A 115,343-nucleotide genomic window follows, 5' to 3' on the forward strand; every position below is an offset into this window, starting at 1 on the left:
GGTCGGCGCTGTAGCCGGCGTTCAGGCTCAGGTCGCCGCCACCAATCGGGTTGTTGGTGGTCAGGCTGGAACCGAACAACGAGGTCAGACCGATCGAGTTGTCGCTGTTCTTGTCCATCTGCGAGTTGGCGTTCTTGCTCGCCTGGGTACGCTCGTTCAGGGTGATGGTGATGATGTCACCGACCCGGAATGCCTTGCGGTCGCTATACAGGTTCTGCTCGAAACCGGCCTGATAGATCGAGCCATTGTTGGCAGCCGCCGGCAACGGCGTGCGTGGCAACACCGGAGCATAGTAAGGGTCATTGGGCTTGGGCGTCGGAGCGACGCAGCCCGCGAGCGAGACGACCCCACTCAATGCCAGAACAGATACAAAGCGATTCATGACCCTACCTCACGGTGTTGCAGGCGACCTCATGGCCGCCTCATAGACTTGATTACAGATTCTGCGTTACGAACGAGAGCATCTGGTCGGCGGTGGAAATCACCTTGGAGTTCATCTCGTAAGCGCGCTGAGTGGTGATCATGTTGACCATCTCTTCAACGGTGCTGACGTTGGACGTTTCCAGCGTGTTCTGCAGCGTGGTGCCGAACCCGGCCAGGCCCGGAGTACCGACCTGCGGCGCGCCGGAAGCGGCGGTTTCCAGGAACAGGTTGTTGCCCACGGCTTGCAGGCCGGCCGGGTTGATGAAGTCAGCGGTCTGCAGGTTGCCGATCACTTGCGAGGCAGCGTTGCCCGGCAGCGTGACGGAAACGGTGCCGTCATTGCCGACGGTGAAGGTTTGCGCGTCGTTCGGGATAACGATCGCAGGCTCCAGAGCGAAACCACTGGCGTTGACGATCTGGCCATTGGAGTCGAGGTGGAACGTACCGTCACGGGTGTAGGACGTGGTGCCGTCCGGCTGCAGGATCTGGAAGAAACCGCGACCGTTGATGGCCATGTCCAGCGGTTGCTCGGTGGTCTGCAGGCTGCCGGCGGTGAAGTTTTTCTGGGTGCCGACGATGCGCACACCGGTACCCACTTGCAGACCCGACGGCAGTTCGCTGTCCTGAGTCGACTGGGCGCCTGGCTGGCGTTTGATCTGGTACAGCAAGTCCTGGAACTCGGCGCGGTCACGTTTGAAACCCGTGGTCGAGACGTTCGCCAGGTTGTTGGAAATGGTGGTCAGGTTAGTGTCCTGAGCGGACAGACCCGTTTTGGCAACCCATAGAGCCGGAAGCATTCGATTCTCCTCGTGCGCCTGTTTTACGGCGCGACGTTCTGATAATTAGCTGATCTGCAAGACCCGAGCCATGGCCTGGTCGTCGTCTTTGGCGGTGTTCATCATCTTGATGTGCAACTCGAACTGCTTGGCCAGGGCCAGCACCGAGGTCATCTCTTCGACGGCATTGACGTTGCTCGACTCAAGGAAACCCGACACCAGTTTGACGTTGGCATCAGCCTGCGCCGGCTGGCCGTCCTTGGTGTAGATCGAGCCGTCGAGGCCTTTATTCATGTTCTTGATGTCCGGGTTGACCAGTTTGATCCGGTCGACTTCGGCCATCACACGCGGGCCTTCGCCCATCGCACGAATACTGATGGTGCCGTCTTCACCGACTTCGATCTGCTGCTCGGGCGGCACGGCGATCGGACCGCCATTGCCCATCACCGGCATGCCGTTGCCGGCGCGCAATACACCGAGGGCATCGACGTTGAGGCTGCCGGTGCGCACGTAGCTTTCGCCGCCGCTCGGGTTCTGCACGGCGATCCAGCCGTTGCCGGTCACGGCGACGTCCAGGTCACGTCCGGTCTGCACCAGCGAGCCCGGAGTGAAATCAGTGGCGGGCCGCTCGCTCATGGCAAACGCACGCGCCGGAAAGCTGTCACCGAACACCGGCATCGAACGCGCCTGCTCCAGGTCGCGCTGAAAACCGTTGGTGGAAATGTTCGCCAGGTTGTTGGCATGAGCCCTTTGCGCCAGCGCGTTTTGGCTCGCGCCGGTCATTGCTACATAAAGGTACTTGTCCACGCTCTTTCCTCTGCATGCCGGACGTTTGCCGCCCACTGCTGTACTGCTGAGCCATAAGCAATTTGCAGACCAACTTTTTTCTGGCAGCGCGAAGCCCGGCAAACAAAGGACTTGAGGGGGATTGCGGGGAAAGGGGAAATGTATCGAAGTCGAAAAACCGGCGGTGTTGTGCCGGTAGGTGGCAAAGGCTGACACCGACTTTGTCTGCAATGCCGCCTTCGCGAGCAGGCTCCCTCCCACAGGGGAATGCATTGCAACTGTGGGAGCGAGCCTGCTCGCGAAGAGGCCATCAAAGCCGATGGAGTTTTTGACTATGACTCAGACTTGCCAACCTCATACTCTCGCAATTTGTTGGCAATGGTCGTGTGCGAAACGCCCAGTCGCTTGCCCAACTGCCGACTGCTCGGGTGCTCCGAATACAATCGCTCCAACACGGCTTTCTCGAAGCGCCCGACGATCTCGTCCAGCCCGCCCTCCAGCGAAAAATCGCCAAGCGGCTGACGCACGCCGTAATCCGGCAGGCGAATATGTTCGGCTTTAACCATACCGCCGTCACACAGCGAAACGGCCTGGAACAACACGTTTTCCAACTGCCGCACGTTGCCCGGCCAGTGGTAATGGCTGAGCCGATCCATCGCCGCCGGCGCCAGTTTCGGCAGCGAACAGCCGATCTGCCGACTGGCCTGATCGAGGAAGTGCTCCACCAGCGGCGTCAAACCGTCGAGGCATTCGCGCAGCGGTGGAATGTGCAGCGACAGCACATTCAAGCGGTGATACAGATCCTGGCGAAACTCGCCCCGTGCGCACAATTCGGACAGGTCCACCTGCGTCGCGCAAATCACCCGTACATCCAGATAAACCTCTTCATCACTGCCAACGCGACGGAAGCAGCCGTCCTGCAGAAAGCGCAGCAGTTTGACCTGGAGGCGCGGACTCATTTCTCCCACGCCATCGAGAAACAGCGTCCCCCCTGCCGTCAACTCCAGCAGACCAAGCTTGCCTTCGGCCCGCGCACCTTCGAAAGCACCAGGGCCATAACCGAACAGTTCGGTCTCGGCCATCGACTCCGGCAGACCCGCGCAGTTGAGCGCCATCAATGGCGACTGCCCGCGCGGACTGGCGAGGTGACAGGCGCGCGCCAGCAACTCCTTGCCCGTGCCGGTTTCGCCTTCTATCAATAGAGGTGCATCGAGTGGCGCCATCCGCCGTGCTTCACGCACCACTGCGGCCATGACTTTGGAACTTTGGAAAATGCTGTCGAACCCGCGCAACTCCTGCTTGCGCACGTTGTAGATGCGCTCGCCGACGCGGTCGGCGCGGTGCAGGGTCAACACCGCACCGGCCATCGCTTCGCTGTCGTCGTGTTCCGATTGCAGCGGGGCGATATCGGCCAGAAACACGTCGCCTTTGACCTTGACCCGCATGCCGTTGATTCGCGATTTATTTGCTCGCACCAGTTCCGGCAAATCGAAATCTTCGGCATAGCGCGACAGTGGAATCCCCGGTACTTCATCGACCCGCACGCCGAGCAACTGTGCCGCCGCGCGGTTGGCGGCGACGATCGAGCCGCCCATGTCGATCGACAGCACCGGAAACTCCAGCGCACCGAGCAATGCGTTCAATTCCATGTGCCGGCGCTCGCTCGGCATCAACCCTACCCGCTTGACGCCGAACACGCCGGCAATCGCTTCGAATTTCGGCCGCAGCGCCTGGAACTGGATATTGATCAGGTTCGGACAATGCAGATAGATCGCGTTGCCATGCTCACCGCCGACCTCGCCGCGCGCGACGTTGATCCCGTACGCCACCAGCAAATTGAGGATGTCGCGCAGGATGCCGATGCGGTTCTGGCAGTGGACTTTGATACGCATATAAATGACCCGACAGACCAGTAAAAAGGTTGAACACAGACCCTGTGGGAGCGAGCCTGCTCGCGAAGGCGGCGTCACATTCAGCAGTGATGTCTCAGACAAACCGTATTCGCGAGCAGGCTCGCTCCCACAAGGGATACTTTCTGCCGAGGCACGCAGATAGTTGTCAAGATTATGTGACAGCTACCGACCTTTTCAAACCCGTGAATCACTGTAAACGCGAGATATTCGTCAAAGCGTAACGATTACTTTACGAATTAAAGAGAAATTTCCTACGTGCAGGTGATTCAACCTGCTGCACATCAACGCGCTCTCAGGTAATTCTGAGTCCATCGCTGGACATAACAAGAACGAATTCCCCTAGCAGGAGAGCAGTATGAAGCAGACGCAATACGTGGCCCGCGAGCCCGATGCGCAAGGTTTTATCGACTACCCCGCCGAAGAACACGCGGTGTGGAACACGCTGATCACTCGCCAACTGAAAGTGCTTGAGGGTCGTGCGTGCCAGGAGTACCTGGACGGTATCGAAAAACTCGGTCTGCCCCACGACCGCATCCCGCAACTGGGCGAGATCAACAAAGTGCTCGGCGAGACCACCGGCTGGCAGGTCGCCCGTGTCCCGGCGCTGATCCCCTTCCAGACCTTCTTCGAATTGCTCGCCAGCAAACAATTTCCGGTGGCCACGTTCATTCGCACCCGCGAAGAACTGGACTACCTGCAAGAGCCGGATATTTTCCACGAGATTTTTGGTCACTGCCCGCTGCTGACCAACCCGTGGTTCGCCGAATTCACTCACACCTACGGCAAACTTGGCCTGCAAGCCACCAAGGAAGAGCGCGTTTATCTCGCGCGTCTGTACTGGATGACCATCGAGTTCGGTCTGGTCGACACCCCGCAAGGCAAACGCATCTACGGCGGTGGCATCCTGTCTTCGCCCAAAGAAACTGTTTATTCGTTGTCGGACGAGCCCGAGCATCAGGCATTCGATCCGCTGGAAGCGATGCGCACGCCGTATCGCATCGACATCCTGCAACCGCTGTACTTTGTCCTGCCGAACCTCAAGCGCCTGTTCGATGTGGCCCATGAAGACATCATGGCCATGGTCAGACAAGGTATGCAGCTAGGTCTGCACGCGCCGAAATTTCCGCCAAAACCAAAAGCGGCGTGACCCGCCACTTTTGCTGACAAGTGAGTCTGTCAGTTGCCGCCACTTTGCTTTAGCGTGGCGGCATTGACGGCCAATATAAAAAAACACCTCAAGATTTCAGGAAGCCCACCATGTCTACTTTGAACCAAGCCCACTGCGAAGCCTGCCGCGCCGATGCGCCACAAGTCAGCGACGAAGAACTGCCGATCCTGATCAAGCAGATCCCTGACTGGAACATCGAAGTTCGCGATGGCGTGATGCAGCTGGAAAAACTGTTCCTGTTCAAAAACTTCAAGCACGCGCTGGCCTTTACCAACGCCGTCGGCGAGATCTCCGAGGCCGAAGGTCACCACCCGGGCCTGCTGACCGAGTGGGGCAAAGTTACCGTGACCTGGTGGAGCCACTCGATCAAAGGCCTGCACCGCAACGACTTCATCATGGCCGCGCGCACCGATGAAGTGGCCAAGACCGCTGAAGGACGCAAGTAATGCACTTTGACGCCATCGGCCGGGTCCCCGGCGACCCTATCCTCGGTTTGATGGAGGCGTATGCGCAGGACCCTAACCCGCGCAAATTCGACCTGGGCGTTGGCGTCTACAAGGACGCCCAGGGCCTGACGCCGATTCCTGAAGCGGTGAAAATCGCCGAGGCGCGGCTGGTCGAAAGCCAGGACACCAAAACCTACATCGGTGGCCACGGCAATCCGTTGTTCGGCAAGGTCATCAACGAGCTGGTGCTTGGCGCCGGTTCGAAACTGCTCGCCGAGCAGCGTGCAGGCGCCACTCAGACGCCGGGCGGCACCGGTGCCCTGCGTCTGGCTGCCGACTTCATCGCCCAATGCCTGCCGGGCAAAGGTGTATGGCTGAGCAATCCGACCTGGCCGATCCACGAAACCATTTTTGCGGCGGCCGGTGTCAAGGCCAGTCACTACCCTTATGTGGGCAGCGACAACCGTCTCGACGTCGAAGCGATGCTCGCGGTGCTCAATGAAGTGCCGAAGGGCGACGTGGTGTTGCTGCATGCGTGCTGCCACAACCCGACCGGTTTTGACCTCAGCCATGACGACTGGCAGCGTGTGCTGGACGTCGTGCGCAGCCGTGATTTGTTGCCGCTGATCGACTTCGCCTATCAGGGCTTTGGCGATGGCCTGGAGCAGGATGCGTGGTCAACCCGGTTATTCGCCGCTGAACTGCCTGAGCTGTTGATCACCAGTTCCTGCTCGAAAAACTTCGGCCTGTATCGCGACCGTACCGGTGCGCTGATCGTCTGCGCGAAAAGCGCCGACAAGCTCATCGATATCCGCAGCCAACTGGCCAACATCGCCCGCAATTTGTGGTCGACGCCGCCGGATCATGGTGCAGCTGTGGTCGCGACGATCCTCGCTGATCCAGAGCTCAAAGCCCGTTGGGCCGACGAAGTGGAAGCCATGCGCTTGCGTATTGCGCAATTGCGCAGCGGCCTGGTCGAAGCGCTGGAGCCGCACGGGTTGCGCGAGCGTTTTGCACACATTGGCGTGCAGCGCGGGATGTTCTCCTACACCGGCCTGTCGCCGGAGCAAGTGAAACAACTGCGCGAGCATCACAGTGTGTACATGGTGAGTTCGGGGCGCGCCAACGTTGCCGGCATCGATGCGACACGCCTGGCGCTGCTGGCCGACGCAATCGCCGACGTCTGCAAGTAACACCGCAATACCCTGTAGGAGCTGCCGCAGGCTGCGATCTTTTGATCTTTTTTAAAGCAAGATCAAAAGATCGCAGCCTGCGGTAGCTCCTGCATTTGTTTTTGCAGCAATCTTTTGCTTCCCGCCCTCCCCCTGCGGCCATTTGTCGCAATAAATCGAATTAAAAGTCTGATTGTCATTTTTCCTGCTGTATCCTGCGCAGGCTTTCTGAAAGCGCGGATCTACCAGATCTATCAACAGACTTAGCGAGGAGCGCAACCATGCACGAGATTCCTAATCTCCCCTTCCCAAGCCTGCACGAGCCTGAGCAGACGACCATGCAACAAGCCGGCGCCGCACAGGCCGAGCCTGAAGAAGCTGCTGAGAGCCGTCCGGCCGACAGCGAAGAGTAAGCAACACCCGCCGTACAGACCGTGTGGAAAGCGCTAAGATGCGCTTTCCACACTGCCTGAACCGAGCCCGCCATGACCGACGAATTCTCCGAAAGCCAAGCTGCCGTCCTGATCGGCGCCACCGAGAAAATGATCGAGATCTGGAGCCGCCTCTCTCCCGAGAAACAAGCCGCCCTGCTCGCCCGTTTCGGCAGCGAAGAAAATGCCCTCGCTGCACTGGTCACCACGCAACTGGTTGCTCCCGCCAAACCATGAAGTCGCCGCCAGGCAAATAGTTTTACTTTTCCCGCCCCAGATTTTTTCTCGCCGGTATCATGAGCAGCCTATCTATTGTGCTGCTCCCGTGGATCTTTACCCATGTCGTCCTCTATGTCCGAGTCCCAGCGCCCTATGAAGGTTACGCTGCAGGTTGTTTCCATCGTCCTCTTCACCTTTATCGGCTATCTGAACATCGGCATTCCGCTCGCGGTGCTGCCGGGCTATGTCCACAGTGATCTGGGTTTTGGCGCGGTCGTCGCCGGGCTGGTGATCAGTGTGCAATACCTCGCCACCCTGCTCAGCCGCCCGTACGCCGGCAAGATCATCGACAACAAGGGCAGCAAACTGGCCGTCATGTATGGCCTGGCCGGTTGTGGCCTTAGCGGCGTGTTCATGCTGATTTCCGCGTGGACGCCGAACCTGCCGATGCTTAGCCTGATCAGCCTGCTGATCGGGCGTCTGGTATTGGGCAGCGCCGAAAGCCTGGTCGGCTCCGGCTCGATTGGCTGGGGCATCGGCCGCGTCGGCGCAGCGAACACCGCCAAAGTCATCTCGTGGAATGGCATCGCCAGTTACGGCGCACTGGCGATCGGCGCGCCGTTCGGGGTGTGGCTGGTCAGTCGACTGGGCTTGTGGAGCATGGGCGTGAGCATCATCTTGCTGGCCGTGCTGGGCCTGCTGCTGGCGTGGCCGAAAACCGCCGCCCCGGTGGTCGCCGGTGAGCGCTTGCCGTTCATGCATGTGCTTGGGCGGGTTTTCCCGCACGGCTGCGGACTGGCGCTGGGCTCGATTGGTTTCGGCACCATCGCCACCTTCATCACCCTGTATTACGCCACGCAACATTGGGACAACGCGGTGTTGTGCCTGAGCCTGTTCGGCGCCAGTTTCATCGGCGCGCGGCTCTTGTTCGGCAACCTGATCAATCGCCTCGGCGGCTTCCGCGTGGCGATTGCCTGTTTGTCGGTAGAGACACTGGGGCTGTTGCTGCTGTGGCTGGCGCCGGATGCGCACTGGGCCTTGGCGGGCGCGGCACTGAGCGGTTTCGGCTTCTCGCTGGTGTTCCCGGCACTGGGCGTAGAGGCGGTGAATCTGGTGCCTGCGTCCAGCCGGGGCGCGGCAGTCGGCGCCTACTCGCTGTTCATCGACCTGTCGCTGGGGATCACCGGGCCGTTGGCCGGGGCCATTGCTGCCGGATTCGGTTTCGCCTCGATCTTCCTGTTCGCCGCCCTCGCCGCGCTGAGTGGCCTGGCGCTTAGCGTGTACCTGTACAAGCACACGGCGAAATACCGCGAAGACTAGAAATCCACCTTGCCGCGCCCGGCCTTGATGCTCCCGCGCTTGGTTTTCGATTCGAGCCGACGCTTCTTTGAACCGAGGGTCGGCTTGGTCGGGCGACGTTTCTTCTCGACTTTGGTGGCGCTGACGATCAACTCCACCAGACGTTCCAGCGCATCGGCCCGGTTGGCCTCCTGCGTGCGGTATTGCTGGGCCTTGATGATCAACACGCCGTCGCTGGTGATGCGACTGTCGCGCAGCGCCAGCAACCGTTCCTTGTAGAACTCGGGCAAGGACGAGGCCGCAATGTCGAAGCGCAGGTGCATGGCACTGGAGACCTTGTTGACGTTCTGCCCACCGGCACCCTGGGCGCGAATGGCCGTCAATTCGATCTCGGCATCCGGCAGATGCACATTGTTGGAAATCACCAGCATGGAAAAGCGTCCGTATTCAGTAAGCGCAGGATACCGCGAAAATCCTCTCGAACCTGACGAAGATCCACTGTGGGAGCGAGCCTGCTCGCGAATACGCAGTGTCAGTCGAAAATCATTCAGCTGACACACCGCCTTCGCGAGCAGGCTCGCTCCCACAAAGAATTTGCAAAAGGCTCAGAAACAAAAAACCCGGCACATTGGCCGGGTTTGTTGTTTGTGCAGCGTGCTTACTTCGCGGCAGAACTCGCCGCGTGCAGCGCCTGCTGCGCGCCACGCTTGTTCTTGATCACGTAGCAGACCCACATGAACACGACCCACACCGGAATCGCGTACACCGAGATCTGAATACCCGGGATCAACAGCATCACGCCGAGAATGAACGCGACGAACGCCAGGCAAACGTAGTTGCCGTACGGATACCACAGAGCCTTGAACAACGGCGTCTGCTTGGTTTTGTTCATGTGCTGACGAAACTTGAAGTGCGAGAAGCTGATCATTGCCCAGTTGATCACCAGGGTCGCCACAACCAGCGACATCAGCAATTCCAGCGCATGCTGCGGGATCAGGTAATTGAGCAGCACCGCCACCAGCGTTACCGCTGCGGAGGCCAGAATCGAACGCACCGGCACGCCACGCTTGTCGATTTTCGCCAGCGCTTTCGGCGCATCACCCTGCTCGGCCATGCCCAGGAGCATGCGGCTGTTGCAGTAGGTGCCGCTGTTGTATACCGACAGCGCAGCGGTCAGCACCACGAAGTTGAGGATGTGCGCGGCAGTGTTGCTGCCGAGCATCGAGAACACCTGCACGAACGGGCTGCCGCTGTAGGAATCGCCAGACGCGTTGAGGGTTGCCAGCAGGCTGTCCCATGGGGTCAGCGACAGCAGGATCACCAGGGCGCCGATGTAGAAAATCAGGATCCGGTAGATCACCTGATTGATCGCTTTCGGGATCACGGTTTTCGGCTTGTCGGCTTCGGCTGCGGTGAAACCGAGCATTTCCAGGCCGCCGAACGAGAACATGATGATCGCCATGGCCATCACCAGACCGCTGACGCCGTTGGGGAAGAAACCACCGTGGGACCACAGGTTGCTGACCGAGGCTTGCGGGCCACCGTTGCCGCTGACCAGCAGGTAGCTGCCGAGGGCAATCATGCCGACAATCGCCACGACCTTGATGATCGCGAACCAGAATTCGGCTTCACCGAAGACTTTGACGTTGGCCAGGTTGATCAGGTTGATCAGCACGAAGAACCCGGCAGCGGACACCCAGGTCGGGATCTCCGGTGCCCAGTAGTGGATGTACTTGCCGACCGCAGTCAGCTCCGACATGCCCACCAGAATGTACAGAATCCAGCAGTTCCAGCCCGACAGGAAACCGGCAAAGCCGCCCCAGTACTTGTGCGCGAAATGGCTGAAGGAACCGGCCACCGGCTCTTCGACGATCATCTCGCCCAACTGGCGCATGATCATGAAGGCGATGAAGCCGCAGATGGCGTAGCCGAGGATCATCGACGGGCCGGCGGATTTCAGGACCCCGGCCGAGCCGAGGAACAATCCTGTACCGATCGCGCCACCGAGGGCGATCAGTTGAATGTGTCGATTTTTCAGGCCGCGTTTCAGCTCGCCTGATTGCGAGGGTTGTCCACTCATGAAAAAGGTCTCACGCAAGGTTTGATGATGTTCAGTAGACGTTGCTGCAAGGTTGCGATTTCAAGCAGCCCCGATCAAACCCCAGCGCAGGCACCAGGAGTTCAGCTTTTTTACAACGGTCATGCGTCACCTGTTTGTTTTTATCTGTGACGAAATCGAACCCGACACGCTTGTGGCGCGGCGGAGTGAACAAGGCGTATAGCCTTGAGATTCATGCGATTACGCAGAGGGTCACAGTTAAAACGCGGCGCATTGTACACCGCTAACCCCCTGCCGCCAGACCCCGCTGGATCAGCGTGTCGGTTGCCGGGATTGCGTGTGTCCGCCTCGAGACGCTCGAGCGGCTGCAAAAATTGAGTCAAGCCTTTGCGGGCCATCGACGGGAACGGTAGGAAAACCGTCCCACGGTGAGAAGTGGAAATCAGTCACGGCGTTCATTGCGCCTCCTTCTTGTTATGCACCTGCACGGCAGGCATGAGGCGCATCTCACCCTTCAAACGCCTCTGAAACAAGCGCGCCAGAGCCTTGCGCAGCTCCCGGCGGATGGGGCTTCGGCAGGTTTTCCTTACAGCGTTGACATCACGCTCCTTTCACTGGGGTTTACCGCAGATTTCGTAAACATTTATTTACAGACCGTAACGAAGAGTTTCCATTTCAGAAATTTCTGTCAGACGTCTGCAAATTGACGGTAGCTAGCTTGCTAACGATCCGAACGCTTAGTTTTTTGTTTTTAAATAAGAAAACCGCCTTCAAAAAACAGAATAAAAAATCCATTTAAAAATTAAATGAATGATTTTTTGCATTATAAAAATCCCTGAACTAGGTTCTTCACGTCTCGCCGGCCAACTCGACCGGCCAGTCACAACCGTGAAAGTCATCTAGGAGATCGACCATGCAAGCATTGGAAAAAGACTTGGATAGCGAACTGCAACTGGACGAATGGTTTGAAGCACCGACCCACGAGGCCGCCGTAGAAATGATGCAAGCCGACGCGGTCGTTCCGTTCGGCACGGCGATGTGGCCTCTGTAAAGACATCACCGGGCAGGCACGATCCGGCCGGTCGTGCCTGCCGCTTTCTTCACGGTCAGTCAGGGAGGACTCATGGATAAGCCCCGCGCGATCTCGCATTTCCTTTACTACCTCGAACATCATCCAGCCCTCGCCGGCCTCGACTCGGCGCAGGTCTTGCTCGGCCACACCGCCGATTACGAAGCCCTGACCGGCGCGATCGCCGAACAGGCCGGCGATCATCCACGTTTCAACTTCAGCGCCCGGCGCCTGGACCTGGAAAGCACTGCAGCGCTGACTTCGGCGATCACCGACAGCGATCTGTACATTTTCTTCTACGACTCTTCCACCCTGCCCAACCCGCGCCCCGACGGCCCGGAGTTTGTCCGCGCGCTACAAGCGGTCATGGCGCAAAACTGGAAGAAGTCACTGCTGTTCAAGGATTACGGCGATTACTTCTACGACACGTTCAGCGTCACGCCGCAGCGGATTGCCGGGCTGAACAGCCACCTCATTCAGCGCATGTCCCAGGCCACCACCCTGAGTTTCAAGGATGACCTCGGCTCATGGTTTGAAACGCCGATGAGCAGCATCAAGAAGTGGACCGACATCAACGGCGTCGGCAACTTCGACCTGGCCCCCGGTGAAATCGCCACCCACAGCGAAGAAATCAACGGCCACGTGAAGTTCAAGGGCACCTTCCTCAGCACCATTCCGTTTGCGCGCAAGTACGGCGTGCTGGAGTCGCCGCTGGAGTTGTGGATCGAAAACTCGACCATCAGCCGCATCGCCACGGATGTGCCGGGCCTGGAGCATGACTTCAACAAATACCTGGATGCGAATCCGTCGAACCGGCGGATCGAGGAACTGGGGATTGGCACCAACGAAGGCGTGAAAGACCTGTATGCGCGCAACGCCGGGTTCGAGGAACGCCATTGCGGCTTGCATCTGGGGCTGGGTGGCGGGGCCAAGGGCAGCCATCACCTGGATCTGATCTTCTCTGGAGGGGTGTTGGCGCTGGATGACAAGCCGGTGTTTGATGGGCGGTTTGTGTTCTGATTCTGGAAATCATGGGGCTGCATTGGCCTCATCGCTGGCAAGCCAGCTCCCACAGGGATCTGCGGTGTTCACAGGATTTATGCAACGCAACAAAAACCTGTGGGAGCTGGCTTGCCAGCGATGAGTCCCTCAAAAGCACTACCCCACTTTCGCCAGACGAAAAAAAAACGCCAACCCTGCGGTTGGCGTTTCTGCTTTAGCTTGAAACTTGCCGCTAGAAGCTCACAGCTGCCTTATTCCGGTTTCTTGCGACCGAAACCCGGACGCTGGCCGGAACCGGCCGGTGCGCCGCGACGCTTGCCCGATGGCTTGTCGTCGGCCAGTTTGATCCCCGGACGCTTCGGTGCAGGTTTGGCCGGACGCTTGTTGGTGGTGTCCGCTGGACGATCCGCCACTGGCGTGCCACGACCGGCAGGTGCTCCCCGCTCGCCACGCTCGGTGCGACCGTTGGCCGGACGCGGAGCGCGCTCGCCGTCACGGACAACTGGCTTGCGCCCCGGACGCTCGCCTTCGATGTGCGGCTCGCGCGATGGACGCGGGCCGGTCGGAGCGCCAGCGGCTGGACGCAGCGTACGCACGCGCTCGGTCTTGCCCATCGGGCGCGACGATTTGCGCTGCAGACGCTCAAGCTTGTCTTTGCTCTTGGCGTTCAGTTGCGGCATCGCCACCGGTGTCAAACCCACTTCAGCACTCAGAATGTCGACTTCGTACTGGCTCATTTCGCGCCAGCGGCCCATCGGCAGATCCGAGTTGAGGAACACCGGGCCGAAACGCACGCGCTTCAGACGGCTGACCACCAGGCCCTGGGATTCCCACAGACGACGAACCTCACGGTTACGACCTTCCATCACCACGCAGTGATACCAGTGGTTGAAGCCTTCGCCGCCCGGCGCCTGCTTGATATCGGTGAACCTGGCAGGACCGTCTTCCAGCACCACGCCCGCCTTCAGGCGCTCGATCATTTCGTCATCGACTTCACCGCGTACACGCACGGCGTACTCGCGGTCCATCTCGTACGACGGGTGCATCAGACGGTTGGCCAGTTCACCGTCGGTGGTGAACATCAGCAGACCGGTGGTGTTGATGTCGAGACGACCGATGTTGATCCAGCGCCCTTCTTTCGGACGCGGCAGCTTGTCGAACACGGTCGGACGGCCTTCCGGGTCGTCACGGGTGCAGATCTCGCCATCGGGTTTGTTGTACATGATCACGCGGCGCACCGATTCGGCAGCCTCTTCACGCTTGATCACTTTGCCATCAATGGTGATGGCGTCGAGAATGTCGACGCGCAGACCGAGGGTGGCGTCTTTGCCATTGACCTTGATCCGGCCCTGGGTGATCCAGGCTTCCACGTCACGGCGCGAGCCGACGCCGATACGGGCGAGGACTTTCTGCAGTTTTTCGCCTGCTGGGCCGATTTCCTGGTCGTCTTTCTGATTGATGTCACTCATCTGGGCACCTCCCGGTGTGGTCTGTTCAGCCGTCCTGAGCTGGGCGTCTGAAGCATTGGAATCTGGGTTCTTCACCGAAGGGATCGGCGAAGGGTCGCGAATCATACGCGGATGTGCGGCATCGCGCATCAGAGACTAGTCGATCAGGCCAAGGTTATTTCTTTTTCCGCCGACCGGCGCCACCGAGTTTGATCAGGCGCAACGCGGCTTCGGCCAGTACAGTGCGCTTGTCGTCCTTGTCGAGTTTCTTCCAGGCCTTGATTTCGCGCTTGCTGCGCCCGCAACCGAGGCAGATGTCGTCGGTGAATTTGCAGAGGCTGATGCATGGGTCTTTTGTAGAACTCATCAGATACTCCAGATGTGCAGGGCTCCATGTGGGAGCGAGCCTGCTCGCGAAAGGGTCCTGCAGTCGACATCATCGTTGCCTGATACACCGCATTCGCGAGCAGGCTCGCTCCCACAGGGGTCAACAGTGTTCTTGAGGAAGGATCAGTCCTCGAACTCGCGGCGTTCGGCTTCGATGGCTTCGGCCAGGGCGCGGGCTTCGGCCTCTTCTTCGCTCAACTCCGGTTCGGGTTCTGGCGCGGGTGGCTCCAGAGCCGCCACGGCTGCGAGCAGTTTTTCCCGAGCTTCGGCTACGCCCAGAATGTCCTCTTCAGGTTCGGCTTGCGGCTCTTCTTCGAGTTCAACTTCGTTCACCGGCTCGACAGTTTCGGTCTCGGTCGACGGTGCTTCGGAATCGGAGTCGGCATCGGCGCCATCGCGCAACAGATCGTCGAAGTCGGTCTTGATCCCCTCCTCCATGCTGTCCAGCTCCAGCAACAGCGTATGGAAACTGGTTTCTTCTTTCTCTTCCTCCGGCTCGGCGCTGGCGTCGGCCAGTTCCTGCAAGCCTTGCGGCACCGGGGCATCGTCGAAATCGAGTATCGGGTCGGCTTCCATCTCACGCAGTTCGGCCAGCGGTGGCAGGTCTTCCAGATTCTTCAGGTTGAAGTGATCGAGAAAACCCTTGGTGGTGGCGAACATTGCTGGCTTGCCGGGCACGTCGCGGTAGCCGACGACGCGGATCCACTCGCGTTCGAGCAGGGTTTTGACGATGTTGCTGTTGACTGCTACGCCCCTTACGTCTTCGATCTCGCCACGGGTGATCGGCTGGCGATAGGCGATCAGCGCGATGGTTTCCAGCAAGGCCCGGGAATAACGCTGCGGCCGCTCTTCCCACAGGCGCCCGACCCACGGCGAAAACTTCTCGCGGATCTGCAAGCGATAGCCGGACGAGACCTCTTTGAGTTCGAACGCCCGGCCCTCGCAGGACTTGCCCAGCAGGGTCAGGGCTTTCTTGAAGACTGCCGGTTCAGGGCGCTCGCCTTCTTCGAACAGTTCAAAAAGGCGCTCAAGGGATTGCGGCTTTCCCGAGGCCAACAGAAAGGCTTCAAGCAGGGGCGCCAGCTCGCGGGGTTCAGTCAGGTTCATGTTTCGACTCGTTATTCGGCTCGGGCTCGCACGTGGATCGCGGCGAACGGCTCATTCTGCACCAGCTCGACCAAGGATTCCTTGACCAGTTCAAGGATCGCCATAAAGGTCACCACTACACCCAGGCGACCTTCTTCGGCGGTGAACAGCTCGACGAACGGCACAAAACCACCGCCCTTGAGCCGCTCCAGCACATCGCTCATGCGTTCGCGGGTGGACAGCGCTTCGCGGCTGACCTGATGGCTTTCAAACATGTCGCCACGGCGCAGCACTTCGGCCATGCACATCAAAATCTCTTCCAGCGCCACGTCGGGCAACAACTTGCGCGCTCTGGCTTCGGGGGCGTCGAGCTTGGGCACGACCACATCACGGCCAACCCGGCTCAAGCCGTCGATGCCTTCGGCAGCAGCCTTGAAACGCTCGTACTCCTGCAGACGACGGATCAGTTCGGCGCGAGGGTCGTCCTCTTCCGCCTCGACGGTTTCGGCCCGTGGCAGAAGCATGCGCGATTTGATCTCGGCGAGCATCGCGGCCATCACCAGATATTCGGCGGCCAGTTCCAGACGCACCGACTGCATCAACTCGACGTAGCCCATGTACTGGCGAGTGATTTCCGCCACCGGGATGTCGAGGATGTTGATGTTCTGTTTGCGGATCAGGTACAGCAGCAGGTCGAGCGGGCCTTCAAAGGCCTCAAGAAAGACTTCCAGCGCATCCGGCGGAATGTACAGGTCCAGCGGCATTTCCATGACCGCCTGGCCATAGACCATGGCGAAAGGCAGCTCCTGCTGGGCGCCGGCCTGAGGATCGGCAACGGTTTCCACTGCGGACATTCAGGCCTCGACCATGAACGGGGTCGGATCGCCGCAACCGACGCGGACTACTTCAGGATCGTCGCCCGTCAGGTCAATCACGGTGGAGGCCTTGATGCCGCCGAAACCGCCGTCAATGATCAGGTCCACTTGATGCTCAAGCAATTGACGCATTTCGTATGGATCCGTCATTGGATCTTCATCACCGGGCATGATCAGCGTCACGCTCATCAGCGGCTCGCCTAGTTCGGCCAGCAGCGCCAGCGCAATCGGATGGCTGGGAACGCGCAAACCGATGGTGCGCTTCTTGGGGTGCAGCAACAGGCGCGGCACTTCACGGGTGGCGTTGAGAATGAAGGTGTACGGTCCCGGCAAATGCGCCTTGAGAATACGGAACGTGCCGGTGTCGATCTTGGCGTAGTTGCCCAGTTGCGACAGGTCGCTGCAGATCAGCGCGAAGTTGTGCTTTTCGTCGAGCTGACGCAGGCGTCGAACGCGCTCGATCGCGGTCTTGTCGCCGATTTGGCAACCGATGGCGTAGGAAGAGTCGGTGGGATAAATCACGACCCCGCCCTTGCGGATGATCTCGACCGCCTGTTTGATCAGGCGCGCTTGCGGGTTTTCCGGATGTATCTGGAAAAATTGACTCACGTTCTCTACCTGTTCAGACGGCGGCAATAACTGTGTCATGTTTGAACCGACACCACAGGGGTGGAAGGTCCTCGGGAACCGGCCGGTACTGGCCGATCTCGGACCAACCTCCAGGGCCATGAAAATCACTGCCGGCGCTGACCAGCAGACCGAACTCACGGGCAAGGATTGCCAGGCTGCCCACCTGTTCCGCGGGCTGATGGCCATTGACCACTTCGATCGCGTGCCCGCCCGCTTGAATATAGTCGGCAATCAGCTTTCGGCGTTTGCTGCGGGTGAAATCGTAGTGCCACGGATGCGCCAGGCTGACCCAGGCACCCGCAGCGCGCAGCGTGCCAACGGTGTCTTCGAGCGTCGGCCAGTGTTGCTTGACGTCGCCCAGCTTGCCGGCACCGAGCCACTTGCGGAAGGCTTCGGCGCGATCCTTTACAAAACCTTCACGGACCATCCAGTCGGCGAAATGCGGACGGGCCGGGGCGTTGCCGCTGTCGCCCAGCTCCTGCTGGATCTGCCTCGCACCATCGAGGGCACCGGGCATGCCCTTGAGGGCGAGTTTGCGACTTATTTCTTCGGACCGCAGCCAACGCCCATCGTGCAATCTGGCGATCGCCTCGACCAACGGTGCTGCATTGACGTCGAAACCGTAACCCAACACATGAATGGTCGCCCCGCCCCAGGTGCAGGACAACTCGACGCCGTTGACCAGTTGCATCCCCAGCTCGGTCGCGGCCGTGCGCGCTTCGGCGAGGCCTTCGAGGGTGTCGTGGTCGGTCAGGGCCAGGACTCGCACGCCGTTCTCGAACGCACGCGCAACCAGAACCGCAGGCGCCAGGGCGCCATCGGAGGCCGTGCTATGGCAGTGCAAATCAACATTCACGGAGAGTTGTAACCTCAAATCAGCGAGCGCTATCGCGCGCCCATATGTTTGTTATTATGCCGCCACATCCAGCTTCTGGCTCTCACTGTGAAACAATTCATCGATTTCATCCCGCTTTTGCTGTTCTTCATCGTTTACAAACTTGATCCACGGGTCGTCGACATCGCTGGCCATGAAGTGACTGTAGGCGGTATTTACAGCGCCACCGCGATGCTGATCATCAGTTCCCTGGTGGTGTACGGCGCGCTTTTCATCCAACAGCGCAAGCTGGAAAAGAGCCAATGGCTGACCCTGATCGCCTGCCTCGTGTTCGGCAGCCTGACACTGGCGTTCCACAGCGAGACCTTCCTGAAATGGAAAGCCCCTGTGGTCAACTGGCTGTTCGCCGTCGCCTTCATCGGCAGCCACTTCATCGGTGACCGCCTGCTGATCAAACGCATCATGGGCCACGCGCTGACCCTGCCGGATCCGGTGTGGACCCGTCTGAACATCGCCTGGATCGCCTTTTTCCTGTTCTGCGGGGCCGCCAACCTGTTCGTCGCCTTCACCTTCCAGAGCATCTGGGTGGACTTCAAGGTGTTCGGCAGCCTGGGCATGACCGTGCTGTTCCTGGTCGCGCAGGGCGTTTACCTGTCCCGTCACCTGCATGACGCCGATACCACAACACCAAAAACCGAGGACTGACATGCTCTACGCAATCATTGCCACCGACGTCGCCAATTCACTGGAAGCTCGCCTGGCTGCGCGCCCTGCACATCTGGAACGCCTGCAAGCGCTCAAGGGCGAAGGTCGTATCGTATTGGCCGGCCCGCACCCGGCCGTCGACAGCAATGATCCGGGCGCAGCGGGTTTCACCGGCAGCCTGATCGTCGCCGAGTTCGACTCCCTGAGCGCCGCGCAAGCCTGGGCAGATGCCGATCCATACATCGCGGCAGGCGTTTATGCCAACGTGATCGTGAAGCCGTTCAAGCAAGTCCTGCCTTAAAAAGTCCGGTAATGAGGAGATTCATCTCCTCATTACCCGCGACACACCTGTAACACTGAACCTTGTCTGTTCATCACACTCTCAATCGCTCATTATTCTCGTTTGCCTGCCGACAACCTGCCCAATATCCATTTGGAAACAGGTGTCGCGATGCGCAAGGGTCCGTTGTGTCTGATGTTGGTCACGTTGTCGATCATGGCGCCCGCCCATGGTGATGAAACCACCGAAGGCGGCAGCTCCACGCCATTGTCATTAAGTGCCGGCAGCCAGATCACCGAGTTGCAGCAGCGCCTCAAAGTGAGCGAGCAGCAGCGGGAAGAATTGAGCAAACAACTGCAAAATGCCGACAACCAACGTGAAAGCGCTCAGCTCGCCCGGTTGCGCCAAGAGAACCAGCGCCTCAAGCTGCAACTCAAGGAAGCCCAGGCCAGCGCGGTGCCGCGCTTGTTGACCGATCAGCAGCAGTGGTTCGTCACGGGTGCCGGAGTAGCGCTATTGGCGCTGCTCTGCGGTATCTTTGCCAGTGGGGCAAGCCGAAAACGTCGGCAATGGTTAAATTGAGTGAGTCATGAGCGAGCTGTTAATTATTGATGATGACCAGGAGCTGTGTGAGCTCCTGAGCAGTTGGCTAAGCCAGGAAGGCTTCCAGGTACGTGCCTGCCACGATGGCCAGAGCGCCCGCAAGGCCTTGGCCGAAACCGCCCCGGCGGCGGTGGTGCTGGACGTGATGCTGCCCGATGGCAGCGGCCTGGAACTGCTCAAGCAATTGCGCAACGATCACGCCGATCTGCCGGTATTGATGCTATCGGCCCGTGGCGAACCGCTGGACCGGATCCTCGGTCTGGAACTGGGCGCTGACGACTACCTGGCCAAACCGTGTGATCCACGCGAGCTGACCGCACGCCTGCGCGCCGTGCTGCGCCGCAGCCACCCGGCGGCCGTGTCGACGCAGCTTGAGCTGGGCGACCTGAGTTTCAGCCCGGTGCGCGGCGTGGTCAGCATCGACGAGAGAGAACTGACCCTCACCGTTTCCGAAAGCCGTCTGCTCGAAGCCCTGCTCAAGCAGCCCGGCGAGCCGCTGGACAAACAGGAACTGGCGCAACTGGCCCTCGGCCGCAAGCTGACCCTGTACGACCGCAGCCTCGACATGCACGTGAGCAACCTGCGCAAAAAAATCGGCCCGCATCCGGACGGGCGCCCGCGCATCGTTGCCTTGCGTAGCCGCGGTTACTTCTACTGCCTCTGACCTGATCCCCCCTCCAATGGGAGCGCCCCCCTGTAGCAGCCTTCGGCAGCTCACAGGGGTCTGTGTGTAAGGCTTAAGACAAATCGTCTTTACCCAAGCTTTACCTAGCGCTGACCGCCGCTGACCTTGATCTGCGTAATCTGAACTCATCCGGAACGTACCGGGAACGAGACAAGGAGATACACCATGCGCAAGACTCTTATCGCTCTGATGTTCGCTGCCGCTCTGCCAACCGTCGCCATGGCCATGCCGCAAGACGGCGGTCCGATGGGTGGCCCGCTCGACGGCCCACGCCACGGCGGTCAGATGCACGGCATGCACGGCAAAGGCCCGTACAGCCAACTCGACCTGTCCCGCGAACAACGCGAGCAGATCCGCAAGATCATGGGCGAGCAGATGCACGAGCGTAAGCAAGTGGTCGACAAGTACCTGGAAAAACTCTCGCCGGCTGACCAGAAAGCCATGAAGGATGAGATGGCAGCCAACCACAAGAAAGCCGAGGCCGATGTTCGCGCCGTGCTGAAACCGGATCAACAGAAGAAATTCGACGAGATCCAGAAGAAAAAGGCCGAGCGTCGCGCCGAATGGGCTGAGTTCAAGGCGTGGAAAGCGCAACAGCCGCAAAAAGCGCAATAATGTTTTAACCTCAGGCCCGACGGCTAACACCGTCGGGCCTGTTCACATCCGCCCTCTGTAGGAGCTGCGGCACGCTGCGATCTTTTGATTCTGCTTTTGAAAAACAAGATCAGAAGATCGCAGCGTGCCGCAGCTCCTGCAGGGGTTACGCGTTTGATTGAGGATTTTCTGTGCGGTCATTGTTCTGGCGTATTCTCGCAAGCTTCTGGCTGGCCATCGCTCTGGTTGCAGGGCTGTCCATTCTGTTGGGGCACATGCTCAATCAGGACGCGTGGATCCTCAGTCGCCATCCGGGCCTCAACACCCTCGCGGCTGAGTGGACGCAGAGCTACGAAGCACAAGGCGAAGAAGCCGCTCAGGACATCCTCCAACAACGCAAACGCCAGTACCACATCGATGTTCAAGTGCTGAACGAAAGCGGTGACCCGGTGGTGCGCGGCACCTTCCCCCGTCGTGCCGCTGCCTTCGAAGCCCGCCAGAACAACGATGACCGACGCCTGCCATGGCGGCGGCTGACCGATGAGTTCACCAGTGAAAAAACCGGTGACACCTACCTGTTCATCTACCGCATCCCACACCCCGAACTCGACTCCTGGCACCGCGAAAGTCTGCTCTGGCCATTGAGTGCGCTGGGCATTGCGCTGGTGGTACTGACTCTGTTCAGCTTGCTGGTGACCTTCTCCATCACCCGTCCGCTTAGCCGTTTGCGCGGCGCGGTACATGACCTGGGGCAGGCGACTTATCAGCAGAACAGCCTGGCCAAACTGGCCAACCGCCGCGATGAGTTCGGCGTCCTCGCCAACGACTTCAACCGCATGGGTGCACGCCTGCAAAGCCTGATCGGCAGTCAGCGTCAGTTGTTGCGCGACGTATCCCATGAACTGCGTTCACCGCTGGCGCGGCTGCGAATTGCCCTGGCGCTGGCAGAGCGCGCCAACCCTGAAGAACGCGAAAAACTCTGGCCCCGACTGACCCGCGAATGCGATCGCCTGGAAGCGCTGATCAGTGAAATTCTGGTGCTGGCGCGGGTCGATGCCGACAACGCCAGCGCTGAAGACGTGGATTTGAATACGCTGCTGAGCGCCCTGCAAAAGGATGCGCAGTTGGCGTCGCCGGAACAGAACGTGAGTCTGGACGCCGAGCAACAGCTGAATCTGAAGGGCTGGCCGACCATGATCGAGCGCGCCGTGGACAACCTGCTACGCAATGCGCAGCGCTTCAATCCCCAGGGTCAGGCGATTGAAATGCAGGCCTCGCGGCAGGGTGAGCGGATAGTCATCAGTGTTCGCGATCATGGCCCGGGGGTTCAGGCCGAGCACCTGAGTCAGTTGGGCGAGCCGTTTTATCGGGCGCCGGGGCAGACAGCGGCGGGGCATGGTCTGGGCCTGGCGATTGCACGGCGTGCGGCGGAGCGGCACGGCGGAAGTCTGGTGCTGGCGAATCATCCTGACGGCGGGTTTGTTGCCAGTCTGGAATTGCCGCTTGTGCCGGGGGCAGTCGTCCAACTCTAAGAGCCACCCTCATCGGAACGCCGCCCGCCCACCCTCTCCCTTCGGGAGAGGGTGAGGGTGAGGGTGAGGGGCTTTTGATCTTCAGGCCTTACCAGGCCAAGCGCTGACAAACTCCGCCAGATCGACTTTCTCCGCCACCCGCGGCTCTTTCTGCGGTGTGCCGAGGTACAGGAACGCAATCACCTCCTCGCCCTCCACCAGTCCCAAGCCTTTCGCGACATGCTGCGAATAAGCCAGATCGCCGGTACGCCAAACCGCACCAATCCCCTGCGCATACGCCGCCAGCAAAATCCCGTGGGCGGCACACCCGGCGGCCAGCAACTGCTCGGCCTTCGGGTACTTGACGTGTTCCTGCAGTTTCGCGATCACCACAACTACCAGCGGGGCACGCAGCGGGCCGTTGCGCGCCTTGTCGATCATGGCTTCAGTGATTTCGCCTTCCTGCTTCTGCGCAGCTTCAGCCAACAGTTCGCCCATCTGCTCGCGCGCAGCGCCTTCGACGGTCAAAAAACGATACGGCTGCAAGTGCCCGTGATCCGGCGCGCGCAACGCGGCGGCAAACAGGGCTTCGCGCTGCTGCGCGGTAGGGGCCGGTTCGACCAGTCGTGGAACGGAAACACGGTTGAGCAAAGCGTCGAGAGCCTGCATCGGCCACCTCCTGAAAAAAATATGCGGCTATTCTAGCGGTATCTGCCAAAAGGATGCCGGTTTACATGCCCTGCCTCACGGGTAGAATGGCGCCCTTCCCCTATCAGCCCGAGCAGACTTCATGGCGTTGCCGACCTTACGGATCATTGGTTTCATCATCGGCATCTTCCTGATCACTCTGGCAATTGCCATGGTCGTGCCGATGGCCACCCTGGTGATTTTCGACCGCACCGGCGATCTGCCGTCGTTCCTCTGGGCGAGCATGATCACCTTCGTTGCCGGCCTCGCACTGGTGATTCCGGGCCGCCCGGAACACATTCACCTGCGCCCGCGTGACATGTACCTGCTGACCGTCAGCAGTTGGCTGGTGGTGTGTATTTTCGCCGCGCTGCCGTTCCTTTTGACTCAGCACATCAGCTACACCGACTCGTTTTTTGAAAGCATGTCCGGCATTACCGCGACCGGCGCGACCGTGCTTAACGGCCTCGACAGCATGTCCCCCGGGATTCTGATGTGGCGTTCGCTGCTGCACTGGATTGGCGGCATCGGCTTTATCGGCATGGCGGTGGCGATTCTGCCGCTGCTGCGAATTGGTGGCATGCGCCTGTTCCAGACCGAATCGTCGGATCGCTCGGAAAAGGTCATGCCCCGTTCACACATGGTGGCGCGGCTGATCGTGGGGGCGTATGTCGGCATCACCATCCTCGGCAGCCTGGCGTTCTGGTGGGCCGGGATGAGCCTGTTCGACGCGATCAATCATGCGATGTCGGCTATTTCCACGGGTGGATTCTCGACCTCCGACCAATCCCTGGCCAAGTGGACGCAACCGGCTGTGCACTGGGTGGCGATCGTCATCATGATTCTCGGCAGCCTGCCGTTCACCCTGTACGTGGCGACGATGCGCGGTAATCGCCGAGCGTTGATCAAGGATCAGCAGGTGCAGGGCATGCTGGCGATGTTGCTGGTGACCTGGCTGGTGCTCGGCACCTGGTACTGGTGGACGACCCAACTGCATTGGCTGGATGCGCTGCGCCATGTGGCGCTGAACGTGACGTCAGTGCTGACCACCACCGGTTTTGCCCTCGGCGACTACAGCCTGTGGGGCAACTTCTCGTTGATGTTGTTCTTCTATCTGGGTTTTGTCGGCGGCTGCTCCGGGTCGACGGCAGGCGGGATCAAGATCTTCCGCTTCCAGGTCGCCTACATCCTGCTCAAGGCCAACCTTAATCAGCTGATTCACCCCCGTGCGGTGATCAAGCAGAAGTACAACGGTCACCGGCTCGACGAAGAGATCGTGCGCTCGATTCTGACGTTTTCGTTTTTCTTCGCCATCACCATCTGCGTGATCGCCCTGCTCCTGTCGCTGCTGGGCGTGGACTGGATGACCGCGCTGACCGGCGCCGCCAGCACCGTGTCCGGCGTCGGCCCGGGCCTTGGCGAGACCATCGGCCCAGCGGGCAACTTCGCCACCCTGCCGGATGCCGCGAAGTGGATCCTGTCGTTCGGAATGCTGCTCGGCCGACTGGAAATCATTACGGTGTTTGTACTGTGTATACCGGCCTTTTGGCGTCACTGACGGCGTTGAGCGCCTTGGCCAACCGCGCCCGGTAATCACCGGGCGTACTGTCGAACCAGCGACGGAAGGCACGAAAGAAGTTGCTCGGATCGGCAAAGCCCAACAGATAGGCGATTTCCAGCAGGGTCATGCTCGGCTGCGCCAGGTACTGTTCGGCCAGTTCGCGGCGAGTGTCATCGAGCAACTGCTGAAAACTCGTGCCCTCCTCCTGCAGCCTGCGTTGCAACGTGCGTTGCGAGAGGTGCAGAGTCTGCGCCACCGTATCGCGCTTGGGCTCGCCCTGAGGCAATAACCGACAAAGCACCTGCCGCGCCTTGTGGGTCACACGGCTTTCGGAAAACCGCGCCAGATATTCTCCCGCAAAGCGATCGTGCAACAGCGCCATGGCCTCGTTGGCGGTGGGCAGCGGCGCCTCCATGTCAGCGCGTTTGAAGATCAGTGCATCGTAAGGCGCGCTGAACACCAGCGGCGCATGGAAAGCGTGTTTGTAGGGTTGCAGATCAGCCGGCTCATCGCCCTGCAGCAACACTTTGACCGGATGTAGCGTGCGCCCGCTCAGCCAGCCGCACAGGGCGAGCGCACAGGCCAGCGACGCTTCGGCGCTTTGCCGGGTGGGCGGCAGGTGATCGCCGTGCACCGTCAGAATCAGCGCGTAACCTTCATCCAGCAGACGAAAACTCAGGTCGGCGCTTTCGGCGATGATTCGTTGATAGCGCACCAGCCGTTGAAAGCCTTCGACCAGGGTATTACTGGACATCAGCGCGTAACCGGCGACATGAAACGAGGCCGGACGCACCACTTTGCCCATGTTCAGACCGATGGCCGGATTGCCTGACACCTCCACCGCCCGTTGCCAGAGCCGGGTCATGGAGTCTTGCGGGAAACGCGCATCCGGATCATCCAGAGCCGAGTAATCCAGCCCCAGTTGCTTGAACAGAACCCGGCAATCCAGGCCGTCCATCTCCAATGCTTTGACAATCCCCATCGCCCAGCTTGCAGAAGTCGTTCGTTCGCTCATGGCGTTTTTCTTTTGCATGGCGGGTCGACTGTTGCGGCCCGATTTGCGAAGGATACTAAAGTGGCGCCAATTGTCACTGGCCCACCCCCATGATCACTCTAGACTCAAATAAGCTACCCGCAGCACAACTCGTCGCCAGAACAATAACCACAGAGATCGCAGTCGTGGAAAACATCAAGCATTTCAAAAGCTTCGCTGAGTTCTATCCGTATTACCTCAGCGAGCACAACAACAGCACCTGCCGTCGCCTGCATTTCATTGGCACGACCTTGGTTATTTTCATTCTCGCGCTGACCATCGCCAAAGGCGCCTGGCTACTGTTATTGGCCCTGCCGCTGGCGGGCTACAGCTTCGCGTGGGCCGGACATTTCTTCTTTGAAAAGAACCGGCCGGCGACGTTCCAGCATCCGCTCTACAGCCTGCTCGGCGACTTCGTCATGTACCGCGACATGATTCTGGGTCGCGTGGCGTTCTGAAAACAAGCAACAACGAGGATTGCCGATGACCGTCAGTGCCCGCTTCACCCGTATGCAGGATGGCACCCAGGAAGACTGGGCGATCATCGCCGCAGACTTCAGCGCCTATGCCAAGCAGTTGCCATCACGCATCACCACCCACCTGAAATTGCTCGAAGGCGATTTCGGCGGTTTCCCGGTGGATCGCCTGACCCACTCGCTGCAAACCGCCACCCGCGCCTTTCGCGATGGCCGTGACGAGGAATATGTGGTGTGCGCCCTGCTGCACGACATTGGCGATACCTTGGGCTCGTACAACCATCCGGACATTGCGGCGGCGATTCTCAAGCCGTTCGTCAGTGCCGAAAACCTGTGGATGGTCGAGAAACACGGGGTGTTTCAGGGTTACTACTTCTTTCATCATCTGGGAATGGATCGGCATCTGCGCGAGCAGTACAAGGAGCACCCGCAGTTTCAGGCAACTGCCGAGTTTTGCGCCAGATACGATGCAGCGGCGTTTGATCCGGAGTACGACACGCTGCCGTTGAGCTTCTTTGAGCCGATGATGGAGCGCTTGTTTGCCCAGCCGAAGAATTCGATCTACAAGGCGGCGATGGAAGAACACAGCCCGGCCTAAGAACAAAAGATCGCAGCCTTCGGCAGCTCCTACATTGGAATGTGTACCCCTGTAGGAGCTGCCGAAGGCTGCGATCTTTTGCTTTTCAGACGGGTTCGGCAACTTTGGCAGCTTTCAACTCCGCCTCCCGCGCCTGCGCATCCGCCAGCCGATACAACTCGATCGTGCCGTCCCAATGCTCGATCAGCGCGGTGCACGACTCCACCCAATCGCCGCAGTTAAGGTAATCCACGTCGCCAACCTTGCGGATTTCGGCGTGGTGAATGTGCCCGCAAACCACACCGTGCAATTCGCGCTTCACACATTCATGGGCGATGGCTTCTTCGAAGTCACTGATGAAGCTTACGGCCGTCTTCACCTTGTGCTTGAGGTACGCCGACAACGACCAGTAACCGTAGCCATATCGCGCGCGCCAGTGGTTGAGCCAGCGGTTGAGCGTCAGGGTAAATTCGTAGGCCGAGTCGCCGAGAAAGGCCAGCCAGCGGTGATAACGGGTGATCACATCAAACTGGTCACCGTGAATCACCAGCAGATGGCGACCGTCAGCCGTGACGTGCACTGCCTCGTCGACCAACTGGATATTGCCCAGAATCAGCTTCGAGTAACGCCGCAGGAATTCATCGTGGTTGCCGGTGACGTAGATCACTTCGGTGCCGCGCTTGCTCATGGTCAGCAAGCGGCGGATCACGTTGGTGTGAGCCTGCGGCCAATACATGCCGCCGCGCAGTTTCCAGCCGTCGATAATGTCACCGACCAGGTAAATCCTGTCGGTGTGATAGCCCTTGAGAAATTGCGACAAATGCTCGGCCTGGCAATCCCGCGTGCCCAGGTGCACGTCGGAAATCCACAAGGTTCGCACCCGTTGTTTGCGGCTGGGTTTGGCGAGCTCGGCGCTGGTCATGGGCAACCCTCTGGATGTTTTCGCCAGCTTGCGCGCGCCCGGTTAATCGTCCATGACAGCCGCGAGTCAGTCCTGTGACAACGCACTCGGGAGGCGCCGGTGTAGACTGTCGGTCACTTCGGAGACGACCTGCCATGCGACCGATCCTCACCCTGCGTCATTACTCTCACGACCTGATCGTCCACAGCCACGACCACGCGCAACTGGTGTTCGGCTTGTCTGGCGCGCTGGACTTCGAGGTCGAGGGCTGTGGCAGTCAGGTGCGTCAGCAGAGTTTCGTGGTCATTCCAGCCGACGCCCACCACGCCTGTGGCAGTCCACAAGGCAGTCGTTGTCTGGTCATGGACATCCCTGACGAGCAATGGCTGCTCGATTCACTGGGCGAGCACGCCGAAGCCAGCCGCCGCCTACTCGACAAGACCGCCCGGTTATCGCTGGATTCAGGACAAAGCCAGTTGGTCAGTTGGCTGGCGAACAGCCCGGTTGGTGATCCGCTGATTGCGCAGCAAGGCGCGATTTTGCTGCTGGCCAGTCTGAATCATGCGCAACCTGTCGAACTCACCGCCCGGCGCTTGCCTTACGCGGCGCTGGATGCGCACATCGAGCAGCATGCTGCTTATCCGTTGCAAGTCGCTGATCTGGCGCGGATCGCAGGATTATCCAGCGCACGTCTGCACGCGCGCTTCATGGCTGAATGCGGGCAGACGCCGATGGACTACATCCGCAGTCGGCGCCTGCACAAGGCTGTGACCCTGCTGCGTGAGACTGTGCTGCCGATTGGCGAAATCGCCAGTCGGGTCGGCTACAGCTCGCAAAGTGCATTTGCGGCAGCAGTGCTGCGCGAGTTTGGCGCCTCGCCGGGCCAATTGCGGCGCGAGGCTGGCGACAAAGGACAATAGTTTGCCGACAGATTTATGGGCTGCGACACGTTTCAATAGGTCTGTGAATCTGCGTTTGAATTAAGGACTGCAATGACTCCGCGTACCGCCCTCGGCGCCCTGCATATTGGCGCTCTGATGTTTGGCCTGACCGGCGTGTTCGGCAAACTCGCCGCCGCGTCCCCTGCCGTGATTGTCTTTGGACGTGCCGCTTTCGCCGTCATCGCGCTGGCATTTTTTGCCCGATTCGCCAGCCAGCACGGTTGGCAAAAACTCCAGGCCGTGGATTGGCGGCGTCTGCTGCTCAGCGGTGTATTGCTGGCCGGGCACTGGGTGAGTTTTTTCATTTCGGTGAAGGTCGCGGGTGTAGCCATCGCGACGCTTGGCTTTGCCAGTTTCCCGGCGTTCACGGTGATTCTCGAAGGGCTGATCTTTCGCGAGCGCATCCGTGCCAATGAAATTCTGCTGGTGGTGCTGGTGAGCGTCGGTCTGGTGCTGGTGACCCCGGCGTTCGATCTTGGCAGCGGTGCAACCATAGGTTTGCTTTGGTCGGTGTTGTCCGGGCTGCTGTTTTCCCTGTTGTCGCTGACCAATCGCGCCAGCTCCGGGCGAATCCCGGCAGTGCAGGCAGCACTCTGTCAAAACGTCGTGGTGGCTTTGTGTCTGCTGCCAGTGGCGGCGCCACAACTGAGCGAAGTGCGCGCGCTGGACTGGTTGTGGATCGCCCTGCTCGGCGTGTTCTGCACCGGCGTCGCCCACAGTCTGTTCGTTGCCAGTCTGGCAGTGATCAAGGCGCGCACCGCTGCTGTGGTGTTCGCCATGGAACCGGTCTACGGCATCACAATTGCCTGGTTGCTGTTCGATGAAAATCCGACGTTACGCATGCTGCTAGGCGGTGCGCTGATCATCGTCGCCATCGTGGTGTCGGCGCGAATGTCAGGCAGTGCCGACAAAAAAACCGTCGCCGCCGAAGCCGCGTCTCACTGAGTGCGGTCGTTGTGGCCGAGGTCGCGATCAGGATCGATCTGGTCGCGCACCCGCTGCTTCAACACCTTGGCCTCCGGGAAACCGCCATCAACCTTGCGCTCCCAGATCTGCACGCCATCACAAGTGATGTGAAACACCCCGCCCGTGCCCGGTACCAGTGACACTTTGCCGAGGTCGTCGCCGAAGGTGCTGAGCAGTTCCTGCGCCAGCCACGCCGCGCGCAGCAGCCACTGGCATTGGGTGCAATAGGTGATGACAACTTCTGCTTTTGCGACAGTCATGTTCAATGAAACTCCGGAGACAGAGGGCGCCGCTATAATACCCGGCTTTATCGTTTGCCCCGAGACTCACAATGCGCCGTCTGCTGTTCTGCCTGCTGCTTGGTTTTCTTCCTTTGTTCGCGCTTGCCAGCGAAGCGCCGCGACCGAAAGTCGGCCTTGTGCTGTCCGGTGGGGCCGCTCGTGGTCTGGCGCACATCGGCGTACTCAAGGCGCTGGAAGAGCAAGGCGTCAAGATCGATGCGATTGCCGGCACCAGCATGGGTGCGGTGGTTGGCGGCTTGTATGCCTCGGGCTACAAGATCGACGAACTGGAAAAGCTCGCCCTGGAAATCGACTGGCAGCAGGCGCTGTCCGACGCGCCGCCCCGGGAAGACGTGCCGTTCCGGCGCAAACAGGATGACCGCGACTTTCTGGTAAAACAAAAACTCAGCTTTCGCGACGACGGCAGTCTCGGCCTGCCACTGGGCGTGATTCAGGGGCAGAATCTGGCGCTGTTGCTCGAAAGCTTGTTGGCGCACACCAGCGACACCCGGGATTTCGACAAGTTACCGATCCCCTTCCGCGCCGTGGCCACCGACATCGCCAATGGCGAAAAAGTGGTATTCCGCAAGGGCCACCTGCCCCAGGTGATTCGCGCCAGCATGTCGATTCCGGCGGTGTTCGCGCCGGTCGAACTCGACGGCCGCCTGTTGGTGGACGGCGGCATGACCGACAACATTCCGCTGGATGTCGCGCGGCAAATGGGCGTCGACATCGCCATCGTGGTCGACATCGGTACGCCGCTGCGCGGTCGCAAGCAACTTAACACTGTGGTCGATGTGCTCAACCAGTCGATCACCCTGATGACCCGACGCAACTCTGAAGAACAACTGGCCGCGCTGAAAGCCACTGACGTGTTGATACAACCGTCGCTGGCAAGCTTCGGCGTGACTGATTTCGGCCGCGCCCAGGAAATGATCGATGCGGGTTATCGCGCAACCCGAATCCTTGACGCGCGCCTCGCCAGTCTCAAACCTGCCGAGTCCCAGGACGCCGAACTCAACGCCGCCCGAGCGCCGGGTCAACGTACGCCGATCATCACCGCGATCAAGGTCGAGAACGATTCGAAAGTCGACGACGACGTGATCCGCTACTACATTCGCCAACACATCGGCGAACCACTGGATCTGGGTCGATTGCATTCGGACATGGGCACCTTGTACGGCCTCGACTACTTCGAACAGGTGCAGTACCGCGTGGTGCACAAGGGGCAGGATCACACCCTGGTAATCAGTGCCCGCGGCAAACGCAGTGGCACCGATTACCTGAGGGTCGGCCTGAACCTGTCAGACGACATGCGCGGCAGCAGTGCTTTCAACCTCGGTGCCAGTTACCGCAAAAACGGCATCAATCGTCTCGGTGCGGAATGGCTGACGCGTGTGCAGATTGGCGACACACAAGAGCTTTACAGCGAGTTCTATCAGCCGCTGGACGTTGGCTCACGCTACTTCATCGCGCCGTCGGTGGTGTTCGAGGCGCAAAACGTCGATGCGGTGCTCGACAATGATCCGGTCGCCCAGTACCGCGTCGAGCGTTACGGCATGGCCTTGAATGTCGGCCGGCAAATCGGCAACAACGGCGAAGTGCGCTTCGGCGTCGGTGAGGCGTGGGGCAAGGCCGATGTGCGCATTGGCGATCAGGACCTGCCCAGCGAGAATTTCAACGAAGGCTTCTATTCGCTGAAGTATTCCTACGACTCACTGGACAACGTCTACTACCCCCACGAGGGCAAGGACGTCAGCCTGACAGTCCTGCAATTCGAGCCGAGCCTGGGCTCGGATACGCGTTATCGACAGTGGGAGTTCAAATTCGACAAAGCCATGAGCCGCGGACCGGACACATTGATTCTGGGCGGGCGCTATGGCCGTACCCTCGACGACACCAATGTGGTGACGTCGAGCTTCCTGCTCGGTGGCGCGCGCCAGCTGTCGGGCTTTCGCGAGGATGCGATTTCCGGGCAGAACGTCAGTCTGATGCGGGCGGTGTATTACCGCCGTCTGACACCGCGCTCGTATCTGCCGCTGGACTTCCCGCTGTACGCCGGCGGATCGCTGGAACGTGGGCGAGCGTGGAACAACGACAACGAGTTCGACAGCGGTTACATCAATGCGGCGAGTGTGTTTATTGGCTTCGATACGCCGCTGGGGCCGTTGAATTTCAGTTATGGGCTCAATGATGCGAACGAGCAGGCGGTGTATTTGAATCTGGGGCAGACGTTCTGATCAAGGTTCAGGAGTGAGGGTGCCTGGCCGGCCGCCATCGCGGGCAAGCCCGCTCCCACAGGTTGAGCGTCGTTCACTGCATTTTTGTTCGGCATCGATACTTGTGGGAGCGGGCTTGCCCGCGAAGGCGTCATCAAGATCGCCGCAACAGTGACTGAAGCTCTCGAATTATCGGATCCCGGCCAAAAGGGTTCTGGCGGTTTGCTTCAAAGGCTCGTCCCCGTCCTTGAGCAACTCATTGAGCAGCGCAATCGCGCTGTCGATGTCACCGTCATCGATGCAGGTCTGCGCCTGTTCGAGCTTCCCCGCCCCCGCCTCGTCTGGCGCTGACATCTGTAAATCCAATGGCTCCAGTGCCAGCGAGGGCAGCGGATCGGAAAACGCTTCAAGGAAGTCATCGTCCAGCGGCTGTGCCTCAGGCTCCGGAATCCATTCAAGCTCCGCGTCTTCACTGGCCGCGGTCTCTGGCACGTCAAAGTCCTGCGGCAACACTTTCAGGCTGGAAGCGAAGCTGGAGTCGTCTGTTGCTGACTGAGCCAGTGCCGGGCGGCTGTCCTCCAGATCCCAGTTGGAGTTCACCGACAACTCATCCAGATTCAACTCGAAATTGTCCTCAGGCAACACGGGCCCGGCGACTACGACGGGAGCAATGCCAATGGCCGATGGCGTGACTGCCGCCAACGGCGCAGTGCCCAACAGCTTCGGATGCCGAGCGCGGATATCCTGCAAGGCTTGTGCAGCAACTCCCTGTTCACGCAAATGACTTTCCTGCTGTTCGAACGCTGCGCTATCGCCCTGACGCCCTAGCACTTCGAGTAGCTGCAAACCAAGATCGGTGCGTTCCGGCTCTTTGTGCAGCGCGTCGCGCAACAGTCCGGCGGCTTCGCCTAGGCGCCCATAGGCCAGGTAAATCCCCACGGCTTCCAGCACATCACCCGCCGTCGGCTCTTCACGCGGATCGGCCGAGGCGTGCCCCATGACCGGTTCAGTCGCCCCCTGTGAGGAACCGGCGTCATCCCCATCGGGCTCGTTGCTCAACGGTAATAACGGCAAAGGTGCATCGCCCTGCTGCTGTTGCTGGCGTCGACGGAGCACGAGCAACCCGGCCAATGTCACCAGCAACAGCAAGCCACCGAGTAATGGCCAGTTCAAACCGTCCTCTGCGGGCTCGATTGGCGCAGCGGCAGCTGTCGGTGTTGGTGCCGGTGTCACTAATGGCGCTGGCGGTGCCTTTTGCTGCTCGATCAAGCGTGCTTGCAGATCACTGACCTGTTTCCTGCCGTCGGCAATCTGCACATCCTGCGCCTGCAGTTTGGCGTTCAGCTCATCAAGGGACTTTTGCAACTGCTGGTTCTGCAACACGCTGGCTGCCAGTTGTTCGGCCAGTGCATCGTTGGCCGGAGCGGTTGTGGATGAAGGCGCGGCCGGCATGGCGCGTTTGCCCTGGGCCGCCTGTGGTGGCGCGCTCACGGGCTCGACAGTGGGAAATGCTGAGGATTGCGCGCGCGGGTCCGGCTCATCGGTAGCCGGCACGATACCCGGTGAACCCGGCGGATCGATCAGCACCGTGTATTCGCGCAGCAATCGCCCATTGGGCTGATTGAGCTGCACCAGGAAATTCAGAAAGGGTTCGTTGACCGGTTTGCTGGAGGTCACCCGAATCATCTGGCGATTGCCATGCAGGATCGGCGTGAACTTGAGGTCGTTGAGGAAAAACACCCGCTCGACCCCGGCACGGCCAAACTCTTCTGCCGTGGCCAGGCTCACTGACAGGTCGTTCTGCGTCAGTGTCCCGACATCGATCAGCGCAATATCGGCCTTGAGCGGTTGATTGAGGGCTGAGTGAATCGTGATCTCGCCAAGTCCCAAAGCCATCGACAAGGTCGAATAACCGAATGCGCCAGCGACCAATAATCCCTTGGCGTAAACGCGCAGTACCGTGTGCCAACTTGCGAGCATGAGCATCCCTTAAATAAGCAAAACCGACTTCTTATGCGTTCGCACATCCGGTACGAACACGATATTGCCTAGTAGTTCTTATAGTCTGCTCAGTGCGATCTCTCAAAAAACTGGCACGCGGTTATGCCTCAAGATTTTTCCAGGTTGGCCAGAATGTGACCGTGAACACGCATGCACACCTTTAAATCCGCCTCGTCGACACCGTCGAACAATTCGTGGCGCAGTTGGGTAGCAATGGTTTCGATTTGTTCGATCAACGGCAGGGCCGGTGCACACAGGACAATTTTTTTCGCCCGGCGGTCTTCAACCACCGACTGGCGTTGCACCAGCCCTTGGCTTTCCAGACTATCGAGCAAGCGCGCGAGGGTGGGGCCTTCGACGCCAACGCTTTGTGCCAGCTCTCGCTGTGTCGGCGCTTCCTCGAAACGCGCCAGATGCAGCAGCACCAGCCAGCGCGCCTGGGACAGGCCAAGGCCGGCCAGACGCCGGTCCAGCTCGGCACGCCAGCCGCGGGACATCTGGGCCAGTTGCATGCCAAAGCGGTGTTGATCGGTTAACGGCATAAAACACTCATGGTTAGACGGATGTAATAGAGAAAAACTAATTATTAGTCAGCTAAGCATGAGCTACAGCTATAGGCAAGTGTCGGTCTGTACTGAATCGTTACATCTTGAAAAGCCCCTCTCTCAAAGGGAGAGGGGCTTGATTGGGGGATGCTGCACAAATCCACCGACGTGACAGGGCTTTACCGAATCCTTGATCGACCTGGTCTGTCGGGTCGATGTAATCCGCAAAACACCTCGGCCGGCTCCCTCTCCTCTTGGAGAGGGCTGCGGGCGGCGTTCCGATGAGGGTTGGACCGAATTACATTTCGAACTCGGATTGCAGCGCAGCCCGCACACAATAAAGCACGCCTTCAGGAACACGACCGGCGAACAGTTCGGCGATTTCGGCGACCGGCGGTAATTCACCCTCGCCATCAAGAAACGCGTCCTGCACCTCGCCCATCAGCTCTTCAGGCAAGTCCAGAGCCTGTTCCAGTGAGAGTTGTTGCTTGCCGATCGCCTCGGCGAGCATGGTGTAGACGTTCTTTTCCGAGCACTGCAACTGCCCGGAAATCTGCATCGGGGTCATGCCGGCGCGGGCCAGGGTGATGAGCTCGTGACGCACATCGGCCACCACCTTCGGCGCCTCGACCTCGCCGCCGAGCACTTCGAGGAAAGCATCGCCGTAGCGCTCCAGCTTGCGCGCACCGACGCCGCTGACCCGGGCCATTTCCGCCAACGAAGTTGGCTGGCTGCGAAGCATTTCCAGAAGTGTCGAATCCGGGAAGATGACATACGGCGGCACGCCGTGTTCTTCGGCCAGTTTGCGCCGCAACGCACGCAGGGCTTCCCACTGCTCGCGCTCTTCGCCGCGCACCAATTGGCTGGCCTGGCTCTTGCTGCCGCTCTTGGCGGTGACCTGTGGTTTGAGATCGCGGCGCAGTTCCAGTGTCACTTCGCCCTTGAGCAGTGGCCGGCAGGAGTCGTTTAAACGCAAGCCGCCATAACCTTCGTGGTCGACATCGGCCAGTCCACGCGCAACCAATTGACGGAACAGCGAGCGCCATTCACTTTCGCTCAGAGCCTTGCCAACGCCGAACACCGACAGATGCTGATGACCGAAACTGCGAACCTTTTCGTTGTCCTTGCCCAGCAGCACATCGACCAGATGGCCGACGCCGTAACGCTGACCGGTGCGAAAGATCGCCGACAAACCCTGACGTGCAGGCTCGGTGGCGTCCCAGGTCTGCACGCCGTCGACGCAGTTGTCGCAATGGCCGCAAGGTTCGGCCATCTGCTCATCGAAATACGCCAGGAGTGTCTGACGACGGCAACGAGTCTCTTCGCAGAGCGACAGCATCGCGTCGAGCTTGTGTTGCTCCAGACGCTTGTGACGCTCGTCGCCTTCAGAGTTTTGCAGCATCTGCTTGAGCATCACCACGTCTTGCAGACCGTAGGCCATCCACGCATCCGCCGGCAGACCGTCACGACCACCGCGTCCGGTTTCCTGGTAATACGCTTCGAGGGATTTCGGCAGATCGAGGTGGGCAACAAAACGCACGTTGGGCTTGTCGATGCCCATGCCGAACGCCACCGTGGCGACCATGATCAGGCCTTCCTCGTTGAGGAAACGCTTTTGGTTGAAGGCGCGTAGCTCGTTGGGCAGACCGGCGTGATACGGCAGCGCCGGGAAGCCTTGATCGCTAAGGAATGCCGCGACTTCTTCAACCTTCTTGCGCGACAGGCAATAGACAATGCCGGCATCGCTGCGCCGCTCGGCAAGAAACGCCAGCAACTGCTTGCGCGGCTGCTCCTTGGGCACGATGCGGTAGAAAATGTTCGGTCGGTCGAAGCTCGACAGGAAGCGCTCGGCGTTCTGCAGATGCAGGCGTTCGACGATTTCTTCGCGGGTACGTTTGTCGGCGGTGGCAGTCAGCGCGATGCGCGGCACAGTTGGGAACAACTCGGCCAGTTGCCCGAGTTGCAGGTACTCGCGACGGAAGTCATGGCCCCACTGCGACACACAGTGCGCTTCGTCGATGGCGAACAGCGCAATGTCGAGACTTTGCAGGAAGGACAACATGCGTGGCTGCACCAGACGCTCGGGCGCCAGATAGAGCATCTTCACTTCACCGCGCTTGATCCGCGTTGCCAGATCACGCTGCTGTTCGGCACTCAACGTGGAGTTCAGCGCGGCGGCCGCCACGCCCAGCTCTTCGAGGGTGGCAACCTGGTCATCCATCAGGGCGATCAACGGCGATACCACTACTGCCAGGCCATCGCGTAACAGCGCCGGGACCTGGAAGCACAGGGACTTGCCGCCACCGGTAGGCATCAATACCAGCGCGTCACCGCCACTGGCCACGCGCTCAATGATTGCACCCTGGCGGCCACGGAAACTGTCGTAGCCGAAGATGTCCTTGAGGACGCGTTGTGCCTGTTCGAGCATAAAAACTCCAAAAATCTACCGATACATCCCTGCTCAGGCTGGTTCAGAACAGCCAGTGCCGTTTAAACAAAACGTAAGAACGCATTGCACGACAACCGCAATGCGGGCAGGGATCGCAAAACGCGGCAGTATACCCGAGGCCTCCCATGCACAGGGTGCCGCTGATAAGACACTGATAACCCTGCCACACATAAATCCCCTGTGGGAGCGAGCCTGCTCGCGAATACGGTGGGTCAGCCGATATAAAAGTGCCTGATACGCCGCTTTCGCGAACAGGCTCGCTCCCACAGGATTTATATGCAGCCCGGCAATTGCGGCAAATCTGCCATGCGGCTGGCTTGAGCGCGCAAGAAGGCCTAGAATTCCCGCATTATTGATTCCCCAAGGTAGCAACGTAATGTCCTTCGCTGAGCAACTGACCCGCCTGCAAGTCTTCCTCGACGCCGACGAGCTGCACGACGAGGCGCTGGATTACGTGGCCGCCCACGGTTACCTGACCGCGCTGTCGATCTGCTCCGAAGAAGTGTCGGAGCGTGAATGGATCGACGCCCTGTTCGCCGAAGAGCCGCATTACAGCGACGAAGCACAACGTGCCGAGATCGAAGCCACCCTGATCGGCCTCAAGGCGCACATCGCCCGTCAACTGGCGTCCGATGAAGAATTCGAACTGCCGTGCGAGCTGGATCTGGGCGAAGACCCGGACGATTCGGAATTGCGCGGCTGGTGCATCGGTTTCATGGAAGGCGTGTTCCTGCGTGAAGCCGCCTGGTTCGAAACTGCCGAAGAAGAAGTCAGCGAAATGCTCCTGCCGATCATGGTCGGTTCGGGCCTGTTCGACGAACAACCCGAGTTCGAAGACATCGCTCAAGACGCCAATCTGATGGACGACATGATTGTGCAGATCCCGGAAGCCCTGACTGCGCTGTACCTGCTGTGCCAGGCGCCAGACGAAAAACCGGCGATCCTCAAGCCACGTCACCACTAAGATCCAGCCTATGGACAACCCCATAGGCAACCGCCCCCTGATGTTGCGCTACTTCCTGCTGGCCATCGGCTGGCTCAGCGTGGCATTGGGGGTGATCGGGATTTTCCTCCCCGTTTTGCCCACAACTCCCTTCCTGCTACTCGCGGCCGCGTGTTTCGCCCGCAGTTCTCCGCGTTTCTATCGTTGGCTGGTCGAACATCCCCGGCTCGGGCCATGGATTCGCGATTATCTCGACGGCAACGGTATTCCACTCAAGGGCAAGGTCTACGCGATCGGGCTGATGTGGGCGAGCATTCTGTTCTCTTGCTATCTGGTGCCACTGCCGTGGGCGCGAGGGTTCATGTTGACCAGCGCAGTGCTTGTCACGGTCTATATTTTGCGGCAAAAAACTCTGCGCAAGCATTGAGTCACCCTCCAACAGCCCCCCTCTCAAGCGACCCGCCATTCATCGGAAACCCTCTCACACCTGTCAGATCTGACAGGTGCGCAAATCTCCACCCGGAGGCTTAATCGATCCAGACCCGCGCCATCGAAAATAGCCGCCGCTCTACAGGAGTCGCAACATGCCATCCCGGAGCCTCTACCTGTTCCCCCACGTCGACGACAACGAGACGCGGTCGCTTCGTCCCCTGCTGATCGCGGGTATTGTTCGTCCCATTAAAGACGGAGATGGCGGCATCAATATCGCAATGGTCAAAGACAACCCCAACGGTATGTTGTGTGCGATCAATCCGTACATCGGCATGAGTGAGCGCGACATGCTCTTCATTTTTTGGGATGACATAGAGGTCTTCACCAGAGAGGTAGCGTCTGACGAAGTCAATAAAACGCTGTTCTTCTATTTGCCTGCGGCGCTCGTGAAACCAGGCTGGGTCGAAAGCTGCTATTACCGGTTGCTGCGAGCTGGCCAAACGACGCCCGATGACGATTCGGTGGCGTCGCGATTATTGGTCAAACTCACGAACCCCGGCGGTCGCGACAAGGCGCCGCATCTGCCGGACGGGCATTCCGAGCTGCATCCGGTGCAGTTGCCCGAGGATGTCGTGCAGCAAGGTATTGATGCCGAGTGGGCGAAAAAAGGCGTGCCCTTTACCATTCCGTTCTACCCGGAAATGGCAGTGGGTGACACGATCCTGGTGCATTGGGGGAGCGCCAACAACATTCTTGCGCCCCATACCGTGACACAGGATGAGGCCGATAGAAAAACCCCCATCGTGATCATCGCCGATCAGGCAGCCATTCTGGCCGGGGGAGACAGTGTGGCATTGCTAGTGCGCTATCACATTCGCGATATCGTCTTTAACTGGGCGGTCCGGCGTTCGCAAAGCACGCGCGTTCGCGTTGATGCCGGTGGCTGGCGCCTGGAAGCGCCCGTCATCGAACAATCGATCAACGGCATCATTACGATCAGGGATCTGAACAAACAGAACGTCACGATTCGGGTTCATGTGCAGAGCAAGGATTTCGCTCTCGGAGACGAAGTGATCTTTTCCTTCATCGGCACGCCCAAGACCGGTAAGCCATTGATCCGTTCAGCGTGTAAAACCGTGGACAACATACCGTCCATTCTGGATTGGGAAGTGTCCTACGCAGATATCAGAGCCATCGCCATGGGCCTGGCGGATGCTTCATTTCTGTTGAAGAAAAAGAATGGCGAGACGCTCTCATCCAGGCGCACTTTTGCCGACGTGGTGGGTGACGTTGAGATGCTGCCAGAGCCGACCATTCGTGAGCTTCGCGGCGACACGCTGCACTCGGACGAACCCTACGCGACCGTCGACGTGCGCTATCCCGGCATGGCCAGTGGTGATTTGACCAACCTGATCTGGCAGGGCACGAAGCCCAGCGGTCAACCTTATTTATACGAGGAAGAGCGCATCGTCAGCGAAAATGACGCCAAGGCAGGATTGATCACTTTTTACATCGGCGCCGAGCACATCAGCCCGCTGGCCAAACTCGATCTTTCCTACCGAGTGTCCAACGACCAGGCGGCGCTCTACGGTGTCACTGAATCCGAGAGGTTGCTGGCCAAGGTGGAGAAAATCCGCGCCACGCTGCCAATGCCGGTGGTCGAGGAAGCCGACCCGCCAGATGTGCTGGACCCATCCCGAGTGTTCGATATCGTTCATGTGCTGATCGATCAGGTGAAAACCGAGACCGGTGACATCGTCTCCTTCGGTTGGCGTGCGGAGCACCCTTTGGGCAGCACCAGCGACTGGGTACCGGTTACCACCGTGACGGCAGGTCGCCCTGTACGTTTCAGGGTGGATGAACAGTTCGTGACGATCAACATCGGTCAGATTGTCGAGGTTTTTTACTGGATCAAACACGCCGCCACAGGCTTGTTCAGCCATTCGGCAACGTTGAATCTGATGGTCGGATATCTGGTGGGGGAGCTGCCCCCACCGATCGTAGAGCAAGCCCGCGAGGGTTTGCTCGACCCAATGAAAGCCTTGAATGGTGTAGACGTGCTGGTGAGTTATGCCAGCATGGATACGGCGCTCGACACCGTAAACCTGCGATGGATCGGAACACCCGGTCCAGGCACATCCGTAGACCAGGTCAAACCGGCGCACGCAAGCGGGACTGTCGCGTTCCGCCTGCTCCCTTCGGTAGTAGTGCCGAACATCAATAAAGTGGTGTACGTCCTCCATCTGGTGAACCGTTACGGCAAAGCGACCGAGTCGCAATCATTGGCATTGCGGGTGCTGAATTTTCAGGATCCCGAGAACGACCTGCCGCGCCCCGAGGTGCCGCAGGCATTGAACTCGGTTCTGGACTTGATGATGTTCAGTGGCGACCCAAGAGTGCTGGTCAAACGATGGCCATTCATCGCGCCCAGGCAGCGCATCTGGTTGCTGCTGATTGGCAAGACCACGGCAGGTGTTCCCTACATCATCAAGATTCTCGACGGCAGGGAGATCACCTCGACGCAAGTCACAAACGGACTCAACGAAACATTGCAGCGAAGCGAACTGCTCAAGTTGGGCCATTCCTCAGAGGCGACCGTGATCTGCAAGGTGGCGTTCGACAATGACCTTTCAGAGGACAGCGCTTGCGTATTTCCGGTGCTCAACCTGACCGTCAGAACCCGTTACGACTACGTAACGCCGATCATCGATGGGGTAAGCGACTCTCGCGGTGAAGTCATCGACGGCGGTAAAACCCGCGATGACCATGTCACCGTCAGCGGTACCGCCACGCGCGGGGAAACCATCGAATTGTTTGATGGCGGTTCGACGTCGCTGGGAACCGCAGAGGTCGGCGTGGACAGTCGATGGAGCCTGAAGATCGGCATACTCACCGAGAAGGATTACCGCATTACGGCCAAGGCGCTGTATGACGCCGATCCGGTGTTCAGCGGCCCTCGAACCTTCACGGTCAAATTCGTCCACACCCCGGAAATCCTCTCGGTGAGCGACTCCCGAAGCCAGATTGCTCACGGGGCAACGACTTACGACAACAGTGTGTTGATCGAGGGCATTGCGACGCCAAACATGCAGGTCCAGCTATTCGAAAGCAATGCCTCCCTCGTCACCCTCGATGTCGATGATGACGGCCGTTGGCAGCACCGCATCAATAATCTGCGAGTGAAAACCTACAGCCTGGTCGCAACGGCCAAGTATGAGGTCGACCCGCCGTCGAGTCCCGCTCGGACGTTCGTCGTGGCGCTGGCCGTTACACCAACGATCTCGCGGGTCACCGATATCCGCGGTGAAGTCGATATGAACGGCACGACCTACTACCGCGCGGTGACATTGACCGGCAAGGCGAGCCCAAATGAAACGATCACCCTGCTTGATGCGGGAACGCCAATCGACACAGTGAACATCGAGGCGAGCGGCAATTGGACCTATCAGATGACCGACCTGTCATTGAAGGTTTATCGCCTGACCGCCCGCGCTGAGTACGGCAGTAATCCGGTGTCGGCACCGCCCCGGGTCTTTACTGTCGCGGCGCATATTGCACCGACTATCTCCTCCGTCACGGACTCGGTCGGATCGGTAGCCCACAACGGCACGACCTATGACACGTCGGTGAAAGTGCAAGGCACTGCGACGCCGCGAGAACAGATTCAGCTGTACAACAAGGGTTCGCTGATTGGCTCACCTGTTACCGTAAAGGCCAATAAATCATGGGAGGTGTCTGTCAGCGGTCTGACGCTGACGTCACACAGTCTGACAGCCAAGGCGCTGTACGACGTGCAGCCAGTGGAAAGCGATCCAAGAAACTTTACCGTCGCCGCACACATCGCACCGACGCTGACCTCGGTACACGATGGCCTCGTCGAAGTCCCCAACAACGGCGAGACCAAGCGAACCTCGGTGACCTTGCGCGGTACTGTCACACCTAACCGACAGGTACAAATTTATGACAACAATGGCTACAGGCTGACAGTTACCGCTGGCGCCAGTGAATGGAGGGCGACGCTTGCAGTCAGCGTAGGCAGCCACGCGGTGTATGCCAAAGCGGTGTCCACCGGGCAAAACTCGACGGTGCGCAACTTCACAGTCAAGCCTTTGCACCCGCCGTTGGTTATCGACACTTCGCATATGAGCTTGAACGGCTGGCACTTGAGGTATGGCCCTACACCTACGAACCCGCCGGCTGGGGCCTTTCGCGATAGACAGGCCAGCGGCGGTGTACCGCCTTACCGCTATAGCTCCTACAATTCCAATATTGCGGAAGTCACTGCGACCGGCCGCGTGATTTCCAAGGGCAATGGCAGTACTACCATCGTCGTTACGGATGCCGCGAATCAAAGCGCTCAGTACTCCGTCTCTACCTCAAATGTGGAAACGTTATTCAACACCGGCCGCAACACCTACACCTATGCCGCCAACCTGGTTGCAAGCCAAGGAGGAAGAATTCCCTCCCGGTCGGAGTGGACAGCCTTTATCAACAATTATCGCGGTGTACGCACCATAGAACTTTGGTGCTGGACTCCCGAAGCGTATTTCTTCGGCAAGAAGTGGGTAATTTATCCTGCCACGGGCCAACTGGATTATCGGGTAGATATCGGCATTGGCGGCGGCACTGCCGATGGATGGGGTATCAGGCGCGCATAGACAGCTGACTTAAAAAAGCCGCTTGCTCCGGTCTGGAGCAAGCGGCTTTTCTTTACCCTCATTGCAATTGGCAACAGCGCGCGCATCGCTCGTGGCGAAACACCCGGCGACACCTCACCAATTAAACCTCACACCCACGTTCGCTCCCCAAGGCTGTTCAATATGCTCACCCTTGGAATAATCAAAGTCCGCATGCACTTGCCACTTGTCGGACAGGGCGACCGCCACCCCCGCGCCAAACTCGGCACGAGAACCCGACAAGTCGTTGTTGAACACATTGTCGTTGACCTTCACTTCGTTGTTCGACGCGAACTCATGTGCGACTGCCGCACGCAGGTAAGGCTGGGCGATGGTCCCATCATTGAACGCGAAGTTGCGCCCGACCGTGGCACCCGCCTTGGCAACCAACGAACGCATGCGATCGCCATCAGCGTCCATGCCGTTATCCAGGGTGTATTGCTTGCCCTGAATCTGCACTGCCGACAATTGCGTGAACGGCTCGATGAAGTAGTCGTCAGCCAGTTTGATGTGGCGACCGAACTCAGCGGATGCGCCCACCCCCCAGTTGTCATAGTCGCCCTTGGTGCGGCTGCCATCACTGAGATTGACCTTGGACTCATTGCGGAACTTGTTAACCTTGAGCGAGACGTCAGCGTAGTTACCGGTCGCACTGTCGAGCCAGGTCAGATACGGGCCGAAGTAGTAGCTTTCCACCGTGCCCGAAGTGCCGCGATCCAGGTCCAGATTGGACTTGCTCGTCCCCGCCATAACACCGACCAACACCTGACTTTCACCTATCCGGGTGTCAGCGCCAAGGGATAGCCCCTGCTGCTGTTGCTGATAGCCCACACCCGACCCAGCGGCCACGTTGTATTTATTGCCGTAGGTGCGGATCCAGCCGCCCGCCTCGCCACCGTTGAATCGCAATTCGCCCATGCGGCTGCGTAACGAACTCAGCTCGCCGTACCAAACGGTCGGTGCGGTGTTGAACAACGCCAGTACGGAACTCGCACCCGGGCTGATCACCTCGGTCGCCGGATCCAGAAACCAATCCTTGCCACCTTCCCCATTCTCTCGGCTGTTCAGGCTGTAAGACCAGGTACCGACGTCTACAACGCTGTTGCCCGCCAAAGCAAACTGCGCCGCGTCGATCGTGGCGGTACGCGCCAGTATCAATTGCTTAGGCGACGCTGCATCCAGCCCCGAAGCAGCCACTGCGAGACCAAAGTCGCCCGCCGAATCGCCCGACACATTCAGGAAGTCACGCTCGCCGCTGGCGAAATCGCCTTTCATGACAAAAGTGCCACTGCCCGATAGCGTGCCAACATTCAACTGGTGATAGAGACGGGGCGCCTCCGCTGCGCCGAAAGTGACACTGCCACCATCCAGGCTCAAGGCACCGATCGAATCGCTTGCGGTCATCGTCCAGTTCGAGTTGCTGCTGATGTTGACGCTGTCGACATTGTTCAGGCGACCGGTGAGTTGTGAATGATTGTCCAGAGTAAGGTTGGCTTTCGAGGTGTCATCGACCAGTACATCGCCGATCATGTAACCCTGATCAAAGGTGAGATTGGCGGTGCTGCCGCCGGCAACGTTGATATTGCCCTGTAACGTGCTGCCGATAACCGTCATGTCCGCCGCGGATGCATCTTGAACATCGAGCAGGATGCCGTTGCCAGCCAGTAGTTGCGAGTTGTTCAGAACGCTGATCTGTGCCTGCACGCCTTCCTGAACGAGAATGGCCGACGACTCCCGTCCCTCCAGCGTGGCACCATTGAGCGTCAGCAGTGTGTCAGGCAGCCCGCTACTGCTTGCGGACATCCGCACACCGTTGGTGCCGCCACTGATGGTTGTACCGTTGGCGCGAACCTCACCTGCGAAAACGTCGACTCCGACGCTGTCCGCAAGTACACCCGTGACTTCGCCACCATTAAGTTCAAGCGTGCTCAATCCAGTGATCAGCACACCCGATGTTCCACCCCGTATGACACTGTCTGTGACCACTGCAGAAGAACCATTGGGTGAACCTGTCTCACGCCTCAGCGTCAGCGCCGACCGGTCACCGGTCAACGTTACTCCGTTAAGTGAGGCCTGACTGTTGGTCAGGGTAATGGCGCTATTGCGATTGCGACCCACGAAAGCGCCGCCTGTCGCGTTGATGGTTGAACCGGTCTGCACAAATACTTCATGGGTTTGCGCATTTTCGGTGTTTAACACACCGCCGTCGCGCACCAGATAATTATCAACAGGCGTACTGTCAACAATAGTTACATTTTCGCCCGCCCCCACTTCTGTCAACGCCATCAGGGAAGGACTAATAAACAACAGTGGCGAAAGCGCCATAAAAGTCATGCGCCCTTGAGGAAAATGCACCACTTTTGTTCGTAAATATCTCACAACATGCTCCAGTTTTTTGCCACCCAACAAGGATTGGCTATTTAGCCGCCAGCAGCTTAATGCGAAAAATCCCCGTCGAATGTAGGATTAGTCCGATACTGAATGGCGAATTCTCCACAGTTGGCGTTCTGCTTTCGCATGACGTCTTTGCAGAAATTCCAAAGCGCAGAGAAACAAAACAGTAAAAATCAAAAAGGAAGGCTGATGCCTTCCTTTTTTAGAGTGCCACTTAGTTAAAAATCAAGGTATCGGACAAGGGGCCCCGCTACTGGTACGCGCAACGACTTGCACTTCGTGCGGATCCGAACTTTCTTCACGCCCTCCTATTTCAGCTACATACCGAATACTGCCACTGCCATCCTGAATCGGCTGCAAGGCTGTAGCGTACGGTAAATACACCGTAAACCCCTCAAGATGTTCGTTACCCGACAGGGTCTTATCAAATATAAAAGACGGTAATGGGACAGGAGCCGTACCATCCCAACCCACACCATCCCAGGTAAACTGCAACTTAAGCCCCGCCTCCAAAGGCTCGCCCCCCGCCACAGTTACAACAGCGACCTGTCCTTGCCCGGCAACACTCCTCAGTGAAGAACAAGTTAAAAACTCATCACCGCCGCTCATTACAGTGAAGTTTATTTTGGGTTTAGGAAGCGTTACATCAACAACGTAGACACTGACTGGTCGTCGCAAAGATGAGTTTGGATTGTTGTCCGGAAACGACGGATTGGTTATTTCATAATGCACCTGAACTTTCGGATTATTACCTTGAGCAGTTATGAACCCGTGAGGAATGGTAAATATGACAGGATCATCATCTACTTCAGACCCGTCCACTTCATAAAAACCGCCTGGAACAGCGACCGCCCCCCAAAACAACTGATAGACATCGCCAATTTCGCGGACTGCATCGATGACCGTAGTCGCCGTACCATCCTGTCCCGCATCGACCAGTTCAAATTTGTTTGGTTCGGTAGTAACTGCCGCTTGAACCGATACTTGCGCCAGGTTCGGATTGCCTTCTTCCGGATTTTCAGGATCAGGTGGCAGTGTACCGGGACGGCGCAGATCGATATTTACCGGCACAGCTGTCAGCTCAGGATATTCCTGAGCACCGCGCACTACCGAGTAGTTCACAGGTACAGGCCTGGGCCCCAGACCGTTGCGCTTCACATGTTCATAGGGAATATCGAAAATCATCGGAAAGCCATCGCGGGAAAATTTGCGGGGCTGGGGAATGTTATCAAAGCGCAAATCCACTTGATCGTCCGGCCCAATGTTGTCGTAGGCCTCGATAACTACAGCGACATCTGGATAGGCATCCCTAAAGGAGATGAGGTGGTCGGGGGCTGGCGCCTCAGGCACTGAAAGTGGTTTCAAGTTGGCCGGGGCCGCCGTGAGTTCGACAACGACGTTGAGAGGAACGGAAGGCTGCTGCGCCTCATTACCGACACGATCGATCCACTGGTAATAAATGATCCGCTCCCCCTCACGGCCGTTTTCGACCTGAAGTTTTTTCAGTTCGACCGTCATTGCACTGTTGCTGTCATCGGGGGCTACATAGGAGCCGATAAACGCCCCCGGGTAACTTGCCCCCATAAAGACGCCGGCAACATCCCCGGTTCTTCGATCGGAGTGCAAAGGGATAGTTAGTTCAATCACTGGATTGGCGTCCAGCCGCTCTTTGGTAATGCGAAAATCAGCATACTCCGCTGGCAGTTCAATGACTGCCGCCTGAGCATCTCTGTTAGGCGCTGTCTTATCAATAATGATCTGGACCGGGGTATCAAAGTCCCCAACATCACCGGCATATGTCACTCGATAATTCAAACGGTGCGGCCCTTCAGTAATTGTATTAAGAGCGGGCAACACTAGTGTTTGCATTGGTGCAACCGGGGTTCTTACCTGAATAGGTTCGCCGACTGGTAGGTCATCCCACAAGAGTTGCAACTCGACAGATCGCCCCGGAGGAGGAGGAGGAACGAGTTCCAGTACGCTGTTGATAATCACGTCATTATCAACACCCTGCCGTGCCTTCGGCAGTTTGTTCGACTCATCACCTGGAACGTTCGGCAATAACCCCTGCAACTCTGGCGGCGTTGCTGCACGAGCCGACTTTGCCAAACGAACTGCCTTTATCGCAGCTCTACCGGGATCTTCATTAGTATTTTTCTCATAGACAGTCATTGTCGCTCTCCATTTTTAAGCAAATAGTTTAAAACTCACGCTTACAACACAAGCTCACTCGCGAATCAAACAACAGTTTGACCCGTGACATCCAACACCTATCCACTACCTGTTTACGCGGAATTTATTCCGGGCAAAAAACCTCATTACCTGGCGAACAAACCTTAGTACTAGGCATTGTTCTGGTGATAATCACATAACTCGGACGCGACCGACCTATACCGCCATCTCGCTTGTACAAAACGTACCTGACAAGAGCCGAACCGTTATTCACCATAGGCGCTATCAACTTCTCGTAATCAGTGACGACGATATCGAAACCATCTGCAACATCCGCAGGATCAATGATTTTCGAAAACTCGTGATAGGCGTCCTCGAACGGGTCAGTTCCGTTTTGCCCGCGACATCCTTGCCAATGCACAATCACTTCATCCAATGCTGCGAAGTGTGGGTTGCCTGATATATGAACCGTAACGCCCTCCCACAAACGAGGCACGGAACAACAATTCAAGACGCCTTCTCTTCCTGCGTGGGGATATGTCGGTGCCTTGAGGTTTTCGATGATGACAATCGACACATTGACTTCGGTCTTGCGTGAGTACTGTTCGTTCACACCATTGCGGGTGACGTAATAAACCGGCAAGTTCGGGTTCTGCAGCTCTGGCAGGATGTGCACCCAGGGAATTTCAACCTCGACAAGGCTGCCTGATACATCACCCGCCTTCACCGGATAAGTCGCGACGGGCGTCGGAATCTGCCCCCAGTACACATCAATTTCTTCAAAAGGCTGAGGATTGTCGTAGAGCACCAGTAACGCTCTTGCCGGCAAGCCGAAGTCGATACTGCGCAACTGGTTGGCGAGATCGGATTTTCGTCCGCGAATTTCCAGCCTCGCCAGTGTTTCATTGAGCAATGCCGGGGCGTCCACGTGATCCTGACCCGCGATGGTCAAGTCCAGGGCCAGCGAAATGTCAGGTGAAGGCGCGGTGTAGCTGCCATCTGCCAGACGGATGCGATAACTCACGTGGGGGCGTGATGGGCCATCGCCCCGTGCGTGAATGACCGTCCACGGGACCGTGGTCTCCAACGGAAAATCGTTGGGGTCGACCGGAATCTCTGTCAGTGCGGTGCCGTCCCAATTGATGGCGACTCGATGTGCCCCGTCCGCGAAATCATAATGTCCGATTTTTACCTGAACGCCCTCGCGCGCCTGCTGGCGATCGAGCAAGTTGCGCCTCAAAGGCACTTCGGGAGGCATCAGCGCGCCTGGAAGCGGCGAGAGATCGACAAAGATCCCCGCCCGCCTTGCATTTGGCCCGGTGTTACCCGCGCGATCCCTGAGCCGGAAATACATATAGCGATCACCGTGCCCCCAGGCGCGGATCTCATCGGCTTGCACCGTGACCAGCAAACGCTCGTCGATGATCTCCTGCTCGCTGAATTCATGCTCGCCGATCTCAACTTCGCGGTCACTCGGATCCAGCTGGTCCGTCCAGAAATAAACCGCTCGATCGCCCGTTGCCACATCCGTGTAATGCGGCACTTCGACGATGACCTGTCCGTGTTGCGTCAAATAGCTCTCTGTGATGACGCCGTTCAACTCGTCGGGAAAGATGACCGCATCGGGCTGGAGGCCAAAATTCGGCTTGGTGGTGTCAATGGTGATCCTTTTCCTCAAGGACTCCGTAGGGTTGACCATGCTGCGAGAAAAGCGGATCGAAACATCGTAAGCGCCCTGGATTAAAAGGCTCTTGGGAATAGTGAGGGTTTGCGGCTGTTGCACAGGAATATTGGACGGGTACTCACGCTCATTGACAGGAATGAAAGTGGCGCCGCGCGCCATCAAACCCAGTTCCACCAAATCGGTGCGATTGGGAATGGTCGTGAAATCCAGCCCCTCGAACGTGACCTCCAAATCGCGCCCCAATGCTCGCAGCGGCAGCAGACCCAAAGGGTCATCCGGATCCAGCACCAAGGGCACCTTAGGGGCTGGAATATCGTCGTGCGGCCCACTCTGTAACGTGGTTTCATCGTTCGGCGTTTTGTGGGCGGACATCGCTCGTATTCCCTGACGAATGTTGAGTGGCCTGCTGGCTCGCAAGCCGTCGTACTGCTCGAATGGCTGGCTTCATTTAGCGCGCATCGTCAGAAAGCGGCTACTGTCAGAAATTACAGGTATGGCTACCGTTTGTCGGAGATGTGGCCGAATTGGCAGGTCGACACGGAATAAACAACAACGTTTAAAGGAAGCCTGCCGACACGGATTTCAGCCACGGAATCTTGCGTCGTTGCCTGCAGCTACGCCAGAACCCGCTGGCTTGTGTGCCTTGGAAACGAATTCTATTGGGGGTCGGTCGCTGACTCATCAGCGATCGGGACACTGTTGGGGGTTGCGCAATTGATCATGCTCGCAGAGCTGGCGGTGAATCGGGTGCTGGATAATCTGGAGTTGCCGGGCTGACTCAGGCGTGGGGAACATTTGCTGAGTTATTCGCTGTCGGCTATGGCCCCTTCGCCAGCAGGCTCGCTCCCACAGTTGACCGCATTCCAATGTGGGAGCGAGCCTGCTCGCGAAGGCGACCTCACAGCCAACAAATATCTGCCGACATGAAAAAACCCGCCGCCCCGATGATCGGGACGGCGGGTTTTGTCGTTTCTGCCTCAGATCAAACCGTATCCACCTTCAACGAATGATCATTCAACATCCCGCTGATGATCGTCGCTGTGTCGTGCCCGCTGGCAATCATTCCACCGGCGCCAGGCGTGACGCCGTAGTGGCTGGCGAGGTTGACGCCGGCCAGATCGATCGTCTGGTTCGGCGTGGCGCCGGCCATGGCGCTGACGTCGATGCTGGTCATGACCGACGCACCGCTGCCGCTGACGGTGAAGTGCAGGTAGTCGTCGAGGGACGACGTAGTGCCGTTTTCGCCTTGCAACAGTTGCGACAGGTCGAGCTTGTCGGTGCCGGGGGTGAAGTCGGTGATCAGGTCGTGGCCGCTGTTGCCTTTGAGCCACTGGAAGGTGTCGGCCCCTGCCCCGCCGGTCAGGGTGTTGTTGCCCATGCCGCCGATCAGCAAATCATCGCCGCCGCCACCGTTGAGGGTGTCGTTGCCCAGGCCCCCGTTGATCACGTTGTTATTGTTGTCGCCGGTCAGGCTGTCGTTGAAGTTCGAGCCGACGAGGTTTTCGATGCCGGTCAGGGTGTCCGTCCCGGCGCCGAGGGTGTTTTGCGCAACGAGCAGGCCGAGATTGACGGTGACGGCAGCAGTCGCATGGGCGTAGCTGGCGGTGTCGGTACCGCTGCCACCATCGAGCAGGTCATTGCCCGCGCCGCTGTAGAGCAAGTCGTTGCCCGCGCCGCCGTGCAGCTCGTTGTTGCCTGAGCCTGCTGTCAGTACGTCGTTGCCGTCGCCGGCATTGATGATGTTGTCGCCGGTGCCCGCCACCAGCACGTCATCGCCTGCTGTACCGGTGAGGGTGTGGCCGTCCTGATAGCTGATGCTCACGTTGGCGGTGTCGCTGCCGCCATGATTGTCGTTGGCGGTGTAAGTGCCGTGGTAGTCCGGGGCGATGTCCTGGGCCCCGGCGTAGTTGAGCTTCATGGTCAACTCGTAGTTTTCCGATCCGTTGACGTTGCCACCCGAGGGATTGGTCAGGTTGGTGATGTGAATCTGGTAGACCGCGTTCGACGTCGCAGTGAGGGTTTGCCCGTCCGCCAGCGCGATCCAGCCGCCGCCGTTGATCGAGTACTCCATACCGACGTAACCGGCCGCCAGGTTGTGGTCGAGGTTGAGGGTTTCACCCTGACGCAGGTTGACGGTAATGCGGTCTTCATCGTTGGCATTGCTGTTGGTCACGGCGCCCAGGTAGCCGCTGACCACCAGCACGGCGGTCATGGTTGCCGCGTTCGCCGAGAACGCACTACGGACGTTGGCCAGATTCTGGTTGGCCGCCGTATTGACGTTGGTGCCCGTGAAACTGATCGCGCCGGTGCCGGTGAAGTCCGCCGCTTTCGACACCCAACCCGTGTTGAAACTGGTCGGCGTGGCGTTGAGGGTATCGCCGTTAGGATCGGTGTCGTTGGCCAGCAACAGCTCACCCGGCACCACAATGTTGCCCGACAGCACGTTGGTGATGACGTGGTCGTCCATCGCCACCGGAGGCGCGTTGGGGATCACTTTTACGGTCAGCGTCGAGCTGGCCAGATCGCCATCGTTGTCGCTGACGGTGAAGCCGATATTTTCGGTGAGCACCACAGCGGTGGTTTTCTGCGAGGTGTAGGTGTATTCGCCCGTGTCGAGGTTGATCAGCAGCGTGCCGCTGTTGTTGGTGGCGATGCTCAACGTGTTGTTCGCGGTGTTGAAGGTGCCGTGATTGACACCACCGCTCGCGATCAGCGACCCCTGGCCACTGAGGGCTTTCGGGTCGTAGGTGTAAGTGGTGCCGTCGATCACGATGGATTTGATGAAACCGCCATCGGCGCCAAACGTGCCGCCCTCGCCCAGCAGCGAGCCGGTGACCGGCGCGCCCTGCACGGTGCCCGACAGCACCGAGTTGAGCTGGTTGAGGTCAGTGACCACCACCGCGTTGGTGTTGGTGTGGTTGATGCCGTCGTAAGCCAGCGGATCGAGGTTGGCGTTGCTCACGCCACTGCCGAGGCCGATCGCGTAGTTCTTGATGTTGTTGGCATCAAGGAAAGCTTTGAGTGCGGTCTCGTCAGCCGTGCCGATCTCCTGCCCGGTGGTGGGTTTGCCATCGGAGAAGAAGTAACCGACGTTCTGCGCCCCGGTGAGTTTGCCCGAGGTGTTGAACGCGGTCTGCATCACCGCAACGGCAGCGTCGTAGTTGGTGCCGCCGCCGGCGGTCAGGCCTGCGAGAATCGTCTTCGCTGTCGCGACGTCCACCCACACGGCAGTTCTGTCGGTGGCGTTGCTGCTGAAGGTCACCAGTTGGACTTTGACGTCGCCCAGATCGTCGTACTTGTCGAGCAAGGCACTGATCGCCTGCTTGGCAAGCGCCAGGCGCGACAGGCCCGGAACGCCCGAGGCATCGGCCATGCTGCCGGAGATGTCGAGAACGATCAGCAGGTTGGAATCGATCTCCACTGCTGTCACCGAGCGATCCGAGGCCACCGCTTTTGGCACGTCATCAACGATGTTGACGACGAGGGTGCTGGTGGTGGTGTTGCCCAGCGCATCGGTGGCTTTGTAGGTGAAACTTTCGCTCAGGGTGTTCGGCCCGTCGTTGGCGTTCGGCGAGGTTTTTGGTGCCGAAGTCAGCGTGTAGGTGTAGGTGCCGTCGGCGTTGAGCTGGATCTGCCCGTAAGTGCCGGTGGCGCTGCCAACCAGGGTGTAAGTGAGCGCACCGCTGCCGCCGGTCACCGCACCGACCAGCGTGCCGCTGGCGGTTTCGCCGGTATTGCCAGGCTCGCTGCCGGTGACCGTGCCGGGTGCCAGATCCTGGCCATCTTTACTCAAGTCCAAGGCCTTTTCGTAAACGGTCACGTCCTGATCGACCGAGGCGATGAGTTTGCTGTCGGCGACGTTGATGGTGATGGTCGTGGTGCTTTCGTCGCCGTCACTGTCGCGGATGCTGTAGGTGAACGTGTCGGTGGCGCCCGGTGGGCTCACCGAGTTCGGGTTGCTGTGGTAAACGGCATTGCCCGCCGCATCGAGGGTCAGGTAACCGTAGGCGCCGTTGATGTTGCTGTTGAGCCCGCCGACGGCCGAGGTGGCGGTGTTGCTGCCGGCGCGCACGCCGATCACCGTAACCGCGCCATCGGCACCGTTGACGTCGTTGCCCAGTACGCTGACGTTGACCGTACCACCCTCCGCCACCGAGCCGGTGTCGGGTTTGGCGGTCGGCAGATCATCGACGATGTTGACGTTGATCTGACCGCTGGCGGTACTGCCATCGGTGTCGGTCGCCACCACGTTGAAATTCTCGGTGATGCTGTTGGCACCGTTGGCGTTCGGGTGGGTTTCGTTATCGACCAGGGTGTAGCTGTAGCTGACCACGCCCGTTGTCGCGTTGAATCCGGTGATGGTGAACGTGCTGCCCAGCGGCGAGACGGTTGATTGCGGGAAACCGGCGGCCACGCCATTGGCGACAACGGCGATGCCACCGACAGTGAGGGTTTGCAGTCCATCGAGCGCGGTAACAGTGAAGGTGCCGCTCTGGGTCAGCGCCGGGGTGTTGGGGCTGGTGCCGTCGCTGAGGTTCTTCTCGTAGACGGTGAGTTCGCCGCCATTGACGTCGAGGCCGTTGAGCACCACCGGATCGTCATTGTTGTGGACGTTCAGCACCAGGTTGGCGGTGCTGGTATCGCCGTCGGCATCGGTCAGGGTGTAGGTGAACGTCTCGGTGCCGTTGCCGCCACCTTGCAGGTTTTTGAAGTCGGCGTCAGTGGCGTCGAGTGTGTAGGTGTAAGTGCCGTTGGCGTTGAGCACCAGCGTGCCGTACGTCCCGGTGAAAGTGCCGGGGGTAATCGGCCCGGTCGCCACCACGTCTGCGCCTTGCACATCGTTGGTCAGCACGTTGCCGCTCAGGGTCAGCTGGGTTTCCGAGGCCGTGTTGGCATTGCTGTCGTTCATCGCTTTCGGCACGTCATCGACAATGCTGACTACGATGGTGCTGGTGACGATGTTGCCCAGCGAATCGGTGGCCTGATAGGTGAAGGTTTCGGTCAGGGTGTTGGCGCCGTCATCGGCATTCGGTGTGGTGGTCGCTGGCGATGTCAGGGTGTAGGTGTACGTGCCGTTGGGGTTGAGGACGATCTGCCCGTAGTTGCCGGTGGCGCTGCCAATCAGCGCATAGCTGATCGCGCCGACGGCACCGTTGACCGAGCCGACCAAAGTGCCGGACGCGGTTTCGCTGGGGCTGGTCGGGTCGCTGCCGGTGACCGTGCCGGGCGCTAGATCCGCGCCGTCCTTGGTCAGATCAAGCGCTTTCTCGTAGACGGTGACGTCGGTGTCGCTGACTGCATACAGTTTGCTGTTGGAAACATCGATGGTGATGGTGGTGGTGCTTTCATCGCCGTCGGAATCGCGCACGGTGTAGGTGAACACATCCACCGCACCGGGCCCATTCACCGTGTTGGGATTGCTGTGGTAAACCGCGTTGCCGTTGGCATCGAGGGTCAGGTAGCCGTAGGTACCGTTGATCTGCGAGTTCAAGCCACCGATGGCCGAAGTCGAGGTATCGGCACCGACGCGCACGCCGACCACTGCGCCCGTCACGGCCGGGCCATCGGCACCGCCGATGTCGTTAAGCAACACGTTGCCGCTGACGGTGCCGCCCTCCGCCACTGAAGCTGCATCGGAATAAGCGCTTGGCAGGTCATCGACGATATTGACGTTGATCTGCCCGCTGGCGGTGCTGCCATCGGTGTCCGTGGCGACGACGTTGAAGTTCTCGGTGATGCTGTTGGCACCGTTGGCGTTCGGGTGGGTTTCGTTATCCACCAGGGTGTAGCTGTAGCTGACCACGCCCGTCGCTGCGTTGAAACCGGTGATGGTCAGCGTGCTGCCCAGCGGCGTGGTGACCGATTGCGGAAAGCCTGCGGCCACGCCGTTAGTGACGACGGCAATGCCGCCAACGCTGAGGGTTTGCAGACCGTCGAGGGCCGTCACGGTGAACGTGCCGCTCTGGGTCAGGGCCGGGGTGTTGGGGCTGGTGCCGTCACTGAGATTCTGCTCGTAAACAGTGAGCTCGCCACCGTTTACGTCGAGGCCGTTGATGATCACCGGATCGTCGTTGTTGTGGATCTGCAACACGAGGTTCGCGGTGCTGGTGTCGCCGTCGGCATCGGTGATGGTGTAGGCGAAGGTTTCCGTACCGTTACCGCCGCCGGTCAGGGCTTTGAAATCGGCATCGCTGGTGTTCAGCGTGTAGGTGTAAGTGCCATTGGCGTTGAGCACCAGCGTGCCGTAGGTACCGGTGAAAGTACCGGCGGTGATCGGGCCGGTGACGACGCGGTCGGCGCCTTGTACGTCGTTGGTCAGGACGTTGCCGGTCAGCGTGAGTTGCGCTTCCGAGGCGGTGGTTGCGTTGCTGTCGTCCACGGCGTTTGGCAGATCGTCGACGATGTTCACATCGAGGGTCGCGTTGGCGGTGGTGCCGTTGTCATCGACCACGGTGACGGCGAACTGCTCAGGCAAATTGTTGGCGCCGTTGCCGGTCGCGTGCGCTTCGTTGTCGACCAGGGTGTAGCTGTAACTGACCACGCCCGTCGCTGCGTTGAACCCAGTAATGGTCAGCGTGCTGCCCAGCGGCGTGGTGACCGATTGCGGGAACCCGGCGGCGACGCCATTGGTGACAACGGCGATGCCACCGATCGTCAGCGTGGTGACGCCATCCAGTGCGGTGATGGCGAAGGTACCGTTTTGGGTCAGCGCCGCGGAGTCAGGCGCGCTGCCGTCGCTGAGGTTTTTCTCGTAAACGGTGAGCTCGCCACCGTTCACATCCAGACCGTTGATGATCACCGGATCGTCGTTGTTGTGGATCTGCAACACGAGGTTCGCGGTGCTGGTGTCGCCGTCGGCATCGGTGATGGTGTAGGCGAAGGTTTCCGTGCCGTTACCGCCGCCGGTCAGGGCTTTGAAATCGGCATCGCTGGTGTTCAGCGTGTAGGTGTAAGTGCCATTGGCGTTGAGCACCAGCGTGCCGTAGGTACCGGTGAAAGTACCGGCGGTGATCGGGCCGGTGACGACGCGGTCGGCGCCTTGTACGTCGTTGGTCAGGACGTTGCCGGTCAGCGTGAGTTGCGCTTCCGAGGCGGTGGTTGCGTTGCTGTCGTCCACGGCGTTTGGCAGATCGTCGACGATGTTCACATCGAGGGTCGCGTTGGCGGTGGTGCCGTTGTCATCGACCACGGTGACGGCGAACTGCTCAGGCAAATTGTTGGCGCCGTTGCCGGTCGCGTGCGCTTCGTTGTCGACCAGGGTGTAGCTGTAACTGACCACGCCCGTCGCTGCGTTGAACCCGGTGATGGTCAGCGTGCTGCCCAGCGGCGTGGTAACCGATTGCGGGAACCCGGCGGCGACGCCATTGGTGACCACGGCAATGCCACCGATCGTCAGCGTGGTGACGCCGTCCAGTGCAGTGATGGTGAAGGTGCCGTTTTGCGTTAGCGCGGATGAGTCCGGCGCGCTGCCGTCGCTGAGGTTTTTCTCGTAAACGGTGAGCTCGCCACCCTCTACGTTCAAGCCGTTGATGATCACCGGATCGTCGTTGTTTTGGATCTGCAACACGAGGTTCGCAGTGCTGGTATCGCCGTCAGCATCGGTGATGGTGTAGGCGAAGGTTTCCGTGCCGTTACCGCCGCCGGTCAGGGCTTTGAAATCGGCATCGCTGGTGTTCAGCGTGTAGGTGTAAGTGCCATTGGCGTTGAGCACCAGCGTGCCGTAGGTACCAGTGAACGTACCGGCAGTGATCGGACCGGTGACGACGCGGTCGGCGCCTTGCACGTCATTGGTCAGGACGTTGCCGGTCAGCGTCAACGAGGTTTCTGAAGCGATGCCATTGCCGTCATCGACCGCGACCGGCACGTCGTCGGTGATGTTGACGTCGAGCGTTCCCGTGGCAGTGTCGCCATTGCTGTCGCTGGCAATCACGGTGAACTGTTCACTGAGATTGTTGGCGCCGTCACCGGCCGCATGGGTTTCATTGCCATTGAGCGTGTAGCTGTAGCTGACCACGCCAGTTGCCGGGTTGTAACCGGTGATGGTCAGCGTGTTGCCCAACTGCGTGGTGATCGACTGCGGAAAACCGACCGCCACGCCAGCATTGATCAGGCTGATGCCGCCAATGCTCAGACTGGTCAGACCGTCCGGTGCCGATACGGTGAAGCTGCCGCTTTGCGTCAGAGCCCCGCTATTGGCGGCAGAGGCGTCGGGCAGATTGGCTTCGTTTACGTTCAGTTCGCCACCGTCTACCGCAAGCCCGCCGAGCGTGACCGGATTGTTCACCGGTGGCGGCGGAACAACAGGCACGACGATATCGCCGCCGTTATCACCATTGTCGATGACCGCTTCGCGGCGTTCTTCGGGAAACTCGGGAATACCGTTAAAGCCGGCAGTGGGGAAACCGATAACCGGATCGACCCGCCCGCCGACTTCCTCCAGCAACACAAAGCTGTGGCCGCCGCCCACCTCGCCCGGCGCACCCGTTGGGGCATTCGGGCCTGCAGCGGTGGCTTCAGCGGTTTTACTCGGGTCTTCACCGGCGGCGATGGCTTTCTGGATCTGCTCGACATCGGTCAGTTGTGCGTCGCTCGGGGTCAGCGCTTCAGCGACGTTCACCTGTGCTGCCTGGCCGGCCAGCAATTGGTCGGTCATGGTCACGTTGCTACCGCGGCCCAAGGTCAGTTCCTGGCCATTTTGCAGATGAACGGCAACCGCGCCCTCGGCCCCGGTGATCAGTTGATCGCCTGCAAACAGCCGATCCCCCTCAACCAGGACGCGACGGGTGCCGTCGATACCTTGAGCGAAAACCTGACCAATAACCTTGGTGACTGTGCCGATGAGCGTTGCCATGTGAAATCCTCCGCTGCTGACCACCGTCAGCACTGGTTCGCGAAGTAGCCCATGGCTCAATCGGGTTGTCGGGGCGACGCTCGCACCCTCGACAGTTCGTTTCACAGGCCTTGCCCGAGCGAGAAATTTGAGTGCTTTCAAGCACCTCCAAACCCTGATCGAGGCAACCAACCTGCTAACGCTACGTAACGGTGGTGAAGCACTCGAGTGACAGAAATCTGTCGCTCATCAACCGTTACGCGTCCCTCCCCTTCAGCAGTACTTCGCCGTATGTCGCAAAGTGAATGGAACTTTCCTCAAGCCTTTTTGCGCTCCCTAAAGCGCACAAAACAAAGGCTTTCGTGGTGAACAATGTGCTGCATTTTACAAACCGCATAAGTTTTTTTCGGAATAAGCCTTATGAAAATTTTTTCTTAGCTACGCTTCAGGATGTTCTTAGCTCTGTTGTTACAAGAGTGAAACGCTCAGACCTCATAATATCGTCAAATATTTGGCGACAGTAACACACCATCAGGACTCAGGGAGATGCACCCCATGCGCGTTCTAACCCCCCTCTGCAGCGCGGTTTTGCTGGCCATGGCCTGCACTTCTCAAGCCCAGGCAATGAACCTCACGGAGGCGATTCAAAGCACTATCGCCACCCACCCGGAACTTGCGTCGCGCGTGGACGCGCGCCTTTCGGCTGATGAACAAGTCAAAGTCGCCAAGGGTGGTTTCTATCCATCCGTCGATTTGAACGCGGCCTACGGTCGCGGTTACAGCGACAACACCAACACCCGGGCCTTCGGCAATCACAACACCGAAATCCTCACCTACACCCAGTCCGAGCTGCGCATGCGGCAGATGATCTTCGATGGTTTCAACACGGCCAACGAAGTCGAGCGCACCAAAGGTGTGTCCAACTCGCGCGCCTACTACGCGCAAGGCACCGCGCAAGACCTGGCCCTGCGCACCATCGAGGTCTACCTCGAAGTGCTCAAGCGCCGCGAACTGGTGACCCTGGCGACGAACAACCTGCAGGCGCACTTGCGCGTCAACGATCAGATTGGCCTGCGTACCGAGCGCGGCGTCGGCAGCGCCGCCGACTCCGACCAGTCGGTAGCCCGTAAAGCCTTGGCACAGAACAACCTCGACACCGCCGAAGTTGATCTGGCCGATGCCGAAGCCAATTTCTACAGCGTCGTCGGGCGCATGCCCGATGAACTGGAAACCCCGGCCTCGACTCGCGGCGAACTGCCCACCCAACTGCGCGAAGCCCAGCAGAGCATGGTCGACAACAACCCGTACCTGAAATCGGCGCAGGCTGACGTGCAGTCGGCCGAGAGCCAGTACGAAGTCGCCAAGTCGCCGTTCTACCCACGCTTCGATGCTGAAGCCGCCGTTGGTGCGAACAACAACGTGCAGGGTGACGAAGGCCACGACAACGAATGGCGCGTGGGCATTGTGATGAACTACAACCTGTTCCGTGGTGGCAGCGACAAGGCCCGACTGGCCGCGAACGCGCACGACATCAACCAGGCGATGGACATCCGCAACAACGCCCTACGCCAGCTCAACGAGAACATTCGTCTGGCCTGGAACGCCATGGAAAATGCCAAGAAACAAACCCCGACCGCCCGTGAATACGCTGAAACCACCAAGCGTGTGCGCGCCGCGTACCAGGATCAGTTCGGCCTTGGCCAACGCACCCTGCTCGACTTGCTCGACAGTGAAAACGAGCTCTACAACGCCAACCGCCGCTACACCGAAATCCGCTACACCGAGGAATATTCGATGTATCGCGTGCTAGCCAATATGGGCCTGTTGCTGAGCAAACAACGGGTGGTGCTGCCAGCGGATGCGATTGCTTCTGCCGAAGTCAAAAACGAAGCACGCCTGCCAGAGCTGAAGTAAGCCCCACGTAGGAGCTGCCGAAGGCACGGGCCGCGATCGGACGATCTTTTGATGTTGTTTTTCAAGATCAACAGGCCGCAGCCTTCGGCAGCTCCGACAGGGGATATAGGGATACTCGAGCCAGTCCAACAGGGGCGATCAATATGACTAGCATGGCCGGAGGCGGCAACGCCGGGGTCGATCCACGGCTGAGCTTCGATGATCCGTTACTCGACGGTCTGTTGATCCTCTGCAAACTCCATGGCGCGACTGTCAGCCGCGCCAGCCTGAGTGCCGGACTGCCCCTGAACAAACAACGCCTGAGCCTGGATCTACTGCCTCGCGCAGCCGCCCGGGCCGGTTTGCAGGCGCGGCTGTTACGCCGCGAGCTGAAAGACATTTCCCCGCTGAATCTGCCGATTCTGCTACTGCTCAACGACGGTCGAACCGCCGTGCTGCGGCGCTTTGGCGATGACGGCAAGGCGCTGATCCTGCCCAGCGAAGCCGATGGCGGCGAGCAGTGGGTCAGCCGCGAAGAACTCAGCGAACACTACAGCGGCCAGGCCTTGTTCGCGCGGCCACGGCATGAACTCGAAGACCTGCGCTCGCCGCTGGTGCCACGGGTGCATGCGTGGTTTCGCGACACCCTGAAGCTGTCTAAATGGCTGTACAGCGATGCGATTCTTGCCAGTTTCCTGATCAACCTGCTGGGCCTGATGGTGCCGCTGTTTGTCATGCAAACCTACGACCGCGTGGTGCCCAATCAGGCCACGTCAACGCTGTGGGTGTTATCGATCGGCCTGTTGATCGGCACCGGTTTCGAACTGGTGCTGCGAGTGGTGCGCGCGCACCTGCTGGACAGCGCTGGCAAGAAAACCGATGTAATCCTTTCTGCGACTTTATTTGAACGCATCACCGGTATGTCGATGAAGGCACGGCCAGCAACCATCGGCGGTTTTGCCCAGAGCATTCACGACTTCCAGGGCCTGCGCGAATTCCTCACCGCGGTTACCCTGACCAGCCTGATCGACCTGCCCTTCGTGGTGCTGATGCTGGTGGTGATCGGCCTGCTCGGCGGCTGGCTGGTGGTGATTCCACTGCTGGCGTTTCCGCTGACGATCATCTTTGCGATGATCATTCAGGTGCGCCTGCGTGACACCGTGCAGAAGAGTTTGAGCCTCGGGGCCGAACGCCAGGCCTTGCTGATCGAGACCCTCGGTGGTCTGGAAACCCTCAAGGCCTGCAGCGCCGAAAGCGAGCGCCAGCACAAATGGGAAAGCACCCACGGCGCCCTCACCCGCCTCGACAGCCATGCGCGCAATCTCTCGGCGCTGGCCACCAACGGCACATTGTTCATCCAGCAGTTCGCGGGGATGGCGACGATTGTTGCAGGGGTCTACAGCATCATCGCCGGCAACCTGAGCGTCGGCGCACTGGTGGCGACGTACATGCTCGGCAGCCGCGTGCTCGCACCGCTGGGGCAGATTGCCGGGCTGATTACCCGCTATCAGCAAGCGCAACTGACCATGAAAAGCACCGATGCGCTGATGTCGTTACCGCAAGAACGCGACGGCAAACAGCGGCCTCTGGAGCGCACTCAATTGCAAGGCGCGCTGGACGTCAGCGGCGTGACCTTCCACTACAACGGCCAGAATGCCCCGGCGTTGAACAACGTCAGTTTCAGCCTCAAACCCGGTGAGCGGGTCGGCATCATCGGCCGCAGTGGTTCCGGCAAAAGTACCCTTGCACGGCTGCTGATGGGCTTTTACGAACCCGAAGAAGGCCAGTTGCTGCTCGACGGCCTCGACCTGCGGCAACTGGATGTCGCTGACCTGCGCCAGCAGATCGGTTACGTCGCCCATGATTTGCCGCTGCTGGCCGGCAGCCTGCGCGACAACCTGACCCTTGGTGCGCGCTACATCAGCGATTCACGCATGCTCGAAGTCGCCGAGCTGACAGGCGTCACCGAACTCGCCCGCCAACACCCGCAAGGCTTCGACCGTCCGGTGGGCGAACGCGGACAATTGCTCTCCGGTGGGCAGCGCCAAGCGGTGTTGCTGGCGCGGGCATTGCTGCTCGACCCGCCGATCATGTTGCTCGACGAACCTACCAGCGCCATGGACAACAGCAGCGAAGACCAACTGCGCCAGAAGCTGCATGGCTGGGTGCAAGGCAAAACACTGCTGCTGGTCACCCACCGCACCTCGATGCTGAGCCTGGTGGATCGGTTGCTGGTGCTGGATAACGGCCGGGTCGTCGCTGACGGCCCGAAAGAAGCGGTCATCGAAGCACTGCGCAAGGGCCGCGTCGGCTCGGCGGCGGTCTAGGAGTTGCCCCATGTCTGCTTCCACAGATAGCAAATCACGCGGCTACTTCGACAGTTTCGGCAAAAGCGCCGAGGTCGAGTTCATGCCGGAAACTGCCGGGGCTTCATTGCAGGATTCGCCGCGCTGGTCGCGGATCACCGTGTGGCTCGCGGCGGCACTGTTGATCAGCGCGGTGGTCTGGGCCAAGTTCGCCGTGCTCGAAGAAGTGACCATGGGCGAAGGCAAGGCGATTCCGTCGAGCAAGGTTCAGGTGATCCAGAACCTTGAGGGCGGGATCGTCACCGAGCTTTTCGTCCGTGAAGGGCAAATGGTCAACAAGGGCGACACCCTGCTGCGTCTGGATGACACACGATTTTTGTCGAACAAGGGTGAAAGCGAGGCGGATCGTTATGCGTTGACCGCCCAGGTCGAACGGCTGTCGGCAGAGGCCGAGGGGCGCCCGTTCCAACTCTCCGCCGAGGTGATCGCCAAGGCCCCGCAAGTCGCTGAAGACGAACGCTCGCTGCACGAACAACGCCTGCGGCGGCTGGCCAGTGAGCAACGCACCCTCAGCGAACAACTGCGGCAGAAGACTCAGGAACTGGCGGAGTTTCGCTCCAAGCAAGGTCAGTTCAGTTCAAGCCTCGCCTTGCTGCAACAAGAGATGAACATGTCCGAGCCACTGGTCAAAACCGGCGCGGTATCGCCCGTGGAGATCCTGCGGCTCAAACGCAATGCCGTGGAAATCCGCGGTTCGCTGAACGCGACCACCCTGGCGATTCCCCGCGCCGAATCGGCGATTGCCGAAATCCGCAGCAAGATCGACGAGTCGGAGCAAACCTTTCGTTCGGATGCCGCCAAAGAGCTGAATGAGAAACGCACCGACCTGTCGAAAATCACCGCATCGAGCATCGCCATCGACGATCGTGTGACGCGCACCACGGTGACCTCGCCGGTGCGCGGGGTGATCAAGCAGATGAAGGTCAACACCATCGGCGGCGTGGTCCAGCCAGGCAGCGACATGGTGGAAATCGTGCCGCTGGAAGACAACCTGCTGATCGAAGCCAAAGTACGCCCGCAAGACGTCGCGTTCCTGCATCCGGGCCAGAAAGCCATGGTCAAGTTCAGTGCTTACGACTACACGATTTACGGTGGCCTGAGCGCCAAGCTTGAGCTGATCGGCGCCGACACGATTACTGACGACAAGGGCAACAGCTTCTACCTGATTCAGGTACGCACCGACAAAAACCATCTTGGCGGAGATGTGAAACCGCTGCTGATCATTCCGGGGATGGTGGCGACAGTGGACATCATCACCGGGGAGAAAAGTGTGTTGGATTACCTGCTTAAACCGGTGCTCAAAGCGCGGACCGAGGCGATGCGCGAAAGATAAGATCAAACGATCGCAGCCTTCGGCAGCTCCTACAAAAGCTGTGGCGCTCGCAAAACCCATGTAGGAGCTGCCGCAGGCTGCGATCTTTTGGTCTGGATTTTGTGGTGAATGATCTGGCCTTATCGCTGGCAAGCCAGCTCCCACAGTGCCCGTGTCGAACACAAAACCTGTGGGAGCTGGCTTGCCAGCGATGAGGCCGGCAAAAGCACCGATCATTTTTCAGCGTGATTACGCTGAAACGTCTCCTGCCCCATCGCTGCAATCTGCCCCTCAATCAACGCTTCAAACGGTTTCAGCAACGGTTCGAAAGACGCTGGCGCTTCCAGCGTCTGCAATGCCTGCACAATCGCCTCGATGGTCGACAACGCCCCAGGCCCCGGTGCCTTGCGCAACCGATACCGCGACACCCCGCCTTCCGCCAGCGTCACCCGTGGCAACGCCGCCAGCAGCGGATTGAGGTGCAGCATCTTGCGCGCCTTGCGCCATGTGCCGTCGGGCACGACCAGCAACAGCGGTTCATCAGACGCGCCATAAACCTGCATAGGCTGCGCATCGTCAGCGGGGAACAACAACCGCGCCTGATAGCCCGGCCGGTTCAGCAGTGTCGGCAAATCCTCAAATACCTCACCGACAATCAGCTCGGCGTTGGTCAGCCCCAGCGCGGCCAGGCGCGCAGTATTCAACGCATGATTGACCTCGCTCGGGTGCTGCAACAGCAACACCCGGGTGCGGCTGTCGAGGCTCGGGATCAACGGGCAAAGGCAATGGGTTTGTGGGCGCAGGCAGCGCGGGCATTGGACTCTGGACATCATTTTTACGCCTGGTTGAGCTGGGCTTTAAGCAAATCGCGGAAAGTCTGGATCAGCGGTTCGCGGCTGCGGCCACGGCGCATGATCATCGAAAACGGCGCCTGGTAGCCGAAGGTCGCGGGCAGCAACACGCGCAAATCGCCCTTGTCGGCCCAGGCCTGGGCGTAGTGCTCCGGCAGATAACCGATGTATGCGCCGGACAGCACCAGAATCAACTGCGCCTCCATACTCTCTACCGTCGCCGCGCTGTGTTTGAAACCGTGGCGAGCCAGCTCTGCCTGGCTCCAGTAGCCACGACCGACCATGCGTTGCTGGGTGATGACTTGCTCGGGAATCCGTCGCTCGTTGAACAACGGGTGACGACTGCTGCAATACAGCCAGTGCTGTTCGCGGTACAGGGGCATGTAAATCAGACCGCTCATGCGCGTGGAGAACGCACCAATGGCCAGGTCGAGGCGGTTGTCCTGCACGCCGAGTTGCAGTTCGTAGGGGCTCATTACCGACAGGTGCAAATGCACGGCCGGGTGTTCCTGACTGTAGGCGCCGATGGCTTCGGCGAACGGCAACGCCTTGTCGCTGACAGTAGAGTCGATCACCCCGAGGTTGAGCGTGCCGCGCAATTCGCCCTTGAGCGCGGCGGCATATTGCTCAAACCCTTCGAGCTCGGCGAGCAGACGCAGGGTTTCCTGATGGAACAGTTCCCCTTTGCTGGTGAGACTGAAACCACCGCGGCCGCGATGGCACAACACCAGACCGAGCGCGGCTTCGAGCTGGCTCATGTAGGTGCTGATCGCCGAGGTCGACAGGTTGAGTTCCTGCTGGGCGTTGGCGAAACCCTGATGGCGCACGATGCTCACGAAGATGCGTAATAGTTTCAGGTCGGGTAAAGCGTTGGCCATGTTTGCTCCACACATCATCCAGATTTAAACCACAACCCTGTAGGAGCTGCCGCAGGCTGCGATCTTTTGATCTTGATTTTTGCCAGCCTTGGGGCCGCTGAAGATCAAAGGATCGCAGCCTTCGGCAGCTCCTACAGAGGCAATCAGCAGTGGGAGAAGTCTAGCGTGGGCCTGGCCATTAGTTTAGAAAAATCTGAACTAAGTATTTGCCCGTAGCGATTCTTCCCCCTCACTACATTTCGCAGAATCGGCCCCACAGCGGCGTCCGAACCTTTGCTGAACGGCGCGCCGACATAAATAAAACAAAGACGATGAGGCCCTAGCCGTGGACAAGATTCTTCACCAACCACTGGGCGGCAACGAAATGCCGCGCTTCGGCGGCATCGCCACCATGCTCCGACTCCCCCACTTGCCAACCGCTGCCGGCCTGGACGCTGCCTTTGTAGGCGTGCCGCTGGACATCGGTACTTCGCTGCGCCCTGGCACTCGCTTCGGGCCGCGTGACATCCGCGCCGAATCGGTGATGATCCGCCCGTACAACATGGCCACCGGTGCTGCGCCGTTCGATTCGCTGTCGGTCGCCGACATCGGGGACGTCGCGATCAACACCTTCAACCTGCTCGATGCCGTGCGCATCATCGAAGAAGCCTACGACAACATCCTCGAACACAACGTGATTCCGATGACTCTGGGTGGCGACCACACCATCACCCTGCCGATCCTGCGTGCGATTCACAAAAAGCACGGCAAGGTGGGTCTGGTACACATCGACGCTCACGCTGACGTCAACGACCACATGTTCGGCGAGAAAATCGCCCACGGCACGACCTTCCGACGCGCCGTCGAAGAAGGCCTGCTGGATTGTGACCGCGTGGTGCAGATTGGTTTGCGCGCCCAGGGTTATACCGCGGATGACTTCAACTGGAGCCGTAATCAGGGTTTTCGCGTGGTGCAGGCCGAAGAGTGCTGGCACAAATCGCTGGCGCCGCTGATGGCCGAAGTCCGCGAGAAAGTCGGCGGTGGTCCGGTGTATCTGAGCTTCGACATCGACGGCATCGATCCGGCCTGGGCGCCTGGCACTGGCACCCCGGAAATCGGTGGCCTGACGACCATTCAGGCCATTGAGATCATTCGCGGCTGCCAAGGCCTCGACCTGATCGGTTGCGATCTGGTAGAAGTCTCGCCCGCTTACGACACCACCGGCAACACCTCGCTGCTGGCCGCCAACCTGCTGTACGAAATGCTCTGCGTACTGCCTGGCGTGGTTCATCGCTGAGGGGCGGGTCATGAACGATCATGATCAGGTTTTGCATGCGGCGGCCGAGCTGGTTTCAGCCTTCGCACGCAATGATCGCGAAGCCTACTTCGGCGCGTTCAGCGCCGACGCCAGCTTCGTGTTTTACACCCTCGAACAGCCACTGCTGTCGCGCGATGCCTATCAGGCGTTGTGGGACAGCTGGCGCACCGAGGATGGCTTCGAGGTGCTTTCCTGCACCTCGAGCAACGCCTTCGTCAGCCTGCAGGGTGACGTGGCGATTTTCATCCATGACGTGGCCACCGAGCTGCGCATGCAAGGGGAGCAACACTTCAGCCAGGAGCGCGAGACGATTGTTTTCAAGAAACAAACGTCGAGCCTAGAACAACAAGGCCATTGGCTGGCCTGCCACGAACATTTGTCCGCAATGCCGGAAGGGCTGCCACCCCCTTAGCCAATGGTGACGCTCACGCACGATGAGCGCGCCTGATGATCGGAGCAGATCATGAATAACAACAACAATGAAAAACGCCTTAGCAGCATCGAAACAAACGGGGTCGAACAGATCCCGGATCATGAGCGTGACGCCCGGCCCAGCGACCTGTTTCGCTTGATCTTCGGCGGCGCCAATACCTTTGCCACGGCTGTGCTCGGCAGTTTCCCGGTGCTGTTCGGTCTGTCTTTTCAGGCTGGCGTCTGGGCGATTGTGCTGGGTGTGGTGGTCGGTGCACTGATCCTCGCGCCGATGGGCCTGTTCGGCCCGCTCAACGGCACCAATAATGCCGTGTCTTCCGGTGCGCACTTCGGCGTGCATGGGCGGATCGTTGGTTCCTTCCTGTCGTTGTTGACCGCTATCGCGTTCTTCTCGCTCTCGGTGTGGAGTTCGGGCGATGCATTGGTTGGCGGCGCCAAACGCCTGCTCGACCTGCCGGAAACCGACCTCACGCTCGGCCTGGCCTACGGGCTGTTCGCGCTGCTGGTGCTGACGGTTTGCATCTACGGCTTTCGCTTCATGTTGTGGGTCAACCGCATTGCGGTGTGGGCCGCGAGCCTGTTGTTCCTGCTCGGTATCTTCGCCTTTGCCCCCGCCTTCGACAGCCAGTACGCCGGCAGCGTGGCCATGGGTCAGGCCGGGTTCTGGGCGGCGTTCATCGGCGCGGCACTGGTGGCCATGAGCAACCCGATTTCCTTCGGTGCATTCCTCGGCGACTGGTCTCGCTACATTCCTCGCGAAACGCCGAAGGGCCGCATCATGCTGGCGGTGGTCGCCGCGCAACTGGCGACGCTCATCCCGTTCCTGTTCGGCCTGGCCACCGCAACCATCGTGGCGATCAAGGCGCCGGACTACATCGCGGCAAACAACTATGTAGGCGGTCTGCTGGCGGTGTCGCCGAGCTGGTTCTTCCTGCCGGTGTGCCTGATTGCTGTGATCGGCGGCATGTCCACCGGCACCACGTCGCTGTATGGCACCGGTCTGGACATGTCGAGCGTGTTCCCGCGGGTGCTCTCGCGGGTCAAGGCGACGTTACTGATCGGCGTGCTGTCGATTGCGTTCATCTTCATCGGACGCTTTGCCGCGAACCTGGTGCAGAGCGTGTCGACCTTCGCCGTGCTGATCATCACCTGCACCACGCCATGGATGGTGATCATGATCATCGGCCTGGTGGTGCGTCGCGGCTTCTACTGCCCGGATGACCTGCAAGTGTTCACGCGCGGCGAGCAGGGCGGACGCTACTGGTTCACCCACGGCTGGAACTGGCGGGGCCTGGGCGCGTGGATTCCGAGCGCGGCCGTTGGTCTGTTCTTCGTCAATTTGCCGGGGCAGTTCGTCGGCCCACTGGGAGAGTTGGCGGGCGGCATCGACATCAGTTTGCCGGTGACCCTGGGGCTGGCCTCGGTGGTGTATCTGACGCTGCTGCGCCTGTTTCCGGAACCGGCGGCGGTTTACGGCCCGAAGGATGAACGCAGCCAGTTTATGCCCCCCTCAGCGAAGCCCGAACTGGCCTGACACTTTTCCTCTGTGGGAGCGAGCCTGCTCGCGAAGACTTCGGCACATCCAGTATGGATGTCACTGACAGATCGCCTTCGCGAGCAGGCTCGCTCCCACAAAGGGCAGCTCCATCGAACCAATTTTGTTTCACCATAAAAAAGACAATCGGAGACACGCCATCATGGCTTTGGATTTATTCGTCGTCCTCATCTACGCCGCCGGCATGCTTTTGCTCGGCTATTTCGGTATGCGCAAGGCCAAGACCAACGAGGACTTTCTCGTTGCCGGTCGCAACCTGGGCCCGAGCCTGTACATGGGCACCATGGCCGCGACGGTGCTGGGTGGCGCGTCCACCGTCGGCACCGTGCGTCTGGGCTACGTGCATGGCATTTCCGGTTTCTGGCTGTGCGCGGCACTGGGTTGCGGCATCATTGCGCTGAACCTGTTCCTGGCCAAGCCGCTGCTGAAACTGAAGATCTACACCGTTACCCAGGTCCTGGAAAAACGTTACAACCCGATGGCCCGCTCGGCGAGCGCGGTGATCATGCTGGCCTATGCACTGATGATCGGCGTGACCTCGATCCTGGCGATCGGCACCGTGCTGCAAGTGCTGTTCGACCTGCCCTTCTGGGTCTCGGTGTTGCTCGGCGGTGGTGTAGTGGTGGTCTACTCGGCGATCGGCGGGATGTGGTCGCTGACCCTGACCGACATCGTCCAGTTCATCATCAAGACCGTGGGCCTGATGTTCATCCTGTTGCCGATCTGCCTGTACCGCGTCGGCGGTTGGGATGAGCTGGTGCTGAAACTGCCGGCCACCGCGTTCAACTTCACCAGCATCGGCTGGGACACGATCATCACCTACTTCATGATCTACTTCTTCGGCATCCTGATCGGTCAGGACATCTGGCAACGGGTGTTCACCGTCAAGACTGCCAAAGTCGCCCAGTACGCCGGCAGCATCGCGGGCGTCTACTGCGTCCTCTACGGTCTGGCCTGCGCCCTGATCGGCATGGCCGCTCACGTGCTGATCCCGGATCTGGACAACGTCAACAACGCGTTCGCCGCGATCGTCAAACTGTCGCTGCCGGACGGCATCCGAGGCCTTGTGATCGCTGCCGCACTGGCCGCCATGATGTCCACCGCCAGCGCCGGCCTCCTCGCCGCCGCCACCACGCTGACCGAAGACCTGCTGCCGAAACTGCGTGGCGGCAAGCCATCGAGCCTGCGCATCAACCGCCTGTTCACCCTGCTGACCGGTGTTGTCGTACTGGGCATCGCGCTGGTGGTAAACGACGTGATCAGCGCCCTGACCCTGGCGTACAACCTGTTGGTGGGCGGCATGCTGGTTCCGCTGATCGGTGCGATCTTCTGGAAACGTGCGACCACCTCCGGCGCCATCGCCAGCATGGGCCTGGGCTTTGCCACCGCGCTGCTGTTCATGTTCAAGGACGGTCTGGACGCCAACACCCCGATTTACTACAGCCTGGCTGTGGGTCTGGTGAGTTTTGTGGTGGTCAGCCTGCTGTCGCCGCGCCCTTCGACGGTGGCCAGCGCGATCTGAGTTCGATGTAACAACTGATGCTTTCTTCGACGGGTGTGGCGTCGGTTGCCACACCCGTTTTTTTCGTCTGGAGGAAAGTGCTGGTGAAGATTCGCTGCAGAGAGCTCAGCCACGCTCGATGATGGACGAATGGCTGCGGCAACAACCTTGATGCCTGCTGTAATCAGTCAAACAACAACGAAATATCTGCCATGAGAAGAGCTGCCGTACGTGCCGCCGTGCATCGGTATATCCGCCGCCTGCTGGAGAACCGCGAATTCAATGACAACACCAGCCTGGCGCAGTTGGGATTGGAAAAAGCTGATATCGAGGACCTGATCTTTCATCTGGAAGATGAATTCGGCCTGACAGCTTTCACCGCTGAAGAAGATCACCTGCTCAAAACTGCGAAGACCGCAAATGACTTGAGCCGTTTTTTGCTGATGATCGGGCGGCATTGAAAACAAAAAATCGCAGCCTTCGGCAGCTCCTACACTTTTCTCTGTAGGAGCTGCCGAAGGCTGCGATCTCTTGATCTTGAGTCTATTGACCCTTCACATCAGGGACATTACCGCCGACGAGGTTGGCGCCGACGCTGTTCGTCGTCAGTGCGGATCGGTACCGGTTGCAGAGGCGGTTCGATCAAGCCGAGGGCAACACCCAAATCATGCAGCCAGTTCTGAATTTTCTCTTTCATCGTCATGCCCCCTTCAGGGTAGTGCTGAGCGACCGGAATTCTGAGGCCGCTTCGCACTGATAATAGTCCGAAGTCCTACGCAATGCTCGGCCAAATCCGCAATGATCTGTTACTGAATTGAACAGAGTGCGCCACCATTGGTTCAAGCCGTTTCCAGGGATTCAACCAAAGGTGCGGGATAGACAGCTTGCTGCACTTCTATCCACGCATTGAGATTGGCGCCGACCATGCCCCGACGCCACATGAGCCATGTTGTCGCACCCGCGAACGGCTCGGCCAACGGATGCACCGCGACGCTGTCGCGCCCCGGCAGGCTGGCCAGCATCGACTCCGACATCAGCGCCACCCCGCTGCCGGCAATCACGCAGGCGAGCATGCCTTGATAGGACTCGATCTCCATCGCCCGGCCCATTGCCGCGTGGGCATGAGCGAACCATGCCTCCAGCCGCATGCGATAGGAACAGCCGCGACGAAAGGTGAACACCGAGCGCCCTTCGACATCACTGGCGCTGTGCACGGGCGGGTGATCGATCTCGGTGATCAGCACCAGCCTTTCCTCGCACAGCGCCACGCCGTCGAGCCCGGCCAGTTGCAGCGGCCCGTCTACCAACGCCGCGTCGAGGCGCCCGGTGAGCAAACCTTCCAGTAACTCACCGCTCGGCGCCGACTGCACTTGCAGGTTCACCGCCGGATATTGCTTGTGATAGCGCGCCAGCAATGCCGGCAGATGGATGGCTGCGGTGCTGTACATCGTGCCCAGCACAAAATCCCCCGCCGGTTGCCCGCCCATCACCGCCGCGCTGGCCTGATCGCGCAGGGCGAACAGTTTGCCGGTGTAGTCCAGCAAGACTTTTCCCGCAGGTGATAGCTGCAAACGCTGACGCTCACGGACGAACAATTCGACGCCCATTTGCTCCTCAAGCTGCTTGAGCCGCGTCGACAGATTCGACGGGACTCGGTGCAGGCGTTCGGCGGCGCGGGTGATCGAGCCTTCCTCGGCGACTGCCTGAAAAATCCGCAGTTGGCTGAACTCCACAACCTTTCTCCAGAACAGAACAAGTTACTCACTATTATTCAATTTTAAAGAAAGTCAATCAGTCCTAGCCTGACGGTCATTGATCTTGCCAACGGAATCCAGACCATGTCGCCGCTGATTCGCTTATCCGCCTGCTTCGTCGCCCTGATGATGGCCATGGGCATCGGGCGCTTCGCCCTCACCCCGCAAATGCCGCACCTGCTCAGCGAGGGGCAGTTTGACCTGACTGCCGCCGGTCTGATTGCCGCGGCCAATTACCTCGGCTACTTGCTCGGGGCGGTGGACGCGATGTTTGCCCATCGTGCGCAACAGGTGCAGCGGCGCCTGCACGGCGGCTTGTGGCTTTGTGTGCTGCTGACACTGGCGTCGTTCTGGGCGAATGGCTTCTGGGCACATCTGCTGCTGCGCTTCGGAACCGGTGTGGCGAGTGCCTGGGTGCTGGTGATGATTACCGCGCTGAGTCAGCCACTGGCGGTGGCAGCGGGTCGCCCACGGCTGGGAGCGCTGGTCTTTGCCGGGCCGGGTCTGGGGATTTTTCTGACAGGGTTGCTGGCTCTGGTCTCACATCTGTTGAACCAGACGTCCGCGACGTTGTGGCTGATTTATGCCGCGGCCGCGCTGGTGATGATGTTGGGGGTCTGGCGACTCCTGCCACAACCGGTCGCCGCGAAGGCAGCTGATGCAGCGGTCGTGAGCCCGGCGAATCGTGGCATTGGCCGTCTGGCGTTGATTTACGCGCTGTATGGCGTCGGTTACATCATTCCGGCCACGTTCCTGTCGCAAATGGCCAACGCACAGTTTCACGGGCAATGGCAGGCCGATCTGTTCTGGCCATGCTTCGGCCTCGGCGCCGCCATCGGCGTTTTACTGGTGAGCCTGCGTCGTCACGAACCGCACACCACGCGTCACTGGTTGATGGCGACGTTGTGGCTGCAAGCCGCCGGGGTGTTCGCCTGCTTGCTGGGCAGCGGCTGGGGGCTGGCGCTGGGCGTGATCTTCTGCGGGACGCCGTTCCTGGCCTGCATGCAACTGGTCATGCAACGCTCGCGGGAACTGGCGCCGCACGCTACCCAGCGTAATGCCGGCATGCTCACCGCCTGCTTCGCCGTTGGCCAGCTCAGCGGCCCGTTACTCGCCGCGCTGAGCAGCCATTTCAGCGGTGGCTTGCAGCCGGCGCTGGTGATCGCCGGCAGTGGTTTGCTGATTGCCGGCGGTCTGGCGATGCAATCGACGGCTACTGGCCCAGCGCTTTGCGCAAACGCCGACGCAGCCACTGCTCGGCACTGACAAAAGTGATGCCGAGCAGCACCAGCACAGCACCGATGACGAAGTTCAGGCTCAGTTGTTCACCGAGCAGCAACACGCCGAAGGTGACGCCGAACAGCGGCGTCATGAACGAGAACACCGCGAGGTTGGCCGCCAGATAACGCCGCAGCAACCAGAACCACACCAGGTAGCTGAAGAACGACACCACCAGCCCTTGAAACAGCACGCTGGCCACCGCCACTGCGGTCAGGTTGACATGGCCGATCTGGCCGCTGAACAGTGCGATCAACAGCAGGCCGACGAAGCCGACGATCAACTGATAGAACAGGGTCAACGTCACCGGGGCTTCCGACAAGCGCGAGGCGCGCACCACCACAGTGGTCGCGCCCCAACAGGCGCCGGCCAATACACCAAAGGCATCGCCCAATAACATGCGCCGATCGAGGTTATCCCACGACACACCACCGGCAAATGCAATCGCGATACCGATGAAGGCGAGCAAAATCCCCAGCCACTGCAACGGTCGCAAACGCTCACTGGCCAGCAGAAAATGCACGCCCAGCGCGGTGAAAATCGGCGCGGTGTAGAGGAACACCGACATGTGCGCTGCCGTGGTCAGTTGCAGGCCTTCGGAGATAAAGAAGAACTCCAGCCCGAACAACGCACCGGCCAGCAAGCCGCCGCGCCAGGTGCTGCCTACCTGATCCCAACCGCCCTTCCAGCAGATCAGCAATCCGACCAGCAGCGCAGAAATCCCCGAGCGCCCCGCCGCTTGCATCACCGGCGCGATGTCAGGTGCAGCCCACTTGATCATTACCTGCTGCACACCCCAGATCAGGCACAGACCGATCATCACCTGCAGGGCAAAACGGTCGGCATTGCGCCGCTCGACAATCACCGCAACACCTCGAACACACACAACATGGCAGCCATCCATTGGTCAAAACAAAACCCCGGATCAATGTCCGGGGCGAAGAGTCGTGGCGTCGATTATTAACCAGTGCGACAGAAAAAGCCGTCTGGAAAAGACATTTAATTCCCTTGCTGCGTCAGTGGTGAATGGCTGTCGGCTGCGCCGCCAATCGCTGGCAAGCCAGATCCCACAAGTTCGTGGCGCCTACCCCTGTCTCGTGCTCGACACAAAACCCTGTGGGAGCTGGCTTGCCAGCGATGACGTCAGCTCAATCAGCGCTGTTCAGGAGTCTGACTTCACCAGCCGTTTCGACACGACAAAACCAACAGTACAAGACACAGCAGTGGCAAACGTCCCCCACGCCCAATCAAGCAAAGTCACTTGCACCGACCATCCGCGCAATGTCGCCCAATTGGTCAGGTCATACGTGCCATACGCCACAAGTCCCAACAGTGCGCCCATCGTCGCTGCCTTCTGCCACCTCAGCGCCGGCAACACCACAAACACCACGCAACCGAAAACATACAGGCAATAAAAAACCGCTGCCGGTAAGAGCAGCGGTTTTTCGAGCATCAACGGACCGAGCAGTTCGCGATAGGTCGGCGCCATCAGCAGGCCAAGCCATATCCCGTCGAGCAACAGAAACGTCACCAGCGTTGCAGAATAAGCAATCAGCGCTTTCTTCATCATACGACCCTCAATGTAGGCGTTGCTGCAGGCTGCGATCTTCTGCCGTTAAAGATCAACAGATCGCAGCCTTCGGCGACTCCTACATGGGGCTGGTGCGCGATCAGCTTAGTTCAATGCGATCCGCATGAATGACGATCTTGCCTTCCTTGTACAGCGAACCGATGGCCTTCTTGAAGTTGCCCTTGCTGACACCGAACAGACTGCTGATCAATGCCGGATCGCTCTTGTCGCTGACCGGCAGGGTGCCGTCATTTTCGCGCAACTTGGCCAGAATCTTCGAGTTCAGGCTGCTCGCCGCTTCCTGGCCAACCGGTTGCAGGCTCAGGCTGATCTTGCCGTCGGCGCGCACTTCCTTGATGAAGCCTTTTTCGCTCATGCCGGCGCGCATGAACTTGAAGATTTCATTCTTGTGAATCAAACCCCAATGCTTGTTGTTGATGATTGCCTTGAAGCCCATATCGGTAGCTTCGGCAACCAGCAGATCCACTTCCTGACCAGGGCTGTAGGTGGCCGGGGTTTTGTCGAGGTAACGATCCAGTCGCGCAGTGGCAGTGATGCGACGGGTGTGCTTGTCGAGGTAGACATGCACGACGCAATATTCGCCGGCAGTCATCTGACGCTTCTCTTCGGAATACGGCAGCAACAGATCCTTCGGCAAGCCCCAATCGAGGAACACACCGATGCTGTTGACTTCAACAACTTTCAAACTGGCGAATTCACCGACCTGAACTTTCGGTTTTTCAGTGGTAGCGAGAAGTTTGTCTTCGCTATCCAGATAAACAAATACGTTGAGCCAGTCTTCATCTTCGCTGGGAATATCTTTAGGGATATAACGGTTGGGCAAAAGAATTTCGCCGTCGGCACCGCCGTCCAGATATAAACCGAAGTTAGTGTGTTTAACCACTTGCAAACTGTTGTAGCGCCCGACTAAAGCCATTTCCAAAACCCTCATTGCGTGGGCGGCATTCTACCCGTTTTTACCGTGAACGTTCGCCGGCAAAACGGCGAGGCCGGGAAAATCTGCGCAACGCCTTGATTCTCCTTGGTCGGGCACGCACGCGGTGCCACTCGTCAGACTGATTCGGTGCCCAGCGCAAGACCGCCACAGCACCGCAATGCACAGATGTTCTTAACTAAAACAGCAGGTTAGCGAATTATTTCGGATATTTAACCGAGAATAATCCACCTTGAAGGTTGGTTATTCCGGGGGATATTTACCGAGCTATTGTCAAGTTATTCCTGTACGATGCCTGGCCGAGTTACTCTTCTACAGGTTAATGGCCGCCATGCGTGTAAAAGCATCCACCAGCAAAGCAAAGCCAGCCCCAGCCGTTGAAACAAGCGAATCGATCAACGATCAGATTGCTTTGTTCCTAAAGTCCGGCGGCGAGATCCAGCAAATTGCCAAAGGCGTCAGCGGCCAGACGTTCGGTCCGTCCAAGCAGATCAGCCTGGGCAAGAAGTAATCCCCGGTAATACACCCGTCCCTAGGCGCTTTGAGCTTCGAAGCGTCTGGACTGGCACCGCAAAATCCCCCTCCGCTTAAAAAAACACTTATCCATTCTTTGAAAATCGACGAACGGCCATCAATGCCGAGCATTCGCCGGTATCCTTGCACGCGTCTAGATCAAGCGTTTCAGCAGGCTCGCCGCCCTGCGCTCGCTGTACATGGAGTGACGCATGCGCAAATCATCCTGTTTATCGCTCGCTGGCCTGCTGGCTTGTTCGACTGCGCACGCGCAGATTTTCCAGCGTGAACTCGGTGATTTCGACCTCAAACTGGGCACCACGCCCACGCGCAGCATGGCGCAAGGACTGGTCAAACCGGCGTCCACCGGCTCGTTTCATGGCGGACTCGACCTCAGCCACGACAGTGGCCTCTATATCGGCCAGTACGCACCGAGCATGGGCATCACGCCGGGCAAGAACCTCGAGATCGATTCCTACGTCGGCTTCAAACAACCTTTCGACGAAACCCTCGGCTACGAAGTGGGGATGATCCACTACAGCTATCCCAAAGTGGACACCCTCGACAGCCAGGAATTGTTCGGTGGTCTGACCCTGCTCGGCAGCCGATTCGGCATTGCCTTGAGCAACGATCCGGATAAACAGAACAACACGCTGTTTGCCGATCTGCGCGGCAATCAACCCTTCGGCATTGGTGTCAGCATGAAATACACCACCCACCAACTGAATTCGCCGGTCGCGGTGGATGGTGGTTACGTCAGCAGTTTTACCGATTGGTCGGTGAAGTTGTCCCGGCCTTTCATGGGCGTCGACCTCGACCTGATCTACAGCAACTCCAGCCTCAGCGGCAGCGATTGCTCGGCCTATTCCGGGCACAACAGCGAGTGCGATGGCCTCGTCACACTCAAGGCTGCACGCGCGTTCTATTGATTGGCTGAACTGCCGGGCTCATTCTGCGTTCACATGAGAATCAGACCCTACGGCTGGCCATCGCAAGGATTCGCCTATGTCTCGCTGGTTCAAACACATCGCTGCCTTGTTGATTTGCACCCTCGCCCTTGGCGCCTGCAGCCGCGTCGGCCTGGCGTATCGCAATCTCGACGTGATCATCCCGTGGACGCTTGGCGACTACCTGGACATGAACGGCGAGCAAAAGGGCTGGTTCAATGAGCGCCTCCAGGAACACCTGAGCTGGCACTGCACCACGCAATTGCCGGGCTATCTCGACTGGCTGGATCGTTTGCAAACGATGGTCGAAACCAACCAGGTCACTGACGAAGCGCTTCAGGCGCGCACCGTGGAAGCCAAAAACGCCATTGCCGAAACTGCGCGGGAGATCACCCCGTCAGCCATCGAACTTCTGCAAGGCCTGGACGATAAGCAGGTGGCGGAGATGAACGACGCGTTCGCCAAGGACCTGCGCAAACGCCAGCAGAATTACGTCGAACCGCCATTGGCCGAGCAGATCAAGGAACGTGGCGAGCGCATGGAGAAGCGTCTGAACGACTGGCTCGGCCCACTAAGCCCGACACAAAAGCAGCGGGTATTGGCTTGGACTAACGCCTTGGGCGATCAGAACACCCAATGGATTGCCAATCGTGAGCACTGGCAGAAGCAGTTCAGCGCTGCGGTTGCACAGCGCAAAAGTCCCGAATTCCCACAACGTATCGAGACCCTTCTGATCAACCGCGAAAGTTTGTGGACGGCGGATTACCGCAAGGCCTACGCCAACACCGAGGCACAAGGTCGAGCAATGGCAGTCGACCTGATGGCCGAGAGTACGCCGCAGCAGCGTAAACGGTTGCTGAAGAAGATCGAGGGTGTGCGTAAAGATTTCAATGATCTGAAGTGCTTGAAGGCTGCACGACAACATTAAGATCAATTCAAAACCAATGTGGGAGCGAGCAGGCTCGCTTCCACAAGGGAGGTTACTTCGAAGTCAGGCTATCTGCGCTTTGGACGCCACTTCATCAAACGTCCCCTCTGCCAGTGCATCTTCCTGTTCATCCAGCACCTGACGCGGATGGTCATTCCCGGGAATGCTGCTGTCGATCAGGCTCAACAGGCTCGATCCCCGCGGAGTCAGACTGAAGTTATTGCCGGTGCTGCCTTCATCTTCGCCACGTGGCCCGATGTAGCCGCGCAACAGCAGCAACCGCTCATATTCACAGGCCAGCGTTTTCAAGTGATCCAGATTCTCGATCGGCTCACCGGCGCTGGCTTTCGCTGCCGCGTAATCCTCCGCGTACGCCCGAGGGGCGAAACTATGGCCAGCGCTGTTCTGCACTTCATGCAGCAAGCGTTCAATCAAATCCCAGTTATAAGTCGTCATCCTGATTCAACCTCCGGTGCGCGTGATTTAGGGCGCGTTCATAGGTTGTGACCCGGGCGTACCGCAGCCGTTCAGCCGCATTTTGCACGGCGACCGACCGGCGGTCTGTCGAATTCCCGGCGGGTTAAACGACTAGTCTGAAACAGACGGTTTCAACCCCGCAGGAGAAATCATCATGAACGTTGAGAATCATCCGGTGGTATCGCGCGAAGAATGGCTCGCCGCCCGTAAGAAGCACCTGGCTCATGAAAAAGCGTTCACCAAGGAACGCGACCGCCTCAGCGCTGAACGCCGCGCACTGCCTTGGGTAAAGATCGATAAGGACTACCACTTTCAGGGGCCAAACGGCGAACTGAGACTCGCCGATCTATTCGGCAAAAACAGCCAACTGGTGATTTACCACTTCATGTTCGCCAAGGGTTGGGAGCAGGGTTGTAAGGGTTGCTCGTTCCTCAGCGACCACATCGATGGTGCCAATCAGCATCTGGCCCATCACGACATTGCTGTGGTTGCCGTTTCCCATGCGCCGTTCAACGAATTCCAGGATTTTAAACAGCGGATGGGCTGGAAGTTTGACTGGGTGTCGTCAGAAGGTTGCGACTTCAACTATGACTTCGGCGTTTGCCCAGATGCTGAAGAGGTTGCAGCTGGAAAGGCTATCTACAACTACGAAAAGACTGACAGCGCGGAGGAGGAGCTGCCGGGGCTGAGCGTGTTTTATCGCAATGATAAAGGTGAGATTTTCCACACCTACTCAACCTATGCCCGAGGTCTGGACATGCTGGTTGGCGCTTACAACTACCTCGACCTCACGCCCAAGGGCAGGAATGAGGACGAGATCATGGAATGGGTGCGCCATCATGATCGGTATGAAGGGGAAAACCGATCGAGTTGCTGCCACGCCAGTTAGTCTTTGATGCCGTGTCATCGCGATCGTGAGAAGCCTCGCTTCCCATAAAGTCTGCGGAGGATTGATGGGAGCGAGACTGAACTTTTAACAGGCCAAAGCCCTCAACCGTTTAACCCGCCTTAACCGGAACTGAGGCCTGCTCCCATGAAAACCCTGATCAAGCTCACCCTCGCTGCCACCCTCGCCTGCGCCCTGCCCGTCTGGGCCTGCACGCCCGAAGAAGCCACGGCCAAACGCGAACAACTGGCCAAGGAAGTCACCCGGCTCACCGAACAGAATCCAGCCAAGGCCAAAGAGATCAATGCTGAATTGCAGAAGATGGACCTGGGCACGGCCAGTGCGGATTTGCCGGACAAGTGCCAGTTGATTGATCAGCGGTTGAAAGAGCTGAATTCGGCCGAGAAGAAAGCAGACAGCTAAAAGTCAAAAGATCGTCCGAACGCGGCCCGAGCCCTCGGCAGCTCCTACATGGAATTGATGGTCCACCTGTGGGAGCTGCCGAAGGCTGCGATCTTTTGACCTTAAAAATGCATCAGTGCATTTATTTTGTTGCACAAATGCATATTCAGGCTAAGGTTACCTCGAGCAAGGAGATCGGAGCGCGCCATCCAGCATGGCAACCCTCACGCACCGATAGCTCAGCAACACCGCAACACACTCACAAGCTGGACGCTTGTTTTCACTCATGGAGGATTGAAAAATGTTAACCAATGAAGCAACCCGTTTTACCGCCGAGACCCTGCCAAGGTGTCTTATCGGCCACCTGATCGACCCGCAACTGGTCGACGTCGAAGCAGCGGCGCAGCCCCGCTCACTCGCCGCAGGCAGCCTCAACTTCACGATGGAGAAGCAAACCCAGACCAACTGGTGCTGGGCGGCCGTTTCCGCCTCAGTCGGCAACTATTACGGCACCGGGTCGTGGACTCAGTGCGGTGTTGCCAGTTCTGAGCTGAACCGCAACTGCTGCAATCAGCCGGGGCCGTGCAACGTCTATGGCTACCTGGACACCGCCCTGCGCACCACGCGCAGCTATAACGGCATGAATCAGGGGTCGCTGCAGATGTCGGCCATTCAGAACCAGATCAACATGGGCCGCCCGGTCGGCCTGCGCTGTGCCTGGTACGGCGGTGGTGCGCACTTCCTGACGATCTACGGCACCAATGGCAACTACGTACTGGTCGCAGACTCGATCTACGGCTATTCGACCCGCGCGCTGAACACATTCCCCCGTTCATACAACGGCGGCGGCAACTGGACCAACACTTACTTCACCGCAAAAAACCAGGGGGCGACCTTATGAACCTGACTTATCCAAAGGCGCCTTCCAACGGCGTACAGACCTTGCGTCCGGCTCTGCAAGCCGCCCTGCAAACCAGAGGCTTTGGCGCCAACCGCCAATTCGCTAACGCCTCACCTGCGAAGATCAGCCTCAGTGAGGCCTGGCGCGGTTACTCGCTGAGTCTGGAGGATTTGAGCAACGGCAAAGGTCTGCAAGACGTTCGGATGGGCGACTGGCATTACCTGGTCTTCGCCGATGGCGTAACGATTGCCGATGCGCAACTGGCCGAAGTACGCGGCCACGTCGAGTTTGCCTCGTTGAACCACGGGACACTCGCCGCCGCTGCCGTCGGTGCGCTGAAACTGGCAGAGCAGTCGCCGCCATTGCAGGGCAAAACCGTGGAACCGCGGCTGCTGTTCGTCTCGGCACTGCACGTTGTGGCGATCTGGCTGCACGCGGACGGTGAAGATCTGCTGATTCCGATTGAGCCGACGCCCAAGGAACTGGCGACAACCCGGTTTTACAGCGAGGCCGCGCTGCTCGCATTGCTGAAACCGGCCGCTGACAAGGCAAAGCAACGTTTTGATGCCGACACCAGCGGTCTGCTCGGGAGCTGACAAATCCCGGCCATAAAAAACCCGGACATTGTCCGGGTTTTTTTGTACCTGTCAGAAACGCCTTACTCAGCCGCAGGCTCTGCCGGCTTACGACGCTTGAGTGGCGCCATGCCGTCGCTGCTCACCAGAGAATCCGGCTTCGGACGGTTGACGCTCTTGCGCTTGGTCGGCGTCTTGGCGGCAGTTTTCTTCTTGTCGCCCTTGCCGTCGGTCTTTTTCTTCTTCACACCAACGGCTTTGCCCGAGGCCTTGACCTTCTTCGGTCCGCCGTAGGTGCCTTTGACTTCCTTGATGGTGCGGCGCTCGAAGCTCTGCTTCAGATAGCGCTCGATGCTCGACATCAGGTTCCAGTCGCCGTGGCAGATCAGCGAGATCGCCAGACCATCGTTACCGGCACGGCCGGTACGACCGATACGGTGCACGTATTCGTCGCCGCTGCGTGGCATGTCGAAGTTGATCACCATGTCCAGGCCATCAACGTCCAGACCACGGGCCGCAACGTCGGTAGCCACCAGAATCTTCACGCCGCCCTGCTTCAGACGGTCGATCGCCAGTTTGCGATCCTTCTGGTCTTTCTCGCCGTGCAGCACGAACGCCTTGTATTCCTGAGCCACGAGACGGCCGTAAATGCGGTCGGCCATGGCGCGGGTGTTGGTGAAGACGATGGCTTTCTGGTAGGTCTCGTTGGCCAGCAGCCAGTTCACAATCTGTTCTTTGTGCTGGTTGTGGTCAGCGGTGATCACCTGCTGACGGGTGGTCGAATTCAGCTGGCTGACCGCGTTGAGCTGCAAGTGCTCAGGGTTGTTCAGCACCTTGGCGATCATTTCGCGCAGGCCCGAACCACCGGTGGTGGCGGAGAACAGCATGGTTTGCTGACGGTTCGGGCATTCGTCGACCAGACGTTGCACGTCTTCGGAGAAACCCATGTCGAGCATACGGTCGGCTTCGTCGAGCACCAGCACTTCGACTTCCTTGAGATCAAGGTTGCCGGCGTTCAGTTGCTCGATCATCCGGCCCGGGGTGCCGATCAGGATGTCCGGCACCTTGCGCAGCATGGCAGCCTGGACCTTGAAGTCTTCACCACCGGTGATCAGGCCGGACTTGATGAACGTGAACTGCGCAAAGCGTTCCACTTCCTTCAAGGTCTGCTGAGCCAGCTCGCGGGTCGGCAGCAGGATCAGGGTTTTGATGCTGACGCGAACCTTGGCCGGGCCGATCAGGCGATTGAGGATCGGCAGGACAAAAGCGGCGGTCTTGCCGCTACCGGTTTGCGCAGTCACCCGCAAATCACGCCCTTGGAGCGCCAGCGGAATGGCCGCGGCTTGCACAGGCGTTGGCTCGACAAATTTCAGCTCGGCCACAGCTTTTAGCAGGCGTTCGTGCAGGGCGAATTGGGAAAACACGGGTGCTACCTCGAAGATATGCAAAAAAACAGCTGCATAGGTTACCGGTTTCGAGCGCTCAGGCCGAGTTTCTTTATACAAACGGCGTGAATCAGTGGCTTTTTTGTTGCTCGATTTGTATCCAACGGTAATACATGGCGTCTTAAATGCTCTAATCGGCCATCGCGTCTTACAGAAGAATCGTTTCTCTTATGGATTTCAAACAGCTCTGGCTCAACGCCCAGGACCTCTGGGGCACCCTCGAACAGCATCCGATCTTGCAGGCCGGCCTGGCCTTGACGGTTTTACTGGTGATCGCGCTGGTGCTCGGACGAGTGGCGCGTTATCTGATCCTGCACGCCAGCCGCATGCTCGGTCGCCAACCGGCCCTGCACTGGATCAACGACTTTCGTCACAACAAGGTGTTTCAGCGACTGGCGCAGATGACGCCGTCGCTGGTCATTCAGTTCGGCCTGCATCTGGTGCCCGAGCTGAGCAAAACCGCGATGACCTTCCTCGGTAACGTGGCGCTGTCGTTCACCATCCTCTTCCTGCTGCTGTCGATCAGCGCCCTGCTCAATGCCCTGCTCGATATCTACGCGCGCACCGAACACGCCCGTACGCGCTCGATCAAAGGCTACGTGCAACTGGCAAAAATGGTCCTGTACGTGTTTGGCGCGATCATCATCGTCGCCACGCTGATCGATCGTTCGCCACTGTTGCTGCTGTCGGGTCTGGGTGCGATGTCGGCGGTGATCCTGTTGGTCTACAAGGACACGCTGCTGTCGTTTGTCGCCAGCGTGCAATTGACCAGCAACGACATGCTGCGGGTCGGCGACTGGATCGAGATGCCCCAGGTCGGCGCCGACGGTGACGTGGTCGATATCACCCTGCACACGGTCAAGGTGCAGAATTTCGACAAAACCATCGTCTCGATCCCGACCTGGCGTCTGATGTCCGAGTCGTTCAAGAACTGGCGCGGCATGCAGCAGTCCGGTGGCCGGCGGATCAAACGCAGCCTGTTCATCGACGCCAGCGGCGTGCGCTTCATTCGCGATGACGAGGAAGCGAAGCTGTCCCAGGTGCATCTGCTGACCGACTACATGGGCCGCAAGAAAGCCGAGCTCAAGGCGTGGAACGAGGCGCAGGGCAATGTCGCGGCCATGTCGGCGAATCGCCGGCGCATGACCAACATCGGTACCTTTCGCGCTTATGCGCTGGCTTATCTGAAGAGCCACCCGGAAATTCAACCGAACATGACCTGCATGGTTCGTCAGATGCAGACCACGGCGCAGGGCATTCCGCTGGAGATCTACTGCTTCACCCGCACCACGGTGTGGGCGGACTACGAGCGGATTCAGGGGGATATTTTCGATTACCTGCTGGCAGTGCTGCCGGAATTTGGACTGAGCTTGTATCAGCAGCCGAGTGGCGGGGATTTGCGCTCGGGGTTGTTGCCGGCGGTGCTGGGCGCGGCCAGCATCCCAGAGCCTGAAAAACATATTATGTAGCGCCACTGAAACCTGTGGGAGCGGGCTTGCCCGCGATGAGGGAGTGTCAGCAATGAATTCATCGACTGGTACTCCGCTATCGCGGGCAAGCCCGCTCCCACAGGGATATTTTTCAGTCAGGGATCATGCGGTGGCTGGGGTTTTACGGATGCCCAACCGGCTGATCCACACCGCCGCCAGAATCACACTCCCGCCAAGGAACAACCTTCCCAGTTCCTCATCCTGATTCCAGATCAGCAGGTTCAGCAGTAACCCCACCGGCACATGCAGGTTGTTCATCACGGCCAATGTGCCGCCATTGACCATGCACGCACCCTTGTTCCACCAGTACAAGCCGAGTGCGGTCGAGACCAGACCGAGGAACACCAGCACACCCCATTGCAGCGGCGCCTCCGGCAGGAAGTTCGATTTGCCGAACAACAGAAACGCCGGCAACACCACCGCCAGTGCGCCAAGGTAGAAGAAGCCAAAGCGCCGGTAGTGCGGCAGATCGCTCGGGTGTTTGGCCACCAGATGCTTGTACAACACTTGCCCGGCGGCATAGGTGAAGTTGGCCAGTTGCAGCAGCAGGAAGCCCATGAAGAAGTCCGGGTTGATCCGGTCGAAGCGAATCACCGCTGCGCCGCCCACCGCCACCAGTGCAGCAATCAGCGCCCACGGGTTGAAGCGCCGGTTCAAGGCATCTTCGATCAGGGTCACGTGCAGCGGCGTGAGGATGGTGAACAGCAGCACCTCCGGCACCGTCAACACGCGAAAGCTCAGGTAAAGGCAGACGTAGGTCACGCCGAACTGCAACGCGCCGATCAGCAGCATGCCGCGCATGAACGCTGGCTCCACCGAACGCCAGCGAGTCAGCGGGATGAACACCAGCCCGGCCAGCACCACACGCACCAGCACCGCGAAGTAACTGTCGACATGCCCGGCCAGGTATTCGCCGATCAGACTGAAGGAAAACGCCTGGATCAGCGTGACAAAAAGTAGATAGCCCATGGTCGCCCCTGTTTTGAATGGCGGCGACGATAGCGGTTTTTTGGTTTCACTGCGAATCGACTGGATACGCACAAATCCCCTGTAGGAGCTGTGTCCGCCTTCAAATCCCGGGCAAAAAAAAGCCCGATCTCGCTAATGCGTTCAATCGGGCTACAGCACTCAGGAGCAACAAGTGCAAAGGGAGGTTCGATGCGCGTAAAGCCTTGAAGGGGTTGCGCCAGAGCACTAGAACATCCAGTGATTATCTGGCGATTAACATATCAAGCGACCTGAGAAAGCCTGGCGTTGGCCTGGTTCAGGCCCTTCTCCTGGAAGTCGCCGCCCAGGTTCATGCCTTCAGCGTGAATGAAGGTCACGTCGTGGATGCCGATGAAACCCATCACCTGACGCAGGTACGGTTCCTGATGGTCGGCCGGGCCGCCAGCGTAGATGCCGCCGCGAGCCGTCAGCACGTAGGCACGCTTGCCGCTGAGCAAGCCTTGCGGGCCGGTTTCGGTGTACTTGAACGTCACGCCGGCACGCAGCACATGGTCAAGCCAGGCCTTGAGGGTGCTGGGGATCGCGAAGTTGTACATCGGCGCGGCCATCACCAGCACGTCAGCGGCGAGCAGCTCGTCGGTCAATTCATTGGAGCGGTCCAGCGAGGACTGCTCGCTGTCATTGCGCTGTTCGGCGGGCTTCATCCAGCCGCCCAGCAGGTTGATGTCGAGGTGCGGAACCGGGTTGACGGCAACGTCACGGACGGTGATCTGATCGGCCGGGTGCGCCGCTTTCCACTGACGGATAAAGGTCTGGGTCAGCTGACGGGAAACCGAGTCTTGCTGGCGGGCGCTGCTTTCGATGATCAGAACGCGGGACATGTTGTGTAGCCTCCATCCGAGAATGTTGTAGGTCGATGGAGTGAAGGTTAAGCAGCATCGTATCGATGAAAAAGCGCAAATAATTGCTGCAAAGCATCGAATAATTCGTTTAGATGCATTCACCCTTGTGGGAGCGAGCCTGCTCGCGAATACGCAATATCAGTCGGCACACACGTTGACTGATCCAGCGCATTCGCGAGCAGGCTCGCTCCCACAAGGGACTGGTACTACTTCGGCGTGCAGGTCAGCTTGATGCGCAGCTTGATGATCTCGCGGGTGAACTTGGCCGTGGCGTTCTTGTGTTTGCCGGCGGGCACATCGATGGTACGGGTGCGTGGCGCTTCCGGACCATTATTGAACACCGCTTTGCAGGTCGCATCGACATCGCCGTAGTTGGCCACCCGAATCGAGCCAATGTCGTTATCGGTATCGAAGGTCTCGTAGTCGATCTTCATGTCGTTGAGGTCTTTCTGCACGTCGATCGGATACGCAAACGCCGTCAGCGGCAGCAGCGCCAGCAGCACACAACAGAATTTTTTCATTCGGCAGTCTCCATGAGGGACAGCCAGCTTAGGACAAGAGGAGCTATTGATGAAAGCGCCCCGCGTGACCCTTGATCAATGGCGAACATTGCAGGCCGTGGTCGACCATGGCGGATTCGCCCAGGCCGCCGAGGCTCTGCACCGTTCGCAATCGTCGGTGAGCTACACCGTCGCCCGCATGCAGGACCAACTCGGTGTGCCGTTGCTGCGCATCGACGGGCGTAAAGCAGTGCTCACCGAGGCCGGCGGCGTTCTGCTGCGCCGCTCGCGACAACTGGTGAAACAGGCCAGCCAACTGGAAGACCTCGCCCACCATATGGAGCAAGGTTGGGAAGCCGAAGTACGTTTGGTCGTCGATGCGGCTTACCCCAGCGCTCGCCTCGTCCGCGCACTGACGGCGTTCATGCCGCAAAGCCGTGGCTGCCGGGTACGCCTGCGCGAAGAAGTGCTGTCGGGTGTGGAGGAAGTCTTGCTTGAAGGCGTAGCTGACCTGGCCATCACCGGGCTCAGCATTCCCGGTTACCTCGGCGCAGAATTGAGCGATGTCGAGTTCGTTGCCGTCGCCCACCCGGAACATCCCTTGCATCGTTTGAACCGCGAACTGAGCTTCCAGGACCTGGAAACCCAGATGCAAGTGGTTATCCGTGACTCCGGCCGCCAACAACCACGGGATGTCGGCTGGCTCGGCGCCGAACAGCGCTGGACCGTCGGCAGTCTCGCCACCGCCGCGACCTTCGTCAGCAGCGGTCTGGGATTTGCCTGGTTGCCACGGCACATGATCGAACGGGAATTGAAAGAAGGCTCGCTCAAGCTGCTACCGTTGGATCAGGGTGGCAGCCGCAACCCGAGTTTCTATCTGTACTCGAACAAGGACAAACCGCTGGGCCCGGCGACGCAAATCCTCATCGAACTGCTGCGCACCTTCGACACGTTGCCGCTGGATGCACCGTTCGCCGCCCCTGAACAAGCCTGACACGGAGTTCACCGATGGCGTATTTCGAACACGACGGTTGCAACCTGCACTACGAGGAATATGGCCACGGCACACCGCTGCTGCTGGTCCACGGGCTCGGCTCGAGCACGCTGGACTGGGAAATGCAGATTCCTGCGCTGGCCGCGCACTACCGGGTGATCGTCCCGGACATCCGCGGCCACGGGCGCTCGGACAAACCCCGGGAGCGCTACAGCATCGCCGGGTTCAGCGCCGATCTGGTCGCACTGATCGAGCACTTGAACCTCGGTCCGGTGCACTACATCGGCCTGTCCATGGGCGGCATGATCGGTTTCCAGTTGGGTGTCGATCAGCCGCAACTGCTCAAGAGCCTGACCATCGTCAACAGCGCGCCCGAGGTCAAACTGCGTTCGCGCGATGACTATTGGCAGTGGTTCAAACGCTGGAGCCTGATGCGCGTGCTCAGCCTGGCAACCATCGGCAAGGCATTGGGCAGTAAACTTTTCCCCAAGCCGGAACAGGCCGCTCTGCGGCAGAAAATGGCTGAACGCTGGGCAAAAAACGACAAACGTGCTTATCTCGCCAGCTTCGATGCGATTGTTGGCTGGGGTGTTCAGGAACGACTTTCCCGAGTGACCTGTCCAACGCTCATCGTCAGCGCCGACCGTGACTACACACCCGTCACGCTGAAAGAAACCTATGTAAAACTGCTGCCCGATGCGCGGCTGGTGGTGATCGCCGATTCGCGCCACGCCACCCCGCTCGATCAACCCGAACGCTTCAATCAAACGCTGCTGGAGTTTCTTGCCGCAGCCGATATTCATCCTCAGGATCACTGACCCATGCTGAAAAAAATCGCCCTCGCCGCCGGCACCGTGCTGTTTGCCGCCAACCTGATGGCTGCCACCCCGGCCAAAGCGCCGCACGTGCTGCTGGACACCACCAACGGCCAGATCGAAATCGAACTGGACCCGGTCAAGGCGCCGATCAGTACCAAGAATTTCCTTGAGTACGTCGACAGCGGCTTTTACACCAACACGATTTTTCACCGTGTGATCCCGGGCTTCATGGCTCAGGGCGGTGGTTTCACCCAGCAAATGCAGCAGAAAGAAACCAAGGCACCGATCAAGAACGAAGCCAGCAACGGCCTGCACAACGTTCGCGGCACCTTGTCGATGGCGCGCACCTCCAACCCGGATTCGGCCACCAGCCAGTTCTTCATCAACGTGGCTGACAATGCTTTCCTCGACCCGGGCCGTGATGCCGGTTACGCGGTATTCGCCAAAGTGGTCAAGGGCATGGACGTGGTCGACATCATCGTCAACTCGCAAACCACCACCAAAGGCGGCATGCAAAACGTGCCTGTCGACCCTGTGATCATCAAGTCGGCCAAACGCATCGACTAAGTTTCGCGGGGCATTTCGAGCGGTGGCGGTCTCGGACCACGCCGCTCACACTGATAAAAGGAGAGCCCGTATCCGGGCGGTTATCTGATGCTCTATCGCCGTTTCGAACAACTGATCGACATATTCCGCGACGCCCCGACGGCGGCCCCTCCAGATCGTGTCTGGCCCTTCTATACCTATTACCTGAAGCAGGTCTGGCCGAGTTTCGCCGCCCTGCTGGTCGTTGGCCTGTTTGCCGCGCTGATCGAAGTGGCGCTGTTCAGTTACCTGAGCCGCATCATCGACCTTGCCCAGGGCACACCCAACCCGAATTTCTTCAGCGACCATGCCCTCGAACTGACGTGGATGGTGGTGGTTGCGCTGGTCCTGCGGCCGATTTTCTTTGGTCTGCACGATCTGCTGGTGCACCAGACCTTGAGCCCCGGCATGACCAGCATGATCCGCTGGCAAAACCACAGTTATGTGCTCAAGCAGAGCCTGAACTTCTTTCAGAACGACTTCGCCGGGCGCATCGCCCAGCGCATCATGCAGACCGGCAACTCGCTGCGTGATTCAGCGGTGCAAGCCGTCGATGCGTTGTGGCATGTGGTGATCTATGCGATCAGCGCACTGGTGCTGTTCGCCGAGGCCGACTGGCGCCTGATGATCCCCCTGCTGGTGTGGATCGCCGCTTACATCGGCGCGCTCTACTACTTCGTGCCCCGGGTCAAAGAGCGCTCGGTGGAAGCCTCCGACGCGCGCTCGAAACTGATGGGGCGGATCGTCGACGGCTACACCAACATCGCCACACTGAAGCTGTTTGCCCACACCAACTTCGAACAGCATTACGCCAAGGAAGCCATCGAAGAACAAACCGTCAAGGCGCAAATGGCTGGCCGCGTGGTCACCAGCATGGACGTGGCGATTACCACCATGAACGGCTTGCTGATCGTTGGCACCACCGCCCTGGCGCTGTGGTTGTGGACGCAATCGTTGATCACCGTCGGTGCCATTGCCTTGGCGACTGGTCTGGTGATCCGCATCGTCAATATGTCCGGCTGGATCATGTGGGTGGTCACCGGCATCTTCGAAAACATCGGCATGGTCCAGGACGGTTTGCGCACCATCTCGCAACCGGTCAGCGTCACCGATCAGGAGCAGGCAAAACCGCTGGCCGTGGCCAATGGCGAAGTGCGTTTCGAGCATGTGGATTTTCACTACGGCAAGAAGCGCGGGATCATCGGCGACCTCAACCTGACCATCAAACCGGGTGAAAAAATCGGTCTGATCGGCCCGTCCGGTGCCGGTAAATCGACTCTGGTCAACCTGCTGCTGCGCCTCTACGACGTCGAGGGTGGGCGCATCCTGATCGACGGCCAGAACATCGCCGAAGTCGGCCAGGAAAGCCTGCGCGCACGTATCGGCATGATTACCCAGGACACCTCGCTGCTGCACCGTTCGATCCGCGACAACTTGTTGTACGGCAAACCTGATGCAACCGACGCCGAACTCTGGGACGCAGTGCACAAGGCCCGCGCCGACGAGTTCATTCCGTTGTTGTCCGACGCTGAAGGCCGCACCGGGTTTGACGCCCATGTCGGCGAGCGCGGCGTGAAGCTGTCGGGTGGCCAGCGTCAGCGCATCGCGATTGCCCGAGTGCTGCTCAAGGACGCGCCGATCCTGATCATGGACGAAGCGACCTCGGCGCTCGACTCGGAAGTTGAAGCGGCGATTCAGGAAAGCCTGGAAACCCTGATGCAGGGCAAAACCGTGATCGCGATTGCCCACCGCCTCTCGACCATCGCCCGGATGGATCGCTTGGTGGTGCTGGAAAACGGCAAGATCGCCGAGAGCGGCACCCACGCTGAACTGCTGGCTCACCGTGGTTTGTATGCCCGGTTGTGGGCGCATCAGACCGGGGGGTTTGTCGGGATCGATTGATAGACCCGATCACCACCAAACCTTGCAGGAGTGAGCCTGCAATCACCCGCAGACAAAACCGCCACAACCCGCCAATCACGGGGGCTGGCGGTTTTTTTTCGCCTGCTGGAAATCCGTGGAAAGCGTGCTGTACTCAGCGAAGGTTCCAGCAGGGAACCTGTCGTAAGTCCGCAAGGACGCGCAACTCGATGCAGTCTCGATAGCAAGCCTATCAAGGACTCTTCTCATGTCTTTGTTCAAACGTTCAGTTACGGAGTTGCTGGGTACGTTCTGGCTGGTGTTGGGCGGTTGTGGCAGTGCGGTGATCGCTGCCTCTTCACCTTTGGGAATCGGGGTGCTGGGGGTGGCCCTGGCGTTTGGTCTGACGGTGCTGACCATGGCCTTTGCCATCGGCCACATCAGCGGTTGTCATCTCAACCCGGCCGTGTCGGTAGGCCTGTTTGTCGGCGGTCGTTTTCCGGCCCGGGAACTGCCCGCCTACATCATCGCCCAGGTGCTGGGCGGGATTCTGGCGGCAGCGCTGCTTTACTACATCGCTAGCGGCAGGGAGGGTTTCGACATTGCCGCCGGTTTGGCCTCCAACGGTTATGGCGAGCATTCGCCCGGCAAGTATTCGATGGCTGCCGGATTTGTCACCGAGCTGGTGATGACCGCGATGTTTGTGATCATCATTCTGGGCGCCACCGACAAACGCGCTCCGCCAGGGCTGGCACCGATTGCCATCGGCCTCGCGTTGACGTTGATCCACCTGATCTCGATTCCAGTGACCAACACCTCGGTCAACCCGGCCCGCAGCACCGGGCCGGCGCTGATGGTCGGCGGCTGGGCGATCGCGCAGTTGTGGATGTTCTGGGTCGCGCCGTTGATTGGCGCGGTGGTCGGTGGCGGGATCTATCGCTGGTTGGGCAAAGAGGAAACCTGAGGGATGCCTGAGTTCCCTTTGTAGGAGCTGCCGAAGGCTGCGATCTTTTGATCTTGATGTTCAAAAAACCAGATCAAAAGATCGCAGCCTTCGGCAGTTCCTACAGGGGATCTAGGTTTGGCGGTAGGGCAAGGCTGTTTTGGCTTCCTCGGCATAGGCCAGAACGCCAGCGCGTTCCTGTTTCAGGAAATCCTTCACCGCCGCTTTCAATCCGGGATGGCGCAGGTAATGCCATGAATGGGTGATCACCGGTTCAAAGCCACGAATCAGTTTGTGCTCGCCCTGAGCACCGGCATCGAAACGCTGATAACCCTGGGCAATCGCGTAGTCCATGCCCTGATAAAAACAGGTTTCGAAGTGCAGCCGATCAAACTCGGCCAGACAGCCCCAATAACGTCCGTAAAAACTGTCGCCCCCCACCAGACTGAACGCCATGGCCACCGGCCGTGAGCCCTGTTTGGCCAGCACCACGCGAATCGCTTCGGGCATGCGCTCGGCCAGCAGGCTGAAAAATTCCCGGGTCAGATACGGCGTTTGCCGACGCACCGCGTAGGTATTGGCGTAGCAGGCGTAGACGAAATCCCACTGCGCCTCGTCCAGCGCTCCTCCCTCCAGCCATTCAAACTCGAAGCCCTGCCCCGCCACTTGCTCGCGTTCCTTGCGCATCTGTTTGCGCTTGCGCGAAGAGAGCACGTCGAGAAAATCCTGAAAGTCGCGATAGCCGCGATTCTGCCAGTGATACTGACAGCCAATGCGCTGCAACCAGCCCGGCTGTTCGGCCATGGCGGCGTCGGTGAAGGCATCGGTGAAATTGATGTGGGCACTGGAAAGCGCTTCTATTTCCAGATAACCGGGCAGGCTCTTGAGCAGCTCGAAACCGTCCTCGACCCTGGCGGCCAGCAGCCTCGGCCCACTGACGGGACTGAACGGCACCGCCGTCAAAAGCTTGGGGTAGTAATCGATTCCGGCGCGGGCACAGGCATCGGCCCAGCCATGATCGAACACGTACTCGCCGTAGGAATGCCACTTGCGATAACTGGGCAACGCCGCGATCAGCCGATCGTCTTCAATATGCAGCAAATGCTCCGGCTGCCAACCGGAGTGGGGGCCGACGCTGCCGCTGTCTTCCAATGCACTGAGAAACGCATGGCGCAGAAAGGGCTGATTGTCAGGCACCAGTGCATCCCAGGCATGTGAGGAAATTTCTGACAGGTTTTGCAGACGTTGCAACGGCATCAACAAGCTCTCCACAACAGGACTCCAGCGCCCGGCGAGTATCGCCGATTGCGCCGCAATGCACACCCGCAATCGGCCGACAGCGCTCTAGATCAATAGTTCACGATCGACGCACACCGTCATCATCCTGCCATCACTGTGCCACTTCACTGTCATAAACCATCGCGATACTGGCGCCTGTTTTTAGAGCGCCGGGTTCTAACCCGGACACTGTTTTCCGACCTCGATTGTCGGTTGTGCCCAGGATGGTCAAGCCATCCCCTCTCATCTTCGGAGATTGCTATGCGTCTTGCTTCCACGAAAACTGCGGCGGCCCTGTGCGGTGGCCTGTTGCTGGCCATGAGCGTTCCGGCCAGTGCTGCAGTCGACGCCAAACTGCTCGACATGCTCAAGGCTAACGGTTCGATTTCCCAGGCGCAGTACATTGAACTGCAAACTGAACTGGCCAAGGATCAGAAGGCTCAGCAAATCGCGCAGCAGGCGCAGCAAGAGACCAACGAACAAGTCGCGGCTGTCGCGAAAAAGACCAATGAACAAAGCGCTTTCGACCAGAAACTGGCATGGGCGGCGAAGACTCAGTTCAAGGGTGACGTGCGCATCCGCCAGGAAACCATCAAGATCGATGGCGAACCGAACAACGGCGGTCGCGACAAGGATCGTCAGCGCATCCGTGCCCGTCTGGGTGCCTACACCGAGATCAACCCGCAAGTGGACACCGGTATCCGTATCGCCACAGGCGGCGGCGACGATGCCCGTTCGACTAACCAGGATCAGGACAACTACTTCGACAAGAAGCAGATCTGGCTGGATCTGGGCTACATCGACTACCACCCTGACCAGATCAAGAACCTGCACGTGATCGGCGGCAAGATGCTGCAACCGTGGGTGAGCATGGGCGACGTGATCTGGGATAGCGACATCAACCCTGAAGGTCTGGCCGTTACTTACAAATACCCGCTGGGCAGCAGCGCCGAACTGTTCGGCAGCCTGGGTAACTACAACCTCAAGGACAACGTCGATGGTGACGGCGTGCAGTTCCGTCACGACCTGCGCCTGACCGCCGGTCAACTGGGTAGCCGCTTCAATATCACCGACAACCTGAAGCTGACCTTGGGCGGCAGTGTCTACGCTTACCAGAACGACGAGGATAGCCGTTGCACCGGCACTTCCACGCCGTGCGCCCTGGCGGTCAACGGCAACTCGGCAAACAACGAGTTCCGCCTGTACGAAGGTTTCAGCCAGGTCGACATCGGCGGTCTGCCAATGCCTCTGTCGTTCTACGGCCAATACGTGAAGAACAACGACGCCGTGACCGATCAGGACACTGCCTGGCTGCTCGGCGCCAAGTCGAAGGTCTTTGGTTTCAACCTCGACTACAACTATCGTGACGTGCAGCGCAACGCTGTGGTCGGCGCGTTCACCGACTCCGACTTTGCCAACGGCACCACAGGTTCGCGTGGTCACAAGTTCAAGGTCGGTTACGACATCGACAAGAACTTCGCTGTCGGCGCGACGTACTTCCTGACCAAGGCAGACTTCGCCAGCCGTACCCAGCGTGATGCAGATACCAACACCCTGCAGCTGGATGCGGAAGCCAAGTTCTAAACAGCAGCAATCAATAGCCTGACGTGGGCGGGACGATCCCCCATCATCCGTTCGTTTCACCCACGCGGGGCTATTTCAGAATGCGCAAAAAAAACCTGTAGGAGCTGCCGCAGGCTGCGATCTTTTGATCTTGTTTTTAAGATCAAAAGATCGCAGCCTGCGGCAGCTCCTACAGTGGCTTGTCTTCCCGTCGTTGCGTCGCCAGGCGCTCAGCCAATGCATCAACACCCTCTTCAGGTTGTTCCGGCATGGCCTTCAGTGTCGCCTGCATCAACCGCATCTGGCGTATGAAACGCCGGCAGTTGCGGCAGAACATCAGGTGATGACGCACCATCAGCTTCTCGCCAAAACTCAGCTGACCATCGAGATAATCGCTGGATCGTGCCACTTGCTCCTTGCATGTCAACATTCTCCTGTCTCCTCAAAATGTTCCACGGTCGCGAAGACCTTTAACCGTGCCCGATGCAGCAGCACCCGAACATTGGAGAGCGAGATGTCCAGAAGATTACAGATCTCTTCGAGCTCCACGCCCTGGCGCTCACGCAACAGCAAAACGCAGCTTTGCAGTTCCGACAGGCTCAGCAACGTGTGCTCCAGGCACTCGCGCAGTTCGCCTTCGGTCAACAACGCCTCGGGAGTGTCCTGGTGCCAGGCGAAAGGCGCGACCAGCCAATGGCCGTCGCCGGACGAAAAACGGTCGTCGTCGATAGTGCCGTGGGGCGACGGCAAGTCGTCGAGCAACACCTCACGGCGATTTTGCTTGTAGCGACTCTTGGCCGAGTTGGCAGTAATGGTCAGCAGCCAGGTCTTGAGACTGGAGCGCCCTTCGAAGCTGCCAATATGACGTACCACTGACAGCCAGGCGTCCTGCACCACTTCCTCGACATGACGCTGGCCGACGATCGCATACGCAACGGCACGCATGGCGCTCTGATAAGTCGTGACCAGCTCCTTGAAAGCCTTCTGCTCGCCTGCCAGCAAACGCTCAAGCAATTGGGTGTCGTCCGTAACGGCCATTGACGCCTCGTTTCAGTTGATAGGACGCAAAAGATCGCAGCCCGCGGCAGCACTTACAACAACGGGTTTGAAACCGTCAGTGTAGGAGCTGTCGCAGGCTGCGATCTTTTCAAGGCAAACTCAGCGCTTGCGCAGAATCACGCTACCGATCGAGTAACCCGCACCGAACGAACTCAGCACTGCCAGCGAACCGGCGGCCAGGTCATCCTGATACTTGTGGAAGGCAATGACCGACCCCGCCGAACTGGTGTTGGCGTAAGTGTCGAGGATTACCGGCGCCTCTTCTTCCGTCGCTTCGCGGCCCAGCAGTTTGCGCACGATCAGGTGGTTCATGCTCAGGTTGGCCTGGTGCAACCAGAAGCGCTTAACGTCGCCGACATTGAGCTGGTTCTCTTGCAGATGCTCGCCGATCAGTTCGGCAACCATCGGGCAAACGTCCTTGAACACCTTGCGGCCTTCCTGCACGAACAACTTGTCGCGAGCACCGACGCCCTCTTCCGCCGCACGGTTGAGGAAGCCGAAGTTGTTGCGGATGTTGTTGGAAAACTTGGTCAGCAGTTTGGTGCTGACCACGTCGAACTGGTGCTTGGAGGTAGCCAGGTCGGCGCGTTCGATGATCACCGCAGTGGCTGCATCGCCGAAGATGAAGTGGCTGTCGCGGTCACGGAAGTTCAAGTGACCGGTGCAGACTTCCGGGTTGACCATCAGGATCGCCCGGGCCTGGCCCAGTTGCACGCTGTTGGTCGCTGCCTGAATGCCGAAGGTCGCCGAGGAACAGGCCACGTTCATGTCGAAACCGAAACCTTGAATGCCCAGCGCTTCCTGGACTTCGATGGCGATGGCCGGGTAGGCGCGTTGCAGGTTGGAGCAGGCAACGATGACACCGTCGATGTCGGCAGCGGTTTTGCCGGCGCGTTGCAAGGCTTGCTCGGCAGCACCGATGGCCATCTGGCAGAGCACCGACCATTCGTCGTTGGACCGCTCCGGCAGGCGCGGGGCCATGCGTTGCGGATCAAGAATGCCGTCCTTGTCCATGACAAAACGGCTTTTGATGCCCGAGGCTTTCTCGATGAACGGTGCGCTGGATTCAGTCAGTGCCTGGACTTCGCCGCTGGCGATGGCCTCGGCGTTGTCCGCGTTGAACTGTGCGACGTAGGTATTGAAAGACTGCACCAGCTCTTCGTTGGAGATGCTGTTGGCCGGGGTATACAGGCCGGTGCCGCTGATGACGACGTTATGCATGGTCGTTTCTCTAATCTGTTCAGGCAGAAAGTGCTGGAACCGTCGTACCAACACACAAAGGGTCTATTCCCATCCGGGGGACGCAAACCTGGCATCGCTTTATTCCGCTCCGGGACACGGCCGAAGGCTCTGGGTCGCGAACGCGGCGTTTATGGTCGCGAAGTTTGCCATAAACCCAAGGTTTTGGCCCCTTTCTCACGCACTACCCAAATCCCGACGTGGGAGCGAGCCTGCTCGCGGAGGCCGTGTGTCAGTCACCGCGATGGTGTCTGATACAGCGCTTTCGCGAGCAGGCTCGCTCCCACAGGGGGCATTGCTTACGGAGCAAGATCAGGGCTCGACCTGAGTCCACTGCTTGTTCAGGCGTTTGTCGGAGATCGGTACTTTCGTCCCCAGCTGCTGGGCGAACAGCGAAACCCGATATTCCTCCAGCCACCAACGGTACAACTCAAGCTGCGGATCGCGTTTGCCTTCCTGGGCGTGTTTGGCGGCGCGAGTCTGGTATTGCGCCCAGAGGCCAGCGAGTTCACCGCTCCAGACCCGATCCTTCTGCACCTGCGCGCCGAGTTTCTCGAAACGCTGCTCGACCGCTTTCAGGTAACGCGGCAACTCCTTGAGCCACTGCATCGGCGTTTCCCGGACAAAGCCCGGATAGACCAGATTACTGATCTGCTGCTTGATGTCATTGAGCGCCACGGCTTGGGCGAGGTCGATCTTGCCCTTGAAGCGCTTTTGCAGACCGTGCCAGATCTTCAGGATCTCCAGCGTCAGCCGCGCCACACGCTCGGCATGTTCAATCCAGCTGCTGCGCTTGCGCTCGGCCAATGCCGCCAGCCCTGCGCCGTCACGGGGCAACGGGTCTTCGCCCTCCAGAATGCAGCTGTCGAGGCTGGCCAGCAAAATGTCTTCGACCAAGGCATCGACCCGCCCCAGATCGCGGTAGAGCAAACCCAGTTCGGTCTGCCCCGGCAACTTGCCACGCAGGAATTTGGCCGGCTCGGCCAATTGCTGCATCAACAAACGCTGCAACGCACGACGATGCTGAAACTCGGCTTCGGCCGGCGTCGAGAATCGTCCTTCCTTGACCGTACCGCCCTCTTCCACCAGCGCCGGATACACCGTCATCGACAACCCGGCGATCTTCTGCTGAGTTTTTTCTGCCACCGGGGCAAAGACTTTCGCCTCTACCGGTTGCTGACTTTTAGCGCTCTGCGGCACGGCCAGTGCGGCCTGACTGGCTTCGGCAAAACGCGCCGTCAGCTCGGCCAGATCTCGTCCTTCGCCAAGAAACCTGCCTTGGCCGTCGACGATTTCCAGGTTCATCCGCAGATGCCCTTCGACCCCTTGCTCAGCCTCTGCCCACGCCTCATCACTGACCCGTGCGCCGGTCATGCGCAACAGCTCACGGCCCAGAGCTTGCGGCAGCGAACCTTCGGCGAAGGTCATGCGTTGCAACGCAGCCTTGATGAAGTCCGGCACCGGCACGAAATTCTTGCGCAGCGCTTTCGGCAAGTTACGCACGAGGGCGATGCACTTGGCCTCGATCAACCCCGGCACCAGCCATTCCAGACGCTCCGGCGGCAACATCGGCAACAGCGGCGCCGGCACACGCAAGGTCACGCCGTCACGCGGGTGATTGGGTTCAAAATGATACGTCAGGGCCAGCTCCAGATCACCGATGTGCAGGGTGTCCGGGTAATCCCGTGCGGTGACTTCACTGGCCTCGCGGGCCAGTACGTCTTCTTCACGCATGATCAACAGCTGCGGATCTTTCTGGCTGTTGATGCGATACCAACTGTCGAAGGTCGCCGTCTGGTGAATCTCTGCCGGCAAGCGTGCATCGTAGAAGGCGTACAGGGTTTCTTCGTCGGCGAGGATGTCGCGACGACGGGCCTTGGCTTCGAGTTCGTCGAGCTGTTCCAGTAGCTTCTGGTTAGCGGACAGACACTTGGCTCTGGATTGAATCTCGCCGCGCACCAGACCTTCACGGATAAACAATTCACGCGAGACCACCGGATCTACCGGACCGTAGTGCACCGGCCGGCGGCCAACCACGATCAGGCCGAACAGGGTGATCTGCTCGAACGCCACGACCTGGCCGCGCTTCTTCTCCCAGTGCGGCTCGAAGTGGTTTTTCTTGATCAGATGCCCGGCAAGCGGCTCGATCCAGTCAGCGTCGATCTTGGCGACCATGCGTGCGTAAAGCTTGGTGGTCTCCACCAGTTCGGCGGTCATCAGCCATTGCGGGCGCTTCTTGCCGATGCCTGACGACGGATGAATCCAGAAGCGTCGCTGACGCGCGCCGAGGTAATCGCCGTCCTCGGTTTTCTGGCCGATCTGGCTGAGCAGCCCCACCAGCACCGCTTTGTGCAGTTTCTGATAATCCGCCGGCTCTTTGTTCAGGCTCAGCTGCATGTCGCGGCAGATCAGGCTCAACTGGCGATGGGAATCGCGCCACTCGCGCAAACGCAAGTAATTGAGGAAGTTCTTCCGACACCAATTGCGCAGCGGACTGGCCGTGAGCGCCTGGCGCTGCTCTTCAAAACCACGCCACAGATTGACCAGCCCGGCGAAGTCCGAGTCGATGTCCTTCCATTGCGCGTGGGCCTGATCGGCGGCTTGCTGACGTTCCGGCGGACGCTCGCGCGGGTCCTGAATCGACATGGCACTGGCGACGATCAGCACTTCCTGCAGACTGCCGAGCTTGGCCGCTTCGAGCAGCATACGACCCATGCGCGGGTCCACCGGCAGGCGCGCCAATTGGCGGCCGAGCGGGGTCAACTGGCTGTTGCGATCGACCGCCGAGAGTTCTTGCAGCAGATTGAAACCGTCACTGATCGCCTTGCCGTCCGGCGGCTCGATGAACGGGAACGCGGTGATTTCGCCGAGGCGCAGATGGAGCATCTGCAAAATCACCGCGGCGAGGTTAGTGCGCAGAATTTCCGGATCGGTAAATTCCGGGCGGCCGATGAAGTCTTCTTCGCTGTAGAGGCGGATGCAGATACCCGGCTCGACCCGGCCGCAGCGACCTTTACGCTGGTTGGCACTGGCCTGGGAAATCGCTTCGATCGGCAGGCGCTGGACCTTGGCGCGATAGCTGTAGCGGCTGATGCGCGCAGTACCGCTGTCGATCACGTAACGGATGCCCGGCACGGTCAGCGAGGTTTCGGCAACGTTGGTCGCCAGCACCACACGACGGCCCGGGTGCGACTGGAAAATCCGCTGCTGCTCGGCCGGTGACAGACGCGCATACAGCGGCAGAATTTCGGTGTGCTTGATCTGCGCCTTGCGCAGCATATCGGCGGCGTCGCGAATCTCCCGTTCGCCGGGCAGGAACACCAAAACATCACCGGGGCTGCGGCGTTCGCTGCGCTCATAAGCGGCGATTTCGTCGAGGGTGGCGAGGATCGCCTGATCCACGGTCAGGTCATCTTCGACACGGTTGCCCTCTTCGTCCTGCTCCAGGGTCAGCGGGCGATACCAGGTGTCCACCGGGAAGGTTCGGCCGGACACTTCAACAATCGGCGCATCGTCGAAATGCTTGGAGAAACGTTCCAGATCGATGGTTGCCGAGGTGATGATGACTTTCAGATCCGGGCGACGCGGCAGCAGGGTTTTCAGGTAACCGAGCAGAAAATCGATGTTGAGGCTGCGTTCGTGGGCTTCGTCGACGATGATCGTGTCGTAGCGTTCGAGGTAGCGGTCGTTCTGGGTTTCCGCCAGCAGGATGCCGTCGGTCATCAGTTTGATCAGGGTGTTGGAGTCGCTCTGATCTTCAAAACGCACCTGATAGCCGACCAGCGAACCGAGCGGCGTCCCGAGCTCTTCGGCGACGCGGCTGGCGACGCTGCGCGCAGCGATCCGGCGCGGCTGGGTGTGGCCGATCAGACCGTGTTGACCACGACCGATTTCCAGGCAGATTTTCGGCAACTGGGTGGTTTTACCCGAGCCGGTTTCACCCGCGATGATCAGGACCTGATGCTGCTCCAGCGCCTTTTTGATCTCGTCACGCTTGGCCGCAATCGGCAGGCTGTCGTCGTAACGAATGACCGGCAGGCTGGCCTTTCGCGCCAGCACCTGATCACAAGATGCCTGCATGCGCGTCACCCATTGGGCCAGCTTGGCCTCATCGGGATTCTTGCGCAGCTCAAGCAACTGCCGCCGCAGCCGGTGGCGGTCGGCGAGCATGGCGTGATCGAGGTTTTTCAACAGTTTGTCGATGGAGGGCGATTCGTCGGTCATCGGGTACGCAATTCGGTCGTGTAGTGGCGCAAGGACGCGATTGTCGCAGATTTACCCTCGATTGACCTGCTTCCCCTGTAGGAGCTGCCGCAGGCTGCGATCTTTTGACTTTGTTTTATAAAGGCAAGATCAAAAGATCGCAGCCTGCGGCAGCTCCTACAGGGGTGGTAAGTTATTCGTTATCGAGACCTTTGCGGCGGTACGGGAAAACATCAATCACTTTGCCGGCGCGAATCGCGTCCTGCAGGCTTTTCCAGTAATCGGCGTTATACAACTCGCCATGCAACTGATCGAACAACTTGCGTTGCCCCGAATCAGCAAACAGAAACGGCGGAAACTCCTCGGGAAACACATCCAGCGGCCCGATCGAATACCACGGCTCCGACGCCATTTCATCCTCGGGTGTGCGCGGTTGCGGGATGTGGCGGAAGTTGGCTTCGGTCAGGAAACAGATCTCGTCATAGTCATAGAACACCACCCGCCCGTGACGGGTGACGCCGAAGTTCTTCAACAACATGTCGCCGGGAAAGATGTTCGCCGCCGCCAGTTGCTTGATCGCGAGCCCGTAATCTTCCAGCGCTTCATGCACCTGCGCATCGTTGGCGTTTTCCAGATAAAGGTTGAGCGGGGTCATCCGCCGTTCCGTCCAGCAGTGGCGGATCAGCACCGTGTCGCCTTCCACCGACACCGTGGACGGCGCGACCTCCAGTAATTCCTCGAGGCACGCCGGCTCGAATTTGCTCAGCGGAAAGCGGAAATCGGCAAATTCCTGGGTATCGGCCATGCGGCCTACCCGGTCGACGCTTTTCACCAGTCGATACTTCTCGATGACCGTGGCACGGTCGACGTTTTTCGACGGTGAAAACCGGTCCTTGATGATCTTGAACACGGTGTTGAAGCCCGGCAGGGTAAACACGCTCATGACCATGCCACGCACGCCCGGCGCCATGATGAACTGGTCATCGGTGTTGGCCAGGTGATTGATCAGCGCCCGATAGAACTCGGACTTGCCGTGCTTGTAAAAACCAATAGAGGTATACAACTCGGCGATGTGTTTGCCCGGCAAAATCCGCCGCAGAAAACCGATGAACTCAGCCGGCACCGGCACATCCACCATGAAATACGAACGGGTGAAAGAGAAGATGATCGACACATCGGCTTCGTCGGTGATCAGCGCATCGATCTGAATCCCGCGCCCTTCGCGGTGCAGCAGCGGAATCACCAGGGGCCATTGCTCATCGCGGGTGTAAATGCGCCCGACCAGGTACGCGCCCTTGTTGCGGTACAACACCGAGGAAAACAGCTCGACGCTCAGTTCCGGGTCTTTGCACACCCAGTCCGGGAGATTTTCACGCAACTGCGCTTCGAGGCGGCGCAGGTCGCCGGGCAAATCGGCGTAATCCTCGCTGAAACGGTAGTCGGCAAAAATGCTCGCGAGCATCCCCGACAATTGCCCTTGCGGCTTGTACGTGCGGGTTTGCGCAGCCCGCGCTCGGCGCAGGCTCGGGCGGGTGGTGTGGATGAACATGCAGCCGTCGCTGATGAGGTCATGGCTGAACAGCCCGCAGAAAATCGAGTTGTACCAGGTCTCCGACAGTTCGTCGTCGAAGCGCAGGTCGATGACGCTGATGTAGGCGCTTTTCACCAGCGGCCAGCAACTGACATTCATCAGCGCTTCGTCGTCGAAGTATTCGCGCAGTCGGGCGATGGTTTCGCCGACTTTTTCCTCATACAGGTTGATTCGCGCCGCCGACGCGGTTTGCGTCTCCTGCCAGCGCGCCTGCTCGAATCGCTCCCGGGCGCCATCGGTGATGCGGCGGAAATGCTCGCGGTAATCATCAAAGCCATCGAGGATCATGCGGGCGATGTCGGTGGCGGGCCATTGCTGCGGCATAGATGAAACCTCTGCGTGCATTCGTGATGCCTGAGCTTAGCCACGGAACCGGCATGAGGAGAAGTGCAATTTCTGCCAAAACCGAAGCGCAGACGTACGGCGTGGCTTTTTTGCCAGGCATTCCTGCCGGGGACATTTAAATGCCCGATTAGCGGTTGCCATCGTCAGGAGGCTCGGCAACACTCTCGTCCCGATCAAGCAAGGAGCCCGCCGTGAGCCCTGTCGATATTTTCCGTATGTTGTCGCTGGCTGCCATCTGGGGTGCGAGTTTTCTGTTCATGCGCATTATTGCGCCAGTGATCGGCACCATTCCGACGGCGTTTTTTCGTGTGTCGATCGCTGCCGTCGGTCTACTGGTGATCCTCGGACTGATGCGCATCAGCTGGGATTTCAAGGGCAAACTGAAAACCCTGATGCTGCTCGGCGTGATCAACTCGGGGATACCGGCGACGCTGTATTCGGTCGCGGCTCAAGTGCTGCCGGCCGGTTATTCGGCGATCTTCAACGCCACCACGCCATTGATGGGTGTGTTGATCGGCGGGTTGTTCTTCAGCGAGAAACTCACCACGGCCAAACTGGCGGGCGTGTTCCTTGGATTGTTCGGTGTAGGCGTGCTGACGCGCGCCGGTCCCGTGGCCTTCGATATGCAATTGCTGCTGGGCGCCCTCGCCTGCCTGCTCGCGACCACTTGTTACGGTTTTGCCGGATTCCTTGCACGGCGCTGGCTGGATCAGGCCGGCGGGTTGGACAGTCGTTTGTCAGCCGTGGGCAGCATGCTCGGCGCGACACTGTTCCTGCTGCCGCTGTTCGGTTACAGCGTGGTAACTCAACCGCCAGCGAGCTGGGGCGGCTGGAATGTCTGGCTGTCGCTGCTCGGTTTGGGCCTGGGCTGCACCGCGTTCGCCTACATTATTTACTTCCGCCTGCTCAGCTCCATTGGCCCGGTCAAATCGATGACCGTGACCTTCATGATTCCGCCGTTCGGGGTGTTGTGGGGCGCGCTGTTGCTGGATGAGCCGTTGTCGATGGCTCACGTCTACGGCGGGGTGTTGATTGCGTTGGCGTTGTGGCTGGTGTTGAAGCCGGCGGTGGTGAAAAAACTGTAGGTGCCGTCGCTGGCTGCGATCTTTTGACTTTAAAGATCAGGATCAAAAGATCGCAGCCTGCGGCAGCGCCTACAGGGGTCGCGTCATCGGGTTTTGCGGAACACGAAGGCCAACCCGACAATGATCAACAGCATCCCCAGCACGCTCAATGCCGCAAGGCGATTACCAAAAATCAGGTAGTCCATCACCGCCGTCACCGCTGGCACTAGATAGAACAGACTGGTGACATTCACCAGATTCCCCCTGGCGATCAGGCGATACAGCAGCAGCGTCGCCAGTACCGACACCACCAGCCCCATCCACAACACCGGCACGATGAAACCCGCGCTGTGTTCGAAATGAAACGGCTGGAACGGTACAAAGATCCCGCACAACAACAGCCCGGCCAGGTACTGCACCGGCAGCGTGCCGAGGGGATTTTCGGTGATGCGTTTCTGCATGATCGACCCCAGCGTCATGCTCCCCAGCGCCAGCAGACCAAACAGCATCCCCGCCCACGACATGCCGGCCAGACCGATGCCCTGGTAAACCACCATGATCAGGCCCGCCAAGCCGAGCGCCAGCCCGAACAGCCGGCTCGCCGAGCGCTGCCGCTCCATTAATACCACCGTCAGAATCGGCTGCACGCCCATGATGGTCGCCATCACACCCGGGGTGATTTGGGTGTTCAGGGCCAGCAGATAGAAAATCTGATAAGCCCCCAACAACACCACCCCCGTGGCGATCGCAAACAGCATCGGCCTGCCGCCCTTGGGCAGTTTCAGTTTCAGCAATGGAATCAGCAGCACCAGCCCGCACAGGGCGATGGCAAAGCGAATGAACAGGAAGGCAAAGGGTGACGCGTGGGCCAGCCCCCATTTGGAGAAGATCGCCCCGCTGCTCCACAGCAGAACGAACAGGCACGTGGACAGCGCCGCAAGCGCGGACTTTTTCGAAAGGACAAACATGAATACCACCTGTAGTCAGGCAAATAGCCAACTCAGCCGAAGCTGAAATTCAGTAGGTTTTTGCAGGCGGGCGCAGGGGTCAGCAATAAATGCCGATCAGCCCGAAACACCAACGCCCGGCGGTGGCGGCGCAACTGCGCTCACCGGCGTGCTACTGACAGGTGGAGGGTAATGACTGATCTGCTTTGGCTGCTGATTCCCGCACGGCACGACGCCAGCGTTGACCGCTGAATCGACTACCGCGTTGATGAGGGATGCAGGCATTTGGGCTGATCTTCTTGGGATAGAGGTGTGAGTCGTATGGCTCACGAGGGCCGACTATAACCAGCGCGGGACATGGATTGCAATGATTTGACCAAAGCGCCAGCAGCGACAGACGGGGGTCAGGAGAATCGGCTTTCAAGGCCGGCTAAACCCATCGACGCAAGCCATCGCTCAGCGCAGGAGGCAAAGTGAGTAAATCGACGAAGAAGCCTTCCCGCGGAAAAATCGCTAACGATGGCAGAAAATCCGGTGAAACAGCGTTGACCGCCAGCCCTGCAATTACTTGTAACAGGCGCTGAAACCGAAGAGCCAAACTTACTCGCCGCTGGCCGCCTGTAAATTTTTCAAAAGCATAAAAAACCGCTCACAAGGAGCGGTTTTTTTATTTCTGTAGTCCGGCCTCAACCAAACAACCAGTACCCCAACAACGTCAGCACAACTACCGCCAGCACCGGACGCATCACCCGGTAAGCCTTCGGATTACGGCGTTTCCACTGTTTGACCACGCCGCTGAACCGGTCACTGAAGTTCTTGCTCCAGGCATAGGCCTGGTTGATCCCGCCGACGCGTTCATCGTCAAGGTTCTGCGGTGCGGTGGCGCGGCCGAGCCAGCCGCTGATGAAGCGGTTGATGCGGGTCATCAGGCGGTTGCTCAGTGGACGTTCGACGTCGCAGAACAGGATGACGCGGGTCTTGTCGGTTTCGTTCTTGACCCAGTGCACATAGGTCTCATCGAACATCACGTCTTCACCGTCGCGCCACGCGTAGACCTGGCCGTCGACGAAGATCCGGCAATCATCGGAATTGGGTGTCGACAAGCCCAAGTGATAACGCAGGGAGCCGGCAAACGGATCGCGGTGCGGATTGAGGTGACTGCCGCCGGGCAGCAACGCGAACATCGCGCCTTTGACGTTGGGAATGGCACTGACCAACGCCACGGTCTTAGGGCACAGGGTCTCTGCCGATGGCAGCGGTTTGTCGTACCACTTGAGGTAGAAACGCTTCCAGCCCTTCTTGAAGAACGAGCCAAACCCGGCGTCGTTGTTCTTTTCGGCCGCGCGGATATACCCCTCATCGAACAGGTGCATGGCTTCGTCGCGGATGATTTCCCAGTTGTCGCGCAGTACATCCAGTTCCGGAAACTTGCTGCGATCCAGATACGGCTTGGAGGGTACGCCGGAGAACAGGTACATCAAGGCGTTGTAAGGCGCGAACAGTGCCGAGTGGTTGACGAACTGGCGCAGCACCGGCAGGCGCGCCTTACCGCGCAGATGCACATAGAGGATGCTGCCGACAAACAGCAGCAGCACCGACACCTTGGCGGCTAACGAATAGGTCATCAACGACTCCTTGAATAAAAACAACGCTGCACAATGCCCTTTACCCGGCATGGCAGCCGGCCATGATAAACACTACCGGCCTGAGGCAAAACCCGTTCAACCTAAAATTCAGTGTTAAGGATTGCGTAACAAAGCATTTATTAACATAAGGGCCCTGAACCTTGGCTGATCCAAATCACCCTTGCGCGATCAAGGTCACAAACAGGATCAAAAGATCGCCCGTCACCGGGCGATCTTTTACTTGCCTGGTTACTGCTGATTCTCCTGTTCGGTGAACAGATCGCTGAACAGCATGCTCGACAGATAACGCTCACCGGAGTCCGGCAGGATCACAACGATCGTCTTGCCCTGCATTTCCGGCGTCTCCGCCAAGCGAACCGCCACGGCCATCGCTGCGCCGCAAGAGATGCCGCACAAGATCCCTTCTTCCTGCATCAAACGCAGCGCCATGGCCTTCGACTCTTCGTCGGTCACCAACTCGACGCGGTCAACCATCGACAAATCCAGATTCTTCGGCACAAAACCGGCACCGATGCCCTGAATCTTGTGCGGGCTCGGCTTGATCTCTTCACCGGCCAGCGCCTGGGTAATCACCGGCGAGGCCACAGGTTCCACCGCCACCGAAGTGATCGGTTTGCCCTGGGTATTCTTGATATACCGCGAAACGCCGGTAATGGTTCCGCCGGTACCTACGCCAGCCACCAGCACGTCAACGGCGCCATCGGTGTCGTTCCAGATTTCCGGGCCGGTGGTTTTTTCATGGATGGCCGGGTTGGCCGGATTATCGAACTGCGCGGGCATGAAGTATTTGTCGGCATCGCTGGCAACAATCTCCGACGCCTTTTCGATCGCGCCTTTCATGCCTTTGGCCGGTTCGGTCAACACCAGTTCGGCGCCCAGCGCCTTCAGAACCTTGCGCCGCTCGATACTCATTGACGCCGGCATGGTCAGCATCAACTTGTAACCACGGGCGGCAGCCACGAAGGCCAGGCCAATGCCGGTGTTGCCCGACGTCGGTTCGACGATGGTCATGCCCGGCTTGAGTTTGCCGCTGCTTTCGGCGTCCCAGATCATGTTGGCGCCGATCCGGCACTTGACCGAATAACCGGGGTTGCGCCCCTCGATCTTGGCCAGGATGGTCACACCGCGTGGCGCGATGCGGTTGATCTGCACCAACGGCGTATTGCCGATGGAATGGGCATTGTCAGCAAAGATACGGCTCATGGCTGGGTCCTTATGCAGCATTGAATTTAGCGCTCCAAGGTATGCCTGTTGCCCATCACAGTCCAGTCGGGTCGAACGTCTGTCGACGTCCGCAGTCAATCGCTTTATATCGTTCGGGAATCGTCACCATGAAGCGTCGTTACAGTTGGCCGTTGTGGGCCTTCGCCACCGTCATTGTGTTACTGGTCGCCTTGCACATCGCCCTGCCCTACCTGGTGCGCGACTATCTGAATGACAAACTGGCGGACATGGGTGATTACCGTGGCCAGGTGACCGATGTTGACCTGGCGCTGTGGCGCGGCGCTTACAAAATCAACGGCCTGAAAATCGTCAAAGTCGACGGCAAGGTACCCGTGCCGTTCGTCAATGCACCCGTGATTGATCTGGCGGTGAGCTGGCACTCGTTGTGGTACGACCATGCGGTGGTGGGCGAAGTGCAATTCTTCAATCCCGAGATCAACTTTGTCGACGGCGGCGCCAACAAGCAGAACTCCCAGACCGGTCAAGGTACTGACTGGCGCGAGCAACTGGGCAAACTCCTGCCGATTACCCTTAACGAAGTGCGCATCAGCGACGGGAAAATCACGTTCCGCAACTTCAACTCCAAACCGCCCGTGAACATGAATGCAACCAACGTCGATGCCAGCATCTACAACCTGACCAACGTGGTCGACACCGAAGGCAAACGAGATGCGCGTTTCGAGGGCAAAGCCTTGTTGCTCGGCCATGCTCCTCTGGAAACCACCGCGACCTTCGATCCGCTGAGCAACTTCGAAGACTTCGAGTTTCGACTTCGCGCAAAAGACATCGAGCTCAAGCGCATGAATGATTTCGCTTCCGCCTATGGCAAGTTCGATTTCAATGCCGGCCATGGCGACGTGGTGATTGAAGCGAAAGCCGAAAAAGCCAAAGTCACCGGTTACATCAAACCGCTGCTGCGCGACGTCGATGTGTTCGACTGGCAGCAAGACGTCGAGAACAAAAACAAAGGACTGTTCCGCTCGGTCTGGGAAGCACTGGTCGGCGGTACCGAAACCGTGTTGAAGAACCAGGTCAAAAACCAGTTCGCCACTCGCGTAGAACTGAGCGGCAATGTTCATCAGCAAAATATCAACGCGTTCGAAGCGTTTTTGCAGATTTTGCGCAATGGATTTGTTCAGGCGTTCAATGCTCGCTATGAGCGGCCGAAGCCGGATGAGGGTTGAGTCAACATGTGACGCCCCATTCAGAGACTGAATAAGCCGTCTGCGTTCACAGTCGACCGGGCTGCGCGTTATAGTCGGGGCATCCGATTATTTCGCCCCCGCCCTGCCCGTTCAGGTCGGCGTTACCGTTCGAGGATTAGCAGATGAAGTTCGAAGGCACCCAGGCCTACGTTGCCACCGATGACCTGAAGCTGGCAGTCAACGCCGCCATCACCCTGGAGCGGCCGCTGTTGGTCAAGGGCGAGCCGGGTACCGGCAAGACCATGCTCGCCGAGCAACTGGCCGAATCGTTCAACGCCAAGTTGATCACCTGGCACATCAAGTCCACCACCAAGGCCCACCAGGGCCTGTACGAGTACGACGCGGTCAGCCGTCTGCGCGACTCGCAGCTGGGCACGGAAAAAGTCCACGATGTGCGCAACTACCTGAAGAAAGGCAAGCTCTGGGAAGCCTTCGAATCCGAAGAGCGGGTGATTCTGCTGATCGACGAAATCGACAAGGCCGACATCGAGTTCCCGAACGACCTGCTGCAAGAACTCGACAAGATGGAGTTCTACGTTTACGAGATCGACGAGACGATCAAGGCCAAGAAGCGCCCGATCATCATCATTACCTCCAACAACGAGAAAGAGTTGCCGGACGCCTTCCTGCGTCGCTGCTTCTTCCACTACATCGCCTTTCCCGACCGTACCACCCTGCAGAAAATCGTCGATGTGCATTACCCGGACATCAAGAAGGACCTGGTCAGCGAAGCGCTGGACGTGTTCTTCGACGTGCGCAAGGTGCCGGGCCTGAAGAAGAAGCCATCGACTTCGGAACTGGTCGACTGGCTGAAGCTGCTGATGGCCGACAACATCGGCGAAGCAGTGCTGCGTGAGCGCGATCCGACCAAAGCCATCCCGCCGCTGGCAGGCGCGCTGGTCAAGAACGAACAGGACGTGCAACTGCTTGAGCGCCTGGCGTTCATGAGCCGTCGCGGCACCCGCTAAGAGGCTGATGCCATGTTGCTCAACCTGTTCAACGAAATGCGTGCAGCCAAGGTGCCGGTATCGGTGCGCGAGCTGCTCGACCTGATCAACGCGCTGAAACAGCGCGTCACGTTCGCCGACATGGACGAGTTCTACTATTTGTCGCGGGCGATTCTGGTGAAGGACGAACGGCATTTCGACAAGTTCGACCGTGCGTTCGGCGCTTACTTCAATGGCCTGGAAAAGCTCGACGATCACCTGCAGGCGCTGATTCCCGAAGACTGGCTGCGCAAGGAGTTCGAGCGCTCGCTGAGCGACGAGGAACGTGCGCAAATCCAGTCCCTGGGTGGCCTGGACAAGTTGATCGAAGAATTCAAAAAGCGCCTGGAAGAACAGAAGGAACGTCACGCCGGCGGCAATAAATGGATCGGCACTGGCGGCACCAGTCCGTTCGGCTCCGGCGGGTTCAACCCGGAAGGCATTCGGGTCGGCGATGCTGGCAAGCGCCAGGGCAAAGCGGTGAAAGTCTGGGATCAACGCGAATACAAAAACCTCGACGACTCGGTGGAACTGGGCACGCGCAACATCAAGGTTGCCCTGCGTCGCCTGCGTAAATTCGCCCGCCAGGGCGCCGCGGAAGAGCTGGATATCGACGGCACCATCGACCACACAGCCAAGGATGCCGGTCTGCTGAACATCCAGATGCGTCCGGAACGCCGCAACACGGTGAAGCTGTTGCTGCTGTTCGACATCGGCGGTTCGATGGATGCGCATGTGAAGATCTGCGAGGAACTGTTCTCGGCCTGCAAGACCGAGTTCAAGCATCTGGAGTATTTCTACTTCCACAACTTCGTGTACGAGTCGGTGTGGAAAAACAATATGCGCCGTACTTCCGAGCGCACTTCAACCCAGGACCTGCTGCACAAGTACGGAGCCGACTACAAAGTGATCTTCATCGGCGACGCCGCCATGGCGCCATATGAAATCACCCAGGCCGGCGGCAGCGTCGAGCACTGGAACGAAGAGCCCGGATATGTGTGGATGCAGCGGTTTATGGCGAAGTACAAGAAGCTCATCTGGATCAACCCGTATCCGAAAGATACGTGGGGGTATACCTCGTCGACCAATATCGTCAGGGATCTGATCGAGGACCAGATGTATCCGCTGACCCTTCGCGGGCTGGAAGAAGGGATGCGGTTTCTTTCCAAATAATCTGTGTTGTCAGTGAAGGCCCCTTCGCGAGCAGGCTCGCTCCCACAGGTGCACATAAAGTTTGTGTACAACCAGGAACACTGTGGGAGCGAGCCTGCTCGCGAAGCTTTTAGCTATCCAGAAAGCGCTGCAAATACTCGACATGTTCGCGGTGCGCAACTTCCTGCACTACCGGCCTCAACAGCACCTGCGCCCCAGGCAGGCGCTGCGCCAATCTCGCCAACGCCAACGGCGTCAACGCCCCCAGGCGCGGATAGCCACCAATGGTCTGCCGATCATTGAGCAACACAATCGGCTGCCCGTCCGGCGGCACCTGCACCGCGCCTAGCGGAATGCCCTCGGAAATCATCGGCAACCCTTGATATTGCAACGCCTTGCCTAACAGGCGAATACCCATGCGATCGGCGCGACTGTCGAGCGTCCAGGCGCTATTGAACACGTCAAACAGACTCTGCCCGCTGAACTGACCGATTTGCGCACCGAGCACCAGGTCCAGCGGCTCATTCGAGCGCAGGTCCGGTTGCTGCTGATGCGTTACTTCGCGCATTTGAGCGGCTTCGCCGTGATAGCTCAGCGTCGAGCCCTTGGCCAAGGGCAAGCCCATGCCATCAAGCCCGCCAAGCTCTTCGCGCACCACCGTTGCACTGCTGCCCAATACCTTTGGCGCGTCGAAGCCACCGGGCGCCGCCAGATAAGCCCGGGCGCCGAGCAATGGCTGGGTGAACTGCAATGTCTGCCCTTTGCTCAATTTGAAACTGCGCCATGGCGCCAACGCCTGGCCGTCGATCAGCGCACCAAGATCAGCCCCGGCCAGCGCCAGCATGCAGTCCTCTTCGGCCACCACCGCAAACCCGCCCAAGGTGATTTCGATGACCGGCACATCCAGTTCATTACCCAGCAACCAGTTGGCCCAACCCATCGAACACCAATCCGCCGCGCCGCCCTGAGTCACGCCCAGATGTCGCACGCCAAAGCGCCCGGCGTCCTGCAACAGGCACAGCGGTGTGCTGGTTTCAATCATCAGTCGGCTCATGTCAGCGCCTCCAGTGGCGTGTCATCGCCGCCCAGGTTGATGAACTCGGCATGACTGACCGCTTCGAACCGCACAGTGTCACCGGGCTGCATCAGGCTGTAGCCGTCACGATTGCGATCAAAGAGCTTCGTCGGAGTGCGACCGATCAGGTTCCAGCCACCGGGCGATACGACGGGATAAGCGGCAGTTTGCCGCTCGGCAATACCGACGCTGCCAGCGGCAACTTTCTTGCGCGGGGTATTCAGACGCGGCGCTGCCAGAACTTCTTCGACCAGTCCCATGAAAGCAAAACCCGGCGCAAAACCGAGGGCGAACACCTGGTATTCCCTGGCACTGTGGCGACGAATCACCTCCTCCACGGCCAGACCGCTGCGCTCGGCGAGCAAGCTCAGCTCGGGGCCGACACTCAGGTCGTACCAGACCGGCAACACGTGGCACTGGCCGACGGTTCGCGCATCTGGCAACAGATCGATCAACGCCTCAGCGATCAATTCCCGCGCCTGCTTCGGACTCAACGACGTCAAATCGTAATGCACCATCAGTGTGGTGTAGGACGGCACCAGGTCAATCAGCTGCGCGCCGAACACCTCACGCAACCGCACGCTGGCCGCTAGCATCCACGGCATGTTGGCTTCGGCGATTTCATCGAACAGGCGCAGCATCAGGCAATCCAGCGCCACCACTTCAATCCGTGGATTCATGGCGCGTTCTGCTGATTCAAAGCCTCACGGATGCGCTGCACGGCAGCCACCGAACTGGCGTTGTCGCCGTGCACGCACAGGGTGTTGGCCTGCAAATGCAATGCACTGCCATCGCTGGCAGTGAGCGCGTCACCACGAGCGATGATCAAGGCTTGCTCGATGATTTTTTGCGGGGCGTGATGCACAGCGCCCGGCTGATGCCGCGAGACCAGTCGGCCGGCGCTGTCGTAGGCGCGGTCGGCGAAGGCTTCGAACCACAGGGTCACGCCGTACTCGTCACCGAGCTGCTGCGCCGCCGCATTGTCGCGGGTTGCCATGAGCATTAGCGGCAACGCGCGGTCGTAGGCGGCAACGGCCTGAATCACTGCGCGCAACTGCGCCGGGTTGGCCATCATGTCGTTGTACATCGCGCCATGGGGTTTGATGTAACTGACCCGCCCGCCCTGGGCTCGGCAGATACCGTCGAGGGCGCCAATCTGGTAATGCAGGATGTCTTGCAACTCTTGCGCGGAATAGGCCATGGAGCGGCGACCGAATCCGACCAGATCCTGATACGCAGGGTGCGCGCCAATCTGCACGCCGTGGCTGAGCGCACGGCTGACTGTTTTACGCATGATGCTCGGATCGCCGGCATGGAAACCGCAGGCCACGTTGGCGCAATCGATGAAGGGCATGACCTCGTCATCCAGACCCATGGTCCAGCTGCCGAAGCTCTCGCCAATGTCGCAGTTCAATAACAGGCGGCTCACGGTAAACACTCCTGTAGCTTCTTGTCTTTCTATCCGTAGGACAAAGCCCGTTGGGCAATGCCCCGCAGGTTATCAGTTACTGCGCATCCAGTTGCTTGCCGCGAGTCTCCGGCAAGCTCAACGCCGCGAGAATCACCACGCCGTAAGACACCGCGGCAAAGGCCCCAATGCCCACGCTCAATGGCACTTTCTGGCTGAGCAGACCGATAAACAGCGGAAACAGTGCCGCCAGTGCCCGACCGATGTTGTAGCAGAAACCTTGGCCTGAACCGCGAATTCGCGTGGGGAACAGCTCAGTGAGAAACGCGCCCATGCCGCTGAAAATCCCCGAAGCAAAGAATCCCAACGGAAAGCCCAGCCACAGCATCACGCCGTTGCTCACTGGCAATTGCGTGTACAGCAGAACGATGGTGAACGAACCGACGGCGAAGAGGATGAAGTTCTTTTTGCGACCCAACAGGTCGGTCAGATAGGCGCTGATCACATAACCGGCATAAGAGCCGACGATGACCATCGCCAGATAACCACCCGTGCCGAGCACACTCAAGCCACGCTCGTTTTTCAGGAAGGTCGGCAGCCAGGAGGTGATCGCGTAGTAGCCGCCCAGCGCACCGGTGGTCAGCAACGACGCACGGATTGTGGTGAAGAGCATGCCGGGGGCGAATATCTCGTAGAACTTCGCCTGATTTTCCGGAGTTTGCGCAGCCTTGGCCTCGCGATAGATCTCCGGGTCTTTGACCAGACGTCGCACGAAAATCACGAAAATCGCCGGGACAATGCCGAGGATGAACAGCGCCCGCCACGCGTCTTCCGGTGGCAACACCGAAAACAGCAGCGCATACAGAATCGCGGTCAGGCCCCAACCCAGCGCCCAACCGGATTGCACCATGCCGACGGCTTTGCCGCGATCCTTGGCGCGGATCACCTCGCCGATCAGCACTGCGCCTGCGGTCCATTCACCGCCGAAACCGAAGCCCATCAGGGTACGAGCGATCAGCAGTTGTTCGTAGTTTTGCGCGAAGCCGCACAGGAAGGTGAAGAAGGCAAACCACAGCACGGTCAGTTGCAGCGTGCGCACGCGACCGATGCGGTCGGAGAGAATGCCGGCGACCCAACCACCAATGGCCGAAGCGATCAAGGTGCTGGTGTGAATCAGTCCCGCTTCACCGGTCGTGATGCCCCACATCGCGATAAGGGTCGGCACGACGAAACTGAGCATCTGCGTGTCCATGCCGTCCAGACCGTAGCCGATCTTGCAGCTCCAGAACGTGCGGCGCTCCTGTTGGTTGATGTTGCGATACCAGTCGAACGGCCCCGGACGCGCCGATGGCTTGGGTAGATCGATAGTGTCGGGAGCACTCATGGCAAATCTCCGCAGGTTTTTTATTGGTCTTGTTCGCAGCCCCGACGA

99 protein-coding genes (1 of these 99 cut by a window edge) are annotated in these 115,343 nt (G+C 59.2%); 50 read left to right on the plus strand and 49 right to left on the minus strand.

The window, feature by feature from the left end; translation table 11 throughout:
• From flgH to AB4P92_RS07785, 4 genes are all read right to left on the minus strand, one after another.
• Positions 1-382: the 5' portion of a flagellar basal body L-ring protein FlgH gene (gene flgH, locus AB4P92_RS07770; protein ID WP_042558188.1), read on the minus strand. The gene continues 314 nt to the left of window position 1, outside the view; only the first 382 of its 696 coding nucleotides appear in the window; its start codon is at positions 380-382; its stop codon lies beyond the left edge, outside the window.
• A gap of 52 nt (positions 383-434) precedes the next feature.
• Positions 435-1,220 carry a flagellar basal-body rod protein FlgG gene (flgG, locus tag AB4P92_RS07775; protein WP_042558187.1) on the minus strand — a complete coding sequence of 262 codons (786 nt, stop codon included), beginning with the start codon at positions 1,218-1,220 and terminating at the stop codon, positions 435-437.
• A 45-nt stretch (positions 1,221-1,265) separates the two neighbouring features.
• On the minus strand, positions 1,266-2,006 hold the full coding sequence (locus AB4P92_RS07780; RefSeq protein WP_150594284.1) for a flagellar basal body rod protein FlgF: 741 nt from the start codon (positions 2,004-2,006) through the stop codon (positions 1,266-1,268).
• Between the two features lie 311 nt (positions 2,007-2,317).
• Complete coding sequence (locus tag AB4P92_RS07785; protein ID WP_042558185.1) at positions 2,318-3,877, minus strand: sigma-54-dependent phenylalanine hydroxylase transcriptional regulator PhhR; 1,560 nt, start codon at positions 3,875-3,877, stop codon at positions 2,318-2,320.
• Positions 3,878-4,253: 376 nt separating this feature from the next.
• On the opposite strand from AB4P92_RS07785, the gene phhA reads away from it, so the two are divergent.
• From phhA to AB4P92_RS07815, 6 genes are all read left to right on the plus strand, one after another.
• On the plus strand, positions 4,254-5,045 hold the full coding sequence (gene phhA / locus AB4P92_RS07790) for a phenylalanine 4-monooxygenase (protein ID WP_042558184.1): 792 nt from the start codon (positions 4,254-4,256) through the stop codon (positions 5,043-5,045).
• A gap of 110 nt (positions 5,046-5,155) precedes the next feature.
• Positions 5,156-5,512: a 4a-hydroxytetrahydrobiopterin dehydratase gene (locus AB4P92_RS07795; RefSeq protein WP_042558183.1), complete on the plus strand. Its 357-nt coding sequence runs from the start codon at positions 5,156-5,158 to the stop codon at positions 5,510-5,512.
• On the plus strand, positions 5,512-6,705 hold the full coding sequence (locus tag AB4P92_RS07800) for an amino acid aminotransferase (protein ID WP_042558182.1): 1,194 nt from the start codon (positions 5,512-5,514) through the stop codon (positions 6,703-6,705). Before AB4P92_RS07795 ends, AB4P92_RS07800 begins: the two co-directional genes overlap by 1 nt.
• A gap of 260 nt (positions 6,706-6,965) precedes the next feature.
• Positions 6,966-7,097 (plus strand): hypothetical protein, encoded by a 132-nt coding sequence (locus AB4P92_RS07805; RefSeq protein ID WP_258558327.1) that lies wholly within the window; start codon positions 6,966-6,968, stop codon positions 7,095-7,097.
• Positions 7,098-7,169: 72 nt separating this feature from the next.
• Positions 7,170-7,352: a hypothetical protein gene (locus AB4P92_RS07810; RefSeq protein ID WP_042558181.1), complete on the plus strand. Its 183-nt coding sequence runs from the start codon at positions 7,170-7,172 to the stop codon at positions 7,350-7,352.
• Between the two features lie 114 nt (positions 7,353-7,466).
• Positions 7,467-8,654, plus strand: coding sequence for an MFS transporter (locus AB4P92_RS07815; RefSeq protein WP_395599662.1), 1,188 nt, complete (start codon positions 7,467-7,469; stop codon positions 8,652-8,654).
• On the opposite strand, the gene arfB is transcribed toward AB4P92_RS07815, so the two are convergent.
• Both arfB and AB4P92_RS07825 read right to left on the minus strand, forming a co-directional pair.
• Entirely contained in the window at positions 8,651-9,064 is a 414-nt protein-coding gene (arfB, locus tag AB4P92_RS07820) for an alternative ribosome rescue aminoacyl-tRNA hydrolase ArfB (RefSeq protein WP_042558179.1), read from the minus strand. The two genes, AB4P92_RS07815 and arfB, sit on opposite strands and share 4 nt — an antisense overlap.
• A gap of 227 nt (positions 9,065-9,291) precedes the next feature.
• Positions 9,292-10,713 (minus strand): amino acid permease, encoded by a 1,422-nt coding sequence (locus tag AB4P92_RS07825; RefSeq protein WP_115147837.1) that lies wholly within the window; start codon positions 10,711-10,713, stop codon positions 9,292-9,294.
• 892 nt (positions 10,714-11,605) lie between these two features.
• Here AB4P92_RS07825 and AB4P92_RS07830 point away from each other — a divergent pair.
• Together AB4P92_RS07830 and AB4P92_RS07835 are read left to right on the plus strand one after the other, a co-directional pair.
• Complete coding sequence (locus AB4P92_RS07830; protein WP_042558177.1) at positions 11,606-11,743, plus strand: hypothetical protein; 138 nt, start codon at positions 11,606-11,608, stop codon at positions 11,741-11,743.
• Between the two features lie 72 nt (positions 11,744-11,815).
• Positions 11,816-12,781, plus strand: a complete 966-nt coding sequence (locus tag AB4P92_RS07835; protein ID WP_047300245.1) for a hypothetical protein — start codon at positions 11,816-11,818, stop codon at positions 12,779-12,781.
• 233 nt (positions 12,782-13,014) lie between these two features.
• Here the strand turns inward: AB4P92_RS07835 and rluB are convergent, their stop codons facing one another.
• The 6 genes from rluB to AB4P92_RS07865 form a co-directional block, all read right to left on the minus strand.
• Positions 13,015-14,232 (minus strand): 23S rRNA pseudouridine(2605) synthase RluB, encoded by a 1,218-nt coding sequence (gene rluB, locus AB4P92_RS07840; protein ID WP_261736926.1) that lies wholly within the window; start codon positions 14,230-14,232, stop codon positions 13,015-13,017.
• Positions 14,233-14,386: 154 nt separating this feature from the next.
• Positions 14,387-14,578 (minus strand): DUF1289 domain-containing protein, encoded by a 192-nt coding sequence (locus tag AB4P92_RS07845; protein WP_007919669.1) that lies wholly within the window; start codon positions 14,576-14,578, stop codon positions 14,387-14,389.
• Between the two features lie 143 nt (positions 14,579-14,721).
• Complete coding sequence (scpB, locus tag AB4P92_RS07850) at positions 14,722-15,705, minus strand: SMC-Scp complex subunit ScpB (protein ID WP_395599212.1); 984 nt, start codon at positions 15,703-15,705, stop codon at positions 14,722-14,724.
• 11 nt (positions 15,706-15,716) lie between these two features.
• Complete coding sequence (locus AB4P92_RS07855) at positions 15,717-16,415, minus strand: ScpA family protein (protein ID WP_181818527.1); 699 nt, start codon at positions 16,413-16,415, stop codon at positions 15,717-15,719.
• A gap of 123 nt (positions 16,416-16,538) precedes the next feature.
• Positions 16,539-17,168, minus strand: coding sequence for an L-threonylcarbamoyladenylate synthase (locus AB4P92_RS07860; RefSeq protein WP_115147863.1), 630 nt, complete (start codon positions 17,166-17,168; stop codon positions 16,539-16,541).
• A 13-nt stretch (positions 17,169-17,181) separates the two neighbouring features.
• Complete coding sequence (locus AB4P92_RS07865; RefSeq protein ID WP_042558170.1) at positions 17,182-18,045, minus strand: PHP domain-containing protein; 864 nt, start codon at positions 18,043-18,045, stop codon at positions 17,182-17,184.
• Positions 18,046-18,132: 87 nt separating this feature from the next.
• Between AB4P92_RS07865 and AB4P92_RS07870 the strand changes: the two genes are divergently transcribed.
• The 6 genes from AB4P92_RS07870 to AB4P92_RS07895 all read left to right on the plus strand — a co-directional run bounded on the left by AB4P92_RS07870 (position 18,133) and on the right by AB4P92_RS07895 (position 22,423).
• Complete coding sequence (locus AB4P92_RS07870; RefSeq protein ID WP_042558169.1) at positions 18,133-18,729, plus strand: septation protein A; 597 nt, start codon at positions 18,133-18,135, stop codon at positions 18,727-18,729.
• 1 nt (position 18,730) lies between these two features.
• Positions 18,731-19,030 carry a YciI family protein gene (locus tag AB4P92_RS07875; RefSeq protein ID WP_016987935.1) on the plus strand — a complete coding sequence of 100 codons (300 nt, stop codon included), beginning with the start codon at positions 18,731-18,733 and terminating at the stop codon, positions 19,028-19,030.
• A 150-nt stretch (positions 19,031-19,180) separates the two neighbouring features.
• On the plus strand, positions 19,181-19,591 hold the full coding sequence (locus tag AB4P92_RS07880; RefSeq protein WP_395599213.1) for a translation initiation factor 2: 411 nt from the start codon (positions 19,181-19,183) through the stop codon (positions 19,589-19,591).
• A 7-nt stretch (positions 19,592-19,598) separates the two neighbouring features.
• A complete protein-coding gene (locus tag AB4P92_RS07885) occupies positions 19,599-20,276 on the plus strand; it encodes a response regulator transcription factor (RefSeq protein ID WP_047300242.1) in 678 nt (225 codons plus the stop codon).
• A gap of 186 nt (positions 20,277-20,462) precedes the next feature.
• Positions 20,463-20,912, plus strand: coding sequence for a Spy/CpxP family protein refolding chaperone (locus AB4P92_RS07890; protein ID WP_115147842.1), 450 nt, complete (start codon positions 20,463-20,465; stop codon positions 20,910-20,912).
• A 170-nt stretch (positions 20,913-21,082) separates the two neighbouring features.
• Positions 21,083-22,423: an ATP-binding protein gene (locus tag AB4P92_RS07895; RefSeq protein ID WP_395599214.1), complete on the plus strand. Its 1,341-nt coding sequence runs from the start codon at positions 21,083-21,085 to the stop codon at positions 22,421-22,423.
• 81 nt (positions 22,424-22,504) lie between these two features.
• Here the strand turns inward: AB4P92_RS07895 and AB4P92_RS07900 are convergent, their stop codons facing one another.
• On the minus strand, positions 22,505-23,071 hold the full coding sequence (locus AB4P92_RS07900; RefSeq protein WP_042558163.1) for a nitroreductase family protein: 567 nt from the start codon (positions 23,069-23,071) through the stop codon (positions 22,505-22,507).
• Between the two features lie 121 nt (positions 23,072-23,192).
• Between AB4P92_RS07900 and AB4P92_RS07905 the strand changes: the two genes are divergently transcribed.
• Positions 23,193-24,647: a TrkH family potassium uptake protein gene (locus AB4P92_RS07905; protein ID WP_042558162.1), complete on the plus strand. Its 1,455-nt coding sequence runs from the start codon at positions 23,193-23,195 to the stop codon at positions 24,645-24,647.
• Here AB4P92_RS07905 and AB4P92_RS07910 read toward each other — a convergent pair.
• Positions 24,604-25,665: an AraC family transcriptional regulator gene (locus tag AB4P92_RS07910; protein ID WP_395599215.1), complete on the minus strand. Its 1,062-nt coding sequence runs from the start codon at positions 25,663-25,665 to the stop codon at positions 24,604-24,606. The genes AB4P92_RS07905 and AB4P92_RS07910 overlap by 44 nt on opposite strands.
• A 164-nt stretch (positions 25,666-25,829) precedes the next feature.
• On the opposite strand from AB4P92_RS07910, the gene AB4P92_RS07915 reads away from it, so the two are divergent.
• Both AB4P92_RS07915 and AB4P92_RS07920 read left to right on the plus strand, forming a co-directional pair.
• Entirely contained in the window at positions 25,830-26,141 is a 312-nt protein-coding gene (locus AB4P92_RS07915; RefSeq protein WP_047300239.1) for a DUF962 domain-containing protein, read from the plus strand.
• 25 nt (positions 26,142-26,166) lie between these two features.
• Positions 26,167-26,757, plus strand: coding sequence for an HD domain-containing protein (locus AB4P92_RS07920; RefSeq protein ID WP_395599216.1), 591 nt, complete (start codon positions 26,167-26,169; stop codon positions 26,755-26,757).
• 85 nt (positions 26,758-26,842) lie between these two features.
• Here the strand turns inward: AB4P92_RS07920 and AB4P92_RS07925 are convergent, their stop codons facing one another.
• Complete coding sequence (locus AB4P92_RS07925; protein ID WP_042558159.1) at positions 26,843-27,658, minus strand: UDP-2,3-diacylglucosamine diphosphatase; 816 nt, start codon at positions 27,656-27,658, stop codon at positions 26,843-26,845.
• A 134-nt stretch (positions 27,659-27,792) separates the two neighbouring features.
• Here AB4P92_RS07925 and AB4P92_RS07930 point away from each other — a divergent pair, with 134 nt between their 5' ends.
• Both AB4P92_RS07930 and AB4P92_RS07935 read left to right on the plus strand, forming a co-directional pair.
• A complete protein-coding gene (locus AB4P92_RS07930) occupies positions 27,793-28,557 on the plus strand; it encodes an AraC family transcriptional regulator (protein ID WP_261736921.1) in 765 nt (254 codons plus the stop codon).
• Positions 28,558-28,629: 72 nt separating this feature from the next.
• Entirely contained in the window at positions 28,630-29,523 is an 894-nt protein-coding gene (locus tag AB4P92_RS07935) for a DMT family transporter (protein ID WP_047300236.1), read from the plus strand.
• Here the strand turns inward: AB4P92_RS07935 and AB4P92_RS07940 are convergent.
• Positions 29,517-29,804 carry a SelT/SelW/SelH family protein gene (locus tag AB4P92_RS07940; RefSeq protein ID WP_047300235.1) on the minus strand — a complete coding sequence of 96 codons (288 nt, stop codon included), beginning with the start codon at positions 29,802-29,804 and terminating at the stop codon, positions 29,517-29,519. The two genes, AB4P92_RS07935 and AB4P92_RS07940, sit on opposite strands and share 7 nt — an antisense overlap.
• Before the next feature lie 71 nt (positions 29,805-29,875).
• On the opposite strand from AB4P92_RS07940, the gene AB4P92_RS07945 reads away from it, so the two are divergent.
• Positions 29,876-32,065 carry a patatin-like phospholipase family protein gene (locus tag AB4P92_RS07945; RefSeq protein WP_261736920.1) on the plus strand — a complete coding sequence of 730 codons (2,190 nt, stop codon included), beginning with the start codon at positions 29,876-29,878 and terminating at the stop codon, positions 32,063-32,065.
• A gap of 168 nt (positions 32,066-32,233) precedes the next feature.
• Here the strand turns inward: AB4P92_RS07945 and AB4P92_RS07950 are convergent, their stop codons facing one another.
• The 3 genes from AB4P92_RS07950 to recQ form a co-directional block, all read right to left on the minus strand.
• Positions 32,234-34,024, minus strand: coding sequence for a FimV/HubP family polar landmark protein (locus AB4P92_RS07950; RefSeq protein WP_395599217.1), 1,791 nt, complete (start codon positions 34,022-34,024; stop codon positions 32,234-32,236).
• Between the two features lie 128 nt (positions 34,025-34,152).
• Positions 34,153-34,587: a MarR family transcriptional regulator gene (locus AB4P92_RS07955; protein WP_042558154.1), complete on the minus strand. Its 435-nt coding sequence runs from the start codon at positions 34,585-34,587 to the stop codon at positions 34,153-34,155.
• 301 nt (positions 34,588-34,888) lie between these two features.
• Positions 34,889-37,018: a DNA helicase RecQ gene (gene recQ / locus AB4P92_RS07960; RefSeq protein WP_395599218.1), complete on the minus strand. Its 2,130-nt coding sequence runs from the start codon at positions 37,016-37,018 to the stop codon at positions 34,889-34,891.
• Positions 37,019-37,415: 397 nt separating this feature from the next.
• Between recQ and AB4P92_RS07965 the strand changes: the two genes are divergently transcribed.
• The 3 genes from AB4P92_RS07965 to AB4P92_RS07975 all read left to right on the plus strand — a co-directional run bounded on the left by AB4P92_RS07965 (position 37,416) and on the right by AB4P92_RS07975 (position 43,072).
• Complete coding sequence (locus tag AB4P92_RS07965) at positions 37,416-38,003, plus strand: YecA family protein (protein ID WP_042558152.1); 588 nt, start codon at positions 37,416-37,418, stop codon at positions 38,001-38,003.
• Between the two features lie 10 nt (positions 38,004-38,013).
• The gene (locus tag AB4P92_RS07970; protein WP_261736917.1) at positions 38,014-38,409 is read left to right on the plus strand and encodes a YbaN family protein; all 396 of its coding nucleotides are present in this window, start codon (positions 38,014-38,016) and stop codon (positions 38,407-38,409) included.
• Between the two features lie 157 nt (positions 38,410-38,566).
• Positions 38,567-43,072 (plus strand): Ig-like domain repeat protein, encoded by a 4,506-nt coding sequence (locus tag AB4P92_RS07975; protein WP_395599219.1) that lies wholly within the window; start codon positions 38,567-38,569, stop codon positions 43,070-43,072.
• Positions 43,073-43,186: 114 nt separating this feature from the next.
• On the opposite strand, the gene AB4P92_RS07980 is transcribed toward AB4P92_RS07975, so the two are convergent.
• The 4 genes from AB4P92_RS07980 to AB4P92_RS07995 all read right to left on the minus strand — a co-directional run bounded on the left by AB4P92_RS07980 (position 43,187) and on the right by AB4P92_RS07995 (position 58,191).
• Positions 43,187-45,289 carry an autotransporter outer membrane beta-barrel domain-containing protein gene (locus tag AB4P92_RS07980; RefSeq protein WP_395599220.1) on the minus strand — a complete coding sequence of 701 codons (2,103 nt, stop codon included), beginning with the start codon at positions 45,287-45,289 and terminating at the stop codon, positions 43,187-43,189.
• Positions 45,290-45,709: 420 nt separating this feature from the next.
• Positions 45,710-47,656, minus strand: a complete 1,947-nt coding sequence (locus tag AB4P92_RS07985; RefSeq protein WP_395599221.1) for a hypothetical protein — start codon at positions 47,654-47,656, stop codon at positions 45,710-45,712.
• A 124-nt stretch (positions 47,657-47,780) separates the two neighbouring features.
• On the minus strand, positions 47,781-49,712 hold the full coding sequence (locus AB4P92_RS07990; protein ID WP_261735231.1) for a hypothetical protein: 1,932 nt from the start codon (positions 49,710-49,712) through the stop codon (positions 47,781-47,783).
• Between the two features lie 610 nt (positions 49,713-50,322).
• Positions 50,323-58,191 carry a retention module-containing protein gene (locus tag AB4P92_RS07995; RefSeq protein WP_395599222.1) on the minus strand — a complete coding sequence of 2,623 codons (7,869 nt, stop codon included), beginning with the start codon at positions 58,189-58,191 and terminating at the stop codon, positions 50,323-50,325.
• A gap of 534 nt (positions 58,192-58,725) precedes the next feature.
• Between AB4P92_RS07995 and AB4P92_RS08000 the strand changes: the two genes are divergently transcribed.
• The 3 genes from AB4P92_RS08000 to AB4P92_RS08010 all read left to right on the plus strand — a co-directional run bounded on the left by AB4P92_RS08000 (position 58,726) and on the right by AB4P92_RS08010 (position 63,762).
• Entirely contained in the window at positions 58,726-60,084 is a 1,359-nt protein-coding gene (locus AB4P92_RS08000; RefSeq protein WP_047300228.1) for a TolC family outer membrane protein, read from the plus strand.
• A gap of 143 nt (positions 60,085-60,227) precedes the next feature.
• Entirely contained in the window at positions 60,228-62,390 is a 2,163-nt protein-coding gene (locus AB4P92_RS08005) for a type I secretion system permease/ATPase (RefSeq protein WP_115147850.1), read from the plus strand.
• Positions 62,391-62,400: 10 nt separating this feature from the next.
• A complete protein-coding gene (locus tag AB4P92_RS08010; protein ID WP_042558147.1) occupies positions 62,401-63,762 on the plus strand; it encodes an HlyD family type I secretion periplasmic adaptor subunit in 1,362 nt (453 codons plus the stop codon).
• Positions 63,763-63,974: 212 nt separating this feature from the next.
• Here the strand turns inward: AB4P92_RS08010 and AB4P92_RS08015 are convergent, their stop codons facing one another.
• Positions 63,975-64,571, minus strand: coding sequence for a tRNA-uridine aminocarboxypropyltransferase (locus AB4P92_RS08015; protein ID WP_395599663.1), 597 nt, complete (start codon positions 64,569-64,571; stop codon positions 63,975-63,977).
• 5 nt (positions 64,572-64,576) lie between these two features.
• The gene (locus AB4P92_RS08020) at positions 64,577-65,470 is read right to left on the minus strand and encodes a LysR family transcriptional regulator (RefSeq protein WP_042558146.1); all 894 of its coding nucleotides are present in this window, start codon (positions 65,468-65,470) and stop codon (positions 64,577-64,579) included.
• 325 nt (positions 65,471-65,795) lie between these two features.
• On the opposite strand from AB4P92_RS08020, the gene speB reads away from it, so the two are divergent.
• The 5 genes from speB (at position 65,796) to AB4P92_RS08045 (ending at position 70,716) form a co-directional block, all read left to right on the plus strand.
• Positions 65,796-66,746, plus strand: coding sequence for an agmatinase (gene speB / locus AB4P92_RS08025; protein WP_047300226.1), 951 nt, complete (start codon positions 65,796-65,798; stop codon positions 66,744-66,746).
• 10 nt (positions 66,747-66,756) lie between these two features.
• Positions 66,757-67,179 carry a nuclear transport factor 2 family protein gene (locus AB4P92_RS08030; protein WP_042558144.1) on the plus strand — a complete coding sequence of 141 codons (423 nt, stop codon included), beginning with the start codon at positions 66,757-66,759 and terminating at the stop codon, positions 67,177-67,179.
• Positions 67,180-67,230: 51 nt separating this feature from the next.
• Positions 67,231-68,733 carry a cytosine permease gene (locus AB4P92_RS08035; protein ID WP_042558143.1) on the plus strand — a complete coding sequence of 501 codons (1,503 nt, stop codon included), beginning with the start codon at positions 67,231-67,233 and terminating at the stop codon, positions 68,731-68,733.
• A 163-nt stretch (positions 68,734-68,896) separates the two neighbouring features.
• Positions 68,897-70,276 carry a sodium:solute symporter gene (locus AB4P92_RS08040; RefSeq protein ID WP_273874996.1) on the plus strand — a complete coding sequence of 460 codons (1,380 nt, stop codon included), beginning with the start codon at positions 68,897-68,899 and terminating at the stop codon, positions 70,274-70,276.
• A 191-nt stretch (positions 70,277-70,467) separates the two neighbouring features.
• The gene (locus AB4P92_RS08045) at positions 70,468-70,716 is read left to right on the plus strand and encodes a phosphopantetheine-containing protein (protein WP_042558141.1); all 249 of its coding nucleotides are present in this window, start codon (positions 70,468-70,470) and stop codon (positions 70,714-70,716) included.
• A 107-nt stretch (positions 70,717-70,823) separates the two neighbouring features.
• Here AB4P92_RS08045 and AB4P92_RS08050 read toward each other — a convergent pair whose 3' ends face one another.
• Together AB4P92_RS08050 and AB4P92_RS08055 are read right to left on the minus strand one after the other, a co-directional pair.
• A complete protein-coding gene (locus AB4P92_RS08050) occupies positions 70,824-70,952 on the minus strand; it encodes a PA1414 family protein (RefSeq protein WP_003184145.1) in 129 nt (42 codons plus the stop codon).
• Positions 70,953-71,094: 142 nt separating this feature from the next.
• A complete protein-coding gene (locus tag AB4P92_RS08055; protein WP_042558140.1) occupies positions 71,095-71,988 on the minus strand; it encodes a LysR family transcriptional regulator in 894 nt (297 codons plus the stop codon).
• A gap of 105 nt (positions 71,989-72,093) precedes the next feature.
• On the opposite strand from AB4P92_RS08055, the gene AB4P92_RS08060 reads away from it, so the two are divergent.
• Positions 72,094-73,275 carry an MFS transporter gene (locus AB4P92_RS08060; RefSeq protein ID WP_200610903.1) on the plus strand — a complete coding sequence of 394 codons (1,182 nt, stop codon included), beginning with the start codon at positions 72,094-72,096 and terminating at the stop codon, positions 73,273-73,275.
• Here AB4P92_RS08060 and AB4P92_RS08065 read toward each other — a convergent pair.
• The 3 genes from AB4P92_RS08065 to AB4P92_RS08075 all read right to left on the minus strand — a co-directional run bounded on the left by AB4P92_RS08065 (position 73,223) and on the right by AB4P92_RS08075 (position 75,794).
• Positions 73,223-74,191 (minus strand): DMT family transporter, encoded by a 969-nt coding sequence (locus tag AB4P92_RS08065; RefSeq protein ID WP_215729181.1) that lies wholly within the window; start codon positions 74,189-74,191, stop codon positions 73,223-73,225. The two genes, AB4P92_RS08060 and AB4P92_RS08065, sit on opposite strands and share 53 nt — an antisense overlap.
• A 258-nt stretch (positions 74,192-74,449) precedes the next feature.
• Entirely contained in the window at positions 74,450-74,854 is a 405-nt protein-coding gene (locus AB4P92_RS08070) for a DUF2177 family protein (protein ID WP_395599664.1), read from the minus strand.
• 103 nt (positions 74,855-74,957) lie between these two features.
• Positions 74,958-75,794: a S1 RNA-binding domain-containing protein gene (locus AB4P92_RS08075; protein WP_210702294.1), complete on the minus strand. Its 837-nt coding sequence runs from the start codon at positions 75,792-75,794 to the stop codon at positions 74,958-74,960.
• Positions 75,795-76,134: 340 nt separating this feature from the next.
• Between AB4P92_RS08075 and AB4P92_RS08080 the strand changes: the two genes are divergently transcribed.
• The 3 genes from AB4P92_RS08080 to AB4P92_RS08090 all read left to right on the plus strand — a co-directional run bounded on the left by AB4P92_RS08080 (position 76,135) and on the right by AB4P92_RS08090 (position 78,200).
• Complete coding sequence (locus AB4P92_RS08080) at positions 76,135-76,323, plus strand: hypothetical protein (protein WP_181818528.1); 189 nt, start codon at positions 76,135-76,137, stop codon at positions 76,321-76,323.
• Positions 76,324-76,537: 214 nt separating this feature from the next.
• Entirely contained in the window at positions 76,538-77,254 is a 717-nt protein-coding gene (locus AB4P92_RS08085; protein WP_042558136.1) for a TorF family putative porin, read from the plus strand.
• Between the two features lie 76 nt (positions 77,255-77,330).
• Positions 77,331-78,200 carry a DUF6279 family lipoprotein gene (locus AB4P92_RS08090; RefSeq protein WP_261735224.1) on the plus strand — a complete coding sequence of 290 codons (870 nt, stop codon included), beginning with the start codon at positions 77,331-77,333 and terminating at the stop codon, positions 78,198-78,200.
• A 63-nt stretch (positions 78,201-78,263) separates the two neighbouring features.
• Here AB4P92_RS08090 and AB4P92_RS08095 read toward each other — a convergent pair whose 3' ends face one another.
• Positions 78,264-78,656 carry a transcriptional regulator gene (locus tag AB4P92_RS08095; protein WP_273874990.1) on the minus strand — a complete coding sequence of 131 codons (393 nt, stop codon included), beginning with the start codon at positions 78,654-78,656 and terminating at the stop codon, positions 78,264-78,266.
• Positions 78,657-78,831: 175 nt separating this feature from the next.
• Here AB4P92_RS08095 and AB4P92_RS08100 point away from each other — a divergent pair, with 175 nt between their 5' ends.
• From AB4P92_RS08100 to AB4P92_RS08115, 4 genes are all read left to right on the plus strand, one after another.
• The gene (locus tag AB4P92_RS08100; protein ID WP_261735222.1) at positions 78,832-79,566 is read left to right on the plus strand and encodes a thioredoxin family protein; all 735 of its coding nucleotides are present in this window, start codon (positions 78,832-78,834) and stop codon (positions 79,564-79,566) included.
• A gap of 144 nt (positions 79,567-79,710) precedes the next feature.
• Positions 79,711-79,986: a hypothetical protein gene (locus tag AB4P92_RS08105; RefSeq protein ID WP_042558132.1), complete on the plus strand. Its 276-nt coding sequence runs from the start codon at positions 79,711-79,713 to the stop codon at positions 79,984-79,986.
• Positions 79,987-80,266: 280 nt separating this feature from the next.
• Entirely contained in the window at positions 80,267-80,866 is a 600-nt protein-coding gene (locus tag AB4P92_RS08110; RefSeq protein WP_395599223.1) for a papain-like cysteine protease family protein, read from the plus strand.
• Positions 80,863-81,462, plus strand: a complete 600-nt coding sequence (locus AB4P92_RS08115; RefSeq protein WP_395599224.1) for a hypothetical protein — start codon at positions 80,863-80,865, stop codon at positions 81,460-81,462. Before AB4P92_RS08110 ends, AB4P92_RS08115 begins: the two co-directional genes overlap by 4 nt.
• Before the next feature lie 62 nt (positions 81,463-81,524).
• Here AB4P92_RS08115 and AB4P92_RS08120 read toward each other — a convergent pair whose 3' ends face one another.
• Positions 81,525-82,865 (minus strand): DEAD/DEAH box helicase, encoded by a 1,341-nt coding sequence (locus tag AB4P92_RS08120; RefSeq protein WP_150603001.1) that lies wholly within the window; start codon positions 82,863-82,865, stop codon positions 81,525-81,527.
• 191 nt (positions 82,866-83,056) lie between these two features.
• On the opposite strand from AB4P92_RS08120, the gene AB4P92_RS08125 reads away from it, so the two are divergent.
• Positions 83,057-84,355, plus strand: a complete 1,299-nt coding sequence (locus AB4P92_RS08125) for a mechanosensitive ion channel family protein (RefSeq protein WP_210622195.1) — start codon at positions 83,057-83,059, stop codon at positions 84,353-84,355.
• Positions 84,356-84,478: 123 nt separating this feature from the next.
• Here AB4P92_RS08125 and AB4P92_RS08130 read toward each other — a convergent pair whose 3' ends face one another.
• The 3 genes from AB4P92_RS08130 to AB4P92_RS08140 form a co-directional block, all read right to left on the minus strand.
• Positions 84,479-85,345: a carboxylate/amino acid/amine transporter gene (locus AB4P92_RS08130; protein ID WP_115147866.1), complete on the minus strand. Its 867-nt coding sequence runs from the start codon at positions 85,343-85,345 to the stop codon at positions 84,479-84,481.
• 260 nt (positions 85,346-85,605) lie between these two features.
• Positions 85,606-86,205 carry an FMN-dependent NADH-azoreductase gene (locus AB4P92_RS08135; RefSeq protein WP_042558126.1) on the minus strand — a complete coding sequence of 200 codons (600 nt, stop codon included), beginning with the start codon at positions 86,203-86,205 and terminating at the stop codon, positions 85,606-85,608.
• A 227-nt stretch (positions 86,206-86,432) separates the two neighbouring features.
• Positions 86,433-86,747 carry a hypothetical protein gene (locus tag AB4P92_RS08140; protein WP_042558125.1) on the minus strand — a complete coding sequence of 105 codons (315 nt, stop codon included), beginning with the start codon at positions 86,745-86,747 and terminating at the stop codon, positions 86,433-86,435.
• A 49-nt stretch (positions 86,748-86,796) separates the two neighbouring features.
• On the opposite strand from AB4P92_RS08140, the gene AB4P92_RS08145 reads away from it, so the two are divergent.
• From AB4P92_RS08145 to aqpZ, 5 genes are all read left to right on the plus strand, one after another.
• Entirely contained in the window at positions 86,797-87,720 is a 924-nt protein-coding gene (locus AB4P92_RS08145) for a LysR family transcriptional regulator (RefSeq protein ID WP_042558124.1), read from the plus strand.
• Between the two features lie 14 nt (positions 87,721-87,734).
• On the plus strand, positions 87,735-88,538 hold the full coding sequence (locus AB4P92_RS08150) for an alpha/beta fold hydrolase (RefSeq protein ID WP_042558123.1): 804 nt from the start codon (positions 87,735-87,737) through the stop codon (positions 88,536-88,538).
• 3 nt (positions 88,539-88,541) lie between these two features.
• Positions 88,542-89,105 (plus strand): peptidylprolyl isomerase, encoded by a 564-nt coding sequence (locus tag AB4P92_RS08155; protein ID WP_261735216.1) that lies wholly within the window; start codon positions 88,542-88,544, stop codon positions 89,103-89,105.
• A gap of 87 nt (positions 89,106-89,192) precedes the next feature.
• Positions 89,193-91,025, plus strand: coding sequence for an ABC transporter ATP-binding protein (locus AB4P92_RS08160; protein ID WP_210622192.1), 1,833 nt, complete (start codon positions 89,193-89,195; stop codon positions 91,023-91,025).
• A gap of 226 nt (positions 91,026-91,251) precedes the next feature.
• Complete coding sequence (gene aqpZ / locus AB4P92_RS08165) at positions 91,252-91,947, plus strand: aquaporin Z (protein WP_210622191.1); 696 nt, start codon at positions 91,252-91,254, stop codon at positions 91,945-91,947.
• A gap of 111 nt (positions 91,948-92,058) precedes the next feature.
• Here the strand turns inward: aqpZ and AB4P92_RS08170 are convergent, their stop codons facing one another.
• Positions 92,059-93,183: a GNAT family N-acetyltransferase gene (locus AB4P92_RS08170; protein WP_395599225.1), complete on the minus strand. Its 1,125-nt coding sequence runs from the start codon at positions 93,181-93,183 to the stop codon at positions 92,059-92,061.
• Between the two features lie 282 nt (positions 93,184-93,465).
• Here AB4P92_RS08170 and AB4P92_RS08175 point away from each other — a divergent pair, with 282 nt between their 5' ends.
• Entirely contained in the window at positions 93,466-94,788 is a 1,323-nt protein-coding gene (locus AB4P92_RS08175) for a putative porin (RefSeq protein WP_042558119.1), read from the plus strand.
• A gap of 169 nt (positions 94,789-94,957) precedes the next feature.
• Here the strand turns inward: AB4P92_RS08175 and AB4P92_RS08180 are convergent, their stop codons facing one another.
• The 5 genes from AB4P92_RS08180 to aceK all read right to left on the minus strand — a co-directional run bounded on the left by AB4P92_RS08180 (position 94,958) and on the right by aceK (position 103,183).
• Positions 94,958-95,197, minus strand: a complete 240-nt coding sequence (locus AB4P92_RS08180; RefSeq protein WP_210622188.1) for an anti-sigma factor — start codon at positions 95,195-95,197, stop codon at positions 94,958-94,960.
• Complete coding sequence (locus AB4P92_RS08185) at positions 95,191-95,805, minus strand: RNA polymerase sigma factor (RefSeq protein WP_395599226.1); 615 nt, start codon at positions 95,803-95,805, stop codon at positions 95,191-95,193. The genes AB4P92_RS08180 and AB4P92_RS08185 overlap by 7 nt, the downstream gene beginning before the upstream one ends.
• A 120-nt stretch (positions 95,806-95,925) precedes the next feature.
• The gene (locus AB4P92_RS08190; protein ID WP_042558117.1) at positions 95,926-97,047 is read right to left on the minus strand and encodes a beta-ketoacyl-ACP synthase III; all 1,122 of its coding nucleotides are present in this window, start codon (positions 97,045-97,047) and stop codon (positions 95,926-95,928) included.
• A 330-nt stretch (positions 97,048-97,377) separates the two neighbouring features.
• Positions 97,378-101,289 carry an ATP-dependent RNA helicase HrpA gene (hrpA, locus tag AB4P92_RS08195; RefSeq protein WP_395599227.1) on the minus strand — a complete coding sequence of 1,304 codons (3,912 nt, stop codon included), beginning with the start codon at positions 101,287-101,289 and terminating at the stop codon, positions 97,378-97,380.
• A gap of 172 nt (positions 101,290-101,461) precedes the next feature.
• Complete coding sequence (gene aceK, locus AB4P92_RS08200; RefSeq protein WP_115147725.1) at positions 101,462-103,183, minus strand: bifunctional isocitrate dehydrogenase kinase/phosphatase; 1,722 nt, start codon at positions 103,181-103,183, stop codon at positions 101,462-101,464.
• A gap of 212 nt (positions 103,184-103,395) precedes the next feature.
• Here aceK and AB4P92_RS08205 point away from each other — a divergent pair, with 212 nt between their 5' ends.
• On the plus strand, positions 103,396-104,289 hold the full coding sequence (locus AB4P92_RS08205) for a DMT family transporter (protein WP_042558114.1): 894 nt from the start codon (positions 103,396-103,398) through the stop codon (positions 104,287-104,289).
• 83 nt (positions 104,290-104,372) lie between these two features.
• Here the strand turns inward: AB4P92_RS08205 and AB4P92_RS08210 are convergent, their stop codons facing one another.
• From AB4P92_RS08210 to cysK, 4 genes are all read right to left on the minus strand, one after another.
• On the minus strand, positions 104,373-105,236 hold the full coding sequence (locus tag AB4P92_RS08210; protein WP_042558113.1) for a DMT family transporter: 864 nt from the start codon (positions 105,234-105,236) through the stop codon (positions 104,373-104,375).
• A gap of 96 nt (positions 105,237-105,332) precedes the next feature.
• Positions 105,333-105,500 (minus strand): hypothetical protein, encoded by a 168-nt coding sequence (locus AB4P92_RS08215; RefSeq protein WP_395599228.1) that lies wholly within the window; start codon positions 105,498-105,500, stop codon positions 105,333-105,335.
• Positions 105,501-105,901: 401 nt separating this feature from the next.
• Entirely contained in the window at positions 105,902-106,840 is a 939-nt protein-coding gene (locus AB4P92_RS08220; RefSeq protein WP_261735211.1) for an aspartyl/asparaginyl beta-hydroxylase domain-containing protein, read from the minus strand.
• A gap of 249 nt (positions 106,841-107,089) precedes the next feature.
• Complete coding sequence (cysK, locus tag AB4P92_RS08225) at positions 107,090-108,064, minus strand: cysteine synthase A (RefSeq protein ID WP_042558111.1); 975 nt, start codon at positions 108,062-108,064, stop codon at positions 107,090-107,092.
• Between the two features lie 128 nt (positions 108,065-108,192).
• Between cysK and AB4P92_RS08230 the strand changes: the two genes are divergently transcribed.
• From AB4P92_RS08230 to AB4P92_RS08240, 3 genes are all read left to right on the plus strand, one after another.
• On the plus strand, positions 108,193-109,269 hold the full coding sequence (locus AB4P92_RS08230; protein ID WP_042558110.1) for a DUF748 domain-containing protein: 1,077 nt from the start codon (positions 108,193-108,195) through the stop codon (positions 109,267-109,269).
• Between the two features lie 143 nt (positions 109,270-109,412).
• Positions 109,413-110,258, plus strand: a complete 846-nt coding sequence (locus tag AB4P92_RS08235) for a MoxR family ATPase (protein WP_042558109.1) — start codon at positions 109,413-109,415, stop codon at positions 110,256-110,258.
• A gap of 12 nt (positions 110,259-110,270) precedes the next feature.
• The gene (locus AB4P92_RS08240) at positions 110,271-111,449 is read left to right on the plus strand and encodes a VWA domain-containing protein (protein ID WP_042558108.1); all 1,179 of its coding nucleotides are present in this window, start codon (positions 110,271-110,273) and stop codon (positions 111,447-111,449) included.
• Between the two features lie 109 nt (positions 111,450-111,558).
• Here AB4P92_RS08240 and AB4P92_RS08245 read toward each other — a convergent pair whose 3' ends face one another.
• The 4 genes from AB4P92_RS08245 to AB4P92_RS08260 all read right to left on the minus strand — a co-directional run bounded on the left by AB4P92_RS08245 (position 111,559) and on the right by AB4P92_RS08260 (position 115,295).
• Positions 111,559-112,482, minus strand: a complete 924-nt coding sequence (locus tag AB4P92_RS08245; protein ID WP_395599229.1) for a biotin-dependent carboxyltransferase family protein — start codon at positions 112,480-112,482, stop codon at positions 111,559-111,561.
• Complete coding sequence (gene pxpB, locus AB4P92_RS08250) at positions 112,479-113,183, minus strand: 5-oxoprolinase subunit PxpB (protein ID WP_395599230.1); 705 nt, start codon at positions 113,181-113,183, stop codon at positions 112,479-112,481. The genes AB4P92_RS08245 and pxpB overlap by 4 nt, the downstream gene beginning before the upstream one ends.
• Positions 113,180-113,932, minus strand: coding sequence for a 5-oxoprolinase subunit PxpA (locus AB4P92_RS08255; RefSeq protein ID WP_395599231.1), 753 nt, complete (start codon positions 113,930-113,932; stop codon positions 113,180-113,182). The genes pxpB and AB4P92_RS08255 overlap by 4 nt, the downstream gene beginning before the upstream one ends.
• A gap of 76 nt (positions 113,933-114,008) precedes the next feature.
• Positions 114,009-115,295 carry an MFS transporter gene (locus AB4P92_RS08260; RefSeq protein WP_395599232.1) on the minus strand — a complete coding sequence of 429 codons (1,287 nt, stop codon included), beginning with the start codon at positions 115,293-115,295 and terminating at the stop codon, positions 114,009-114,011.
• Positions 115,296-115,343: the final 48 nt, after the last annotated feature.

The sequence above is a fragment of the Pseudomonas sp. A0308 genome (assembly GCF_044218815.1).
Lineage (GTDB): Bacteria > Pseudomonadota > Gammaproteobacteria > Pseudomonadales > Pseudomonadaceae > Aquipseudomonas > Aquipseudomonas iridis.

Excerpts from the sequence above, each read along its gene's own strand:
- AB4P92_RS07785 (WP_042558185.1), bottom strand. The coding sequence starts at position 3,877 with ATGCGTATCAAAGTCCACTGCCAGAACCGCATCGGCATCCTGCGCGAC.
- AB4P92_RS07815 (WP_395599662.1), top strand. The coding sequence starts at position 7,467 with ATGTCCGAGTCCCAGCGCCCTATGAAGGTTACGCTGCAGGTTGTTTCC.
- AB4P92_RS07805 (WP_258558327.1), top strand. The coding sequence starts at position 6,966 with ATGCACGAGATTCCTAATCTCCCCTTCCCAAGCCTGCACGAGCCTGAG.
- AB4P92_RS08155 (WP_261735216.1), top strand. The coding sequence starts at position 88,542 with ATGCTGAAAAAAATCGCCCTCGCCGCCGGCACCGTGCTGTTTGCCGCC.
- AB4P92_RS07885 (WP_047300242.1), top strand. The coding sequence starts at position 19,599 with ATGAGCGAGCTGTTAATTATTGATGATGACCAGGAGCTGTGTGAGCTC.
- pxpB (WP_395599230.1), bottom strand. The coding sequence starts at position 113,183 with ATGAATCCACGGATTGAAGTGGTGGCGCTGGATTGCCTGATGCTGCGC.
- AB4P92_RS07965 (WP_042558152.1), top strand. The coding sequence starts at position 37,416 with ATGTCCTTCGCTGAGCAACTGACCCGCCTGCAAGTCTTCCTCGACGCC.
- AB4P92_RS08005 (WP_115147850.1), top strand. The coding sequence starts at position 60,228 with ATGACTAGCATGGCCGGAGGCGGCAACGCCGGGGTCGATCCACGGCTG.
- aqpZ (WP_210622191.1), top strand. The coding sequence starts at position 91,252 with ATGTCTTTGTTCAAACGTTCAGTTACGGAGTTGCTGGGTACGTTCTGG.
- AB4P92_RS08010 (WP_042558147.1), top strand. The coding sequence starts at position 62,401 with ATGTCTGCTTCCACAGATAGCAAATCACGCGGCTACTTCGACAGTTTC.
- cysK (WP_042558111.1), bottom strand. The coding sequence starts at position 108,064 with ATGAGCCGTATCTTTGCTGACAATGCCCATTCCATCGGCAATACGCCG.
- AB4P92_RS07975 (WP_395599219.1), top strand. The coding sequence starts at position 38,567 with ATGCCATCCCGGAGCCTCTACCTGTTCCCCCACGTCGACGACAACGAG.
- AB4P92_RS08070 (WP_395599664.1), bottom strand. The coding sequence starts at position 74,854 with ATGAAGAAAGCGCTGATTGCTTATTCTGCAACGCTGGTGACGTTTCTG.
- AB4P92_RS08110 (WP_395599223.1), top strand. The coding sequence starts at position 80,267 with ATGTTAACCAATGAAGCAACCCGTTTTACCGCCGAGACCCTGCCAAGG.
- AB4P92_RS08045 (WP_042558141.1), top strand. The coding sequence starts at position 70,468 with ATGAGAAGAGCTGCCGTACGTGCCGCCGTGCATCGGTATATCCGCCGC.
- AB4P92_RS08140 (WP_042558125.1), bottom strand. The coding sequence starts at position 86,747 with ATGAAAAAATTCTGTTGTGTGCTGCTGGCGCTGCTGCCGCTGACGGCG.
- AB4P92_RS08085 (WP_042558136.1), top strand. The coding sequence starts at position 76,538 with ATGCGCAAATCATCCTGTTTATCGCTCGCTGGCCTGCTGGCTTGTTCG.
- AB4P92_RS08220 (WP_261735211.1), bottom strand. The coding sequence starts at position 106,840 with ATGACCTATTCGTTAGCCGCCAAGGTGTCGGTGCTGCTGCTGTTTGTC.
- rluB (WP_261736926.1), bottom strand. The coding sequence starts at position 14,232 with ATGAGTGACATCAATCAGAAAGACGACCAGGAAATCGGCCCAGCAGGC.
- AB4P92_RS07890 (WP_115147842.1), top strand. The coding sequence starts at position 20,463 with ATGCGCAAGACTCTTATCGCTCTGATGTTCGCTGCCGCTCTGCCAACC.
- AB4P92_RS07945 (WP_261736920.1), top strand. The coding sequence starts at position 29,876 with ATGCGCCGTCTGCTGTTCTGCCTGCTGCTTGGTTTTCTTCCTTTGTTC.
- phhA (WP_042558184.1), top strand. The coding sequence starts at position 4,254 with ATGAAGCAGACGCAATACGTGGCCCGCGAGCCCGATGCGCAAGGTTTT.
- AB4P92_RS08095 (WP_273874990.1), bottom strand. The coding sequence starts at position 78,656 with ATGACGACTTATAACTGGGATTTGATTGAACGCTTGCTGCATGAAGTG.
- AB4P92_RS08075 (WP_210702294.1), bottom strand. The coding sequence starts at position 75,794 with ATGGCTTTAGTCGGGCGCTACAACAGTTTGCAAGTGGTTAAACACACT.
- AB4P92_RS08180 (WP_210622188.1), bottom strand. The coding sequence starts at position 95,197 with ATGTTGACATGCAAGGAGCAAGTGGCACGATCCAGCGATTATCTCGAT.
- AB4P92_RS07810 (WP_042558181.1), top strand. The coding sequence starts at position 7,170 with ATGACCGACGAATTCTCCGAAAGCCAAGCTGCCGTCCTGATCGGCGCC.
- aceK (WP_115147725.1), bottom strand. The coding sequence starts at position 103,183 with ATGCCGCAGCAATGGCCCGCCACCGACATCGCCCGCATGATCCTCGAT.
- arfB (WP_042558179.1), bottom strand. The coding sequence starts at position 9,064 with ATGCTGGTGATTTCCAACAATGTGCATCTGCCGGATGCCGAGATCGAA.
- AB4P92_RS08015 (WP_395599663.1), bottom strand. The coding sequence starts at position 64,571 with ATGTCCAGAGTCCAATGCCCGCGCTGCCTGCGCCCACAAACCCATTGC.
- AB4P92_RS08125 (WP_210622195.1), top strand. The coding sequence starts at position 83,057 with ATGGATTTCAAACAGCTCTGGCTCAACGCCCAGGACCTCTGGGGCACC.
- AB4P92_RS08210 (WP_042558113.1), bottom strand. The coding sequence starts at position 105,236 with ATGTTTGTCCTTTCGAAAAAGTCCGCGCTTGCGGCGCTGTCCACGTGC.
- AB4P92_RS08080 (WP_181818528.1), top strand. The coding sequence starts at position 76,135 with ATGGCCGCCATGCGTGTAAAAGCATCCACCAGCAAAGCAAAGCCAGCC.
- AB4P92_RS07985 (WP_395599221.1), bottom strand. The coding sequence starts at position 47,656 with ATGACTGTCTATGAGAAAAATACTAATGAAGATCCCGGTAGAGCTGCG.
- AB4P92_RS08050 (WP_003184145.1), bottom strand. The coding sequence starts at position 70,952 with ATGAAAGAGAAAATTCAGAACTGGCTGCATGATTTGGGTGTTGCCCTC.
- AB4P92_RS08235 (WP_042558109.1), top strand. The coding sequence starts at position 109,413 with ATGAAGTTCGAAGGCACCCAGGCCTACGTTGCCACCGATGACCTGAAG.
- AB4P92_RS07970 (WP_261736917.1), top strand. The coding sequence starts at position 38,014 with ATGGACAACCCCATAGGCAACCGCCCCCTGATGTTGCGCTACTTCCTG.
- AB4P92_RS08145 (WP_042558124.1), top strand. The coding sequence starts at position 86,797 with ATGAAAGCGCCCCGCGTGACCCTTGATCAATGGCGAACATTGCAGGCC.
- hrpA (WP_395599227.1), bottom strand. The coding sequence starts at position 101,289 with ATGACCGACGAATCGCCCTCCATCGACAAACTGTTGAAAAACCTCGAT.
- AB4P92_RS08170 (WP_395599225.1), bottom strand. The coding sequence starts at position 93,183 with ATGCCGTTGCAACGTCTGCAAAACCTGTCAGAAATTTCCTCACATGCC.
- AB4P92_RS07995 (WP_395599222.1), bottom strand. The coding sequence starts at position 58,191 with ATGGCAACGCTCATCGGCACAGTCACCAAGGTTATTGGTCAGGTTTTC.
- flgG (WP_042558187.1), bottom strand. The coding sequence starts at position 1,220 with ATGCTTCCGGCTCTATGGGTTGCCAAAACGGGTCTGTCCGCTCAGGAC.
- AB4P92_RS07830 (WP_042558177.1), top strand. The coding sequence starts at position 11,606 with ATGCAAGCATTGGAAAAAGACTTGGATAGCGAACTGCAACTGGACGAA.
- AB4P92_RS07990 (WP_261735231.1), bottom strand. The coding sequence starts at position 49,712 with ATGTCCGCCCACAAAACGCCGAACGATGAAACCACGTTACAGAGTGGG.
- AB4P92_RS07920 (WP_395599216.1), top strand. The coding sequence starts at position 26,167 with ATGACCGTCAGTGCCCGCTTCACCCGTATGCAGGATGGCACCCAGGAA.
- AB4P92_RS08175 (WP_042558119.1), top strand. The coding sequence starts at position 93,466 with ATGCGTCTTGCTTCCACGAAAACTGCGGCGGCCCTGTGCGGTGGCCTG.
- AB4P92_RS08065 (WP_215729181.1), bottom strand. The coding sequence starts at position 74,191 with ATGGATGGCTGCCATGTTGTGTGTGTTCGAGGTGTTGCGGTGATTGTC.
- scpB (WP_395599212.1), bottom strand. The coding sequence starts at position 15,705 with ATGAACCTGACTGAACCCCGCGAGCTGGCGCCCCTGCTTGAAGCCTTT.
- AB4P92_RS07835 (WP_047300245.1), top strand. The coding sequence starts at position 11,816 with ATGGATAAGCCCCGCGCGATCTCGCATTTCCTTTACTACCTCGAACAT.
- AB4P92_RS08040 (WP_273874996.1), top strand. The coding sequence starts at position 68,897 with ATGGCTTTGGATTTATTCGTCGTCCTCATCTACGCCGCCGGCATGCTT.
- AB4P92_RS07905 (WP_042558162.1), top strand. The coding sequence starts at position 23,193 with ATGGCGTTGCCGACCTTACGGATCATTGGTTTCATCATCGGCATCTTC.
- AB4P92_RS08115 (WP_395599224.1), top strand. The coding sequence starts at position 80,863 with ATGAACCTGACTTATCCAAAGGCGCCTTCCAACGGCGTACAGACCTTG.
- AB4P92_RS07880 (WP_395599213.1), top strand. The coding sequence starts at position 19,181 with ATGCGCAAGGGTCCGTTGTGTCTGATGTTGGTCACGTTGTCGATCATG.
- AB4P92_RS07900 (WP_042558163.1), bottom strand. The coding sequence starts at position 23,071 with ATGCAGGCTCTCGACGCTTTGCTCAACCGTGTTTCCGTTCCACGACTG.
- AB4P92_RS07935 (WP_047300236.1), top strand. The coding sequence starts at position 28,630 with ATGACTCCGCGTACCGCCCTCGGCGCCCTGCATATTGGCGCTCTGATG.
- AB4P92_RS08030 (WP_042558144.1), top strand. The coding sequence starts at position 66,757 with ATGAACGATCATGATCAGGTTTTGCATGCGGCGGCCGAGCTGGTTTCA.
- AB4P92_RS08185 (WP_395599226.1), bottom strand. The coding sequence starts at position 95,805 with ATGGCCGTTACGGACGACACCCAATTGCTTGAGCGTTTGCTGGCAGGC.
- AB4P92_RS07950 (WP_395599217.1), bottom strand. The coding sequence starts at position 34,024 with ATGCTCGCAAGTTGGCACACGGTACTGCGCGTTTACGCCAAGGGATTA.
- AB4P92_RS08020 (WP_042558146.1), bottom strand. The coding sequence starts at position 65,470 with ATGGCCAACGCTTTACCCGACCTGAAACTATTACGCATCTTCGTGAGC.
- AB4P92_RS08035 (WP_042558143.1), top strand. The coding sequence starts at position 67,231 with ATGAATAACAACAACAATGAAAAACGCCTTAGCAGCATCGAAACAAAC.
- AB4P92_RS08135 (WP_042558126.1), bottom strand. The coding sequence starts at position 86,205 with ATGTCCCGCGTTCTGATCATCGAAAGCAGCGCCCGCCAGCAAGACTCG.
- AB4P92_RS08060 (WP_200610903.1), top strand. The coding sequence starts at position 72,094 with ATGTCGCCGCTGATTCGCTTATCCGCCTGCTTCGTCGCCCTGATGATG.
- AB4P92_RS08240 (WP_042558108.1), top strand. The coding sequence starts at position 110,271 with ATGTTGCTCAACCTGTTCAACGAAATGCGTGCAGCCAAGGTGCCGGTA.
- AB4P92_RS08090 (WP_261735224.1), top strand. The coding sequence starts at position 77,331 with ATGTCTCGCTGGTTCAAACACATCGCTGCCTTGTTGATTTGCACCCTC.
- AB4P92_RS08100 (WP_261735222.1), top strand. The coding sequence starts at position 78,832 with ATGAACGTTGAGAATCATCCGGTGGTATCGCGCGAAGAATGGCTCGCC.
- AB4P92_RS07940 (WP_047300235.1), bottom strand. The coding sequence starts at position 29,804 with ATGACTGTCGCAAAAGCAGAAGTTGTCATCACCTATTGCACCCAATGC.
- AB4P92_RS07795 (WP_042558183.1), top strand. The coding sequence starts at position 5,156 with ATGTCTACTTTGAACCAAGCCCACTGCGAAGCCTGCCGCGCCGATGCG.
- AB4P92_RS08105 (WP_042558132.1), top strand. The coding sequence starts at position 79,711 with ATGAAAACCCTGATCAAGCTCACCCTCGCTGCCACCCTCGCCTGCGCC.
- AB4P92_RS08130 (WP_115147866.1), bottom strand. The coding sequence starts at position 85,345 with ATGGGCTATCTACTTTTTGTCACGCTGATCCAGGCGTTTTCCTTCAGT.
- AB4P92_RS08000 (WP_047300228.1), top strand. The coding sequence starts at position 58,726 with ATGCGCGTTCTAACCCCCCTCTGCAGCGCGGTTTTGCTGGCCATGGCC.
- AB4P92_RS07845 (WP_007919669.1), bottom strand. The coding sequence starts at position 14,578 with ATGAGTTCTACAAAAGACCCATGCATCAGCCTCTGCAAATTCACCGAC.
- AB4P92_RS07910 (WP_395599215.1), bottom strand. The coding sequence starts at position 25,665 with ATGAGCGAACGAACGACTTCTGCAAGCTGGGCGATGGGGATTGTCAAA.
- AB4P92_RS08160 (WP_210622192.1), top strand. The coding sequence starts at position 89,193 with ATGCTCTATCGCCGTTTCGAACAACTGATCGACATATTCCGCGACGCC.
- AB4P92_RS07925 (WP_042558159.1), bottom strand. The coding sequence starts at position 27,658 with ATGACCAGCGCCGAGCTCGCCAAACCCAGCCGCAAACAACGGGTGCGA.
- AB4P92_RS08215 (WP_395599228.1), bottom strand. The coding sequence starts at position 105,500 with ATGCCTGCATCCCTCATCAACGCGGTAGTCGATTCAGCGGTCAACGCT.
- recQ (WP_395599218.1), bottom strand. The coding sequence starts at position 37,018 with ATGCTCGAACAGGCACAACGCGTCCTCAAGGACATCTTCGGCTACGAC.
- AB4P92_RS07875 (WP_016987935.1), top strand. The coding sequence starts at position 18,731 with ATGCTCTACGCAATCATTGCCACCGACGTCGCCAATTCACTGGAAGCT.
- AB4P92_RS07825 (WP_115147837.1), bottom strand. The coding sequence starts at position 10,713 with ATGAGTGGACAACCCTCGCAATCAGGCGAGCTGAAACGCGGCCTGAAA.
- AB4P92_RS08190 (WP_042558117.1), bottom strand. The coding sequence starts at position 97,047 with ATGCATAACGTCGTCATCAGCGGCACCGGCCTGTATACCCCGGCCAAC.
- AB4P92_RS08260 (WP_395599232.1), bottom strand. The coding sequence starts at position 115,295 with ATGAGTGCTCCCGACACTATCGATCTACCCAAGCCATCGGCGCGTCCG.
- AB4P92_RS08150 (WP_042558123.1), top strand. The coding sequence starts at position 87,735 with ATGGCGTATTTCGAACACGACGGTTGCAACCTGCACTACGAGGAATAT.
- AB4P92_RS08230 (WP_042558110.1), top strand. The coding sequence starts at position 108,193 with ATGAAGCGTCGTTACAGTTGGCCGTTGTGGGCCTTCGCCACCGTCATT.
- AB4P92_RS08245 (WP_395599229.1), bottom strand. The coding sequence starts at position 112,482 with ATGAGCCGACTGATGATTGAAACCAGCACACCGCTGTGCCTGTTGCAG.
- AB4P92_RS07930 (WP_261736921.1), top strand. The coding sequence starts at position 27,793 with ATGCGACCGATCCTCACCCTGCGTCATTACTCTCACGACCTGATCGTC.
- AB4P92_RS07955 (WP_042558154.1), bottom strand. The coding sequence starts at position 34,587 with ATGCCGTTAACCGATCAACACCGCTTTGGCATGCAACTGGCCCAGATG.
- AB4P92_RS07800 (WP_042558182.1), top strand. The coding sequence starts at position 5,512 with ATGCACTTTGACGCCATCGGCCGGGTCCCCGGCGACCCTATCCTCGGT.